The sequence below is a fragment of the Vibrio mangrovi genome, from assembly GCF_024346955.1.
In the GTDB taxonomy this organism is placed as follows: Bacteria; Pseudomonadota; Gammaproteobacteria; order Enterobacterales; family Vibrionaceae; genus Vibrio; species Vibrio mangrovi.
In genome coordinates, this window is the sequence record NZ_AP024883.1 from 749,731 (window position 1) to 865,073 (window position 115,343).

Annotated in this window: 97 protein-coding genes, 6 tRNA genes, 1 other RNA gene and 1 other annotated feature (1 of these 105 running past the window's edge); of the genes, 74 read left to right on the top strand and 30 right to left on the bottom strand. The window is 45.9% G+C overall.

Features of this window, described 5'->3' with window-relative positions; translation table 11 throughout:
* Positions 1–1,192: the 5' portion of a right-handed parallel beta-helix repeat-containing protein gene (locus OCU74_RS03330; RefSeq protein ID WP_087480242.1), read on the bottom strand. It extends 1,046 nt beyond the left edge of the window; the window shows 1,192 of its 2,238 coding nt (coding positions 1–1,192); it begins with the start codon at positions 1,190–1,192; the stop codon falls past the left edge of the window.
* A gap of 189 nt (positions 1,193–1,381) precedes the next feature.
* Positions 1,382–2,098, bottom strand: a complete 717-nt coding sequence (locus tag OCU74_RS03335) for an oligogalacturonate-specific porin KdgM family protein (RefSeq protein ID WP_087480243.1) — start codon at positions 2,096–2,098, stop codon at positions 1,382–1,384.
* 618 nt (positions 2,099–2,716) lie between these two features.
* On the opposite strand from OCU74_RS03335, the gene OCU74_RS03340 reads away from it, so the two are divergent.
* The 6 genes from OCU74_RS03340 to OCU74_RS03365 all read left to right on the top strand — a co-directional run bounded on the left by OCU74_RS03340 (position 2,717) and on the right by OCU74_RS03365 (position 10,221).
* Positions 2,717–3,601 (top strand): carbohydrate ABC transporter permease, encoded by an 885-nt coding sequence (locus OCU74_RS03340; protein ID WP_087480244.1) that lies wholly within the window; start codon positions 2,717–2,719, stop codon positions 3,599–3,601.
* Positions 3,602–3,603: 2 nt separating this feature from the next.
* Positions 3,604–4,515: a carbohydrate ABC transporter permease gene (locus tag OCU74_RS03345; RefSeq protein ID WP_200807688.1), complete on the top strand. Its 912-nt coding sequence runs from the start codon at positions 3,604–3,606 to the stop codon at positions 4,513–4,515.
* Between the two features lie 19 nt (positions 4,516–4,534).
* Positions 4,535–5,674, top strand: coding sequence for an ABC transporter ATP-binding protein (locus OCU74_RS03350; protein ID WP_087480245.1), 1,140 nt, complete (start codon positions 4,535–4,537; stop codon positions 5,672–5,674).
* Between the two features lie 42 nt (positions 5,675–5,716).
* Positions 5,717–6,997 carry an ABC transporter substrate-binding protein gene (locus OCU74_RS03355; protein ID WP_087480246.1) on the top strand — a complete coding sequence of 427 codons (1,281 nt, stop codon included), beginning with the start codon at positions 5,717–5,719 and terminating at the stop codon, positions 6,995–6,997.
* Positions 6,998–7,117: 120 nt separating this feature from the next.
* Positions 7,118–8,788 carry a pectate lyase gene (locus OCU74_RS03360; RefSeq protein ID WP_087480247.1) on the top strand — a complete coding sequence of 557 codons (1,671 nt, stop codon included), beginning with the start codon at positions 7,118–7,120 and terminating at the stop codon, positions 8,786–8,788.
* Positions 8,785–10,221, top strand: coding sequence for an EmmdR/YeeO family multidrug/toxin efflux MATE transporter (locus OCU74_RS03365; protein WP_234993561.1), 1,437 nt, complete (start codon positions 8,785–8,787; stop codon positions 10,219–10,221). The genes OCU74_RS03360 and OCU74_RS03365 overlap by 4 nt, the downstream gene beginning before the upstream one ends.
* Before the next feature lie 85 nt (positions 10,222–10,306).
* Here the strand turns inward: OCU74_RS03365 and OCU74_RS03370 are convergent, their stop codons facing one another.
* The 6 genes from OCU74_RS03370 to kduD all read right to left on the bottom strand — a co-directional run bounded on the left by OCU74_RS03370 (position 10,307) and on the right by kduD (position 15,006).
* Positions 10,307–10,930: a bifunctional 4-hydroxy-2-oxoglutarate aldolase/2-dehydro-3-deoxy-phosphogluconate aldolase gene (locus OCU74_RS03370; RefSeq protein WP_087480248.1), complete on the bottom strand. Its 624-nt coding sequence runs from the start codon at positions 10,928–10,930 to the stop codon at positions 10,307–10,309.
* A 44-nt stretch (positions 10,931–10,974) separates the two neighbouring features.
* Positions 10,975–11,931, bottom strand: a complete 957-nt coding sequence (locus tag OCU74_RS03375) for a 2-dehydro-3-deoxygluconokinase (protein WP_087480249.1) — start codon at positions 11,929–11,931, stop codon at positions 10,975–10,977.
* 123 nt (positions 11,932–12,054) lie between these two features.
* Entirely contained in the window at positions 12,055–12,984 is a 930-nt protein-coding gene (locus tag OCU74_RS03380) for an alpha/beta hydrolase (RefSeq protein ID WP_087480250.1), read from the bottom strand.
* A 177-nt stretch (positions 12,985–13,161) separates the two neighbouring features.
* Complete coding sequence (locus OCU74_RS03385) at positions 13,162–13,803, bottom strand: RpiB/LacA/LacB family sugar-phosphate isomerase (protein ID WP_087480251.1); 642 nt, start codon at positions 13,801–13,803, stop codon at positions 13,162–13,164.
* Between the two features lie 37 nt (positions 13,804–13,840).
* Positions 13,841–14,167 (bottom strand): cupin domain-containing protein, encoded by a 327-nt coding sequence (locus OCU74_RS03390; protein WP_087480252.1) that lies wholly within the window; start codon positions 14,165–14,167, stop codon positions 13,841–13,843.
* Between the two features lie 77 nt (positions 14,168–14,244).
* On the bottom strand, positions 14,245–15,006 hold the full coding sequence (gene kduD, locus OCU74_RS03395; protein WP_087480253.1) for a 2-dehydro-3-deoxy-D-gluconate 5-dehydrogenase KduD: 762 nt from the start codon (positions 15,004–15,006) through the stop codon (positions 14,245–14,247).
* A 256-nt stretch (positions 15,007–15,262) separates the two neighbouring features.
* Between kduD and kdgR the strand changes: the two genes are divergently transcribed.
* From kdgR to luxS, 21 genes are all read left to right on the top strand, one after another.
* A complete protein-coding gene (kdgR, locus tag OCU74_RS03400) occupies positions 15,263–16,045 on the top strand; it encodes a DNA-binding transcriptional regulator KdgR (RefSeq protein ID WP_087480254.1) in 783 nt (260 codons plus the stop codon).
* A gap of 172 nt (positions 16,046–16,217) precedes the next feature.
* Positions 16,218–16,715, top strand: a complete 498-nt coding sequence (locus OCU74_RS03405; protein ID WP_087480255.1) for a CinA family protein — start codon at positions 16,218–16,220, stop codon at positions 16,713–16,715.
* A 197-nt stretch (positions 16,716–16,912) separates the two neighbouring features.
* Positions 16,913–17,965: a recombinase RecA gene (recA, locus tag OCU74_RS03410; protein ID WP_087480256.1), complete on the top strand. Its 1,053-nt coding sequence runs from the start codon at positions 16,913–16,915 to the stop codon at positions 17,963–17,965.
* A 68-nt stretch (positions 17,966–18,033) separates the two neighbouring features.
* Complete coding sequence (gene recX, locus OCU74_RS03415) at positions 18,034–18,492, top strand: recombination regulator RecX (protein WP_087480257.1); 459 nt, start codon at positions 18,034–18,036, stop codon at positions 18,490–18,492.
* 198 nt (positions 18,493–18,690) lie between these two features.
* Positions 18,691–21,273, top strand: coding sequence for an alanine--tRNA ligase (gene alaS, locus OCU74_RS03420; protein ID WP_087480258.1), 2,583 nt, complete (start codon positions 18,691–18,693; stop codon positions 21,271–21,273).
* Between the two features lie 227 nt (positions 21,274–21,500).
* Positions 21,501–22,688: an aspartate kinase gene (locus tag OCU74_RS03425; RefSeq protein WP_087480259.1), complete on the top strand. Its 1,188-nt coding sequence runs from the start codon at positions 21,501–21,503 to the stop codon at positions 22,686–22,688.
* Positions 22,689–22,776: 88 nt separating this feature from the next.
* Positions 22,777–22,977 carry a carbon storage regulator CsrA gene (gene csrA / locus OCU74_RS03430; RefSeq protein WP_077334767.1) on the top strand — a complete coding sequence of 67 codons (201 nt, stop codon included), beginning with the start codon at positions 22,777–22,779 and terminating at the stop codon, positions 22,975–22,977.
* A 281-nt stretch (positions 22,978–23,258) separates the two neighbouring features.
* Positions 23,259–23,351: transfer RNA gene (locus tag OCU74_RS03435), tRNA-Ser, on the top strand.
* Positions 23,352–23,378: 27 nt separating this feature from the next.
* Positions 23,379–23,455 (top strand) — tRNA-Arg (locus OCU74_RS03440).
* 17 nt (positions 23,456–23,472) lie between these two features.
* Positions 23,473–23,565 (top strand) — tRNA-Ser (locus OCU74_RS03445).
* A gap of 58 nt (positions 23,566–23,623) precedes the next feature.
* Positions 23,624–23,700, top strand: a tRNA-Arg gene (locus OCU74_RS03450).
* A 41-nt stretch (positions 23,701–23,741) separates the two neighbouring features.
* Positions 23,742–23,818: transfer RNA gene (locus tag OCU74_RS03455), tRNA-Arg, on the top strand.
* A gap of 33 nt (positions 23,819–23,851) precedes the next feature.
* Positions 23,852–23,928 (top strand) — tRNA-Arg (locus OCU74_RS03460).
* A 447-nt stretch (positions 23,929–24,375) separates the two neighbouring features.
* Entirely contained in the window at positions 24,376–24,636 is a 261-nt protein-coding gene (locus OCU74_RS03465; RefSeq protein WP_087480260.1) for an oxaloacetate decarboxylase subunit gamma, read from the top strand.
* A 22-nt stretch (positions 24,637–24,658) separates the two neighbouring features.
* The gene (oadA, locus tag OCU74_RS03470; RefSeq protein ID WP_087480261.1) at positions 24,659–26,440 is read left to right on the top strand and encodes a sodium-extruding oxaloacetate decarboxylase subunit alpha; all 1,782 of its coding nucleotides are present in this window, start codon (positions 24,659–24,661) and stop codon (positions 26,438–26,440) included.
* 9 nt (positions 26,441–26,449) lie between these two features.
* Positions 26,450–27,580: a sodium ion-translocating decarboxylase subunit beta gene (locus tag OCU74_RS03475; protein ID WP_087480262.1), complete on the top strand. Its 1,131-nt coding sequence runs from the start codon at positions 26,450–26,452 to the stop codon at positions 27,578–27,580.
* 123 nt (positions 27,581–27,703) lie between these two features.
* The gene (locus tag OCU74_RS03480; RefSeq protein WP_087480263.1) at positions 27,704–28,654 is read left to right on the top strand and encodes an NADP-dependent oxidoreductase; all 951 of its coding nucleotides are present in this window, start codon (positions 27,704–27,706) and stop codon (positions 28,652–28,654) included.
* The gene (locus OCU74_RS03485) at positions 28,648–29,109 is read left to right on the top strand and encodes a YqaA family protein (protein ID WP_087480264.1); all 462 of its coding nucleotides are present in this window, start codon (positions 28,648–28,650) and stop codon (positions 29,107–29,109) included. The genes OCU74_RS03480 and OCU74_RS03485 overlap by 7 nt, the downstream gene beginning before the upstream one ends.
* 9 nt (positions 29,110–29,118) lie before the next feature.
* A complete protein-coding gene (locus tag OCU74_RS03490; RefSeq protein WP_087480265.1) occupies positions 29,119–31,962 on the top strand; it encodes a M16 family metallopeptidase in 2,844 nt (947 codons plus the stop codon).
* Positions 31,963–32,051: 89 nt separating this feature from the next.
* Positions 32,052–33,653, top strand: a complete 1,602-nt coding sequence (gshA, locus tag OCU74_RS03495; protein ID WP_087480266.1) for a glutamate--cysteine ligase — start codon at positions 32,052–32,054, stop codon at positions 33,651–33,653.
* A gap of 152 nt (positions 33,654–33,805) precedes the next feature.
* Entirely contained in the window at positions 33,806–34,324 is a 519-nt protein-coding gene (gene luxS, locus OCU74_RS03500; protein WP_087480267.1) for an S-ribosylhomocysteine lyase, read from the top strand.
* 92 nt (positions 34,325–34,416) lie between these two features.
* Here luxS and OCU74_RS03505 read toward each other — a convergent pair whose 3' ends face one another.
* Entirely contained in the window at positions 34,417–35,691 is a 1,275-nt protein-coding gene (locus OCU74_RS03505) for an HlyC/CorC family transporter (protein WP_087480268.1), read from the bottom strand.
* A gap of 82 nt (positions 35,692–35,773) precedes the next feature.
* Entirely contained in the window at positions 35,774–36,568 is a 795-nt protein-coding gene (locus tag OCU74_RS03510; protein ID WP_087480269.1) for a cytochrome C assembly family protein, read from the bottom strand.
* A gap of 259 nt (positions 36,569–36,827) precedes the next feature.
* Here OCU74_RS03510 and ffh point away from each other — a divergent pair, with 259 nt between their 5' ends.
* The 5 genes from ffh to rplS all read left to right on the top strand — a co-directional run bounded on the left by ffh (position 36,828) and on the right by rplS (position 40,363).
* Positions 36,828–38,207: a signal recognition particle protein gene (gene ffh / locus OCU74_RS03515; RefSeq protein ID WP_087480270.1), complete on the top strand. Its 1,380-nt coding sequence runs from the start codon at positions 36,828–36,830 to the stop codon at positions 38,205–38,207.
* A gap of 165 nt (positions 38,208–38,372) precedes the next feature.
* Complete coding sequence (rpsP, locus tag OCU74_RS03520) at positions 38,373–38,621, top strand: 30S ribosomal protein S16 (protein WP_087480271.1); 249 nt, start codon at positions 38,373–38,375, stop codon at positions 38,619–38,621.
* Positions 38,622–38,643: 22 nt separating this feature from the next.
* Positions 38,644–39,198: a ribosome maturation factor RimM gene (rimM, locus tag OCU74_RS03525; RefSeq protein ID WP_087480272.1), complete on the top strand. Its 555-nt coding sequence runs from the start codon at positions 38,644–38,646 to the stop codon at positions 39,196–39,198.
* A 25-nt stretch (positions 39,199–39,223) separates the two neighbouring features.
* The gene (trmD, locus tag OCU74_RS03530) at positions 39,224–39,967 is read left to right on the top strand and encodes a tRNA (guanosine(37)-N1)-methyltransferase TrmD (RefSeq protein WP_087480273.1); all 744 of its coding nucleotides are present in this window, start codon (positions 39,224–39,226) and stop codon (positions 39,965–39,967) included.
* Positions 39,968–40,009: 42 nt separating this feature from the next.
* Positions 40,010–40,363 (top strand): 50S ribosomal protein L19, encoded by a 354-nt coding sequence (gene rplS, locus OCU74_RS03535; protein WP_087480274.1) that lies wholly within the window; start codon positions 40,010–40,012, stop codon positions 40,361–40,363.
* Positions 40,364–40,463: 100 nt separating this feature from the next.
* Here rplS and degS read toward each other — a convergent pair whose 3' ends face one another.
* From degS to zapG, 3 genes are all read right to left on the bottom strand, one after another.
* Positions 40,464–41,528, bottom strand: coding sequence for an outer membrane-stress sensor serine endopeptidase DegS (degS, locus tag OCU74_RS03540; RefSeq protein WP_087480275.1), 1,065 nt, complete (start codon positions 41,526–41,528; stop codon positions 40,464–40,466).
* A gap of 116 nt (positions 41,529–41,644) precedes the next feature.
* Positions 41,645–43,012 (bottom strand): Do family serine endopeptidase, encoded by a 1,368-nt coding sequence (locus OCU74_RS03545; protein ID WP_087480276.1) that lies wholly within the window; start codon positions 43,010–43,012, stop codon positions 41,645–41,647.
* A gap of 118 nt (positions 43,013–43,130) precedes the next feature.
* On the bottom strand, positions 43,131–43,580 hold the full coding sequence (gene zapG, locus OCU74_RS03550) for a Z-ring associated protein ZapG (protein WP_087480277.1): 450 nt from the start codon (positions 43,578–43,580) through the stop codon (positions 43,131–43,133).
* A 150-nt stretch (positions 43,581–43,730) separates the two neighbouring features.
* Here zapG and zapE point away from each other — a divergent pair, with 150 nt between their 5' ends.
* The 8 genes from zapE (at position 43,731) to sspB (ending at position 49,879) form a co-directional block, all read left to right on the top strand.
* Positions 43,731–44,834, top strand: a complete 1,104-nt coding sequence (gene zapE / locus OCU74_RS03555; protein ID WP_087480278.1) for a cell division protein ZapE — start codon at positions 43,731–43,733, stop codon at positions 44,832–44,834.
* 232 nt (positions 44,835–45,066) lie between these two features.
* Complete coding sequence (rplM, locus tag OCU74_RS03560; protein ID WP_087480279.1) at positions 45,067–45,495, top strand: 50S ribosomal protein L13; 429 nt, start codon at positions 45,067–45,069, stop codon at positions 45,493–45,495.
* Between the two features lie 15 nt (positions 45,496–45,510).
* Entirely contained in the window at positions 45,511–45,903 is a 393-nt protein-coding gene (gene rpsI / locus OCU74_RS03565; protein WP_038183163.1) for a 30S ribosomal protein S9, read from the top strand.
* 173 nt (positions 45,904–46,076) lie between these two features.
* Positions 46,077–46,670: a ubiquinol-cytochrome c reductase iron-sulfur subunit gene (petA, locus tag OCU74_RS03570; RefSeq protein WP_087480726.1), complete on the top strand. Its 594-nt coding sequence runs from the start codon at positions 46,077–46,079 to the stop codon at positions 46,668–46,670.
* Positions 46,670–47,932, top strand: coding sequence for a cytochrome b (locus OCU74_RS03575; RefSeq protein ID WP_390623639.1), 1,263 nt, complete (start codon positions 46,670–46,672; stop codon positions 47,930–47,932). Before petA ends, OCU74_RS03575 begins: the two co-directional genes overlap by 1 nt.
* Positions 47,929–48,660 (top strand): cytochrome c1, encoded by a 732-nt coding sequence (locus OCU74_RS03580; protein ID WP_087480281.1) that lies wholly within the window; start codon positions 47,929–47,931, stop codon positions 48,658–48,660. The genes OCU74_RS03575 and OCU74_RS03580 overlap by 4 nt, the downstream gene beginning before the upstream one ends.
* Before the next feature lie 94 nt (positions 48,661–48,754).
* The gene (sspA, locus tag OCU74_RS03585; RefSeq protein WP_087480282.1) at positions 48,755–49,390 is read left to right on the top strand and encodes a stringent starvation protein SspA; all 636 of its coding nucleotides are present in this window, start codon (positions 48,755–48,757) and stop codon (positions 49,388–49,390) included.
* A 30-nt stretch (positions 49,391–49,420) separates the two neighbouring features.
* The gene (sspB, locus tag OCU74_RS03590) at positions 49,421–49,879 is read left to right on the top strand and encodes a ClpXP protease specificity-enhancing factor (protein WP_390623646.1); all 459 of its coding nucleotides are present in this window, start codon (positions 49,421–49,423) and stop codon (positions 49,877–49,879) included.
* Between the two features lie 87 nt (positions 49,880–49,966).
* On the opposite strand, the gene OCU74_RS03595 is transcribed toward sspB, so the two are convergent.
* Genes OCU74_RS03595 through OCU74_RS03610 form a run of 4 tightly spaced genes read right to left on the bottom strand, consistent with a single transcriptional unit; the run spans position 49,967 to position 53,312 of the window.
* The gene (locus OCU74_RS03595) at positions 49,967–50,551 is read right to left on the bottom strand and encodes a BON domain-containing protein (protein WP_087480284.1); all 585 of its coding nucleotides are present in this window, start codon (positions 50,549–50,551) and stop codon (positions 49,967–49,969) included.
* A gap of 3 nt (positions 50,552–50,554) precedes the next feature.
* Positions 50,555–51,145, bottom strand: a complete 591-nt coding sequence (locus tag OCU74_RS03600; RefSeq protein ID WP_087480285.1) for a phosphoheptose isomerase — start codon at positions 51,143–51,145, stop codon at positions 50,555–50,557.
* Between the two features lie 3 nt (positions 51,146–51,148).
* Positions 51,149–51,517 (bottom strand): YraN family protein, encoded by a 369-nt coding sequence (locus OCU74_RS03605; protein ID WP_087480286.1) that lies wholly within the window; start codon positions 51,515–51,517, stop codon positions 51,149–51,151.
* Complete coding sequence (locus tag OCU74_RS03610; RefSeq protein WP_087480287.1) at positions 51,504–53,312, bottom strand: penicillin-binding protein activator; 1,809 nt, start codon at positions 53,310–53,312, stop codon at positions 51,504–51,506. Before OCU74_RS03610 ends, OCU74_RS03605 begins: the two co-directional genes overlap by 14 nt.
* Positions 53,313–53,373: 61 nt before the next feature.
* Here OCU74_RS03610 and rsmI point away from each other — a divergent pair, with 61 nt between their 5' ends.
* From rsmI to lpxC, 17 genes are all read left to right on the top strand, one after another.
* A complete protein-coding gene (gene rsmI, locus OCU74_RS03615) occupies positions 53,374–54,237 on the top strand; it encodes a 16S rRNA (cytidine(1402)-2'-O)-methyltransferase (RefSeq protein WP_087480288.1) in 864 nt (287 codons plus the stop codon).
* A 92-nt stretch (positions 54,238–54,329) separates the two neighbouring features.
* An RNA gene (gene rnpB / locus OCU74_RS03620) (RNase P RNA component class A) lies at positions 54,330–54,722 on the top strand.
* A gap of 27 nt (positions 54,723–54,749) precedes the next feature.
* The gene (locus OCU74_RS03625; protein ID WP_143693155.1) at positions 54,750–54,935 is read left to right on the top strand and encodes a hypothetical protein; all 186 of its coding nucleotides are present in this window, start codon (positions 54,750–54,752) and stop codon (positions 54,933–54,935) included.
* 17 nt (positions 54,936–54,952) lie between these two features.
* Complete coding sequence (gene rsmH, locus OCU74_RS03630) at positions 54,953–55,909, top strand: 16S rRNA (cytosine(1402)-N(4))-methyltransferase RsmH (RefSeq protein WP_087480289.1); 957 nt, start codon at positions 54,953–54,955, stop codon at positions 55,907–55,909.
* Positions 55,906–56,238, top strand: a complete 333-nt coding sequence (gene ftsL, locus OCU74_RS03635; RefSeq protein ID WP_087480290.1) for a cell division protein FtsL — start codon at positions 55,906–55,908, stop codon at positions 56,236–56,238. The genes rsmH and ftsL overlap by 4 nt, the downstream gene beginning before the upstream one ends.
* Complete coding sequence (locus tag OCU74_RS03640; RefSeq protein ID WP_087480291.1) at positions 56,235–57,956, top strand: penicillin-binding transpeptidase domain-containing protein; 1,722 nt, start codon at positions 56,235–56,237, stop codon at positions 57,954–57,956. Before ftsL ends, OCU74_RS03640 begins: the two co-directional genes overlap by 4 nt.
* 9 nt (positions 57,957–57,965) lie before the next feature.
* Positions 57,966–59,459 carry a UDP-N-acetylmuramoyl-L-alanyl-D-glutamate--2,6-diaminopimelate ligase gene (gene murE / locus OCU74_RS03645; RefSeq protein WP_087480292.1) on the top strand — a complete coding sequence of 498 codons (1,494 nt, stop codon included), beginning with the start codon at positions 57,966–57,968 and terminating at the stop codon, positions 59,457–59,459.
* Positions 59,456–60,817, top strand: coding sequence for a UDP-N-acetylmuramoyl-tripeptide--D-alanyl-D-alanine ligase (gene murF / locus OCU74_RS03650; RefSeq protein WP_087480293.1), 1,362 nt, complete (start codon positions 59,456–59,458; stop codon positions 60,815–60,817). Before murE ends, murF begins: the two co-directional genes overlap by 4 nt.
* Entirely contained in the window at positions 60,814–61,896 is a 1,083-nt protein-coding gene (gene mraY / locus OCU74_RS03655) for a phospho-N-acetylmuramoyl-pentapeptide-transferase (protein WP_087480294.1), read from the top strand. Before murF ends, mraY begins: the two co-directional genes overlap by 4 nt.
* Positions 61,897–62,015: 119 nt before the next feature.
* A complete protein-coding gene (murD, locus tag OCU74_RS03660; protein ID WP_087480727.1) occupies positions 62,016–63,335 on the top strand; it encodes a UDP-N-acetylmuramoyl-L-alanine--D-glutamate ligase in 1,320 nt (439 codons plus the stop codon).
* A gap of 54 nt (positions 63,336–63,389) precedes the next feature.
* Complete coding sequence (gene ftsW, locus OCU74_RS03665; RefSeq protein ID WP_200807701.1) at positions 63,390–64,547, top strand: cell division protein FtsW; 1,158 nt, start codon at positions 63,390–63,392, stop codon at positions 64,545–64,547.
* Positions 64,534–65,598, top strand: a complete 1,065-nt coding sequence (gene murG, locus OCU74_RS03670) for an undecaprenyldiphospho-muramoylpentapeptide beta-N-acetylglucosaminyltransferase (RefSeq protein ID WP_087480295.1) — start codon at positions 64,534–64,536, stop codon at positions 65,596–65,598. Before ftsW ends, murG begins: the two co-directional genes overlap by 14 nt.
* An 11-nt stretch (positions 65,599–65,609) precedes the next feature.
* On the top strand, positions 65,610–67,073 hold the full coding sequence (gene murC / locus OCU74_RS03675) for a UDP-N-acetylmuramate--L-alanine ligase (protein ID WP_087480296.1): 1,464 nt from the start codon (positions 65,610–65,612) through the stop codon (positions 67,071–67,073).
* Positions 67,074–67,256: 183 nt separating this feature from the next.
* A complete protein-coding gene (locus OCU74_RS03680) occupies positions 67,257–68,048 on the top strand; it encodes a cell division protein FtsQ/DivIB (protein ID WP_087480297.1) in 792 nt (263 codons plus the stop codon).
* On the top strand, positions 68,029–69,291 hold the full coding sequence (gene ftsA / locus OCU74_RS03685) for a cell division protein FtsA (RefSeq protein WP_087480298.1): 1,263 nt from the start codon (positions 68,029–68,031) through the stop codon (positions 69,289–69,291). The genes OCU74_RS03680 and ftsA overlap by 20 nt, the downstream gene beginning before the upstream one ends.
* A gap of 29 nt (positions 69,292–69,320) precedes the next feature.
* Positions 69,321–70,535, top strand: a complete 1,215-nt coding sequence (gene ftsZ, locus OCU74_RS03690) for a cell division protein FtsZ (RefSeq protein ID WP_087480299.1) — start codon at positions 69,321–69,323, stop codon at positions 70,533–70,535.
* A 95-nt stretch (positions 70,536–70,630) separates the two neighbouring features.
* Positions 70,631–71,548, top strand: a complete 918-nt coding sequence (gene lpxC / locus OCU74_RS03695) for a UDP-3-O-acyl-N-acetylglucosamine deacetylase (RefSeq protein WP_087480300.1) — start codon at positions 70,631–70,633, stop codon at positions 71,546–71,548.
* Between the two features lie 200 nt (positions 71,549–71,748).
* On the opposite strand, the gene OCU74_RS03700 is transcribed toward lpxC, so the two are convergent.
* Entirely contained in the window at positions 71,749–72,216 is a 468-nt protein-coding gene (locus OCU74_RS03700; RefSeq protein ID WP_087480301.1) for a DUF721 domain-containing protein, read from the bottom strand.
* A 322-nt stretch (positions 72,217–72,538) separates the two neighbouring features.
* On the opposite strand from OCU74_RS03700, the gene secA reads away from it, so the two are divergent.
* The 6 genes from secA (at position 72,539) to OCU74_RS03730 (ending at position 82,552) form a co-directional block, all read left to right on the top strand.
* Positions 72,539–75,259: a preprotein translocase subunit SecA gene (gene secA, locus OCU74_RS03705; protein ID WP_087480302.1), complete on the top strand. Its 2,721-nt coding sequence runs from the start codon at positions 72,539–72,541 to the stop codon at positions 75,257–75,259.
* A gap of 98 nt (positions 75,260–75,357) precedes the next feature.
* Positions 75,358–75,759 (top strand): 8-oxo-dGTP diphosphatase MutT, encoded by a 402-nt coding sequence (gene mutT / locus OCU74_RS03710; RefSeq protein ID WP_087480303.1) that lies wholly within the window; start codon positions 75,358–75,360, stop codon positions 75,757–75,759.
* 160 nt (positions 75,760–75,919) lie between these two features.
* Positions 75,920–76,729 (top strand): 4-hydroxy-tetrahydrodipicolinate reductase, encoded by an 810-nt coding sequence (gene dapB / locus OCU74_RS03715; RefSeq protein ID WP_087480304.1) that lies wholly within the window; start codon positions 75,920–75,922, stop codon positions 76,727–76,729.
* 483 nt (positions 76,730–77,212) lie between these two features.
* Positions 77,213–78,352, top strand: a complete 1,140-nt coding sequence (carA, locus tag OCU74_RS03720; RefSeq protein ID WP_087480305.1) for a glutamine-hydrolyzing carbamoyl-phosphate synthase small subunit — start codon at positions 77,213–77,215, stop codon at positions 78,350–78,352.
* Positions 78,353–78,369: 17 nt separating this feature from the next.
* Positions 78,370–81,597 (top strand): carbamoyl-phosphate synthase large subunit, encoded by a 3,228-nt coding sequence (gene carB / locus OCU74_RS03725; protein ID WP_087480306.1) that lies wholly within the window; start codon positions 78,370–78,372, stop codon positions 81,595–81,597.
* A 172-nt stretch (positions 81,598–81,769) separates the two neighbouring features.
* Positions 81,770–82,552, top strand: a complete 783-nt coding sequence (locus tag OCU74_RS03730; protein WP_087480307.1) for a TSUP family transporter — start codon at positions 81,770–81,772, stop codon at positions 82,550–82,552.
* On the opposite strand, the gene OCU74_RS03735 is transcribed toward OCU74_RS03730, so the two are convergent.
* The 9 genes from OCU74_RS03735 to gltB (OCU74_RS03775) form a co-directional block, all read right to left on the bottom strand.
* Positions 82,476–83,348, bottom strand: coding sequence for a LysR family transcriptional regulator (locus OCU74_RS03735; protein ID WP_087480308.1), 873 nt, complete (start codon positions 83,346–83,348; stop codon positions 82,476–82,478). The genes OCU74_RS03730 and OCU74_RS03735 overlap by 77 nt on opposite strands.
* Before the next feature lie 81 nt (positions 83,349–83,429).
* Positions 83,430–84,041 carry a TRIC cation channel family protein gene (locus tag OCU74_RS03740; RefSeq protein ID WP_087480309.1) on the bottom strand — a complete coding sequence of 204 codons (612 nt, stop codon included), beginning with the start codon at positions 84,039–84,041 and terminating at the stop codon, positions 83,430–83,432.
* Positions 84,042–84,152: 111 nt separating this feature from the next.
* Positions 84,153–84,983, bottom strand: coding sequence for a vitamin B12 ABC transporter substrate-binding protein BtuF (btuF, locus tag OCU74_RS03745; RefSeq protein WP_087480310.1), 831 nt, complete (start codon positions 84,981–84,983; stop codon positions 84,153–84,155).
* Positions 84,984–85,937, bottom strand: a complete 954-nt coding sequence (locus OCU74_RS03750) for a cobalamin biosynthesis family protein (RefSeq protein WP_087480729.1) — start codon at positions 85,935–85,937, stop codon at positions 84,984–84,986.
* 19 nt (positions 85,938–85,956) lie between these two features.
* Positions 85,957–86,658 (bottom strand): 5'-methylthioadenosine/S-adenosylhomocysteine nucleosidase, encoded by a 702-nt coding sequence (gene mtnN, locus OCU74_RS03755; protein WP_087480311.1) that lies wholly within the window; start codon positions 86,656–86,658, stop codon positions 85,957–85,959.
* 143 nt (positions 86,659–86,801) lie between these two features.
* Complete coding sequence (locus OCU74_RS03760; RefSeq protein ID WP_087480312.1) at positions 86,802–88,214, bottom strand: FAD-dependent oxidoreductase; 1,413 nt, start codon at positions 88,212–88,214, stop codon at positions 86,802–86,804.
* 20 nt (positions 88,215–88,234) lie between these two features.
* Positions 88,235–92,698, bottom strand: a complete 4,464-nt coding sequence (gltB, locus tag OCU74_RS03765) for a glutamate synthase large subunit (protein WP_087480313.1) — start codon at positions 92,696–92,698, stop codon at positions 88,235–88,237.
* A 345-nt stretch (positions 92,699–93,043) separates the two neighbouring features.
* Positions 93,044–94,513 (bottom strand): glutamate synthase subunit beta, encoded by a 1,470-nt coding sequence (locus tag OCU74_RS03770; protein ID WP_087480314.1) that lies wholly within the window; start codon positions 94,511–94,513, stop codon positions 93,044–93,046.
* Positions 94,513–99,045 (bottom strand): glutamate synthase large subunit, encoded by a 4,533-nt coding sequence (gene gltB, locus OCU74_RS03775; RefSeq protein ID WP_087480315.1) that lies wholly within the window; start codon positions 99,043–99,045, stop codon positions 94,513–94,515. Before gltB (OCU74_RS03775) ends, OCU74_RS03770 begins: the two co-directional genes overlap by 1 nt.
* A gap of 575 nt (positions 99,046–99,620) precedes the next feature.
* Between gltB (OCU74_RS03775) and OCU74_RS03780 the strand changes: the two genes are divergently transcribed.
* The 3 genes from OCU74_RS03780 to arcB all read left to right on the top strand — a co-directional run bounded on the left by OCU74_RS03780 (position 99,621) and on the right by arcB (position 104,542).
* Entirely contained in the window at positions 99,621–100,562 is a 942-nt protein-coding gene (locus OCU74_RS03780; protein WP_087480316.1) for a TIGR01212 family radical SAM protein, read from the top strand.
* Positions 100,563–100,704: 142 nt separating this feature from the next.
* Positions 100,705–102,099 carry a diguanylate cyclase domain-containing protein gene (locus tag OCU74_RS03785; RefSeq protein WP_087480317.1) on the top strand — a complete coding sequence of 465 codons (1,395 nt, stop codon included), beginning with the start codon at positions 100,705–100,707 and terminating at the stop codon, positions 102,097–102,099.
* A 94-nt stretch (positions 102,100–102,193) separates the two neighbouring features.
* The gene (gene arcB / locus OCU74_RS03790) at positions 102,194–104,542 is read left to right on the top strand and encodes an aerobic respiration two-component sensor histidine kinase ArcB (protein ID WP_087480318.1); all 2,349 of its coding nucleotides are present in this window, start codon (positions 102,194–102,196) and stop codon (positions 104,540–104,542) included.
* A gap of 70 nt (positions 104,543–104,612) precedes the next feature.
* Here the strand turns inward: arcB and arcA are convergent, their stop codons facing one another.
* Positions 104,613–105,329: a two-component system response regulator ArcA gene (gene arcA / locus OCU74_RS03795; protein ID WP_087480319.1), complete on the bottom strand. Its 717-nt coding sequence runs from the start codon at positions 105,327–105,329 to the stop codon at positions 104,613–104,615.
* Between the two features lie 312 nt (positions 105,330–105,641).
* Between arcA and OCU74_RS03800 the strand changes: the two genes are divergently transcribed.
* The 5 genes from OCU74_RS03800 (at position 105,642) to thrC (ending at position 111,678) form a co-directional block, all read left to right on the top strand.
* Complete coding sequence (locus OCU74_RS03800) at positions 105,642–106,049, top strand: DUF3293 domain-containing protein (protein WP_087480320.1); 408 nt, start codon at positions 105,642–105,644, stop codon at positions 106,047–106,049.
* A gap of 103 nt (positions 106,050–106,152) precedes the next feature.
* Positions 106,153–106,638, top strand: coding sequence for a putative 4-hydroxy-4-methyl-2-oxoglutarate aldolase (locus OCU74_RS03805; RefSeq protein WP_200807702.1), 486 nt, complete (start codon positions 106,153–106,155; stop codon positions 106,636–106,638).
* A 174-nt stretch (positions 106,639–106,812) separates the two neighbouring features.
* Positions 106,813–106,932 (top strand) — a sequence feature (Thr leader region).
* Positions 106,933–106,959: 27 nt separating this feature from the next.
* Positions 106,960–109,422: a bifunctional aspartate kinase/homoserine dehydrogenase I gene (thrA, locus tag OCU74_RS03810; protein ID WP_087480322.1), complete on the top strand. Its 2,463-nt coding sequence runs from the start codon at positions 106,960–106,962 to the stop codon at positions 109,420–109,422.
* A gap of 4 nt (positions 109,423–109,426) precedes the next feature.
* On the top strand, positions 109,427–110,398 hold the full coding sequence (gene thrB, locus OCU74_RS03815; RefSeq protein WP_087480323.1) for a homoserine kinase: 972 nt from the start codon (positions 109,427–109,429) through the stop codon (positions 110,396–110,398).
* Entirely contained in the window at positions 110,395–111,678 is a 1,284-nt protein-coding gene (gene thrC / locus OCU74_RS03820) for a threonine synthase (RefSeq protein ID WP_087480324.1), read from the top strand. The genes thrB and thrC overlap by 4 nt, the downstream gene beginning before the upstream one ends.
* A 105-nt stretch (positions 111,679–111,783) precedes the next feature.
* Here the strand turns inward: thrC and grcA are convergent, their stop codons facing one another.
* Positions 111,784–112,161 (bottom strand): autonomous glycyl radical cofactor GrcA, encoded by a 378-nt coding sequence (grcA, locus tag OCU74_RS03825; RefSeq protein WP_087480325.1) that lies wholly within the window; start codon positions 112,159–112,161, stop codon positions 111,784–111,786.
* Between the two features lie 301 nt (positions 112,162–112,462).
* Here grcA and nfo point away from each other — a divergent pair, with 301 nt between their 5' ends.
* The 3 genes from nfo (at position 112,463) to OCU74_RS03840 (ending at position 114,932) form a co-directional block, all read left to right on the top strand.
* Entirely contained in the window at positions 112,463–113,332 is an 870-nt protein-coding gene (nfo, locus tag OCU74_RS03830; protein WP_087480326.1) for a deoxyribonuclease IV, read from the top strand.
* Between the two features lie 267 nt (positions 113,333–113,599).
* Positions 113,600–114,277, top strand: a complete 678-nt coding sequence (ung, locus tag OCU74_RS03835; RefSeq protein ID WP_087480327.1) for a uracil-DNA glycosylase — start codon at positions 113,600–113,602, stop codon at positions 114,275–114,277.
* 103 nt (positions 114,278–114,380) lie between these two features.
* On the top strand, positions 114,381–114,932 hold the full coding sequence (locus OCU74_RS03840; RefSeq protein ID WP_087480328.1) for a hemerythrin domain-containing protein: 552 nt from the start codon (positions 114,381–114,383) through the stop codon (positions 114,930–114,932).
* 36 nt (positions 114,933–114,968) lie between these two features.
* Here the strand turns inward: OCU74_RS03840 and OCU74_RS03845 are convergent, their stop codons facing one another.
* Positions 114,969–115,148: a DUF3545 family protein gene (locus OCU74_RS03845; RefSeq protein WP_087480329.1), complete on the bottom strand. Its 180-nt coding sequence runs from the start codon at positions 115,146–115,148 to the stop codon at positions 114,969–114,971.
* Positions 115,149–115,343 lie beyond the last annotated feature (195 nt).

A 115,343-nucleotide genomic window follows, 5' to 3' on the forward strand; every position in this document is an offset into this window, starting at 1 on the left:
GATCACCCGATGGATTTACGTGTAGATTCATTGGATCATTCAGGGCGACTTTGGTGACCGTTTGCTGATAGTGTTGCGGTGAACGATCCGGACCTTCTGATGCAGTGAAACTGAGCGAGAATTGTGTATCTGGCGCTTTTAATCTGGTTGCGACACTGAAAAGTTCACCGGCGGATACCTGCTGGTTTTCGACCAGAGTCTGCCCATCCTGAGAAAGCGTAAACGAACCGGCATAGCTGGCACGGGACTGAAACAGATAATCTGATGTCGCTGATTTGTCTGGTGAGGCTGGTTGCAGGGCTAGGCCAGCCGGCTGAGGATGATATGCCGGAGCATTGGCAATTGTTCCCGGAGTCAGTGTCAGATGGACATTACTGACCGTTACCTTAGCATTACGAGAAGCAAAGAATCCGACATACTGATGCGCAGGATCCTGCATGGTGATGATATTGGTATTTGCTCCTTTAATGACATGGCTTTCACTGGTTTCTCCGTGGCGGTATGTGGCAGTGTAACCGTCATCAGTCCGGATCAGTGACATTTGGTAAGTCACTTTGTCACCATAGGGAACACCTTTGATAAATTCATCCCGGATGATGCGGTTTCCTTTGGTACCCCACGGTTGGTAAACACCTTCCCGGTATGTTGCATTGACATTGACCAGTCCGTTATTTTTCTTTTTATTGGCCCGGAGTAAGTTCATGACCATATTGGATGCTGCCGGGAATTCTTCTGAACCGGGAGGCTGAGGATCAAGACGCGGTGAACCGAGAATATCACGAACCATAATACCGGCACCTTCCTGACGGTTCGGTGTTGAACCGGTTTCCGGACCAAGCTGATTCAGTACTACAGTCGCTGATAAAGTGAAGTTGGCGTTGGCCGGAAGTTCTGTGTAATAAAAGGTCACGCCTTCATGTGAGTTGGCTAGCTTGCCCCCACGGCTTTCAATGGTAAATGTGTCCTGAAGCGGTCCGGGTTGTACCGGTTGTCCATTAATGGTGACTGCGTTCAGGCCGATTTTTTCCGGCAGAATCGTTGATGCGAAATTCAGATCCGTCGACTGACCGAAGGTGATTGCTTGCCAGGTTAAATCCTGAGGTGCTGGTATTTGTGTTGATGCAGTGTATTGGGAGCAGGCAGATAAAGACAGAATCGACGTCAGCAGAAATGTCGTCTTATGCAGTTTCATATTGTGGAACCTCATGTTTGAAAGGAAAGGCTGAGTAGTCAGAGAGCAACGCCTTAATGCTTTCCTGTACTACAGCCTTATGTGTTATTTCTGAAGAAGTTGCAGCAATACCAGCAAGACACTTTTCATCAGCCGGCTTTCCGGTTGTCGGTTGGTGTCAACTGCAACTCCGACAGGTCAGAACCGATATTAGAAGTTGTATTTCAGGCCAATACGGTACCGGGTAACATACTGATCTTTTCCTGGGGTGCTTTTAAGCGTTTCTTGAGACGTCATTCCGAGTTCAATAAACGGACGCCAGCCGCTTTCAAATCCCTGATATTCACCGAACAGATTGACCAGATTCAGATAGTTTTTGTTACCGTCATAGCCGGAAGATGCGGACTGTTCAAATTTTCCTTCGATGTCAATCCCAACTTTGTAATCACTATTCAGTTGATAAGCGGTGACTAAATTCACCTGGCTGTAATGCGAATTCGGAGAGTCATTTGAAGGAACTTTCATTCCGTAGCGGTAGCGTAGTGACGCATTCCAGCTGTCACTGATTTTATAGACACCTTTCAGATCAAATTTGTGAGTTATAGAACTTGAAGATGAATCCATCGCATAAGCTGGCTGAATTTTGAATTCATCATTGATTTTGTAGTTATAGCCGATCTTTGTTTCGTGACCGGCACTCTTCATTTCACCCAGATTCACACTATCGTTTTCATAGCCCCATTTTACCTCTTCACTAATGCCGATACCGTTGTCAAACAGGTGGGACATCAGCAGACGATCTTTGTGACTGGCGGATCTTTCGCCCTCTTCCGGAATGAATTCGTGACGAATATTTAGTGAAGTTGCGTGTGCTGCGCCAGCAGTTAAACCAAGTAGGATAGCAGATGCAATTAGTTTACTTTTCATATTGAAACACCGTTTTGTTATTTGTATTCTCGTGGTTCAATTTAGATCTTGTTGCAACATGATTGAACTAGATTTCGTTAATAACGTGATCTGTGAAACGCTGTTTCAATATAATTGTATCAATAAACGTGATCTCTCTATTATTTATGGAATATTTTGTCTGATTGTGTGTCAATATAAAATGCAGAGCATGGTGTACGATAAAAAGAATCAATTATTAACCTATTGATAATAAAGACTGTTATTCGGATTGTTCTCGTATTTATTGAATACTTTATGATATGGTTTTAGTTGAGACTAAATAAATTTTTGGTTTTATTTTCAGTAGGTTAGATTCTGTTTTGAATAGGTTTTATATTGATAGTGTGAATATTTAATTCTTGTAATATTGTGATGGCCTTATAAAAAATAATGATTTAAGGTTAATTATAAAAATGAAACTGCATTTCACATTTTTTGTAATTTTATTGATAAAATGATATTCAAGATCACAATTATGAGGTTGAAAACTGGTAGTTCAGGTGGGATTCAGTTTAATAGAAATAACGAATCCGGATGAGAAGTTAATGGAGATTTTCCATTCGGCAACTGTAGTTTTTTTCAGAGGACGAGAACAACATGTATGAAAGTCGTAGGTTAGGACTTGCTTACCTGTCGCCCTATATTATCGGGCTACTGGTTTTTACTGCATTTCCCTTTGTATCGTCATTCCTGATGAGTTTTACCGATTATGATCTGATGACGTCTCCGGACTACGTCGGTATTGAAAATTATCGGTATATGCTGACGGAAGATGACCTGTTCTGGAAATCCATGAGTGTTACATTCTTGTATGTTTTCCTGACGATTCCCGTGAAGCTGGCTTTTGCTTTATTTATTGCATTTATCCTGAACTTTAAGCTCAGAGGAATTCGCTTCTTCAGAACTGCCTATTATATTCCTTCGATTCTGGGAAGTAGTATTGCAATTGCTGTTCTGTGGCGGGCACTGTTTGCCATTGACGGGGTGTTGAACGGGATGCTGGCGCTGGTTGGTATTGATGCAGTGAACTGGCTTGGTGAACCATCTTTTGCTCTTTTTTCAATCACATTACTCCGTGCCTGGCAATTTGGTTCGGCAATGGTGATCTTCCTGGCTGCCTTGCAGAATGTACCTCAGTCTCAGTATGAAGCTGCATTGATCGATGGTGCCAGTAAGTGGCAAATGTTTATCAAGGTGACAGTGCCGCTGATCACTCCGGTTATCTTCTTCAACTTCATCATGCAGACCACACAGGCTTTCCAGGAATTTACCGCACCTTATGTCATTACGGGCGGCGGTCCGATGAAATCAACTTATCTTATCTCTCTGTATATCTATGAAACAGCCTTTAAGTTCTTTGATATGGGATACGGGAGTGCTCTGGCATGGGCGTTGTTCATTGTTGTTGCGATCTTCACATCAATCACATTCCGTTCTTCGAAATACTGGGTGTTCTATTCCGGTGATAAGGGAGGTAAATAATCATGACTTCAGTTATCAGTGTTTCTGCTGAACAGAAAAAAGATGAAGCCAGTTATCTGGAGAATGAGCGAACAATTCGCCGTGAAAAAATTAATGCCGCGATCCGCTATACCATTTTGATTATTGTGGGCGCAATGATGCTGTATCCCTTATTGTGGATGTTTTCTGCCGCAATGAAGCCCAATCATGAAATCTTCTCGTCCATGAATCTGATTCCGAGTGAGTGGAGTATGGAAGGTTTTATCAATGGCTGGAAGACCGGAACCGAGTTTACTTTTGGTCATTACATCATCAACACATTTGCTTATGTGTTGCCGAAAGTGTTTGTCACTGTAGTGTCATCAACAATTGTTGCTTATGGATTTGCCCGGTTTGATATTCCGTGGAAAAAATTCTGGTTTGCAACATTGATTGCCACCATTCTATTACCTCAGTCTGTTCTGCTGATCCCGCAGTACCTGATGTTCCGTGAGATGGGATTGCTTGATACTTATCTGCCACTTTATCTGCCATTTGCATTTGCAACACAGGGATTCTTCGTTTTCATGCTGATCCAGTTCTTGCGAGGCGTTCCGACCGATATGGAAGAAGCAGCGATGATCGATGGCTGTAACTCTTTTCAGGTGCTCTGGCATGTTGTCGTTCCGGTCATTAGGCCGGCAATTATCTCCGTGGCTCTATTCCAGTTCATGTGGTCGGTGAACGATTTCCTCGGTCCTCTGATTTACATCTCAAGTGTTGAAAAATATCCGATAGCTCTGGCATTGAAGATGTCGATTGATGTGACAGAAGGGGCTAAATGGAACGAAATTCTGGCTATGGCTTCTATCGCCATCATTCCTTCGATTCTGGTGTTCTTTATGTCACAGAAATATTTTGTTGAAGGCGTCACCAGCAGCGGTATTAAAGGTTAATTTTTGAGGAGTCATCACAATGGCGGAAGTGAAATTTAAGAAGTTAGAGAAGGTTTATTCGAACGGTTTTAAAGCGGTTCATGGCGTCGACTTAACCATAAACGATGGTGAGTTTATGGTGATTGTCGGACCTTCAGGATGTGCGAAATCGACCACGTTACGGATGCTGGCCGGGCTGGAAAATGTGACCGGCGGAGAGATTGTTATCGGCGGAAGGGTTGTGAACAATCTGGCACCGAAAGATCGCGGCATTGCGATGGTTTTCCAGAATTACGCGCTGTATCCGCATATGACGGTGCGGGAAAATCTGGGGTTTGGTCTGAAGCTGCAAAAACTACCCAAGCAGGAGATAGACCAACGGGTTGAAGAAGCGGCCAATATTCTTGAAATTGAAGAGCTGCTCGATCGTCTGCCAAGACAGCTTTCCGGAGGTCAGGCTCAGCGTGTTGCCGTCGGACGGGCCATTGTGAAAAAACCGGATGTATTTTTATTTGATGAGCCGCTTTCAAATCTGGATGCAAAACTCCGGGCATCGATGCGGGTCCGGATTACCGATTTGCACCGCCATCTGAAAAGTGGAAATAACCCTGCGACAGCTGTTTATGTCACCCATGATCAGACCGAAGCCATGACCATGGGCGACCGGATCTGTGTCATGAAGCAGGGAGAAATCATGCAGGTCGATACCCCGGATGAACTTTATAACAATCCGGTCAATATGTTTGTTGCCGGGTTCATCGGTGCGCCGGAAATGAATATGTGCGAAGTCATGATCTTTGAACAGGGCGATGACATGTTTATTCAACTGGAAGAGCAATCGTTGCGCCTGCCGAATCATAAGGCCGACTTCATCCGCAGAAATGGTTACCAGAATACCATGATGGGGATTCGCCCGGATAGTATCACTCTGGCACTGACTGAACCCGAAGCCCATCAGCAAACCATTATCGGTGATGTGATCCGTATGGAAAACATGGGCCATGAAGTGTATGTCCACTTCCGCATCGGCCGGCAGGAATTTATCGCCCGGGTGCCGATCGATGATGTCCGGGATAAGCTCGATATGAAATTACAGACGGGTGTGACTTTTGTGGTCGACATGAATAAAGCTCACATCTTCGACAAGGAGACGGAAAAGAATATCTCAATACAACAATAAATGAATTGGAGAACAACAATAAACTAATCTGGAGACAAATCCATGAATAAAAAGGTACTGACTACACTGATTTCTGCCGTAATTGCAACCGCATCCATGGCCGTACAGGCACAGACTGAATTGCGGATGTCGTGGTGGGGTGGGAACAACCGCCACCAGGCAACCCTTCAGGCTTTGGAAAAATTTCAGGAAAAATACCCGGACATTGAAGTTAAAGCTGAATATACCGGCTGGGATGGGCATTTATCCCGTTTGACAACCCAAATTGCCGGAAATACCGAGCCGGATGTCATGCAAACCAACTGGAACTGGATGCCGATTTTCTCCCGGGATGGGAAAGGTTTCTACGATATGAATGCTCAGGCTGATGCTTTGCATTTGTTTGATTTCCCCGGGTCGCTTGGTTTGACAACTATTGATGGGAAACTGAATGGATTGCCGGTGAGTATGACTTCCCGGGTGTTCTTCTACAACAAAGATATGTGGGCAAAAGCCGGTGTCAGTTACCCGAGATCATGGGATGAGTTGATGAAAGTCGGGCTGGCTTTCAAACAAAAACTCGGTGATGATTATTATCCGTTAGTGGTTGAGGCCCGGGATGTCTTTGCGATGAACCGATCTTATGTCATCCAGAAATATGGCAAAGATATCATCAATCATGACACCAATCTGATCAATTTCAATCAAGAGGAAATGGCGCAATTCTTCCAGCTTTATGTCGATCAGGTGAAGAACCATCTTTTCCCATCAACCAAAGAGTTTGCCTCCTATGGTAAGGGAAACATGTACGAGATGCGTCCGTGGATCGACGGCCGTTTTGGCGGACTCTATATGTGGGATACTGCGATAGGGAAATACTCAGCCAACCTCGCACCTCCGATGCAGTTGGAATTAGGGCCATACCCGATGCTTGATCATGCCACCGATTCAGGGCTACTTACCAGACCTTCGATGATGTTCTCTATCGGACGAAATACAAAACATCCGAAAGAAGCCGCGTTGCTAGTGGACTTTCTGCTCAATGATCCGGATGGAGTCAAAGCGATGGGACTAGCCCGTGGTATGCCGATCAGCCTCGCTGGATTCAAAATATTGCAGGATGCCGGTCAGGTCGATGATCAAAGTCTTGCGTATCAGGGCTTTCGTTTAGCTCAACAGTTGCCGAAGAAAATTATTCCGACACCATATACCGATAATGCTCAGTTGCTTGAGCTGTTTGAAGAATCGATGCAACAACTGGATTATGGTCAGACTGATGTGAATGGTGCGGCGAAAGACTTCCTGCGCCGGGGGAACCGGATTCTGAAGCGCATCGCAAAATAAAATTCTTATCCTGGCAATGTTTATGTTCTGGCAAAGCACCTGTTGATGGGGCTTTGCCTGTTTTGCTGTTAGGGCACTGTCTTATCAACGGCAATGTCTGTTCTGAATTGGAGAAATATCATGTCTGAATTCCGAAGCTCCCGGCTCGCTATCGTGACACGCTTTTATCAACAGGCGCTGGCACTGGCTCATTCTGAGCATTCCCCGCTTCTGGCGGATGGGATTTGTGTGACTACCGGGGAACCGGTCTGCTGGACCTATCCGGATGGAAGACGTGCTCCAATGAGCAATTTTGCCAGCCAGCAGAATCTGATGCGGGGACTGACAGCGATGAGTGTGGTGACCGGAGACGATAACTTCCGGCAGCAGGCACAACAGATTGCCGCATATTTTCTTGATCATTATGTGGATGAAGAAAGTGGGTTGTTTCAATGGGGTGGGCATCTGTTTGTTCATCTGAATTCCGGGCATCCGGAAGGGCCGGAAAGTAAAGCCCGGGTACATGAGCTGAAGCATCATTTTCCCTATTATGATTTACTCCATCAGATTCGCCCGGAAGTGACGCAAAATTATCTGAAAGGCTTCTGGGCTGCCCACGTTACGGATTGGGAAAAACTCGATTTGACCCGACATGGTGAATATGAGCAATCATTTCCACAAGATATTTTTCAGCGATATCGCCCTGAGGCGGTCGTTGATCCGTCCTTATGGCCTCAGCTACCTGAAACGGTTGGTCTGACTTTTGTGAATGCATCGACTGATTTGATTTATGCCGCGGTGCACTACTATCGCTACACCGGAGATCAGGATGCGCTGCAGTGGGCGAAACACCTGTATCGGCAGTTTGTGCTGGCTCGTCATCCTGAAACCGGTATGCCGGTTTACCAGTTTTCTTCCCCAATGCAGCGGGAGCCGGTGCCGGATGATGATCGTTTGACTTATTCCTGGTTCGGTGACCGGGCCGCCCGCCAGTTTGGACCAGAATTTGGTGGTATTGCCCGGGAAGCTAATGTTTTGTTCCGGGATTGCTGGCCGCTCATTGTTGATAATCCGCTGGCAATGATGACTTGTGCACAACAAGTTCAGGATCAGCAATGGCTGGACTGGGTTGCCGATGGACTGAAATCTTATTTCCGCTATGCCTGGGATGAAAAAGCCAATCAAATGATCCCGATGTGGAATGATGGACAGGATATGACGGGATACACTTTTGTCCGGGATGGCTATTATGGAAACAAAGGAACAACGTTGTCCCGGTTGCCGGCAGATCCTGCTTATCTGTTACCGCTGGTGAAAGCTGCGCTTCTGACAAATGACACCGAGCTGTATGGGCTGGTTGCCCGTATGTTTGCCCGTTTCGGTTTAGGAGAAATGGATGCGGCCACGCTGGTTCCTGTCCGTATTGCTACAGAAACTTCGTTTGCATCCGCATATCTGATTTTTGCTTTGCTTGAGTTAAACCAGCAGCATCCGTATCCGGACCTGTTACGTTTGGCTGATGTTGTGGCCGGGAATTTACTGGAACAGCATTATCATGCGGGCAGTGGACTGTTTATGGCGCATCCTCAGCATGATAATGCCCGATTGGATGATCCGGTTCCATACGCACTACTGGCCATCGAAGCTGCATATCAGCAGAATTATGATCAAATTCCGCCACTGTTTTCTACGGGAGGATACTTACATGGAGAGCAGCGCATTGCCGGAGAAATTAAAGTTGTTTATGACCGGGATGTTATCTATAGCCAGCCTTATCCTGAGATGGCGATGTCGACGGAGTCTGCATCGTGAGTGAAACATCGTTATCTATGACTAAACCTGCGCCCCGGAGACGTTTCCGTTTCTGGTTAAGAGAGCGGCACTTGGTGTTGTTCAGGCGTGATATCTGGCCATTTGCCTGGCCTATTTTTATTGAACTTTCGTGTGTGGTTATGATGGGGATCATCAGCACTGTGCTGGTGAGCCGACTCGGTGCGGAAGAAACCGCAGCTGTTGGGATTACCGACAGTGTCACCTGGATCGTGATTTCAGTTCTGACTGCCATCGCACTTGGTGGTTCGGTTGTGATTGCTCAGGCTTTCGGGCGTTCGGATCGGGAGAAAGCGTTGGATTGTGCCAGTCAGGTTGTGACGTTAGGCGTTGTGATTAGTCTGGTTGCCTTGTTGATTATCCACTTCTTTGTTTCCCCGATTTTATCGGTTGTTGCTTATGGAGCAGCAACTCAGGTTGTCGATTTCAGTGAGCTTTATCTCCGGCTGGTGGCATACAGTTATCCGGCACTGGCAATCACGCTGGCAGGGAGTGGTGTATTACGGGCTATTGGGAACTCCCGCTTACCAGCGATTAGTAATATTATGATGAACCTACTGAATATCTTGTTCAGTTATCCACTGATATATGGATTCAATGAGTTTTTCCCCGGCAGCTGGACAGGACTGGGACTGGTTGGAGCCGGAATCGGAATTATTGCAGCCAGATGGTCCGGAGCACTACTTATTCTGGTCTGTCTGGTCAGAAATACCACATTGAAAGTCCGGCTACGGCAATACTTTCGTCCATTCCAGCGGGAAACGATGGTTGATATTCTGGCGGTCGGTATTCCGGCCAGTGTTGAGTCGTTAATGTTTAATCTGGGAAAACTGATCACGCAGATCATGGTTGCGGGGATGGGAACTGTCGCTATGGCCGGGAATGTGGTGACATTTTCGGTGCTACTGTTATTGAATATTCCCGGTAACACGCTGGCGATGACTGCGACGGTTTTGATCGGCAAACGTCTGGGGCAGCAGAAACCGAATGTGGCTTATCAGGAAATGAAGCTGATTTTCTGGATCGCAACTGTATTGCTGACACTTTTTGCATTAGTGATTGTTCCGGTCGCAGAAAATGTTGCCCGTTTTTATACCACTGATACTGCTGTGGTCGAGGTGGTGACTGAACTGTTGCTCATCAATGCACTGATGATTCCTATCTGGGCAGCATCTTTTGTGTTGCCTTCTGCATTTAAGGGAGCAAAAGACGCAACTTTCTGTATGTGGGTGGCGATTGCAAGTATGTGGGGTGGACGGATCATTCTGGGATATATTCTTGGGATCACGTTGAATATGAATATCTATGGTATCTGGCTTGGTATGTATGCTGACTGGTGGGTGCGTGGGATCATCTATTTCTATCGTATGATCACTAAACGTTGGTTATCAGTCTATTACCGGAAAAGCACCTGAGATATCTCAGGTGCTTTGCTTACCATAACCATTCAGATAATCAGATACTTTGTCAGAATGGTATTACTTTGATGGGGATGAGATATCAACTGATGACCGTAGCAACTTCTTTGACAAGTGTAGCCAGCTCATCCCATTTTTCTTCATTGATCAGTTTATTGGGAACCATCCAGGTTCCGCCACAGGCAAGCACGTTGGGAATATCCAGATAGCTTTTAACATTCTGAGGATTGACTCCGCCGGTTGGCATAAAGCGAACCGGATAAACCGCAGACATTGCTTTGATCATTGCTGTGCCACCGGAAGGCTCGGCAGGGAAAAACTTCAGTGTTTTCAGCCCCATTTCCATTGCCTGTTCAACCAGACTAGGGTTATTGATTCCCGGAACAATAGTAATTTGTCGTTGCTGGCAATATTTTACGGTTGTTGGGTTGAAGCCCGGACTGACAATAAAGTCAGCTCCGGCAGCGATTGCAGCGTCAACCTGAGCTGTTGTCAGAACGGTTCCGGCACCAATTAACATTTCCGGGTAAGCTTCACGCATACTGGCAATGGCCTGAGCCGCTTGCTCTGTCCGGAAAGTGATTTCAGCACAGGGAAGGCCATTTTCTATGAGTACCTGAGCTAGTTTTACCGCTTTTTGTGCATCGTCTAGCGCGATAACCGGGACAACCCGGATCTCTTCTAACTGCTGTTCGAGTGTTTTCATCTTCTTTTCCTTGTTACAACAGATCTGGTGATCAACCAGTCATGTTAACTTTGACCCTCAATGACAGGATCTTCAATAACGGGCATATTTTGTCTGGGAATGATTGCTCCACGATGCTGAATCACTTGTCCGGCAACTTTATGGGCTGTCCGGGCTGCTGATTCACATGTATTTCCCAAAAGACGGGCGGCGAGATATCCAGCGCTGAAAGAATCTCCGGCCGCAGTGGTATCGACAATCTGTTTGACTGGCGTTGGAGAAACATCCCACTGAGATGAACCCTGAATAACGATACAGGCATCTCCACCTTGTTTGATGATGATCTCTTTGACACCGAATTGGCGGGTTCGCTCTACAGTTTGGGAAACTTGTGTATCCCCCCAGAGTGCGGTTTCATCATCGAAAGTCAGAAACGCGAAATCTGTGATGGATAAGATTTGTGTGTACCAGTGCTGTGCTTCTGCGGTGCTGTGCCATAGTGCAGGGCGGAAATTATTATCAAATGCTATAGAGATTCCGTCCTGATGGCAGAGACGAAGAGATTCGAGCAAGGCTTCCCGGCAGTCCATCGGCAGAATGGCCAGACTAATGCCGCTGAGGTAAATTAAACCGTGGCGGGCAAGTCGGGCGGCAAGCTCTGCTGGCGTCTGATCCCGTAACCAGTATTTGGCGGCAGAGTCATTGCGCCAGTAGTAAAAACTTCGTTCGCCGTCTGCCGCGGTTTCTATGGCATAAATACCGGGTAACTTATCGGGTGAGCGGGAAACCATATCGGTACAAATACCTTCCTGCTGCCATGCCTGTAACATATCCTGGCTGAAGGGATCTTTGCCTAACCCTGTGACATAAGATGTGGTAATGCCTTGTGAGTGGGTCAGGCGTGAAAGATAGATAGCGGTGTTCAGTGTATCACCACCAAATCCCTGTTCGACCCCGTTGTCGGATCGTCTTAATTCAACCATGCATTCGCCAATAATGGCGACTTGAGTTATCGGCAACATAAAAGCTCCTGAGTACAGCCGGATAGTCAGACTATTTTATTTTCTGTTGCCAAAAAAATAAAACAATGGTTCATAAATTGTGATAAAGATCCTCGGTTCTTTGATTTTAAGCAAGGCTCGACACTAATTCGGTGCATATTTCCCTGAGAGTTTCTGACAGGTTAACCAGCGATGAAAAAGCTGAGGCCACTCTCCTGCCGGGAGGTGCTTTGCTTTATTGATACCAAACCCGTGTTTACCTTGCCCGAATAGGTGCATATCTACCGGGATATGATGATTTCGTAGTGCCTGCCATAACAGGAGGCTATTGTTCACACTGACTGCATCATCATCAGCTGCATGCAGCAGGAAACACGGTGGAACATCTGTATGGATATGATATTCGACAGAGTATCGATCGATTTGCTCCTGAGTCGGAACATTTCCTAGTAATCGCTCCATGGTTCCCTGATGCCGATTATCTTCTCGCATAGAGACAACCGGGTATATCAGGGCGGCGAAATCAGGCCGGGCACTATGTTGGTCGATTTCATCCGTTGTTGTCCCGAATGTTTCGGAATAGCGGGTCAGTAACTGACCTGATAAGTGTCCTCCGGCAGAAAATCCCATAATACCGACATATCTCAGGCTCCACTGTTCTGCATGATGCCGAACCCAGCGTATTGCCCGTTGAGCATCGGCCAGAGGCGTATCCGAACCGAATTCATGACCTTCTCCGGGAAAACGGTAAGAGCAGACAAATACGGTATAGCCCATGGTGACGAGTGTTTTGGCAACAGCAATCCCCTCATTATCAATGGCAAGCTTCATGTATCCGCCACCCGGAAAAACCACAACGCCGATACCGTTTGGTGTTTCCGGGTGGAAGACCATACATTCCGGATTCTGAACTCCGGTAATAATTCGGTCAGGAATGTCCGGGCTTAGAGTACGTTCTGTCACTTCCGGCGGACAGGTTCCGGGTGGAAGAGTAACAGGCCAGATAGGCTGAACAGTGCAGGATGTTTCTAGTTGTCTGAGGGTTTGCAGAGGTGTCTGGGGCGTTTCATTCATAGAGATATCTCAGGTTATTAATGTGCCGTTTATTTATACACTATCATTTTTTATATGTGACATTTTTGAGGTATTTTCATGGGTTGGAAGAAAAAGAATAAAAAAAGTCAGCCCATGGCAGGCTGACAAAGTACTGATTCCCAATAATTTGAGAGATCGATCAGTAAAGAAAAGAAACTATTTCAGCAGAGAGCGAACGTATTCTGCAATTTCTGGTTTCTTACAATTGTCGAAGAAACATTCCTGAAAACGAGGACCTGACACAGCTGTTTTGACCAGCTCTTGATCAATGGCCTGCAACGTATCAAGGTAGTTATCTTTGACGACAGCGGATTTGACCTGATTCAGAATACCGGCATTCTGTTTTTGTGGAACGGCGCGGTCCAGAGGATATCCTTGTCCACGCTCACCGGTTGTAAATGCTTTTTCAAAAATATAACGGATGTTCAGTTCTGCTCCCCAGCCATAACCTTTGGCGAACGCCAGAGACAGGGCATTACCGTTGTTGATTTGGTTGAACAGAAACGCATCAGAAGGTTCCAGACAGTAACCACAGACGACACCTGGGTGGATGTTGAGTGACATCATTGCACCTTGTCCTGTCCCACATCCTGCAACGACGAAATCGACTGCTTCTGAATTTAAGAGGATGCTCGCCATAATGCCGAGATGAATATAGGTCAGGTGGTGATCTTTCTCATCACTCATACCAACGTTATAGACTGAGTCGCCCTGAGGAGTGACCACCTGAGTCAGTTCATTCAGTACGACTGAGTTTTTGGCAGCCTGACTATTTTCCATCATTAACGCGATTTTCATGTTTTATGCTCCTGCGGCCGGTGCCGCGATGTAGATTCTATGAATTGATGAAATCTTGTCGCATCGGTGTAAAATTATCGAGCAGCACACCTGGTTCGATACATACACACCCATGCATTACATTGGGTTTTTTGTAGAGAACATCACCGGCTTTAACGATTTTCGTTTCGTCATCAATCGTAAATTCAAATTCACCGGACAGGACATAGGTTAGCTGTTCGTGGGGATGATTGTGCATCGCACCGACAGCACCTTTTTCGAAATGAACTTCGACTGTCATGATGTTATCGCTGTAGGCAAGTATTTTTCGTGACACGCCACTGCCAAGATCTTCCAGCGCGATATCCTGGTTATAAACAAACATTTTTTCCCTCTTTCTTCAATGTGACCGAAGGACTGTGGGAACCCGTAAGGATTCCCTTCTTAACTGTGGATTTACGGTTAACGTGCCAGCCAGCCGCCATCAACAGCAATGGTATAGCCATTAATATAATCTGAGGCAGAAGATGCCAGGAATACACAAGGTCCGGCTAAATCTTCAGGAAGTCCCCAACGGGCAGCAGGAATACGTTCAACAATCTCTTGGTTACGTGCTTCATCAGCCCGGAGTGCAGCGGTATTATTTGTTGCCATATAACCGGGGGCAATCGCATTAACATTGATCCGATCTTTTGCCCATTCATTGGCCATCAGACGGGTGATGCCCATAACGCCGCTTTTTGAAGCTGTATATGAAGGAACACGGATGCCGCCCTGAAAAGACAACATGGAAGCAATATTGATGATTTTACCGCCAGTGCCTTGAGCAATAAACTGTTTTGCAACTGCCTGAGACATAAAGAAGACTGATTTTACGTTGATGTCCATGACATCATCCCAGTCTTTTTCTGAAAATTCGATCGCATCATTACGGCGGATAATTCCGGCATTGTTTACCAGTATATCGATGTGTCCCAGTTCAGTGACCGCGCGGTCAATAATTGCAGGGACATCGTCCAGTTTCATTAGGTTTGCCCGAATATCAATGAATTTCCGGCCCAGAGACTGAACTTTTTCAATTGTTTCTGTGGGTTCAGCGATGTTAACACCAACAATATCACAGCCTGCACCTGCTAAACCTAATGCCATTCCTTGCCCCAATCCTGTGTCACATCCCGTGACAATTGCAACCTTTCCTTGCAGGTTAAATGAATCGAGAATCATATCTGCTTCCTCCAGTGGTATCTTGCATCGTGAATAAATAATGACATGCTCACGTTTCGTGTGAGTAACATTACACAAAAATATTTTGACTGGCAATTTTTTTTGAAACGCTTTTTCATAAAATATGATTTGCATCTTTATTTTTGTCAATTCTGAGACTGGTTCTAAATTTTTGAAATGGCTTTTTTAAATTACTGGCTCTCTGAATTCTCTTGGTTATAATGAAAGAAAAAATTATTTGAGGAATAGATAATTCATGCAGAAATCGACCCAGCCAGAAGCCGTATCTTCGGTGTTGAAAGTATTTAGTATTCTTCAGGCATTAGGTGAGCAGAAAGAAATCGGAGTGTCTGAGTTGTCTCAACGTTTGATGATGTCTAAAGCGACGACCTATCGTTTTCTGCAAACCATGAAGTCACTGGGATATATTTCTCAGGAAGGGGAAGCCGATAAATATTCTCTGACGCTGAAGTTGTTTGAATTAGGTGCCAAATCATTAGAATATGTTGATCTTGTTTCTCTGGCTGATAAAGAAATGCATTGTATTTCTGAGAAAACCAATGAAGCGGTGCATCTCGGAGCTTTGGATGAAAACGCAATTATCTATATTCATAAGATTGATTCGGGCTATAACCTGAGAATGCAGTCTCGAATCGGGCGGCGTAATCCCCTTTACAGTACAGCGATCGGGAAGGTTTTACTTTCAGAACGGGATGAATCTTTTGTTCGTCAGGTACTGGAATCTGTTGAATTTGTGAAACATACCGACAAGACTCTGGAAAATGTTGATCAGCTATTGTCTGAACTGACTTATGTCAGAGAGCGGCATTTCGCCGAAGATAATGAAGAACAGGAATCCGGGCTGCGTTGTCTTGCTGCTCCGATTTATGATCGTTTCGGTAATATTATTGCCGGGTTATCGATTTCATTCCCGACGATCCGTTTTGATGAAAAACGGATGTCTTATTATGTCGGGTTGCTTCAGCAAGCGGGTAAAAATATTTCTGAACATCTCGGATATCATCAATATCCGGCATAACCGATGGATGATATTGGTTTTTGAAAATGGCAGCGATTCGCTGCCATTTTTTATGGATGATTTTTTGCGCGTCCACTTTTCTTTGTTCCGGTGACTATTTAGGATGGATGATTCGGAATTGTTGCTCTTTTGTTCCGATGACTGCTTTACCACAAAACTAAAAGGAATAGACATGGAATTACATGAGTCTTTGAGTCAGCGTGTCGGAGTGCTGCTTTCTGCATGTCACGATGTCTTGGCTACTGCTGAATCGTGTACCGGGGGAGGCATCGCGACAGCGATTACGGCTATTGCGGGAAGTTCTGCCTGGTTTGACCGGGCGTTTGTGACCTATAGCAATGAGGCAAAGATGGAAATGCTCGGTGTTCAGCCGGAAACACTCACGAAGTGGGGAGCTGTCAGTGAAGCAACAGCCCGTGAAATGGCTGAAGGTGCGGTGCAACACTCGCGGGCGTCTATTGCGATCTCTGTGAGCGGGATTGCCGGACCCGGAGGTGGAAGCGCAGAAAAACCTGTGGGGACGGTCTGTTTTGCCTGGAAGGCTCAGTCTGGTTGGGAGAAGATCGAAACCGTGCACTTTTCCGGAGATCGGACGCAAATTCGGTCACAGGCTGTTTACCATGCGTTGAAGACACTACATGATTATCTGGAAGAACGACTCGCAGAATAGTGTTTAATTCAGTGATTATATAACCAGATTAGTTAGTGCTGGTGGGTTTAGTTTAAATTTTGTTCAGTTCCCTAATCCGGTCAGGAAAATTTATCAGCAGGTCTGGACACTGTATGAATTTACAGTATAATCACTTCACACATTTCGGGTAAATCCCATAGACTTAATATCTAAAAAGTGACTGTCTGGAGAAAGTAATGGACGAGAACAAGCAAAAAGCACTGGCCGCCGCACTGGGACAAATTGAGAAGCAGTTTGGTAAAGGGTCAATCATGCGTCTTGGTGATAACCGTGCCATGGATGTTGAAACTATTCCTACCGGCTCACTTTCTCTGGATATTGCTTTAGGTGCCGGTGGGCTGCCGATGGGCCGGATCGTTGAGATCTACGGACCTGAGTCTTCAGGTAAGACAACTCTCACACTAGAAGTGATCGCAGCAGCACAACGTGAAGGAAAAACTTGTGCGTTTATCGATGCAGAGCACGCTTTGGATCCTGTTTATGCGAAGAAACTGGGGGTTGATATTGATGCTTTGCTCGTATCTCAGCCTGACACTGGTGAACAAGCTCTGGAGATCTGTGATGCATTGGCTCGTTCCGGCGCAATTGATGTAATGGTTGTTGACTCGGTTGCTGCTCTGACACCAAAAGCAGAGATTGAAGGTGAGATGGGCGACAGTCACATGGGATTACAGGCGCGGATGCTGTCTCAGGCAATGCGTAAGTTAACCGGAAATCTGAAGCAGTCGAACTGTATGTGTATATTTATCAACCAGATCCGGATGAAAATAGGTGTGATGTTCGGTAACCCGGAAACAACTACGGGTGGTAACGCGCTGAAGTTCTATGCTTCAGTTCGTCTTGACATTCGTCGTACCGGTTCGATTAAAGAAGGTGACGAAGTCGTCGGTAATGAAACCCGGATTAAAGTTGTGAAGAACAAGATTGCGGCACCATTTAAAGAGGCAAACACACAGATCATGTATGGTCAGGGATTTAACCGTGAAGGTGAACTGGTTGATTTAGGTGTGAAACATAAACTGGTTGAGAAGGCTGGTGCCTGGTACAGCTACAACGGTGACAAGATTGGTCAGGGTAAAGCCAACGCTTGCAAATACTTGCGTGAAAATCCTGAAGTAGCGAAGGTTATCGACAGCAAAATTCGGGAAATGTTGCTGAGTAACAATGCAATTCCTGAAGAAGGCAATGACGGCATTGAACAGACATTCCAGCAAGAAGAAGAGATTTAATTCAGTATTTACCGTGAATTCAATCCGGCCCTGCATCTATGCGGGGCTTTTTTGTAAGGAGGTTTTGTATGTACCGAGAGCGTTCCAGATCATGTCTGGAAACTGCTGTTCAATTGCTGAGTCGCCGGGATCATGGCCGGGCAGAGTTGTTCCGTAAGCTCCTCACAAAAGGGTTTGCTGAGGATGAAGTGAGTCATGCAATTCAGTCTTGTGAACAACATGGCTATCTGGATGATACCCGCTATGTGCAGGGAATGATTCGGCATCATATCGCTAAAGGTCATGGTGAATTGAGAATTCAGCAAACATTGAAGCAAAAGCAGATTGATGAAACGGTTGTTGCTGAACAACTGGCTCTGACAGATGTTGACTGGTTTGAATTGGCAAGGTCCACGGCAGAAAGAAAGTTCGGTGAGCAGATTACGACGAAGGATCCGAAAGTCTACGCGAAACAGGTACGTTTTTTACAGTACCGGGGGTTTAACTTTGAACAGATTCAATATGCACTGGATTCTCGTGACCAGTGATTCTGCTTATATTTTCAACTGAGTGGACGATGAAATTAATTTCTGTCTGAAACGTTTTTCACGAATCTCACCTTGATGCTATCCGCTTTATTTACTTCTCTTTTACGCTTCGAAAACAAAACTAGGCGAACAGTTATCCATGCTTTACAATAGGGCGCAAAATTTTAGTTGAATCTTTGAATATTTCAGGAATAGCGCATGTACATGAGCACTGACGAGGTTCGCCGGGCGTTCCTCTCGTTCTTTGAGACAAAAGGACACCAAATCGTAGACAGTTCATCTTTGGTCCCTGCCAACGATCCAACACTGCTATTCACGAATGCGGGTATGAACCAGTTTAAGGACTGTTTTCTTGGCTTGGAAAAGCGCGATTATACCCGTGCTGTTACAGCTCAGCGCTGTGTTCGGGCTGGTGGAAAACATAACGATCTGGAAAATGTCGGTTTTACCGCCCGGCACCATACATTTTTTGAAATGTTGGGTAACTTTAGTTTCGGTGATTATTTTAAGAAAGACGCAATCCATTATGCGTGGGAATTTCTGACCGAAGTACTGAAGCTGCCTCAGGATCGTCTGCTGGTTACGGTCTATCAGACTGATGATGAAGCTTTTGATATCTGGCATAACCAGATTGGCCTGTCTGCTGATCGTATTATCCGTATTGGCGATAAAAAGGGCGGTAAGCCTTATGAGTCTGATAACTTCTGGCAAATGGGTGATACCGGACCATGTGGCCCATGTTCTGAAATCTTCTATGATCACGGTGACAGTATCTGGGGCGGTCCTCCGGGATCTCCTGAAGAAGACGGTGACCGGTTTATTGAAATCTGGAACAACGTTTTCATGCAGTATAATCGCCATGCTGACGGAACTATGGAGCCATTACCTAAGCCTTCGGTTGACACTGGTATGGGGATTGAGCGGATATCTGCAATTATGCAGAATGTTCATTCAAACTATGAGATCGATGTATTCCAGACTCTGATCAAAGATGCTGCACAGGTGATTGGTTACGAAGACTTATCAAATCAGTCTCTGCGTGTGGTTGCTGACCATATTCGCTCTTGTGCTTTCTTAATTGTTGATGGTGTGGTGCCTTCTAATGAAGGTCGTGGTTATGTACTGCGTCGTATTATTCGTCGCGCTGTCCGGCATGGCAACAAACTGGGTGCTCAGGGTGCATTCTTCCATAAACTGGTTGGCCCGTTGGCTGAAATTATGGGAAGTGCCGGTGTTGAATTGAAGAAACAGCAGGCTGTAGTTGAAAAAGTGCTTCGTATTGAAGAAGAAAACTTTGGTCGGACGCTTGAACGTGGCATGTCCATTCTGAATGAAGCTCTGGAAAATCTGGATGGAAAAGTTCTTGATGGTGAAACGGTATTCAAGCTTTACGATACCTACGGTTTCCCTGCGGATCTGACTAATGACGTTGTGCGTGAACACGGGCTAAGCATTGATGAAGTCGGTTTTGAAATGGCGATGGAAGCGCAGCGTCAGCGGGCTCGCGATGCAGGTCAGTTTGGCACGGATTACAACGCAACCATCAAAGTTGATGCATCAAGCCATTTTTGTGGTTATGAGGGTACCGAAGGCCAGGGAAAAATCGTGGCAATATACCTTCACGGTGAGCCTGTTGAAACCCTGTCTTCTGGTGATCAGGCTGCTCTTGTTCTGGATGATACGCCGTTTTATGCCGAATCTGGTGGTCAGTGCGGCGATACTGGTGTGATCCGGACAGATTCCGGTGCATTCCAGGTTGCGGATACCCAGAAACTTGGGAGTGCAATCATCCATTATGGATCTCTGACTGAAGGGGTTTTGAATCAAGGAGATACAGCAGCGGCATTGGTTGATGCTAAAAGAAGAGCTGCGACATCGCTGAACCACTCGGCAACTCACTTGCTGCATGAAGCGTTGCGCCGGATTCTTGGGGATCATGTTACCCAGAAAGGATCATTGGTCAGAGCCGAAAACTTACGTTTTGATTTCTCTCATATGGAAGCGGTAACCATGGAAGAGTTGAAAGAAGTTGAACGCATGGTGAACCAGCATATCCGTAGAAACCATACAATTGAAACCAATATCATGGGACTTGATGAGGCCAAAGCAAAAGGAGCAATGGCTTTGTTTGGGGAAAAATATGACACCAAAGTCCGGGTATTGTCGATGGGTGATTTCTCTACAGAATTGTGTGGTGGTGTCCACGCAAGCAGTACCGGTGACATCGGTGTGTTCAAAATTGTGTCCGAGAGTGGTATTGCTGCTGGCGTCCGTCGGATTGAAGCTGTAACTGGTGAAGCTGCGTTAGATGCAATTGATGAACAGCAAGCATCTTATGAAGCGAAGCTTTCTGAAGCGGCTCAGAAAACCAGACAACTGGAAAAAGAAATCCAGCAGATGAAAGATAAACTGGCATCTCAGGCTAGTTCAAATCTGCTTCAGCAGGCGAAAGAGATTTCCGGTGTTAAAGTTCTGGTTGCTCAGCTACAGGGAGCGGATAATAAATCGCTTCGGGGTATGGTTGATGAGCTGAAAAATCAGCTGGGAAGCGGAATTATCATGCTTGGAAATGTTAATGACGACAAAGTCGGATTGATTGCCGGTGTGACAAAAGATCTGACTGCTCAGGTGAAAGCTGGTGAGTTAGTCAATATGGTTGCTCAGCAGGTTGGCGGTAAAGGTGGCGGTCGTCCTGATATGGCTCAGGCTGGAGGGAGTGATGTGAATGCATTACCTCAGGCGCTGGCATCTGTTGAATCTTGGATTGAATCCAAGTTGTGATGTGATCAACATGTAACTTTACATTGATTCAAAATAATTCTTTATTCCTGACCAAGTGGTTTAATTGGCGTCTAAACTAAGCTGATAAACTACTTGGTTTTGTTTTTATATTAATGTTTTTATAGCAATGTTGTTTGTTGCAACGTTGCTTTGTACTGAATGAGGCTACAACCGGAGTGGTTGGGCTGCATTCTCAATGAGACTTTGTCTTGGGAAGGTGACGACTGGTGAAAAATCCCCTTATAGTTCAAAAGTTTGGTGGGACATCTATGGGTTCCGTAGAGAGAATCCATTTGGTTGCACAACATGTGATCGATGCTAAAAATGATGGTAATCAGGTTGTGGTGGTTGTATCTGCCATGTCTGGTGAAACCAATCGGTTATTAGATTTAGCCCATCAGGTTGATAAAGTTCCAAACGCTCGGGAGCTGGATGTGATTTTATCGGCAGGAGAGCAGGTATCAATGGCTCTTCTGGCAATGACGCTGAATAAAATGGGGTATTCAGCGCGTTCATTCACAGGCACCCAGCTTGGTATTGTTACGACAAACCAGCATAACGATGCGACGATCCAGAAAGCAGATACAGCCAAGATACAACAACTGCTGGATGAAGATATGATCGTTATTGTGGCTGGTTTTCAGGGAGTCAATGAAAATGGCGATATCACAACCTTAGGGCGTGGTGGTTCTGATACGACCGCAGTGACACTAGCCGGAATGCTGGCAGCGGATGAATGCCAGATATTTACCGATGTTGACGGGATCTACAGTTGTGATCCAAGAATTGTCGGGAATGCCCGGAAGCTGGAGGTCGTCGATTTTCCTTCGATGGAAGAGATGGCAAGAAAAGGAGCTAAGGTGCTTCACTTGCCTTGTGTGCAGTATGCCTGGCAGTATCAGGTTCCGTTGAGGGTTTTATCAACATTTGAACAGAATGAGGGAACGCTTATCCGCGGTGATACCACACAACATGATGTATGTGGTATCGCTATTCAGAAAAATATGATGAAGCTGAGCTTTGAACCTCATCATTTTGATACCGTCCTGAAACAGTGTCATCTGTTAGGAATCGATGTATGGAATGTGATCGGGGATACAGAATTTACAGCTTTGCTGATTAAACAGGATGCTAGTGCGAAGTTGACACTGGTGTTTGGAGACAAAATCCGTAATAGTAAGCCCGTTAGCTTACTGACGATTGTCGGCAAGAGAGCGAACGATTTGGTTGAATCAACATATCAATTGCTTTGTTCTGCCAATATTCTGATAGACAGCGGTTATTCTGATAACTTATCTCATAGTCTGGTGATTGCACCCGAACAAATAGATAAAGCAGCAAATGTTATCCATGAGGCTTATGTTATTTCTGGATCATTTGTTGATCATGGGCCCAAACAACGTTTTATGGGCTGATTTTGTATGAGAAAGTTTACCTCAATATAGTTTTTAATAGATAATAATGTAGTTAAGGCAAAACAGAGATGACTCAAGGAGCCAAAGAATGCTAATTTTGACTCGCCGCGTAGGCGAAACGCTCATGATAGGTGATGAAGTCACAGTAACTGTACTCGGTGTGAAAGGCAACCAAGTGAGAATTGGTGTCAATGCTCCCAAAGAAGTATCTGTCCACCGTGAAGAGATCTACATGCGTATTCAGGCAGAAAAAGGTGGTAATGGTAGTTCGGGTACTCCGAGTTATTAATCCATTATTGAAAGGCTGGCGATGATTATTCTGCCAGCTTTTTTGTCTTGTCCGGAACGTGATGGTTTTCTCTATCTTCCTGTTCCTCATACCAATGATTGCCTATTTGAAAAATGTATCTGCTTGTTCTCTGATGCCGGCAGGATATATTGAATGGTGATAAAAGAATCAATTCATTTCACTTTGATTAAATAGGCAACGTTTGACGCATTTTTTCCTGATTTTTCCAAGAAAATGTTTGACATATTTTTGGTAAATCGTAATATGTGCCTCCGCAAGACGGTGAGGTGGCCGAGAGGCTGAAGGCGCTCCCCTGCTAAGGGAGTATACGGTTTGTAGCCGTATCGAGGGTTCGAATCCCTCCCTCACCGCCATGTCTTGTTTGACAAATAAAGTATTGCGCGCTCGTAGCTCAGCTGGATAGAGTACCTGGCTACGAACCAGGCGGTCGAAGGTTCGAATCCTTCCGAGCGCGCCACTTTGTTTATGTGTTGTGGTGAGGTGGCCGAGAGGCTGAAGGCGCTCCCCTGCTAAGGGAGTATACGGTTTGTAGCCGTATCGAGGGTTCGAATCCCTCCCTCACCGCCATTGTCCTTATCAGGCTATGGTTCATTTCAACACAGGGTCAATTGATTGAAGTTATTGCGCGCTCGTAGCTCAGCTGGATAGAGTACCTGGCTACGAACCAGGCGGTCGAAGGTTCGAATCCTTCCGAGCGCGCCACTTTAATTTTGACTACAATATCAGTGAATTGATTTTACAGTGCGCTCGTAGCTCAGCTGGATAGAGTACCTGGCTACGAACCAGGCGGTCGAAGGTTCGAATCCTTCCGAGCGCGCCATACTTCATTTCACACGATATACAGATTATCAGCGCGCTCGTAGCTCAGCTGGATAGAGTACCTGGCTACGAACCAGGCGGTCGAAGGTTCGAATCCTTCCGAGCGCGCCATTTCTGCTTATTCCTATCATCTCTTTTTCCTTATATATTGATAAGTTATTCATTTATCTGTTTCCTGAATTGTTTCTGTTTTTCTATCTTCCTCTCAGCATTTGAATAAATTTTATTCGATACTCGGTCATGTTGAATTTTCTGATGTGATGCTTTTTTAGCCTGACTTGCAAAATAGAGTTAGGCTAAGCGGAGCTATGTCTCGAAATATCAACATCGTCTTGGATTGTATGCTTTTATGTTTGACTTTTTCTGGGAAAAGTTGGTGAATGGTGGTGGATTTGGCTTACTTTTCACCAGCGGTGTATGGTATCTCGACAATTTTATATTGTGAGAGCGTGCATCCTGAAACAAAGGTTTGAAAGAGAAAGTCTGTTCCGGGTTTGTTTATAGGGATATTTAAACAAACCATCGTCTACCCGAGAAAACATATTAGAAGGAAATATAATGAGTCATATAGGAAGCTTACTGTCGGAAGCTACTACCTTAATGATGACAGGAATGCTGGTTGTCTTCGCGTTTCTGACCATGATGGTTTTTCTGGTCAGTCTGATGTCCCGGCTTGTTCCTAAAGAGACACCACCGTTATCCCCAGCCGGAAGCAAGTCTGCACAGACACCAATCAATTCAACGGATGTTAGCCCTCAGGTTGTTGCTGCTATTTCAGCAGCTGTACACCAATATCGCTCATCAGCAAAACATAAATAGTTATTATAAATAGGAGTGTTGTATGTCTAATCCATTGGCACTTACTGATGTGGTTCTTCGTGATGCACATCAGTCTTTGTTTGCGACACGGATGCGAGTTGAAGATATGTTACCAATCGCATCTGCGCTTGATCAGGTTGGTTATTGGTCTTTGGAAACCTGGGGTGGCGCGACTTTCGATTCTTGTATTCGCTTTTTGGGAGAAGATCCATGGGAGCGTTTACGGACACTGAAACAAGCGATGCCGAATACACCGATGCAAATGCTTTTGCGTGGTCAGAATCTATTGGGATACCGTCATTATGCCGATGACGTTGTCGAAAAGTTTGTTGAACGGGCTCACCGGAACGGTATGGATGTCTTCCGGATTTTTGATGCCATGAATGATGTGCGTAACTTCGAGAAGGCCGTCAAATCGACCATCGATGTCGGAGCTCATGCTCAAGGGACACTTTCTTATACGACAAGCCCGGTTCATAACATTGAGATGTGGGTCGATCTGGCCAAAAGACTGGAAGATCTTGGCTGTCATTCTTTGTGTATTAAAGATATGTCCGGCTTACTGAAGCCTTATGAGGCTGATACTTTAATCCGTAGGATCAAAGAAGCCTGCGATGTGCCGCTGGCACTTCACTGCCATGCGACCACAGGATTGTCGGTGGCGACTGCTGTGAAAGCCGTAGAAGCCGGAATCGATATTTTAGATACCGCGATTTCATCAATGAGTCAGACTTATGGTCATACGCCGACAGAAACTGTTGTAGCTATGCTGGATGGAACCGAGCGGGATACCGGGCTTTCTCTTGAACAACTGGAACCGATTGCTTCCTATTTCAGAGATGTTCGTAAGAAATATGCTAAATGGGAAGGACAGTTGAAAGGTGTTGATTCCCGAATTCTAATTGCTCAGGTTCCTGGTGGAATGCTGACCAATATGGAAGGACAGCTGAAAGATCAGGGGGCGGCAGATCGAATTGATGAAGTTTTGGCGGAAATTCCGAAAGTTCGTCAGGATCTGGGATATATCCCGTTAGTGACACCAACTTCTCAGATTGTTGGTACTCAGGCGGTCATTAATGTTTTGATGGGAGAACGCTATAAAAGTATCACCAAAGAAACCGCAGGCGTTTTGAAAGGTGAGTATGGGGCAGCTCCTGCACCTGTGAATGCTGAACTTCAGGCCCGGGTTCTGGAAGGAAGTGAACCGATTACTTGTCGTCCGGCTGATTTGCTGGAGCCTGAAATGGCACACCTGACCAATGAATTGACAGAAAAAGCCAAGACCGAAGGAATTTCTCTGGCTGAGTCCGTTGTCGATGACGTTTTAACTTATGCATTATTCCCTCAGGTTGGCTTGAAGTTCCTGAAAAACAGAAACAACCCGGAAGCCTTTGAACCGGTACCTTCTGCTGAAAATGCCAAGGTGAAACCAGCACCAGCAGCACCTGTGGCTGGTGGCATTGAAACTTATAGTGTGAAAGTGGATGGAAGGGTGTATGAAGTTGAAGTCGGCCCTCAAGGGCAACTGGCTTCAGTCACACCTGCATCCGCTCCTGCACCACAACAAGCAACCCCGGTAACCGGGAATGATGCGGAGATGGTTCCTGCTCCTCTGGCTGGTACGATTTTTAAAGTGAACGCTTTACCCGGAGATCAGGTGAGTGCCGGAGATGTACTGATTGTGCTCGAAGCAATGAAAATGGAAACTGAAGTTCGTGCTGCTAAAAGTGGTATTGTTCAGGACGTTTTGGTGAAAGAAGGTGATACGGTTAATGTCGGTTCACCTCTGTTCAGTCTGGCATAAGGGTGAATCATGGAAGGATTACTAACCTTATGGGCTGAAACCGGAATTGCAAACTTCGAGTTTGGCCAGATCTGCATGATTCTTGTCGGCTGTTTGTTGTTATTCCTGGCCGTTGCTAAAGGGTTTGAACCCTTATTGCTGCTTCCTATCGGTTTTGGGGCTATTCTATCGAATATTCCCAATGCCGGTTTTACGGAACCGGGAGGATTACTCTACTACATCTATCATGTCGGTATAGAATCAGGTGTTTTTCCTCTGTTGATCTTTATGGGGGTTGGTGCCCTGACAGATTTCGGAGCATTGATTGCCAACCCGAAGACACTATGGTTAGGCGCTGCTGCTCAACTGGGAATTTTTGCAACCCTGATTGGTGCTATCCTGCTTAACTTGATCCCGGGAATGGAGTTTTCCATGGCGGATGCTTCATCGATCGCTATCATTGGTGGCGCTGATGGGCCGACAGCGATATTCCTGGCAAGTCGTTTGTCTCCCGATTTGCTGGGAGCGATTGCTGTTGCAGCATATAGCTATATGGCTTTGGTGCCGATCATCCAGCCTCCGATTATGAAAGCGTTGACCACACCTGCGGAGCGCCAGATAAAAATGGCGCAATTACGCCATGTCGGAAGATTAGAGAAAATTTTCTTCCCAATGCTGGTGTTGTTGATGACGGTTCTCTTTTTACCATCAGCGACGCCGTTGGTCGGTATGTTCTGTCTGGGGAATCTGATGCGGGAAGTAGGGGTTGTCGAACGTTTATCGAAAACAGCCCAGAATGAGTTGATCAATATTGTGACAATATTCCTTGGGTTAGGCGTTGGTTCCAAATTACAGTCCGATAAGTTTCTGAACCTTGAAACTTTGGGAATTCTCGCTTTGGGAGCGATTGCATTCAGTATTGGAACTGCAGGCGGTGTTTTGATGGCTAAGTTATTAAATAAGCTGTCTAAAGAGGAGATTAACCCATTGATCGGTGCTGCTGGTGTATCTGCTGTGCCTATGGCTGCCCGGGTTGTAAATAAGGTCGGTTTGCAGTCAAATCCCCACAACTTCTTGCTGATGCACGCAATGGGACCTAATGTTGCCGGAGTTCTCGGCTCTGCGGTTGCTGCCGGGATTCTTTTAGCGCTAGTCGGTTAATATTTCTGCAAATTTATCGTCAGAGGTTCACGGTAAAGCGTAAAATGATATATATTCAAAGGAATACCTTCGGGTATTCCTTTTATTTTTACATCAGTATGGGCAAGTAAAGGAACTTTGGATATGGATAACAAGCAAATTGCGATAACCCGGTTTGGTGACGAAGATGTTTTGGCTATTCAATCAAATTCGATCCCTGAACCCGGAGCAGGAGAAGTCTTGGTAAAAGTTGCTTTCGCCGGTATCAATCCGATTGATGTAAAAACCAGATCCGGGCTTGGATGGGCCGCAGATCAGAATAAAGATAAACTGCCCTGGGTTCCCGGTTATGATATTTCCGGGACGGTTGTACGGTGTGGTGAAGAAGCTGTACGGTTTCAGGTTGCAGACCAGGTCGCTGGTTTTATTGGGTTTCCGTTGAAAGGCGGAGGTTATAGCCAGTATATTAGTGTACCTGAAAGTGAACTGAGTTATGTTCCTCCGTCTGTAACACTGGAAGCTGCTGCTGTTCTGCCGTTGGCAGGGCAAACTGCGGTTCAGGCACTGAATAAAGCGCAGGTGAAAGAAGGTGATCGGGTTTTAATTCTTGCCGGAGCTGGTGGTGTCGGTCATTTGGCTGTTCAGATTGCCGTTGCAGCTAAAGCTGAGGTCTATACAACCTGTAGTGAAGAAAATCTCGATTATCTGGCAACATTAGGCGCTCATGCTATTAATTATAATTTTGCTCCGGTATCAGAACGGCTGGAAGATGTTGATGTTCTGATCGATTTAGTTGGCGGTCAGACTGCACTTGATGCATTGAAATGTCTGAGAGATCAGGCAACGGTTGTCACTGTGCCAACCATTACGGCAGAGATGATTTGTGAAAAGGCGAAATTATTGGGTTTTCATGCCATGGGGATGCTGGTTGATCCGGATCCTGAACAGCTGGACACCATGCTTTATATGGTGGGAGTTGGATTACTGAAAACAGAAATTCAGCATGTTTACCCGATGAATGAAGTTCAGGAAGCTCACCGCCAGGTTGCTACCGGTCATACCCGGGGCAAGATTTTACTTGATATGCAATGTTAGAGTTTTTGGAGACATTTTTTTCCGGTTTTGGTCTGTCTCTACAGGAATCGGCGCTTTGGGCATTATTTATTGGTGGTTTCCTGAGCGCGACAATTCTACCGGGCGGTTCTGAAGCCGCCCTGATTGCTACCCTCAACCTTCATCAGTATCCGACTTCTACCATCATCGCAGTAGCTACTCTGGGCAATACGCTCGGTGGCATGGTGAATTATTGGATAGGAATGTGGTTACCTAACCGAACTCAGGAAAGTAAACGAGGTCAGAAGTCTTTAGCCTGGTTAAGAAAGTATGGATACTGGGCTCTGTTATTCAGTTGGTTACCTGTCATTGGTGACGCAATGTGTATTGCTGCAGGCTGGCTTCGGATGCATTTTTTCCCGTCAATGTTTCTGATTCTGATTGGCAAAGCGATTCGATACGCGATGCTGGCTGCGTTGTTTTTTGGTATTTTCTAAGGAGATAAGATGAGAAAGCTATTGCTTTGCCTTCTCTGTCTGGTTGTTCTGTCCGGTTGTTCTTCAGTTCGTAATTCCGATTCTCTGCCTCAGGGAATAACTTTGCTGGAAAGGCAGTTGCCTCAGCCCGGCCAGGTTGTCATTCCGTATTCTAAATATAAATTGAGTAACGGCCTTACGGTGATACTGTCTCCGGATCACTCTGATCCTCTGGTGCACGTTGATGTCACTTATCATGTTGGTTCAGCAAGAGAAATGCCGGGTAAAACCGGATTTGCTCATTTTTTTGAACACATGATGTTTCAGGGATCGAAGCATGTCGGGGATCAACAGCACTTTAAGCTGATTACTGAAGCGGGAGGTTCGCTGAATGGAACAACGAACCGGGATCGGACGAATTACTACGATACAGTACCTTCGAATCAACTGGAAAAAGTTCTCTGGCTTGAATCGGATCGGATGGGCTTTTTGCTTGATGCTGTATCGCAACGGAAGTTTGAGATTCAGCGTGATACGGTCAAGAATGAGCGGGCACAGAACTACGATAACCGTCCTTATGGATTGATGTGGGAAAAAATGGGAGAAGCAATGTTTCCTCAGCAGCATCCCTATTCATGGCAGTCGATAGGGTATGTGAAAGATCTGGATAATGTTGATGTAAACGACTTGAAGGCATTTTTTCTGCGCTGGTACGGGCCGAATAATGCGGTGTTAACCATTGGCGGTGATATTGATGTCAGGCAGACACTGGATTGGGTAAAGAAATATTTTGGGCCGATTCCTAAAGGACATGATGTCGGGGAGCCGAAAAAACGTCCGGTTACTTTATCGGCTGATCGGTATGTGACGATGGAAGACCGAATACAGCAGCCTATGGTTGTGATTGGCTGGCCGACTCAATATATGGGGGCGGAAAGTAAAATGACCTTTGATGTTCTGGCTCAGATCCTCGGTAACGGAAGTAACAGCTTACTCTATCAGTCACTCGTGAAACCGCAAAAAGCGTTGAGTGCCGGGGCTTTTCAAAACTGTGGGGAACTGGCCTGTACATTCTATGTATATGCAATGACTTCATCCAAAAAGAAGAATGAATTGCAGCAATTGTCTCAGGAATTACTACAGGTGATCGGAAGACTTGAGCGGAATGGTATTGAACAGTCCCGCCTGGATGAAATTAAAGGCATGGCAAAAGCCGATGCTGTGTTTGCTCTGGAAAGTGTCAGGGGAAAAGTCGCTCAGCTTGCCAGTAATCAGACTTTTTACGGAGAGCCAGATCGATTGCAGCAGGAACTGGGGGAGCTTGAAGGAGTATCTTCTGCATCAATCCAAAGGGTGCTGCAGAAATATATCATCAGTCACCACAAAGTGACGCTGAGTGTTGTTCCTCGGGGAGAAGATCATCTGGCTGTACGCCCGGCGAATTTCGTCGCACCGGAACATGTGAGCGCACCACTACATCATATTGATGATAAGGAGCTTCAATACCGGGAAGTCACTGATTCTTTTGACCGTACTGTTATTCCATCAGTCTCGGGGCCAGTGACTCCCCGAATTCCGAAACTCTATAGTGCTTATTATGAAAATGGTATTGAGTTGATGGGGACGGTTACTTCGGAGACACCGACAGTACTGGTGAATATTAATTTACCTGCAGGAAAGCGTTTTGTTCCTCAGGGAAAAGAAGGACTGGCAGAGTTAACCATCAGTCTGTTGTCTGAAGGGAGCCAACTTCACTCGGCTGAAGAAATCCAGTCGGAGCTTGATAAATTGGGATCGGTCATTTCTTTTGATACCGAAACCTATTCAGCCAGTATTACAGTGTCCAGTCTGAGCAAAAATCTGAGAAAGACTCTGGCAATTCTGGATGAAATGTTATTTCAGCCAAAGTTTGCCATACCAGATTTTAAGCGTATCCAAAATCAGATGATTCAGGGAACAGTCTACCAACATCAAAAACTGGACTGGTTAGCTTCACAGGCAACCCGACAGGTATTGTTTGGTAATTCATTATTTGCCCGGGTTAGTGATGGAACGGAAAAGTCATTGGCTGGGATCACTCTGGACGATGTGAAGACATTTTATCGTCAACATTATACGCCTCATGGGACTCAGATTGCAGTTGTCGGAGACATTTCCAAGCAGGAAGCGATTAAGTCGATTGGTCTTTTGTCTGGCTGGAAAGGTGATGATGCGCCTTTACTGGCACCGCAGATTGTCCCTGAACCGCAAGGGCAGAGAATATACCTAATTGACAAACCCGGTGCATTACAAAGTATTGTCCGTTATGTTCGTCAGGGATTACCATTTGACGCAACGGGAGAATTTTTTCTTTCTCAACTGGCTAATTTCAATCTGGCGGGTAACTTTAACAGTCGAATGAATCAGAACCTGAGAGAAGATAAAGGATATACTTACGGAACGAGCAGTACTCTGGCCGGTAACCGGGAGATCGGGGTTATTGTATTCAGTGCATCAGTGAGAAAAGGTGCAACTGTTGGCGCCATTCAGGAAATGCAAAACGAAATGACACGTTTTAGTCAGCAGGGAATGACCTCTGAAGAGATGAGGTTCATGCGTCTTGCCGTCGGGCAGCAAGATGCATTAGTCTACGAGACACCTTCGCAGAAATCCCAGCTACTGAGTGGTATTATGACATACAGTCTGGAGCATGATTATCTTCAGCAGAGAAACAGGATTGTTGCCACGGTAGGGCGGGATGTATTGAATCAACTGGCAAAAAAATGGTTCAATCCGAAGGATTATCAGATTATTGTTGTTGGAGACATGAAGACGCTGAAGCCGAAGTTAGAAAAGTTAAAATTACCCATGGAAGAGCTTGAAATCATCCATTAGAGTACACATAAAGGCAGTATATACTGTCTGCGTATCGGGCCTGACTTTTCGGACTTCGTACGACAAACCTACAAGAAGCGAATACTATTTTGACTGATTTTGCCACACGACTAAAGTTGGTTGCTCAACAACCAGATATCGTTAACGCCTTTAACCGGGGTATTGAGCGAGAGACGTTACGATATACCAAGGATGGTCAGTTAGTGCAGACACCACACCCAAAAGCGTTGGGTTCTGCGTTAACAAACCAGTATATTACGACAGATTTTGCTGAACAGTTACTTGAGTTTATTACGCCGGTAAGCCGGGATATTCCAACATTGTTTAAGCAATTATCCGATATTCATCGTTTTGCTCAGGTGACGATGGGTGAAGAAGGTTTATGGCCGATGTCGATGCCCTGCTACGTTGGTGATGAAGAGAATATCCAACTGGCTCAGTATGGTACGTCGAATATCGGCAAGATGAAGACCCTTTACCGGCAAGGACTGAAGCATCGTTATGGTAGTCTGATGCAGATCATTTCAGGGGTTCATTTTAATTTCTCATTTCCTGAAACATTCTGGGACGCTTTATATGGCCCTCAATCTGAGGATGAACGCTGTTCATCTAAGTCAGCTGCTTATCTGGGTGTCATTAGAAATTATTACCGGTTCGGCTGGTTGCTTCCTTATTTATTCGGGTCATCTCCTGCACTGTGTTCCTCATTTTTGCAGGGACGGGAAACATCGCTTCCTTTTGAGAAAACCGGGGGAACGTTGTATCTACCTTATGCCACATCACTACGTTTGAGCGATTTAGGTTACACAAATAGTGCTCAGAGTGTTCTCAGAATTGGATTTAATAGCTTAGAGCAGTATCTTGAAGGGCTTCGGCAGGCAATTCACACGCCATCAGGCGAATTTGCCAGAATCGGTGTCAAAGTAAATGATGAATACCGCCAGCTCAATAGTAACGTACTCCAGATTGAGAATGAGTTGTATGCTCCGATTCGACCAAAGCGCGTGACACAAAGCGGAGAAAAACCTTCCGATGCATTAGCCAACCGGGGCATTGAATACATTGAGGTTCGCTCACTGGATGTAAATCCATTTAGCCCGATAGGAATCACTGAAGAACAGGTTCGTTTTCTGGATCTCTTCCTGACCTGGGCGGCTTTATCAGATTCTGAGCCAATGGATGACTGTGAACTGAGCTGTTGGAGAGAAAACTGGCAAAAGGTAATTCTGGAAGGAAGAAAGCCAGGGCTAGAACTGCAAATAGGTTGTCATGGTGAGGTATTAACCTTACAGGCATGGGCCAAACGTGTTTTCAGTGAATTAAGATTAGTCGCTGAATTGATGGATGAAGCCTCGGGAGATAAAGCTTATCAGGATGTTTGTGAGCGGTTATCTACCCATATTGAGCAACCGGAAAAAACATTGTCCGGGCAGCTTCTGGAACAGATCAAACAGTCCGGAGGATTAGGTAAAACTGGTCGTGAATTGGGAGAGCACTATCGTCAGTACCATCTGAATCATGATTATCAGTATTACTCTCAGCAGTTGATGGAAGAAGAAGTTACCCGGTCAGTTGAAGAGCAATGCCAGATTGAGCAGGATGATCACTGTAGTTTTGATGAATTTTTGCAACAGTATTTTTCTTACTTGAATGTCCGGGAAGAGCAGCCAGTCCGGGCTGCATGTGAATGATGTCTGTGAATGTAGATATACTGTTGTCGTTGTAACTCCCCAATGATCTTCATATGTTGTTTTGCTGGAATCATCAGGGCTGAGGCTGCGCTACCAAATAGATAGAATTGATTCTGATTCGTAGGAATCAGTAAAAATGGAGAATCGTCATTATGCCACTATTAGATAGTTTTACGGTCGATCATACACGTATGAGTGCTCCGGCCGTTCGTGTTGCAAAGACTATGAATACACCGAAAGGTGATACGATTACGGTGTTCGATCTACGTTTCACCGTTCCCAACAAAGCTATCCTTTCTGAGAAAGGGATTCACACCTTAGAACACCTGTTTGCTGGCTTTATGAGAGCGCATTTAAACGGTGATGGTGTTGAAATTATTGATATTTCCCCAATGGGATGTCGTACAGGTTTTTATATGAGCCTGATTGGTGTTCCTTCTGAGCAGCGGGTCGCTGATGCCTGGCTGGCAGCGATGCAAGATGTGTTAAAAGTCGAAGACCAGAATAAAATACCGGAACTGAATATTTATCAGTGCGGCACGGCAGCGATGCATTCTCTGGCCGAAGCGAAAGAGATTGCCCAGTCGGTCATTGGTAGTGGTATTACCGTGAATCAGAATGATGATCTGGCATTACCTGAATCTATGCTTCAGGAGTTGAAGGTTGACTGATTTCAGTGAAGACCGGTTGCTCTGAAAAAAAGCTTGGCCTTGGCCAAGCTTTTTTGTTTTGTCGTTGTGAAAGAAGCGGTCTTATTTACTCTTTATGACTTTTTCGTCTTATTCGGAAAGACTTTGACCAGCTTGATTCTGTTTTCTTCAATATCGATTATTTCCATTGCGTGCTGGGCAACTTTGATACTGAGTTTCGTTTGAGGAATATCTTCCAGGTGCTCCAGAATCAACCCATTCAGTGTTCTTGGCCCGTTGGTCGGCAATTTCCACTTCAGGCTTTTGTTGATATCCCGAATGTTTGCACTTCCTTCAATCAGAAAACTACCATCGCTTTGTGGTGTGATTTCATCGGCAAGGCTTGGGGAAATCGACGTCGTAAACTCCCCGACGATCTCTTCGAGAATATCTTCCAGAGTTACCAGTCCATTGATATCCCCGTATTCATCGACGATTAGTCCTATTCGCTCTTTATTTCTCTGGAATTTCAACAACTGTACGTTCAACGGCGTGGATTCCGGAATGAAGTAAACTTCATCAGCCGCACGAAGTAACATCTCTTTATTGAACTCATTTTTCTCGAGCATCAGACGAAAAGGGTCTCTTAGTTTTAAAATACCCACAACTTCATCGATATTGTCCCGGTAGAGTACGACCCGGCCATGAGGTGAGTGAGTCAACTGACGGACAATTGATTTCCAATCGTCATTGATATTGATGCCTGTGATTTCATTCCGGGGCACCATAATGTCGTTGACAGTGACATGCTCCAAATCGAGGATGGACAACAGCATATCCTGATGTCGTTTGGGTATTAGCCCTCCCGCCTCATTCACCACGGTTCTGAGTTCTTCCGTGCTCAGGTGATCTTCACCATTCCGATGGGCTGATACTCCCAGAAGTTTTATAAATCCGTTCGTGATCAGATTGACGAAAACCACCAGAGGAGACATCAGCTTCATCAGGATGCTGAGGAGAAAACTACTCAGATAGGACACTTTTTCCGGATAAAGTGCAGCAAGTGTTTTCGGCGTAACTTCTGCGAAAACAAGAATAACTAGTGTCAGGACGCCGGTTGCCACAGCAACACCGAGGTTTCCACCCAGACGCATTCCCAGGATCGTTGCAATTGCTGAGGCCAGAATATTGACCAGATTGTTACCAATAAGAATCAGACCGATCAGGCGGTCAGGGCGGTTTAATAGTTTTTCGACACGTTTGGCACCTTTGTGGCCTGTTTTTGCCAGGTGCTTCAGGCGGTAGCGGTTCAATGCCATCATGCCTGTTTCTGAACCGGAGAAATATCCTGAAATGATGATAAGACACGCAAGTAGCGTAAATAAGACACCAGTTGATATGTCGTCCAAAATAAATAATTTCCTTTATTGCAGTTGATTCATTTATGGCTGAACTTTGTTTTTGTGTCAATCCATAATGTATTTCAACAAGTTAATGTAAGATAAATTCCCGAACAAACCGACTGCCGAAGTAGGCCAGGGTCAAGAGAAAAGCTCCGGCAATCGCGAACCAGGTCACTTTTCTTCCCCGCCATCCTTTATGATAGTGTCCCCATAAAAGTACGGTATACACGACCCAGGCGATGACTGATAAAATACCTTTATGGGCTTTTCCCTGAGCAAAGATTTCTTCAATGAAAATAAAACCGGTAATTAGTGTGCCGGTTAAAAGCAGATTGCCGATAAGAATAATCCGGAACAGCTGCCTTTCAATCTGAAGTAAAGGTGGGAGATTCGGATTGATTGCCAGTGATTTTTTCTTTTTGAGTTTATGATCCAGCCAGGCTAATTGCAGTGCATAAAGTGCACCGATTGTCAGTGTTGAATAGGAAAACAGCGCAAGAAAAATATGGGTCAGTAACGGGAGGTTGTCTTCCATATGGGTAATGAAACTTCCCGGAAGGTAGGATGCCGCCGACAGATTAATTGCAGCGAAGCTATAAACTACCGGAAGTATAAACCACAACCGGGTTTTCAGCATAGAGCCGCTCATAACCAGACCAATAATAAAGCTGATGAGAGAAGCAACGTTCAGAATACTCAGATTTTGTCCGTTGGGGTGAAATATCAGATCACTGAGTAACCATGCATGCAGCAGAAGTGCTGTTGCAGCACAGAACAGGACCGCCTTTGCTTTGATACCTGTCTGATTAACCAGTCCCGGAATAATGGTTGCAATAGCGAGAAAGTAAAAAAGCGAAGCAACTATTGCGATAAACTTATCCATATTTCTCATCAAAATGATTGTTAAGACGATGAATTATACATGTCTAAACGTCAATGAGCCACGGTTGGCTGCGTAATTTTGGGGGAAATGAAACAAATTGTTTACAGATAGGTTGTATTACACCGAGGCCACCAAAATATAGGGGTTAGAGTGATGGATCTGATTTCTGAACAGATATGACTATCTGCTTTGGCTAAGGTATACTCGGTCTTAATTTACAGAATTTATAGAAAGTCGCACCACCGCGAAGAGATACAGCATGTTTGAGAATTTAACTGATCGTTTGTCCAAGACACTGAAAAATATCAGTGGTAAAGGTCGTTTGACCGAAGAAAACATCAAAGAGACACTCAGAGAAGTGCGGATGGCCTTGCTTGAGGCGGACGTGGCACTTCCTGTTGTTCGGGAATTCGTGAATCGGGTAAAAGAAGGAGCTGTTGGGGTTGAAGTCTCCAAGTCTCTGACTCCGGGACAGGAATTTATTAAGATCGTTCAGACTGAACTTGAAGCCGTTATGGGCGCTTCTAATGAAGCTCTGAATTTGGCTGCTCAGCCACCGGCAGTCGTTTTGATGGCTGGTTTGCAGGGGGCAGGTAAAACGACCAGTGTCGGTAAGCTGTCAAAACTGCTTAAAGAACGGGATAAAAAGAAAGTTTTAGTTGTTTCCGCTGACGTCTATCGCCCTGCGGCGATTAAACAGCTGGAGACGTTGGCAAGTGATATCGGCATTGATTTCTTTCCTTCATCGGCAGATCAGAAACCCATTGATATCGCTTTAGCTGCGATTGATCAGGCCAAGAAAAAGTTCTACGACGTTTTAATTGTCGATACGGCAGGGCGTTTAGCCATTGATGAAGAGATGATGTCTGAAATTCAGGATCTTCATCGTGCGGTGAATCCGGTTGAAACATTGTTTGTGGTTGATGCCATGACGGGGCAGGATGCTGCAAATACCGCTAAGGCTTTTGGTGATGCGCTGCCTTTAACCGGGGTGATTCTGACAAAAGTCGATGGTGATGCCCGTGGTGGTGCTGCCTTATCTGTCCGTTATGTGACGGGTAAGCCGATTAAATTCTTAGGGGTCGGTGAAAAAACTGATGCACTGGAGCCTTTTCATCCAGATCGTGTTGCTTCACGTATTCTGGGGATGGGCGATGTCCTTTCTCTGATCGAAGACTTACAGCGTAATGTCGATCAGGAGAAAGCGCAGAAACTGGCTCAGAAATTTAAAGAGAAAAAAGGCTTTGATCTGGAAGATTTCCGTGAACAACTGGGACAGATGCAAAATATGGGTGGCATGATGGGAATGCTTGATAAGCTTCCTGGTATGGCGAACATGAAAGATGGCATCAAAGACAAAGTTGATGACAAGATGTTCAAACAGATGGAAGCAATTATCAGCTCTATGACCATGAAAGAACGTCAGCACCCGGATGTAATCAAAGGTTCCCGTAAGAAAAGAATCGCTGCCGGTTCCGGTACACAGGTTCAGGATGTCAATCGACTGCTGAAACAGTTTACCCAAATGCAGAAAATGATGAAAAAAATGCAGAAGGGTGGCATGAAGGGCATGATGAGAAATATGCAAGGAATGATGGGAGGCGGCATGGGCGGAGGTTTTAACCCATTTGGCCGATGAATATCCCTTGTTTCATACTGATGGTTAAAAAATGGCTAAAGGCCTTGCAATAGCTCGGAATAAGAGTAAAATTCCGGAGCTTTAAATTGGCACGAGACCCCAATCTGTTTTCAGAAAACAGTTTTTGGGGTTAATTTTATTATATAAGCAAGCAAAGAGGACGATATGGTAACCATTCGTTTGGCACGTCACGGCGCTAAAAAGCGTCCATTTTATCAAATTGTAGTTGCGGATAGTCGCAATTCAGCTACTGGTCGTTTCATCGAGAAAGTAGGTTTCTTTAATCCTACTGCATCAGGTCAGGAAGAAGGTCTACGTCTGGATCTTGATCGTGTAAACCACTGGGTTGGACAAGGTGCATCTCTGTCTGATCGTGTAGCTAAGCTAGTGAAAGACGCTCAGAAAGCGGCTTAATCTATCTGTAGATGACTAGTAAATGTCGATGGAAGGCAAAGACACGATGAGCGAGCGTGAAAATAAAATTGTTGTCGGTAAATTCGGTTCTACTTACGGCATTCGCGGTTGGCTTAAGGTTTTTTCCTTCACAGACAATCCGGAAAGCATTTTTGATTATAGCCCTTGGTATATTAACCGTAAGGGAGAGTGGATTGAGTACAAAATTGAAAGCTGGAAGCGCCATAACAAAGGGATGGTGGTGAAGCTGGAAGGGCTGGATGTTCGTGAAGACTCCCACCTTTTAACCAATTTTGAAATTTCAGTTGACTCTGCATCATTACCTGAACTGTCAGAGGACGAGTTCTACTGGCGAGAATTATTCGGTATGCAGGTGATCACAACAGGTGGTTACCATCTGGGTGAGGTTGTTGACCTCATGGAAACCGGCTCGAATGATGTTCTGGTTGTGAAAGCGAATCTGAAAGATGCTTTTGGACAAAAGGAACGTTTAATTCCGTTTCTTGAAGAGCAAGTGATTAAGAATATTGATCGCGAAGCTCAACGGATCGAAGTTGACTGGGATCCTGGATTCTGATTCCGGGGAACAGAGCGAGAGAGTGATGTGGGTTGGCGTAATTAGCCTTTTTCCTGAAATGTTTCGTTCTGTGACCGATTATGGAGTCACAGGTCAAGCGGTAAAAAAAGGGTTATTATCAGTTGAAGTATGGAATCCAAGAGATTTCACTCATGATAAACATCGTACTGTAGACGATAAACCCTATGGGGGTGGCCCCGGAATGCTCATGATGGTTCAGCCTTTGCGTGATGCCATTCATGCGGCGAAAGCGGCAGCTCCCGGTAAGGCGAAAGTCATATACCTTTCTCCACAGGGCCGAAAACTGGACCAAGGTGGAGTTGAAGAACTGGTGGCGAATGAGAATCTGATTCTAATTTGTGGTCGGTACGAAGGGGTAGATGAGCGTATTATTGAATCTGAAGTTGACGAAGAGTGGTCTGTCGGAGACTTTGTGATGACAGGTGGCGAATTGCCGGCAATGACAATGATTGATGCGGCCTCTAGGTTTGTCCCCGGTGTTCTTGGGGATTTCGCATCGGCAGAAGAAGACTCTTTTGCCAATGGATTGCTGGACTGTCCACATTATACGCGCCCGGAAATATTGGATGGAAAAGAAGTTCCAGCTGTATTGAAATCGGGAAATCATCAGGACATTCGCCATTGGCGACTGAAACAGTCGCTGGGCCGGACTTGGCTAAGAAGACCAGAGCTCCTGGAAAACCTAGCTCTGACTGACGAACAGGAACAGTTACTGGTTGAATTTATTCAAGAATATCAATCTAAGTAACTTCAATTAATTGAGTATCAGTTTATTCTAGGAAAATTAATAATGAGTAATATCATCAAAGCTCTTGAGCAAGAGCAAATGAAACAAGACCTGCCTAAGTTTGCACCAGGTGACACTGTTGTCGTGCAAGTTAAGGTTAAAGAAGGTGATCGTGAGCGTCTACAGGCGTTTGAAGGCGTTGTAATTGCTGTACGTAACCGTGGTCTTCACTCAGCATTTACCGTTCGTAAAATTTCGAACGGCGAAGGTGTTGAGCGTACGTTCCAAACACATTCTCCAATTGTTGACAGTATCGAAGTTAAGCGTCGTGGTGCAGTACGTCGTGCCAAGTTGTACTACCTACGCGAACGTTCTGGTAAGTCTGCTCGTATTAAAGAGAAACTTGCTAAGAAATAATGCTGTCTTCAGACATGCGTTCTCAAAAAAGCGGAGCCATATGGCTCCGCTTTTTTTATGCTTATGAGTGGGTTGGCTAATTACCCTCCGGGAATGAATACTATTCTCTGGTATCTTCGGCAACGGTTACCGGAATGGTTATCTGCTTTCCTTTACGGATAACATCGACATGAATGATTGTTCCTGGTCGGAGATCGGTAACCAGATCCATCACACTCTGACGCCCATTAATTTTTTGTCCATCAATTTTGATAATGATATCTTGCGGTTTAAAACCTGCGGAAGCTGCGGGACCATTGGGATCGACGCCTAGAACAATGATACCGCCAATATGCTCATTTCCAAGAAGCCGGGAAGCTACGGAACTGATATCCTGACCGTCTATACCTATGTATCCCCGAATTACCCGGCCGTCAGCGATAATTTTTTCCATTATTTTATTGGCTAGTTTATAGGGAATCGCAAAAGAAATACCATAGGTTTCCAGGTCGGTTGCCTGTTGAAATGAAGCCGTGTTTATTCCGACAAGTTCTCCCTGAGTATTGACTAATGCACCTCCGGAGTTACCTTCGTTAATCGCTGCATCAGTCTGAATAAACGCCTGACGACCATCAGCACTGATAGAAGAACGGCCTGTTGCCGAAATGATACCGAAGGTTGTTGTCTGGCCAAGGTTATACGGGTTTCCGATTGCAAGAACAACATCACCTACCTGAGGAGAGTACTTCTGGTTCTGAGGTATGACGGGAAGGTTGGTATCTTCAATTCTCAGGACGGCAATATCTGTTCTTCTGTCTTTACCTACAAGCTGTGCAGCAGCTACCCGACCATCCTGAAGAGCGACAATAACCTGATCAGCCTGAGCAATGACATGGTAGTTGGTAATGATATAGCCTTTCTCACTAACAATAACGCCGGATCCCAGTCCTTGCGTTGAAAGTTTAGAGCGATCATTTGCAGCGTATTTTCGGCTATAGATATTGACGACAGCCGGAGCTGCCCGACGGACGGCCTGATTGAATGTGATTTGCAATGAACCGATATTCGTTGGCTCAGGCGTTATCTTTGGCGGAAAAATATGGCTTCTCAGAGAAGGAACGGAAACAATAATAACCAGTGCGGTCACTAATCCGATTCCGACAGAACGAAGTAAGTAAGCTATCATATGCTCTCAATCCACACACTGAACCATAAAAAACATGTATATAGGGTTGAAAGAATAGCACTGTCTGAATCAATAGAAAATGGGCCCTTCTTCAGAAAGGCCCAATAATTAGATAATTAACGAATAACGAGATAGATTGTTCGATCACCACGTTGGATATTCAATGCGAGAATACTTGGCGATTTATCAAGGATCTTTCTCAATTCGGCAATATTTTTTATACGCTGACGATTCAGACCAATGATGATATCACCTTTCTTGAGTTGGTATCCTTCAGCTGGTGAGCCTTTTTCAACATTAGTGACTTTGACTCCCTGAATTGAATCACCCGAAGTTGTATTGGATAATTCAGCACCTGATAACCCTTCGTGCAGGGCTTTGGCCTGGGTTTTTGTTTCATTCTGTTCACCCAGTGTCACGTTATATGTCATACTTTTCCCGTCTCTGAGTATGCCCAGTTCCACTTTTTTACCAGCTCCCAGAGTGGCAACTTTTGCTCTGAGTTCAGAGAAAGAATCAATTTCTTTACCATTAACGGAAATAATAATATCGCCTGCTTTTAATCCTGCTTTATCCGCGGCACTATCAGGAACAACCTGGCTAATGAAGGCTCCTTTACTGGATTCATAACCCATTGCCTGCGCCAGTTCTGATGTGACCTCGCCACCCTGAACGCCAAGCATGCCGCGTTTTACTTCACCGTATTCGAGAATTTGGTCGGTGAGGTTTTTCATCATGTTGGCTGGGATAGCGAAACCAATGCCGACATTACCACCACTTGGGCCCAGTATTGCCGTATTGATACCGATAAGTTCACCTTTCAGGTTAACTAACGCTCCCCCCGAGTTACCACTGTTAATCGCGGCATCGGTCTGGATGAAATTCTCAAAGTTTTCAATATTCAGACCACTCCGCCCCAAAGCTGAAATAATCCCGGAAGTGACTGTTTGTCCCAGACCGAATGGGTTACCAATGGCAACGGCAAAATCTCCGACGCGGATTTTGTCTGAATCTGACAATTTGATTTGAGTAAGGTTTTTCGCTTTTTCCAGTTTAACCAGTGCGATGTCCGACATCTTGTCGCCACCGACCAGTTCGGCTTTATATTCACGGCCATCGTAGAGTTTGACACGGATTTTGTCAGCACCATTAATGACATGATAATTGGTTACAACATATCCTTTGTCTGCATTAATGATGACACCGGATCCTAATGCTTTAAAAGGACGTTCCTGAAGTTGCTCGGTTGGAAAGTCAGGGCCAAAGAAAAAACGGAATTGCTCCGGAAGACGCTGGTGGGAGACTTGAGTTCCCTCTACTGCGATCGATACAACCGCAGGGGTGACACTATCCAGCATGGGAGCCAGACTTGGTAGTTGTTCTCCGTTTACGGCAATCGGTAAAGCTGCCGCTGCTGGCAGCGGGGTGATGATCGAACTAATGCATAGTGATAGGGCTGTTAATGCAAGCAAAGGTTTTTTCATCTTAAAACTCCTCTTTGAAAATCGCCTGTTGGTAACTATCTGATATCTTGATATAAAAGTTTCAACAGCGTCGGTGTTTTTTTAAGACTCAAAAACCTTAGCAAAGTTCACAAAAATTTTAACTCACCTGTGCGTTGACGATATCCTTTGAGTGAATGATAGGCTTTTCTTCATCTCTCAGCATTCCTGAAGCTCCTAATGCGTAGTCTTTGGGTGGGAAATTCTGGTTTTGGGCATTTTGCGATTCAGTGTCTGGTTCTTTATGTTTGACGATTGTTTTGATAAATGGATTATCCTGCTCGGGAAGATTAGGGACGAGCTCTGAAGATGTTTTGGCTAAATGTTGATAGAGCTTGGTATAATCTTTACCAATGATATCCAGCATTTCGGCTGTTTGAGCAAAATGATCCATGAGCTCCTGTCGCTGCTGTTCCAGAGCAAACTTTGCACTGTCCAGGTCTTTTTGTAAGGACTTCTGGTTTTTATACTGGGGGGTTGTCAGGCGAGCTATAACGACACCGACGACACATCCAATCAATAAACCTACAATTGTATAGATCCAAGGCATAACAGCTCCTTATCGTTGTTATTTAACATGTTTTTTACCAAAAGGTTACACATGCTCAAAGGACATGGTACTATGACTTCTTTAGCTGATAAAGCAAAAAGCGTGTGTTGTACTACACACTTTCCTCTCTTCTTATTTTACTAGATATTTATGACACCCAGGCAACGTTACGATCAGGATTTGAAAGATAGCAACTTTCAGAAAGACGAAGCTCAGTCACTTGCTGTCGATGCTTTAGATAACCTTTATCACCGCCTTCTCGCTTATCTGGAAAGACCCGTGGAAAAAGAGTCGATAATGTCGCGTTTTTTCGGGAAAAAATCCCGGAGCATCCAGCCGCCGCAAGGATTATATTTCTGGGGTGGTGTTGGCCGGGGTAAAACCTACCTCATGGATACTTTCTATGAAGCTTTGCCGACACAGAAAAAGATGAGAGTACACTTTCACCGTTTCATGTACCGGGTTCATGAAGAATTAAAATTACTCCATGACGTGAATGATCCACTGGAGCTTGTTGCTGATAAGTTCAGATCTGAGACAGAAATTATTTGTTTCGATGAGTTCTTTGTTTCGGATATTACCGATGCAATGATTCTTGGAACGCTTTTCCAGGCTTTGTTTGCCAGGGGGATTATTTTAGTTGCCACATCGAATATTCCACCAGATAACCTGTACCGGAATGGGTTACAAAGAGCCCGTTTTCTGCCTGCCATCGAGTTGATCAAATCTCACTGCCAGGTGATGAATGTAGATAGTGGGATTGACTATCGGCTGAGAACTCTGGAGCAGGCAGAAATCTACCATTTCCCCAATGATGAACAATCGCGGAATAATCTGGAAGATTATTATCGCCAACTGATTAGTCATGAGTTGGACGTTGTTTCGGTGATTGAAGTGAATCATCGGGAAATACCGGTGCTGAAAGCCGGGCATGGGGTGTTGTTTGCAACATTTGAGCAGTTGTGCCAGACCATGAGAAGTCAGAATGACTATATTGAGATATCTCGTTTATACCATACCGTATTGCTGGCCGATGTGAAGCAGATGAATGTGTTATTAGATGATGCTGCCCGACGTTTTATTGCTTTGGTTGATGAGTTCTATGAACGCCATGTCAAATTGATCATTTCTGCTGAAGTGGCGCTGGATGAACTGTATCAAAGCGGGCAATTAACATTTGAGTTTCAGCGTTGTCGTTCCCGTCTGATTGAGATGCAAAGTCACGATTATCTGCTGAAAGAGCATTTGTCATAGTTCTTCCAGAAGATTGAAGGAATCTTGGGAGGAAAAGTGAAATTTTTGTCAGAAAAAAGATGATTTTTTCTACGCTCTTCTCTATAATCCTGCGACCCACCGTTACTGTAGGTCTGTTTTTTTTATTCAGACCGAGAGTGCCAACCACTCGAAGGGGTGATGACTGGGCTCTTAGACAGTGGGAGCATTTGCTCCTTGAAGTGTAAATTTTAAATAACGGGTTATTATTAGCATGAAAACTTTCGTTGCTAAACCAGAAACTGTAAAACGCGACTGGTATGTTGTGGACGCAGAGGGTAAAACTCTTGGTCGTCTGGCAAGTGAAATTGCATCTCGCTTACGTGGCAAACATAAAGCTGAATATACACCTCACGTTGATACTGGTGATTACATCATCGTTGTCAATGCAGAGAAAGTTACTGTAACAGGTAACAAAACAGCAGCTAAGACTTATTACCGTCACTCTGAGTTCCCTGGTGGAATCAAGTCTATCACTTTTGATAAGCTGATTGACCACAAACCAGAAATGATTATCGAGCTAGCGGTTAAAGGTATGCTTCCACGTGGTCCTCTAGGCCGTGCTATGTACCGTAAACTGAAAGTTTACGCTGGCGCTGAGCACAACCATGCTGCTCAACAACCAAAAGTACTAGACATCTAATTGGGGATTTCGAAAATGGCAGAGAATCAATACTACGGCACTGGCCGTCGCAAAAGCTCAGCTGCACGTGTTTTTATCAAACCAGGCAGCGGTAACATCGTAATCAACAAGCGTAGCCTTGATGAGTACTTTGGTCGTCCAACAGCTCGTATGGTTGTTCAACAACCTCTTGAGCTGGTTGAAATGACTGACAAACTTGATCTGTACATCACTGTTAAAGGTGGTGGTATTTCTGGTCAGGCAGGTGCTATCCGTCACGGTATCACTCGCGCTCTTATGGAATACGATGAGTCTCTACGTCCTGCTCTACGCGCAGCTGGTTACGTGACTCGTGACGCTCGTCGCGTTGAACGTAAGAAAGTTGGTCTACGTAAAGCTCGTCGTCGTCCACAGTTCTCAAAACGTTAATCGCGTTTTACATGTGGTTGCAAAAACCCGGCATATTGCCGGGTTTTTTTATACCTGCAATTTACCGGAGAGCTCATTTAGCATCGTTCGTTTTCTTTCCTGAAACCTGGTTGCCCACCAGAAAAAAGCATGAAAAAATGATAACTGTTATGGTTTTTCAGGAGAACATTTCGATGAGTAATTCATCGTTTAACAATGATCGCAGACGTTTCCTAACTGCAACCACTGCTGTTGTTGGCGGTGTTGGAGTTGCTGCTGTTACTGTGCCTTTCATCCGGTCTTTGAATCCTTCTGAAAAAGTAAAGGCGGTTGGACAGCCGGTTGAAGTTGATATCAGTAAATTGGAAGAAGGGCAGATGATGCGGGTTGCATGGCGTGGCAAACCTGTCTGGATTATCCGGCGTTCTCCTTCTGTAGTCGCTGAACTGTCCAGCCATCACACTCGTCTCAAAGACCCTGATTCGATTCAGGCACAGCAGCCTGACTATGTACGAAATGTTTATCGTTCTCTGAAACCAGAATATTTTATTGCAGTTGGTGTTTGTACGCATCTTGGATGCTCTCCGAACTATCGGCAGGATGCTTTGGGTACACAGAAGTCAGATAGAAATACCGGATTTCTTTGTCCTTGCCATCGTGCTGTATATGATATGGCCGGTCGTGTTTTAATCGGTGGGCCAGCTCCGTACAATCTTGTTATTCCCAGACATATGTATCTCAATGAACATAAAATTCTCATTGGTATTGATGAAAATGGAGAAGCGTGATGGCAGTGAAAGAGTGGTTCGAAACCCGTCTGCCTGTGATTAATTTCTGGAGAAAGCATTTTTCTCAGTATCCGGTTCCTGGAAATATCAATTTTTGGTACCTGTTTGGTTCGTTAGCTTTGCTTGTGTTGGTGAATCAGGCTGTGACCGGTATCTGGCTGACGATGAGCTATGTTCCTACGCAAGACAGCGCATTCGCTTCTGTGGAGATGATGATGCGGGATGTGGACTATGGCTGGCTCTTACGCTATATGCATACAACGGGAGCGTCCGCTCTGTTTATCGTCATTTATCTCCATATGTATCGGGGGATTATTTATGGCTCTTACCAGCAACCCAGAGAGCTGGTATGGATTTTAGGGATGCTTACTTTATCTGTAGTGATGGCTGAAGCTTTTATGGGATATCTACTTCCCTGGGGGCAGATGTCTTATTGGGGAGCTCAGGTTATTACATCTTTATTTGGTGCTATTCCTGTTGTAGGGGATGAACTGATGACATGGATCCGGGGTGACTATATCGTTTCCGGTGTGACATTGGGCCGTTTTTTTGCCTTACATGTGATTGCCTTACCCTTGATGCTACTGTTTTTGATTGTTCTCCATGTGACTGCATTACATACAGTTGGTTCGAATAATCCGGATGGAACCGAGACGAAATTGCCGAAAGGAACAATGGGGAAAGGATATAAGCCACAGTTTGATTTCCATGACGATTATACCCGAAAATATGACTTGATTAATTCAGTCCCTTTTTACCCCTATGGATGTGTGAAGGATTTATTCGGAATAAGTATTTTCTTACTCTTCTTCTGCTATATCCTGTTTTTTAGTCCCGATGGTGGCGGATACTTCTTGGAGTCGGCAAACTTTGAGGCAGCTGACCCAATGACAACGCCTGAATCAATTGCTCCTGTCTGGTACTTTACGCCTTTTTACGCAATGCTACAGGCAATACCGAATAAATTGCTTGGTGTTGTCATGCTTGGTATGTCGGTTTGTCTGCTTTTTCTGCTGCCCTGGATTGATCGATGTAAGGTTCGGTCAATTCGTTATCGCAGTAAAATTCATATGTTTAATATTGCTCAGTTTGCCGTGTGTTTTATCGGATTGGGTGCTATGGGGGCGATGAGTGCGGATTTCTCTTTTCATACCGGTCTGGTGAGGGTATTTACACTTGGATATTTTATGTTTTTTGTTCTGCTGTTTTTTTACAGTAAACGTGAGAGAACCAAGCCGTTACCTGAAGGTGTTACAGGATGAAAAAGGGAGCAGCAGGTTTATTGTTGATAGTCAGTTTTTTTAGTCTGGCCTCGGAAAATCAGCTCTATTTTGAACCGATCAGTATGAATTCTTCAGATCCTGACTCATTACGGCGTGGCGTGAAGTTGTACTCAGATTACTGTCTGGGATGCCATGGACTTCAGTATCAGCGATATGGTCGTATTAAACAGGATCTGAAACTGACCGAACCTCAGATGATCAAATATTTTGGACCGGATTTTAAGAATAGTGATGTCATCGACGGTACGATTTCTGAAAAGGCAGGCCGGAAATGGTTCGGCGTTTCACCTCCGGATTTGACACTGGTCACCCGTTTGCGGGGAGATAGCTGGGTTTATAATTATCTGCGGGCTTTCTATGTGGATCCCTCCCGCCCTTTTGGGGTGAATAATTTCATTTATCCACAGACCAGCATGCCTCATGTTCTTGAACCGCTTCAAGGAATGCCTTCGCCTGTTTATGAGCAGCTTTTTTCTAACGGAGAGGAAAAGATCATTGTGACAGGAACGTCCAGTGGTGGGAGCGGGAAACTGTCCCCGAAAGAATATGATCGGGCGATTCAGGATCTGGTTCATTTTCTGGATTATGTGAGTGAACCTTCGAAACTGGAGCGGCGTTCACTAGGATGGTGGGTGATAGGCTTCTTGCTTTTGTTGACAATGATTGTTTGGGCGTTGAAGAAAGAGTATTGGCGTGATGTGCACTAATTATGCTACCATAGCTTGCTGTTTGTCAGAGTTTTGAATCATCAATGGAGGCTTGCCTCCATTGTTTTTATTATTATGTGTGCTGGAGGGTTCCATGGCTGTTGCTGCCAATAAACGTTCTGTGATGACTTTATTTTCAAGTGCTTCAGATATGTATAGTCATCAGGTAAGAATTGTTCTGGCTGAGAAAGGTGTGAGTGTTGAGGTAGAGTTAGTCGATGAATCAAACTTACCTGCGGAACTGACAGAGTTAAATCCATACAAGTCGGTACCGACGCTTGTGGATCGCGAACTTGCACTTTATGACTCAAAAATCATTATGGAATATCTGGATGAGCGTTTTCCACATCCGCCATTGATGCCGGTTTACCCTGTAGCACGCGGTAATAGCCGCCTGATGGTTTATCGTATTGAGCGGAACTGGTATTCGCTGGCAGACAAAATTATGAATGGTTCTGCAGGTGAAGCAGACGCGGCAAGAAGTAAGTTACAGAACGATTTGCTGACACTGGCGCCTGTCTTTGCTGAATTTGAGTATTTTATGAGTGAAGAATTCAGTCTGGTGGATTGTTATCTTGCTCCGTTGTTGTGGCGTTTACCTGTATTGGGAATTGATCTGGTTGGCCCTGGTTCAAAAGAGCTGAAAGTTTATATGAACCGTGTCTTTGAACGGGATTCATTCCTTGCTTCTTTGACTGAAACCGAGCGTGAGATGCGTTTATCTCGTTAATTCGGGTAGGATGTACGACTCATGGATAAAATGACTCCTCGTCGCCCGTATATGCTGCGGGCTTTTTATGACTGGTTGTTAGAGAACGATTTAACACCTCATTTGGTTGTTGATGCGACGCTTCCCGGTGTTCGGGTTCCTGTCGAGTTTATTCAGGATGGGCAAATTATTCTGAATATCGCACCAAGAGCTGTCGGTAATCTTGAGTTGGGTAATGATGCCATTATGTTCAATGCCCGCTTTGGAGGAAGCCCTCACTCTGTGATTGTTCCTGTTTATGCTGTTCAGGCAATCTATGCGCGTGAAAATGGTGCGGGAACAATGTTTGAGCCGGAGGATTCATATATTCGACAGCTTGAACAGGCCCAGGAACCAGAAGCGCTTTTGAGCACAGAAGACGTTCCTGAAATTGATGACGAAGATTCGGTTTCTCCTGATGATGAGCCACCCCGGCCCAGAGGAAAACCCAGTCTGAGAGTTGTAAAATAGTTTGATTTCAATTCGGTTATAAATCGACTAAAACAAAAAGCAGCCTAGGCTGCTTTTTGTTTTATATGACCAGAAAAATATAAATGATCATGGTTTCTTGATAATTGTTCCATATTGGAATGCTTTGATAACCCGTTTAACTCCAGAGATATTTCGCGCCACTTCCGCGGCCCGGTTTCCATGTTCAGGTGTAACATAGCCAAATAAGAAAACTTCTTTATCTTCAGTGATCACTTTAATTTTTACACCATTTAGCTGACTGTCTGTCAGCAGGGACGATTTGACTTTGGTTGTAAGCCAACTGTCCTGGCTGATGTCAGCAGTACTTAATGGCTGGCGAATCCTGACCTGATCATGAACTTCTCTGACGCCTTTAATTTGACTGACATCCTGTTCTAATGACTTCAAAAGTTCGGGATCCTGTGACTGTCCCATCAGGATAACCGTACCGCGGAAAGAATTGGATACAATCCGGGTCTTTCCGCGATAAGGTGGCTTTCTGATTAAGCCGGTTATTTCAGATTCAATGTAGTTGTCATCCCAAATTTCCTGGGTTGTCCGGGGATCTGTCACAATATTGGCTGTTGTCGCTGCGCCGGCAATAAACAACCCAACACATCCAGACAACATAACAGCAAGAGATAACGTAATCAGAATGGTTAAGTTTTTCATGATTTACTCTTCATGGGCTGGAAATAAAACCTGGTCGATCAGATCACATAGACAGTGTAATGTGACCATATGAACTTCGTGAATTCGGGCTGTCCGGAGGGAAGGAATCCGGATTTCTACGTCATTTTCTCCTAACAGGCCAGCCATCTCTCCGCCATCTTTTCCTGTCAGAGCAATAATCGTCATGTCCCGGGTTACTGCTGCTTCCATTGCTTTAATAATATTTTTACTGTTACCGCTGGTTGAGATGGCAAGCAGGATATCATTGGCCTGTCCAAATGCTCTGACTTGCTTAGAAAAAATCTCCTGATAGTGGTAATCGTTGGCGACGGCTGTCATGGTTGTGTTGTCTGCTGTCAACGCCAGTGCCGGAAGACTGGGGCGCTCGGTTTCGAAACGGTTGAGCAGACAAGAAGCAAACTGCTGAGCATTTGCCGATGAACCTCCATTGCCGCAACAAAGGATTTTGTTACCGTTCAACAGACTGGCAACCATAGCCTGAGCTGCATGTGTAATCGCATCCGGTAATGCTTCTGCGGCGGCAATCTGAATTTGTATACTTTCAGTAAAACTAGCTTTAATGCTGTCGAGCATGGATTATCCCTGCGTTATTGCATTTTGGAACCAATCGATGTCATGGCCATCCTGATGAATGGCGATAACGTCGAAACGAAAATCTGTGTCATAAGGTGATAAACCTTGTTTTAGCAGCCAGAACTGAGCAGTTTGAATCAATTTTTTTGTTTTTGTCGGTGTTACTGCTTCGGCAGCATGACCATAATGGCGATTCTTTCTGTACTTTACTTCAACAAACACAGTTGTTTGCCGATCGCGCATAATGAGATCAATTTCACCTGCGCGACATGAAAAATTTTGGGTAATCAATTGTAATCCACGCCCAAGCAAAAAGTCAGCAGCAGCCTGTTCATAATGATACCCGATAGCCCGATGGCTAGAGTGATCCATATTCTCCCCAGCTCAACTCTTGCTGAACGATACATTGTGAGTCAATACTGAGTGTTCCGGTCTGCCCTTGAACCTGATAACCTTCAACAGCTTTCATCTGGGAAAGTGATGACATTAAGGTATAGGCATCCATTCCCATAGCTTTCAAACGTTTTTCTGCATTTGAATCTTTTGGCCACAGCGTTTCCATTTGCTCTTTCACTGTCGCCTGAGGCTGGATAAGCAGCGGTATATCACTGAATGTCACACCACTGAGATCTTCATACTGGTTATTGCTATTGCTCCGGGAACTTGAGAACAGCTTCGGCTGGGTCGTGTCCGGATTAATGGCCACTTCAATAAAGGGCTTAAGCAGTGTGAGCTCAGCACTGTTGGCAACAATGTATACTGCATCAATATCTCGCCGGCTCCGGGGCTGACTTTCCAGCTTCATATCAAGCAATGATTCCATCTGAGCAATATTTTTCTGACTACTTTGCAGTCCAAAAACAGCATTGATGTCTTTTTGCAACTGACGTTTTTCTCCGAACAGGCTGACAGTAAGCGGGTGCTTACTATACTTCAGCCACTCCTGCCGGAATGCATCTGCTACTCTTTCACCATAGCTTCCCTGAGGTGCAAGTATCAGAGGATACTGATAGCCGAGTCTGAACAGGTGCTTAGCCGCCTGGCTGGCTTCCTGTTCAGGAGAAAGAGCAAAGTAACAGGTCCCTGGGGCTGAGTCTATTTCTTCCGGAATATTCAGGGCCAGCATTGGAATTTGATGGTTTTTCTGCTTTTCGATTTGTTTTAATTGAGTAATATCTTCTTTGATGAGTGGGCCAACAACAAAGTCGATATGCTTTTGCATCAGTTGATCTACGGTTTCCGGTAATGGTTGTTCATGTGTATCAATGACATTCAGTGTCATATCCGTACCTCTGTCACGATCATTCATCATCGCGAACATAAAGCCGTCCCGGATCAGTTGAGCCTGTTGGGAAAACTTACCACTCAGTGGCAGAAGCAGGGCTGTTCTCTTGGGCGTTGTAATTTTCATTGCCAGGACAGCCTTAACTGCCCCCGGTATGTGAAGTGCAGCAGGATGTTTACTGTTTTCTGCGAGCCATTTTTCCAGAGTATTCTTGAGTTGTGCCAGATCACTATCCAGCGTTTTCATGTAAATTGCGAGCTGAAGCCAGCCGGCTAATTCATCTTCATCTGAGGCAACTTCTAATTCGGTAACCTCAGTGGCTGAGTAATGAGACAGAGTTTGCCAGATTTGACGGGCAACTCTGGGCTGTACATTCTGAGCACTTAAATCGTAAACTTCGACTAAAGCTCGGGTTGCATCAAACCATTGTTCCAATCCCATAAAAATATCAGCTTTAGTCTGATAGAATGCCAGCCATTGAGCATCGGGAAGTTTCCACCAGGGTTTGAAAGCAAACTGTTTGAGTGCTGCTTCATCCTGATTGCGGTTCAGAAGGAGTCTGGCCCGGGAAAGCTGCCACTCTGCCTGTTGCGTTTCTGTCAGATCTTGCTTGGTCAACCGGAATAACAGCAGATTAGCCTGGGCAGCCTGATTTTCTTTAACGGCAGCTTTTAGTGCCATAATCAGCCAGTCGTTTTGTATCGAACCCTCACTGCTGTCTGCTCTCATCAGATAGTCCTGAGCACTTTGTGTCGGGCTTTGGGTAATATCCACACGATTAGAAACAGTTGGGTTGGAAGCACATGCCGCAAGAAGTGTCGTTAATGTAATCTGAGCAATTAGGCGTGCTACATTGAGTCTGTTATGCTTTTTCTGAGCCATGAGCTGTTAATTATTCCGGTAAAATTGTCTCTATAATAATCTTTGAAGTGATGATAAACAAATGACTGATAATAAAACTTTGCAGGAGCAAGCGCCAACACTATACATTGTTCCTACTCCAATTGGTAATTTAGGCGATATAACGCAAAGAGCCATCGATGTTCTTTCTCAGGCAGACATGATCGCAGCAGAGGATACACGCCACACCGGGAAGCTTTTATCTCATCTGAATATTCAAACCAAAACCTTTTCTTTACATGATCATAATGAGCAGGAGAAGGCTTCAGTATTGGTTGAAAAACTGTTGTCCGGTCAGACGATTGCTTTGGTTTCAGATGCCGGGACTCCGTTAATCAGCGATCCAGGATATCATCTTGTCAGGCTTTGTCGTCAGGCGGGCGTTAAAGTTGTGCCACTTCCCGGAGCCTGTGCTGTTATTACTGCACTCAGTGCTTCAGGTTTGCCATCGGATCGATTCAGTTTTGAAGGTTTCTTGCCACCTAAGACGAAAGCCCGTAAAGACAGGATTACCGCGATAGCACAGGATGAACGAACTTGTATTTTTTACGAGTCACCGCATCGTATTGTGGATTCGTTGCATGATTTACAGGAAGTTCTCGGTCCTGAGCGGGAAGTAGTTCTGGCGCGGGAACTGACCAAAACCTTTGAAACCATTCAGGGATTACCATTGGGGGAACTCATTCCCTGGGTGATGGCCGATGAAAACCGGCGTAAGGGAGAAATGGTGTTATTGATTCATGGTTACCGTCGTCTGGAACAGGATGAGCTTCCTGAGGATGCGGTGCGGACTCTCAGGTTACTGACTCAGGAGCTGCCACTGAAGAAAGCTGCGGGACTGGTCGCTGAAATTTATCATCTGAAAAAAAATGCGCTATATAAATGGGGTCTAGAGCATCTGGACTGATTCGGATGAAATAATGGGGTTTGGATGGAAAAACAGACAGTCGTTTTTTCATCGGTAGACAGCGTTCCCCTTTCTCTATACAATTCGCGCTCGGAGTTGACCGGGTAGTCGCCGCTTTATTGATGTCCCTTGGTTTCGGCCGGGGAGACTGATAGAGGGGAGGAAAGTCCGGGCTCCATAGAGCAGGGTGCCAGGTAACGCCTGGGGGGCGTGAGCCCACGACAAGTGCAGCAGAGAGAAGACCGCCGATGGCCCTAGTGGCCAGGTAAGGGTGAAAGGGTGCGGTAAGAGCGCACCGTGCGGCTGGTAACAGTCCGTAGCAAGGTAAACTCCACCCGGAGCAAGACCAAATAGGCTCCCGTATGGCGTTGCTCGCGTCTGGGAGCGGGTAGGTTGCTTGAGCCAGTGAGTGATTGCTGGCCTAGAGGAATGGCTACTACCGTTGCAAAACGGAACAGAACCCGGCTTATAGGTTGACTCCGGCTATTCTTGACCCATCATGATATTCAGTCATGATGGGTTTTTTGCTTTATATTGACGTTATTAGTCCCGGATCGTTTAAACTTGGCGCAATGTCACGTCTGGTATCCGGGAATAAGGTAGCAGTGTCTCAGGCATTCTACTACCATAGTGTCCTGAACAGGTTGAACGTATTCGAACCCTTATGGCTGTTGCATATGGGATGGATTCGTGAGTAGGTTTTACGAGAGAACGAATGACGCAAACAGCATTTCAGCATATTTCCGTCCTGTTGGATGAATCAATCCGGGGATTGGACATTAGACCGAACGGTACCTATATTGACGGAACTTTTGGCAGAGGCGGACATACTCGCACGATTCTGTCTAAACTGGGACCACAGGGAAGACTTTATAGCATTGATCGTGATCCTCAGGCGATTGAAGCTGCCCGACAGATTGATGATCCCCGTTTTACCATCATTCATGGTCCTTTTTCCGGAATTGCTGGGTATGCTGAAGAATATGGGCTGAGTGGTAAAGTCGATGGCGTTCTGTTTGATCTGGGCGTTTCTTCTCCTCAGTTAGATGATGCTGATCGCGGATTCAGTTTTTTAAAAGACGGCCCACTTGATATGCGTATGGATCCGACAGCGGGGATTCCGGTATCTCAGTGGCTGAGTGAAGCTGATTTGGATGATATCTCTTGGGTGATTCGGGAATTTGGGGAAGATCGTTATGCCCGTCGTATCGCGAAAGCGATCATCAGTTACCGTGACAATGCAGAAAATGAACCGTTGTTACGTACCAGACAACTGGCTCAATTGATTTCTGATGTTGTCCCCAAGAATTATAAAGAGAAGAAACATCCTGCAACCCGCTCTTTTCAGGCATTCCGGATTTATATCAATAGTGAACTGGAAGAAATAGATCTGGCTTTAAAAGGTGCATTGTCTATCCTTGCACCTCAGGGACGCTTATCTGTGATCAGCTTTCACTCTCTGGAAGATCGCATGGTGAAACGTTTCATGCGTAAAGAGAGTAAAGGTCCGGAAATACCTCAGGGGCTTCCTTTGACTGATGCCCAGATTCAGGCTCTGGGCAGTGCCAGCCTTAAGACGATCGGTAAGGCAATCAAACCTTCGGAACAGGAAGTTGCACAGAATTCGCGTTCGAGAAGCTCTGTGCTCCGGATTGCGGAAAAACTGGCATGACTCAGGGAACAAGCAGTTCAGTCAGGCCGAATCTGGTCAGAGTCATTCTGACGGATCTTTTCACAGTGGGACGTTTACCGCTGCTGTTACTTTTTGCCATGTTTGTCACGGCCATGGGGATCGTATTTACCACGCATCAGGCGCGGCAGGCGATAACCGAGAGGGAGCGTGAGATGATTGAGCGGGAGCATCTGGATAATGAGTGGCGTAATCTGTTACTGGAAGAAACTGCACTTTCAGACCATAGCCGGGTACAGGATCTGGCACAGAAAGAGCTGAATATGATTCGTCCCGATGCCGATAAGGAAGTGGTAGTTTCTCTGAAATGAAAAACATAGAACCTTCTCAAAAGAATCACCCGCCGCAAAATAGCGTCTTCATCCGTTGGCGCTTCTATATCATTTTATTATTTATTTTTATTGCTTTTGGTATTTTGGTTGGACGCACTGCTTATATTCAGGTAATTGAGTCTGATAATCTGGTTTATCAGGGGGATTTGCGTTCAATTCGTGCTAAGACAATTCCTTCTGCCCGGGGAATTATTTCCGATCGGAATGGTGAGCCTCTGGCGGTCAGTGTTCCGGTTGATGCGGTATGGGCTGATCCGGCAACGATTTTTAAATACCATGAATTGGATGATCGCAATCGGTGGTATGCACTGGCAGATGTATTGGGTATCGAGCGTCAGGCCCTGATTGATAAAATATCAGAGAATAAGACGCGGCGTTTTATTTACTTGCAGCGTCAGGTAAATCCTCCCATGGCGAAGTATATTCGCGAGTTAAAGTTAAAAGGCGTCGGTTTGAAATCTGAATCCCGGCGTTACTATCCTTCTGGAGAAGTTAGTGCTCACTTGATTGGTGTTACCGGAATTGATGGTCACGGTTTGGAAGGGGTTGAGCGTAGTTATGATAACTGGCTTAGTGGTGAAGCCGGTAAGCAGGTTATCCGTAAAGATCGATATGGCCGGGTGGTCGAAAATATTGCGTTAGAAGCAAAGCAGGAAGGGAAGTCTTTGCAGTTGACCATTGACCAGAGGATTCAGGCTATCGCCTACCGGGCGGTCAAACAGGCAAAGGCCGACCATCGGGCTACTTCTGCTTCTGCTATTATTCTGGATGTAAAAACCGGTGCCGTGTTAGCGATGGTCAATGCGCCGTCATATAATCCCAATAACCGGACTGATTTACAGACGTTCAGGATGAGAAACAGGGTCTTGACCGACGCAATGGAGCCCGGTTCAACCATTAAACCATTTACTGTTGCTGCCGCTTTGGAAAATGGTGTTGCGAATAAAGATACGATCATTGATACCGAGGATGGTGTTTTCCGGATTGGTGGTAGCCGGGTTCGTGATGTTTCCCGAATCGGAAAAGCTAGTTTGCAAAAAATCATTCAGAAATCCAGTAATATCGGTGTTGCGAAACTTGCTTTACAGATGCCGATTCAGGCACTGCTGGGTTCATATAATTCTGTGGGGCTGGGGGAACTCTCCGGTTTAAATCTGGTTGGAGAATCGATGGGGATTTTCCCTAACCGGACTCGCTGGTCCAAGTTTGAAATTGCGACTCTGGCATTCGGATACGGGATTTCTGTAACGCCGATCCAACTGGTTCATGCTTATGCAACTCTGGGGAATTACGGACTCTACCAACCGATTCATATTATTGAGAATAACCAGCAGGATGTGTCGAAACAGGTCATTGATCCGAAATATGCGAAGTTAGTTCTCGGCTATATGGAAACGGTAACCCAGCCGGGAGGAACAGCAACCAGAGCGGCTATTCCCGGATATCGGGTTGCCGCAAAAACCGGGACGTCGCGTAAGGCAACCAAAGGTGGTTATAGTGATGAATATGTCACGATTACTGCCGGAATTGCGCCTGTCAGTGATCCCCGTCTGGCATTAGTGGTAGTTGTGAATGAGCCTCAGGGCGATGAATATTCCGGTGGTTCTGTTGCTGGCCCTGTCTTTGCAGAAATCATGAAAGGGGCGTTACAGATTATGAATATTGCACCTGATGATAATCGGCTCCAGAATAAGTGAGGATGAAGTATGAGTGAAAGGGTGACTGTTGCTGAATTGATTTCTCCCTGGCTTGAATTAAAGTCGGCGGAGTATGCTGATATTCAGGTTCAGCGTCTGGTGCTCGATAGTCGCCGGATTCAACCCGGAGATACTTTTGTTGCGGTGATAGGTCATCAAGCTGATGGCCGGCGTTTTATCGACGCTGCCATTGCTACGGGAGCTAATCTTATTCTGGCGCAGTCTGATCCGGATAATACTCACGGTACAACTGAGTTTCGGGCTTCTGTACCCATCGTATATCTGAATGATCTCAATCACCACCTTTCTGAATTAGCTGGTCGGTTATATCACCATCCGAGTCAGCACCATCACCTTATCGGCGTTACCGGAACGAATGGGAAAACGACAATATCTCAGTTGATTACTCAGTGGCTGACTTTGCTGGGGAAGAAAAGTGCGGTGATGGGAACAACCGGAAACGGTTTTCTCGAACAGTTACAGCCTGCCGGTAATACGACCGGAAGCGCAATTGACATCCAGGAAACTTTATCGTCTCTGGTCACACAAGGTGCCACTTACACGGCGATGGAAGTGTCATCCCATGGACTTGTTCAGGATCGAGTCAAAGCCTTGCATTTTGATGTGGGTGTTTTTTCTAATCTGAGTCGTGACCATCTGGATTATCACGGCGACATGGATGCTTACGCGGAGGCGAAAAAACTCCTGTTCCGTACGCATCAGTGTCAACGGGTCGTTCTCAATGCAGATGATGTTGTCGGCCAATTATGGTGTGATGAGTTTGATGAAGCAATCGGCGTTTCCCTGCTTGCCTGTCCCCAGACTCGTACGGGCGTTTGGGCCACGGATATCCAGTATACTGAAGATGGTATTCACCTTTCTTTTGACAGTTCATGGGGAAGCGGCCACTTTTCTGTTCCTTTAATCGGAGCATTCAATGCCAGTAATGTACTATTGGCTTTTACTGCGATGCTGGTACTTGGATTTGATAAAGATGATCTAGTGACCACTGCGGCACAGTTGTGTCCGGTTCTTGGGCGGATGGAGTTGTTTCAGTCCCCCGGACTGGCGAAAATCGTCGTTGATTATGCGCATACGCCAGATGCTTTGGAAAAGGCTCTTTCGGCCTTGAGAGTCCATTGTCAGGGGAAACTCTGGGCCATCTTTGGCTGTGGCGGCGATCGTGATCGGGGAAAGCGTCCGATGATGGCAGAAATAGCAGAAAGGCTGGCTGATCATATTGTATTAACTGATGATAATCCTCGTAGTGAAACACCTCAGGATATTATTCAGGATATGCTGCAGGGATTAGCCTCTCCGGGAGAGGCTCATGTTGAACATCAGCGGCGAAAAGCTGCTGAATTTGCGCTCTCTCATGCCGATGAAAACGATATTATTCTGTTAGCCGGTAAAGGGCATGAAGACTATCAGGTAACCGCTGACGGAGTTTGCCATTATTCTGATCGGGAGTCAGCGATGACACTATTGGGGTTAGCCGAATGATTCAGGTTTCATTATCGCAATTGGCAAATGTACTGGAAGCCGAGCTGTTTGGTGCAGATCTTACCATTGATTCTGTTTCAACAGATACCCGCAACATAGAAAACGGCGCTCTGTTTGTTGCTTTAGCCGGTGAACGTTTTGATGCACATGATTTTGCCGGTAAGGCCGTCGAACTGGGCGCGCGGGCACTATTGGTCCAGCGTTTGTTAGAGGTTGATGTGCCACAGATAGTTGTGCAGGACACCCGTGTCGCATTAGGGCATTTAGGTGCATGGGTTCACCACCAATGTCAGGCGAAGACTGTCGCGATAACCGGTAGTTGCGGTAAGACGACTGTGAAAGAAATGACCGCTGAAATCTTGTCACAAAAAGGCCGGGTTCTGTATACACAAGGGAATTTCAATAATGATATTGGCGTTCCACTGACATTACTTCGTTCTTGTCCTGAGGATGATTTTGCAATCATTGAACTGGGCGCTAACCATATCGGGGAAATTGCTTATACGACCCGATTAGTCAAACCGGATGTTGCTCTGGTCAATAATGTCGCGGCTTCTCATTTAGAGGGGTTTGGATCGCTGAATGGTGTAAAAGTCGCGAAGGGAGAGATTTTTGAAGGTCTGTCCTCTGGGGCGACAGCTGTGATTAATCTGGATAGTCAGGGAGAAAACTTGTGGGAATCGGTGTTAGCTGATAAGCAAGTTATTACATTTTCACGACATCATTCCTCTGCTGATTTTTATGCTCAATCCGTCTCACTGGATGAGTCTGCACGCCCTGAATTTACGCTGGTTTCTCCAACCGGTTGCCGGGAAATTCAGCTGAAAATTATTGGTGAGCACAATATTACCAATGCTCTGGCCGCAGCTGCATTAGCAATGTCCGTCGGAGCAACATTAGATGAAGTAAAATACGGACTGGAAAAAGCCAGAAATGTGAAAGGCCGGGTTGATGTTTCGATGTTGACTCCCCGGATACGTTTGATCGATGACAGCTATAATGCCAGTGTTCCGGCGATGAAGGCCGCAGTTGATGTTCTGGCGACATTTTCTGCTATGCGGTGGCTGGTTTTGGGCAATATGGCTGAGTTAGGCGATGAAAGTCTTGCACTTCACCGTCAAGTCGGTGAACATGCTGCCCCGTTTGAGTTCGATTATGTGCTGACGTATGGCGATGATGCCAGAATTATCAGTGAGCTGTGCCAGGGAGTGCACTTCTCTTCACACCAACAAATGATGGAGTATATCGGGCAGCAACTCGATAATAATCAAAATCAGGAGCATGTCTTGCTTGTCAAAGGAGCCAATAGTGCCGGGATGGGTAAGATAGTCGCTGCTCTCAAGGAGAAATACGCATGATTATTTGGCTTGCAGAATTACTACAGCCATACTTTTCTTTCTTTCGTCTGTTTGAATACCTGTCATTTAGGGCGATTGTCAGCATTTTGACTGCATTGGCACTTTCTCTCTGGATGGGACCTCGTCTGATCAAACGACTCCAGTTACTGCAGATAGGTCAGGTTGTCCGTAATGATGGCCCTGAATCACATTTCAGCAAGAGTGGCACACCGACCATGGGTGGCGTCATGATTCTTGCGTCTATTTTCATCACTGTTTTATTGTGGACGGATCTCTCCAATCCTTATGTCTGGGCGGTAATGGTTGTTCTGCTTGGCTATGGGACAGTCGGATTTGTTGATGATTACCGCAAAGTTGTCCGTAAGAATACCGATGGACTTATCGCTCGCTGGAAATATTTCTGGCAGTCTCTGATTGCATTATGTGTCGCATTTGCATTGTACATTCATGGAAAAGATACAGCTGCAACAGAATTAGTGGTGCCTTTCTTTAAGGATGTGATGCCGCAACTGGGCATGTTTTATATTGTTCTGACTTATTTTGTGATTGTCGGGACCAGTAATGCGGTAAACCTGACGGATGGTCTGGATGGCCTGGCAATCATGCCTACAGTTCTCGTTTCTGCCGGTTTTGGTGTGATTGCCTGGGCGACAGGAAATGTGAATTTTGCCAATTATCTGCATATTCCTTATATCGCATATGCCTCGGAGCTTTCCGTTGTCTGTACTGCGATTGTCGGAGCAGGGCTCGGTTTCCTGTGGTTCAATACTTATCCTGCTCAGGTATTTATGGGTGATGTCGGTTCACTGGCTTTGGGCGGAGCTCTCGGGACAATTGCTGTTCTGGTTCGTCAGGAATTCGTTCTGGTCATCATGGGCGGTGTGTTTGTGATGGAAACCCTTTCGGTAATTTTGCAGGTCGGTTCTTATAAATTGCGGGGACAGCGTATCTTCCGGATGGCTCCGATACATCATCACTATGAACTGAAAGGCTGGCCTGAACCCCGGGTAATTGTCCGGTTCTGGATTATTTCAATAGTTCTGGTTCTGATTGGGTTAGCTACACTGAAAGTTCGCTAATATATCGGTTACGGGATGTTGTCACTATCCTGAATCATATCAGTTTATGGTGAGTTTTAGTTTGCGGTTATATCTATATTATTGAGTCAGAAATAGATTTGTAATGAAGTGGTATGAGCATGAATGACTGGCAGGATGTCAAAAATGTAGTTGTCGCCGGGTTAGGTATAACCGGTCTTTCGGTGGTGAAATATCTTGGTATATATCATCCACATGTTTCCGTCAGAGTGATTGATACACGGGAGAACCCGCCCGGTCTAAGTGAATTGACGACAGATATTGTCTGCCATCTGGGTGGTTGGTGCCGTGAATGGCTGGCGGAAGCCGATTTGGTTGTCATCAATCCCGGAATTGCATTGTCAACACCAGAAATTCAGCAAGTGGTTCAGTCTGGGACGCCTGTCGTTGGTGATATCGAACTATTTGCCTGGCATATCAAGAAGCCTGTGATTGCTATTACCGGTTCTAATGGCAAAAGCACTGTCACTGATTTGACCGGAAAGATGGCTGCTGCCTCCGGTTTGAATGTTGCTGTTGGTGGTAATATCGGTATTCCGGCTCTGGATCTGATTCATGAATCCGTTGATCTTTATGTGCTGGAGCTTTCCAGTTTTCAGTTAGAGACTACGCAGCACCTGAAACTTAAAGCCGCAGCGTTTCTTAATCTGTCAGAAGATCATATGGATCGCTATTCAGATATTGAAGCATACCGTCAGGCAAAACTGCGTATTTTTAGCCATGCTGAAGCTGCTATCGTCAATCAGGATGATCCATGTACATTTCCTGATGAATTCTCTGGGCCGGTTGTAACATTTTCAATCTCACAGAATGCCGACTTTGCACTTCAAGGGGTTAATGGCCAGGAATGCCTGATGGCCATGGGGCAGCCCGTAATTGGCTGTGAACAGCTAAAATTGGTTGGGCGGCACAATCTGGCCAATGTCCTGACCGTATTTGCTCTGTTACATCAGGCTGGCATCAGTTATCGTGACGGGCTTGATGTACTGAAGTCTTACACTGGACTGACACATCGTTGCCAGGTTGTTGAAGATAATCACGGCATTCAATGGGTCAATGACTCTAAGGCAACGAATGTTGCCAGTACACTAGCCGCATTGTCCGGTCTGGTCTTGAAGGGAACATTGTACCTGTTGGTTGGCGGAGTTGGTAAAGGTGCTGATTTTTCACCACTGGCTCCGGTTTTAAATGCATTAAATGTTCGGCTTTGCTGTTTTGGACGTGATGGTGAACAGTTTATAGAATTACATCCATCGGCAAAACTGTACGACACCATGGCTGATGTCATCGCAGATATTGCGCCTCAGCTGACTTGTGGGGATATTGTGATGCTTTCGCCGGCATGTGCCAGTTTTGATCAATTCAAGAATTTTATGGCAAGAGGGGATGCTTTTGCCGATTTAGCGCACCATTACGCGTAATGTAGGATTATTGTGTCACTATTATCAAAAGCAACCTCCGGAATCATACGATGGCTGAAAACACCCAGCCCAACGGTGCTGTTTGATCGTCAACTGGTCTGGATTTCTCTGGGACTGATGTTGATTGGTTTGGTGATGGTGACTTCTGCATCGTTTCCGGTCAGCTCCCGGCTGACTGATCAACCGTTCCATTTTATGTTCCGGCAGGCAACTTTTTTACTGCTGGCTCTGATAGTCTCTGCCGTCGTGTTGCAGATTCCATTGTATCGCTGGTTTCAGTACAGTTCAGTCTTACTGGGTATTTCCTTTATTCTGCTAGTAATAGTATTGCTTGCCGGCAAGTCGGTGAATGGTGCGTCGCGCTGGATTCCCTTAGGGCTTTTCAATCTCCAGCCGGCAGAGGTAGCGAAACTCACTCTGTTTATTTTCATGGCGGGTTATCTGGTCAGGAAACATGATGAAGTCCGGCAAACTTTCTTTGGCGGATTTATGAAACCAATCATGGTGTTTTCATGTTTGGCGATTCTATTATTGCTCCAGCCTGATCTTGGAACTGTGGTGGTTATGCTGGTCACACTGTTCGGCATGTTATTTATTGCCGGAGCGAAGTTATCACAGTTTATTGCATTGATGATTGCCGGGGTTGCTTCAGTGATCGGGCTGATTATTGCAGAACCGTATCGTATCCGGCGTGTGACTTCATTTCTTGACCCATGGGAAGATCCTTTCGGTAGTGGTTATCAGTTAACACAATCGCTGATGGCTTTTGGGCGGGGAGGATGGTTTGGGCAAGGTCTGGGCAATTCTATCCAGAAACTGGAGTACCTGCCCGAAGCCCATACGGATTTCGTATTTGCAGTATTGGCTGAAGAACTCGGATTTATTGGTGTTGTTCTGGTCTTACTCTTACTCATGTGGCTGGTGATGAAAGCCGTCTTTATCGGCAAAAAGGCTTTTGAACACGATCAACAGTTTGGTGGTTATCTGGCTTTCGGTATCGGGATTTGGTTTGCTTTTCAGACTTTGGTTAATGTTGGTGCCGCTGCCGGGATTGTTCCGACTAAAGGATTGACTCTACCGCTCATTAGCTATGGAGGATCCAGTTTGATTATGATGTCGGTGGCTGTATCGATTTTATTGAGAATCGATTTTGAATGCCGTGTCGCAGATACAGAAAGAGAAATTGTAAAAAACTCAAATGACAAAGAATAAACGTTTAATGGTAATGGCTGGTGGAACAGGGGGGCATGTTTTCCCTGGGCTTGCCGTTGCAAAAGTATTACAGGCTCAGGGGTGGGAAATCCGCTGGCTGGGAACTGCCGACAGGATGGAAGCTGAACTGGTTCCTAAGCACCAGATTGATATCGATTTTATTCAGGTGAAGGGACTGCGGGGACAAGGGTTTTCTCGTTTGTTGAAAGCCCCTTTCCAGATATTGAATGCAATCTTGCAGGCGCGGGCTCATATCAAGCGTTGGCAGCCTGATGTAGTTTTAGGTATGGGTGGTTATGTGAGTGGTCCCGGTGGTGTTGCTGCATGGCTGTCAGGTATTCCTGTCGTATTACATGAACAAAATGCAGTTGCTGGTTTGACGAATCGCTGGCTTTCCCGGATTGCCCGGCGGGTATTTCAGGCTTTTCCCGGTGCTTTCCCTCATGCAGATGTCGTTGGTAATCCGGTACGCAGTGACGTGGTTCAGTTAGCTGATCCTGCCGTAAGGATGCAGGAGCGAAGCGGTCCCATTCGTATACTGGTAATGGGAGGTAGTCAGGGAGCCCGGATTCTGAATCAAACTATGCCGGAAGTCATGTCATTGCTGGATGACGGCGCATTTGAGGTTCGCCATCAGGCAGGCAAAGGAAATCAATCAGCGGTTGATGAGTTATATCGCCAGCAGGGAATTGAGAATGTGCGTGTTACCGAGTTCATTGATGATGTCGCAGAAGCTTATGAGTGGGCTGATTTACTGATCTGTCGTTCAGGTGCACTGACCGTTTCTGAAATATCAGCCGTTGGTGTCGGTGCTATTTTCGTTCCATTTATGCATAAAGATCGTCAACAGGCGCTTAATGCCGATCATCTGGTGGCTCAGGGAGCTGCCAGAATGATAGAACAACCACAACTTACGGCTCAGAAAATGGCTGATGAGATTAAGCATCTTGATCGGACCACTCTATTAGATATGGCTCAGAAAGCCAGACATCTGGCGCAGCCTCATGCAGATAAGATCGTTGCCGATGCGATCATTTCTTTAACCGAATAATGGAAAATTTCATGACCATGACATATACACCGGACTTATCCCAGCTTAGAACAATCGTTCCTGAAATGCGTCGGGTGAAGTGTATTCACTTTGTCGGGATTGGTGGCGCAGGTATGAGTGGGATTGCCGAGGTTTTACTCAATGAGGGATATCAGATTACCGGATCTGATATTGCGTCAAATGCGATCACTGACAGCCTGAAAGCAAAAGGTGCGGTGATTTACATCGGTCATCAGGCAACAAATGTTGCTAAAGCGAGTGTTGTTGTTGTCTCGACTGCGATTGATACCAATAATCCGGAACTGGCTGAAGCCAGAGAGAAGCGGATTCCTATTGTCCGCCGGGCAGAAATGCTGGCTGAACTGATGCGTTTCCGGCATGGGATTGCTGTAGCTGGTACACATGGAAAAACTACTACAACGGCTTTGGTGACACAAATCTATTCTGAAGCAGGATTAGATCCGACATTCGTCAATGGTGGACTGGTTAAAAGTGCGGGAACCAACGCAAGACTTGGTTCCAGCCGGATCTTAATTGCTGAAGCTGATGAAAGTGATGCATCCTTTCTGCATTTGCAGCCGATGGTTAGTATTGTCACCAATATCGAAGCCGATCACATGGACACCTATCAAGGGGACTTTGAAACACTGAAACGAACATTTGTGGAGTTTCTGCATAATCTTCCTTTTTATGGTCAGGCAATTCTCTGTATCGATGATCCAGTGGTCAGAGAGCTTATCCCTAAAGTGAGCCGTCATGTTGTTACATATGGTTTTTCTCAGGATGCTGATGTTCGCATAGAGAATTACCAGCAGATTGGTCAGCAGGGGAAATTTACTGTTGTGCGGAAAGGACATTCTGATTTGCATATTACTCTGAATATTCCCGGTCGGCATAATGCAATGAATGCCGCGGCAGCGATTGCTGTTGCAACAGAAGATGAAATTGCAGATGAAGCGATCCTGAAAGCAATGGAGAATACTCAGGGAACCGGGCGTCGGTTTGATCACTTGGGGGTCTTTGAATCCGGACGTGGGCAGGTCATGCTTGTTGATGATTATGGTCATCATCCGACCGAAGTAGATGTGACTATTCAGGCGGCCAGAAGTGGCTGGAAAGAAAAACGGCTGGTCATGATTTTTCAGCCTCACCGCTATAGCCGTACCCGGGATTTGTATGATGATTTTGCCAATGTACTGGAACAGGTTGATGTTTTGATTATGCTCGATGTTTATCCGGCTGGCGAAAAACCCATTGCCGGAGCGGATGGACGTTCACTATGCCGGACAATTCGCAGCCGCGGTAAGATTGACCCGATATTTGTACCGGATAGTCAGACTTTACCGGCAGTACTCGCAAATGTATTACAAGATGGTGACCTGGTGTTGACTCAGGGGGCTGGTGATATTGGCAAAGTGGCGAGACAATTAGCATCATTGCAACTGAATATTCAAAAGATGCAACAAGTGGGATAAAGAATTGAAATTTATCTGTTTCAATCGTAAGGAAGTTGGCATCAGACCTAAATTTCTGTTTTTCTTTGTTTGATACTTTTAGTGAGCTCAGTATAATCCGAAAGTTAAAGTGAATGTTTTTGCCACAATTGTAATTTGCAAGCAGAATGGACAAAGTCAATTGATGGTTGGTGGTGGACTTGAATGAAGCAAATATTAATGAGAGACCATCAGCTATCGGTGTCACCGTGGTTCAGAGAACATGCCTGGGGTGGTGTTTTTCTGTTATCGGTGGTCTTTTTTATCAGTTTATTGCTTTATTCTGCTTTAAGCTGGATGTGGGATGAAGAACGTTTACCACTATCCAGAATTGTTTTGCAGGGACATTTGGAATATGTCACAGCACATGATGTTCAGCAGGCGTTTGCCAGTCTGGACCATGTCGGAACATTTATGTCTCAGGATGTGGATCAGTTACAGCGTAGTGTTCAGGCAATTCCCTGGGTTGAGCATGCATCGATCCGTAAGCAATGGCCTGATACAATTAAAGTGTTTCTGACGGAGCATCAGATATTGGCTATATGGAATGGTCAGGCTCTTTTAGACGAACATGGTGTTGTATTTCACGGGGATTTGGGGCTTGTCCGGGGGGAGCATGTAAAGCTTTATGGCCCGGAAGATACCGGTGCCGAAGTCCTCGGTATGTGGCGGAAATATAATCCTGAATTTCAAAAGCTGGGGTTAAACATTTCTTCTTTGTTACTGAACGAGCGAAGAGCCTGGCAAATAATATTAGATAACGGTATTCGCCTTGAGTTGGGAAAAGAGTCCATCAGGGAGCGAATTACAAGATTTATTTCGCTTTATCGTTATTTTGGTCAGAAAGCTGAAAAAATAAGCTATATTGACCTCAGGTATGATACGGGAGCGGCAATTGGGTGGTTTCCGGAACAGTTAGAACAAGAGAATACAACGGATGACGAAAATGACCGATGACAACATAATTGTAGGTCTTGATGTTGGCACGGCGACAGTCTCAGCTCTGGTTGGAGAAGTGCTGCCCGATGGTCAGATTAATATCATCGGTGCCGGAACCAGCCCATCCAGAGGAATGGATAAAGGCGGTGTCAACGATTTGGAGTCGGTTGTAAAGTCTGTTCAGCGGGCAATTGATCAGGCTGAACTGATGGCTGAATGTCGGATTAGCAATGTCTTTTTATCCATTTCTGGCAAGCATATTGCGAGTCGGATTGAAAAAGGGATGGGGACAATTTCTGAGGAAGAAGTTTCTCAGGAAGATATGGATCGGGCAATTCATACGGCCAAATCGATTAAAATTGGTGATGAACAACGAATTCTGCATGTTATTCCTCAAGAATTTACGATTGATTACCAAGAAGGGATTAAAAATCCACTAGGCTTATCAGGTGTGCGCATGGAAGTGAGTGTGCATATCATCTCCTGCCATAATGATATGGCAAGGAATATTATTAAAGCTGTGGAGCGTTGTGGACTGAAAGTTGAGCAGTTAGTGTACTCGGGACTGGCAGCCAGCAATGCGGTAATTACTGAAGATGAACGCGAACTTGGAGTTTGCGTTGTCGATATCGGTGCCGGGACTATGGATATTGCAATATGGACTGGCGGAGCCTTACGTCATACGGAAGTTTTTTCGTATGCGGGCAATGCTGTGACTAGTGATATTGCATTTGCATTCGGAACTCCGGTCAGCGATGCTGAAGAGATAAAAGTAAAGTATGGATGCGCATTGAGTGAGTTAGTCAGTAAAGATGACACAGTCAATGTACCTAGTGTCGGAGGTCGTCCTTCCCGAAGTTTGCAGCGTCAAACCTTGTCGGAAGTGATAGAGCCTCGCTACACTGAATTAATGGGGCTGGTTCATCAGACGATCGATTCCGCACAGGAAAAACTGAGAGCTGAAGGAATTAAACATCATTTAGCTGCAGGTGTTGTCCTGACTGGTGGAGCTGCTCAGATTGAAGGATTAGTCGAATGCGCGGAACGAGTTTTCCGCAATCAGGTCCGTGTCGGAAAGCCGCTTGAAGTGAGTGGACTTACGGATTATGTGAAAGAGCCGTATCATTCTACGGCGGTTGGTTTACTTCATTATGCAAGAGATAGTCAAATTAGTGACGAGACGGAATACAGCGAGCCCAAGCGCCAATCTATGTCTGGACTATTTGGTCGTTTGCGTAATTGGATACAGAAAGAGTTTTAACCTGAGTGCAGGAAAAACGGAGATAACACATGTTTGAACCGATGATGGAAATGTCTGACGATGCTGTAATTAAAGTCGTTGGAGTTGGTGGTGGCGGTGGTAACGCCGTAGAACACATGGTGCGTGAATCCATCGAAGGCGTGGAATTCATCAGTGTTAACACAGATGCACAGGCACTTCGTAAGACAAGCGTAAGTGCTGTGATTCAAATTGGTGGTGATATCACCAAGGGGTTAGGTGCTGGTGCAAATCCTCAAGTAGGACGTGATGCTGCTCTTGAAGATAAAGAAAAAATTAAAGAATCCCTAATGGGTGCCGATATGGTGTTTATCGCGGCTGGTATGGGCGGTGGAACAGGCACCGGAGCGGCACCGGTTATTGCTGAAGTTGCAAAAGAACTGGGTGTCTTAACGGTTGCTGTTGTGACTAAACCTTTCAGCTTTGAAGGAAAGAAACGCCTTGCTTTTGCAGAACAGGGGATTGAAGAGTTATCAAAACATGTTGACTCTTTGATTACGATTCCGAATGAGAAGCTGCTGAAGGTATTGGGACGTGGTATTACGTTGCTTGAAGCCTTTGCCAGTGCGAACGATGTATTGAAGAATGCAGTTCAGGGTATCGCCGAATTGATTACCAGACCCGGCATGATTAATGTGGACTTTGCGGATGTGAGAACAGTCATGTCTGAAATGGGACACGCAATGATGGGTAGTGGTGTTGCAAAAGGTGAAGATCGGGCAGAAGAAGCCGCAGAAATGGCTATTTCCAGCCCGCTTCTGGAAGATATCGATCTTGCCGGTGCCCGCGGTGTGCTTGTTAATATTACAGCTGGCCTCGATATGCGTTTGGATGAGTTTGAGACGGTCGGTAATACGGTGAAAGCATTTGCTTCGGATAATGCTACAGTTGTTATAGGTACATCGCTTGATCCGGATATGGCAGATGAGATTCGTGTTACTGTTGTAGCAACAGGAATTGGAAATGAGAAAAAGCCTGATATCACGCTGGTTGCAGGTGGTAAGGCAAATTCACAATCCACTGTTTCGCCACAACAGACAAGTATCCCTCAACCGGCAGCGAAGGTCGAAGAAAAAGCGGCACCGAACTTGCAAGGAAATATTGAGTCAAAATCTCAGCCTTCATCGGCAGGTTCTCAGGGAACAGCAGGTCAAAATACTGCTCCGAAAGAGAAAGAAAGTGGTTACCTTGATATTCCGGCTTTTTTACGTCGTCAGGCTGATTGATTTGTCATAATTTGACACTGTTCACAATTGTGATAGTATTTGCGGTCGATAGGTTTATTGACCGTGATTTGTAGCACTGACATTGAGGCAAACAGATGATCAGACAACGTACGCTGAAAGAGATAGTGAAAACAACTGGGGTGGGACTTCACTCTGGTCGAAAAGTCACTTTAACTCTTCGCCCTGCCGCTGCAAACACAGGTATTATTTACCGCCGTACAGACGTTACGCCACCTGTTGATTTTCCAGCAGATCCGGAAAACGTTCGTGACACCATGTTGTGTACTGCGTTAGTTAATGATGAAGGCATTCGTATCTCTACGGTTGAGCATTTGAATGCTGCTCTGGCCGGCATGGGAATTGATAATGCAGTCGTTGAAGTCGATGCACCAGAAATTCCTATTATGGATGGAAGCGCCAGCCCGTTTGTATTTCTTTTGCAACAAGCTGGTATTGAAGTTCAAAATGCACCGAAGCGATTTATTCGGGTGAAAAAGCCAATTCGCTTTGAAGATGGTGACAAGTGGGCTGAATTAGTTCCTTATCACGGCTTCCGCATGGATTTTGAAATTGATTTCAATCATCCAGCGATTGAGTCTGATGAGCAGCGTTTACTGTTTGACTTCTCATCTCAGTCTTTCGTGAGGGATATTTCCCGGGCCAGAACGTTTGGCTTTATGCGTGATATCGAATATTTGCAGTCACAGAATCTCTGTCTGGGTGGTAGTTTTGATTGTGCAATTGTACTCGATGATTACCGTATTCTGAATGAAGATGGGCTACGTTTCGCTAACGAGTTTGTTACCCATAAAGTCTTGGACGCAATTGGTGACTTATATATGTGTGGTCATTCTATTGTCGGTGAATTCCGGGCATACAAGTCAGGACACGGTTTGAACAATCAATTGTTACGTGCGTTGCTGGCCGATCAGGAAGCATGGGAGTGGGCTACCTTTGGTGAAGAAGTTGGTTCGCCAGTCGCTTTTGCTGACCCCAACTCGGTGCTTGCTTAATCAGTAATGACTGTGAATTATAGTTTTAGAAAACCAGGCATTCCGCCTGGTTTTTTTATGCCTCATATTTATATGCTGCCCGGATGACTATTTGTATAAGCTCAGTAAATGTTGACGGAGTGAAGTCATACAACGATTTGAGATACTCTCTTTTTTAAAGGTGAAGCCATGCTGTGAATCAACAAAAAATTGGCGCTTGTTTAGCTCTGTTTTTTGTTCTTCGCAAGATGAGCAATATTTTCCAGTCTTTTTCTGACCTTTGGTGAAGCATGATCAGCGATGCATTTGAGAATATCTGCCGTTTGAGAAGAGATAATGCGTGGGTTAGGAGTCGTTTGTTTGTCAGCAGGAGATGATGGCGTCCGGTAAATTGACGGATTGATCACGACGTCGATGCTGATTAGGTGGGCAAACCCCTGACTACGTAAATGATTCAGGATCTGTAAGCGCTCATAGTCAACTTTCATTTTGATTGCTGCACTGGCAACTTCTAAGACCAAATGCCCGCGGCGAAGATTTGCCACCCGAACATAAGACTGAGTACCCATCGGTAAGAGTGGCAGAATGATCTTGCTGAGCTGATTGATCGACTCTGCGTGTTTCTGAATCTCTTTCAGCTTTGAATGGCTGATTAACTCATTTGCCGCTGTTGGACGGTGGTCTCTCATCATAAGTTCCGGTAATAATAACGCGTTACTATTATTTTATTGTATATTAAATCAGAATCGGGTGCGTATTCTTGGGCACCTTCCCCCGTTTTTCAGACATTTCACTATTACAATCAAACAAATCGTTGGTGATATTGGTGATCGATCTAAAAATTCCTTACACTATACCCTTCTTAACAAAGGATTGCCTTGAAAAACCATCGATAAGCCTCAATATCGGATAGACATGATTTATCTCAGTACACTTAGTTGATGACTGGTAGAGACTGATGGCACAAGAATAGATCTCAAGTGATCTAAGCATAGAGAGATTCGTATTAAAATGATAACTAAGCTACTGACTAAGGTTATTGGTAGCCGCAATGATAGAACATTGCGTCGCCTGAGAAAAATTGTCAAAGAAATCAATAACTATGAACCGACGTATGAAGCATTCTCAGATGAAGATTTAAAAGCGAAAACGATCGAGTTTCGTGAGCGTCTTGCGCAGGGTGAAACTCTTGAACAGCTCCTTCCTGAAGCATTTGCGACAGTGCGTGAAGCATCTAAACGTGTGTTTGGTATGCGCCATTTCGATGTTCAGCTCATTGGTGGGATGGTTCTGAACGGCGGACAAATCGCTGAGATGCGTACCGGGGAAGGTAAAACACTGACAGCAACATTATCTGCTTATCTGAATGCCTTACCAGGATATGGTGTTCATGTTGTAACAGTGAACGATTATCTGGCAAAACGGGATGCGGAAACAAACCGACCGCTGTTTGAATTCTTAGGAATGACAGTTGGTGTGAATGTTCCCGGCATGATGCCACAAGAGAAACAGCAGGCTTATCTGGCTGATATCCTTTACGGAACAAACAATGAGTTTGGTTTCGATTACTTACGTGACAATATGGCGTTTCGTAAAGAAGACCGAGTACAGAGAGCTCGCTTTTTTGCGATTGTCGATGAAGTTGACTCAATCCTGATTGATGAGGCCAGAACACCGCTGATTATTTCTGGGCCGGCAGAAGACAGTTCTGAGCTTTATACCCGTATCAATACCCTGATTCCTTCGCTGGAAAAACAAGATAAAGAAGATTCGGAAGAGTACCGGGGAACCGGGCATTACACCGTTGATGAGAAAGCGAAGCAGGTTTATCTGACTGAAACCGGGCAGGAATATGTCGAAGAACTGCTAGTTAAAAACGGGCTGATGAATGAAGGGGATACTTTGTATTCTCCGGCAAATATCAGTTTGTTACATCACGTCAATGCCGCACTCCGTGCTCATGTTTTGTTTGAGAAGGATGTTGATTACATTGTTTCAAACGAAGGTGAAGTCATTATCGTTGATGAACATACCGGCCGGACAATGCCGGGACGCCGTTGGTCCGATGGCCTGCATCAGGCGGTTGAAGCGAAGGAAGGGGTGAAAATTCAGAATGAAAACCAGACACTAGCATCGATTACCTTCCAGAACTATTTCCGTCTTTATGAAAAACTCTCGGGAATGACCGGAACAGCAGATACTGAAGCGTTCGAATTTCAGAGCATTTATGGTTTAGAAACAGTGGTCATTCCGACTAACAAACCAATGATTCGTGATGATATGGCGGATGTGGTTTACCGGACTGAGGCTGAGAAATTTGCCGCAATCATTGAAGATATCAAAGATCGTGTGCAGCAAGGCCAGCCGATTCTGGTAGGGACTATTTCAATCGAGAAATCTGAGTTATTGTCTCAGGCTCTGAAAAAGGCCAAAGTGAAACACAACGTACTGAACGCGAAGTTTCACGAGAAGGAAGCTGAAATCGTGGCCGAAGCCGGTAAGCCGGGAGCTGTCACAATTGCGACCAATATGGCAGGTCGTGGTACGGATATCGTGCTGGGCGGAAGCTGGCAGTCAAAAGTTGATGCGCTGGATAATCCGACTCAGGAACAAGTTGAGAACATCAAAGCTGAATGGCAGAAAATCCATGAGCAGGTGCTTGAGGCCGGCGGTTTACATATCATTGGTACCGAGCGACATGAGTCTCGCCGGATTGATAACCAGCTGCGTGGACGTTCCGGGCGTCAGGGCGATCCGGGGTCATCTCGTTTTTATCTTTCAATGGAAGATGCGCTTCTGCGTATCTTTACTTCCGATCGCATGGCAGGTCTGATTCAGAGTGGCATGGACGAAGGAGAAGCGATTGAAAGTAAGTTGCTTTCTCGCTCGATTGAAAAAGCGCAGCGTAAGGTTGAAGGTCGTAACTTCGATATTCGTAAGCAATTGCTTGAGTATGATGATGTTGCCAACGATCAGCGTAAGGTTGTCTATGAACTGCGTGACGAATTGATGGAAGCTCCGGATATTCAGGAGATGATCGATCAGAACCGTTTCGATGTCTTTACTGCTGTGATTGATGAGTATATTCCACCTCAGTCACTGGAAGATATGTGGAACATTCAGGGATTACAGGATCGCCTGAAGCATGATTTTGATCTGGATTTGCCGATTCAGAGTTGGTTGGATGAAGATGATAAACTTTACGAAGAAGTACTTCGTGAACGTATCATTGAAGAAGCCGCGAAAATTTACCGGGACAAAGAAGCGCTGGTTGGTGCGGAAGTTCTGCGTAATTTTGAAAAATCCGTCATGCTGCAAACGCTGGACACGTTATGGAAAGAGCATTTGGCTGCAATGGATCACTTACGTCAGGGGATTCACCTGCGTGGTTATGCTCAGAAGAACCCAAAACAGGAGTACAAGCGGGAATCGTTTGAACTATTTGAGGAGTTGTTAGAATCACTGAAGTCTGACGTGATTACAATTCTGTCCAGAGTGCGGGTTCAGCAACCAGAAGAAGTTGATGAAATGGAAGCACGTCGTCAGGCTCAGGCCGAAGAAGCTGCACGTTATGCTCAGGCACAGCATGCTGCAAGTGAGTCTTTAGATGGCGATGAGTTGCAGGAAGGACATCAACCGCTGGTTCGTGAAGAACGGAAAGTTGGTCGCAATGAGCCTTGCCCATGTGGTAGTGGTAAAAAGTATAAGCAGTGCCATGGGCGTATTGCATAACAATTCAATGTTGATTGAGAGCCGCTGATAATAGCGGCTCTTTTTTTACCGTTGAATTATCGTTAGACTCGTTAGGTTCGCATTTGTAAGAGGAAGGTATGAAAAGAACACATATTGTTGCTGCGATCATCTTTAATCAGGAAAAATCACAGGTTTATATTACAAAGCGGCCTGATCATTTGCACAAAGGTGGATTCTGGGAATTTCCCGGAGGGAAAGTTGAAGCTGGTGAATCTACTGAACAGGCAATCTCACGTGAGCTGGATGAAGAGATCGGTATTCAGATTGTCGCTCAGCAGCCTTATCGGCATCTGACGCATGATTATCCGGATAAGTCTCTGGTCTTTGATTTTATATGTATTTCGGATTTCACTGGAGAACCCTACGGAAAAGAAGGTCAGCAAGGACAATGGGTTCATGTTGCCGATTTGACCAATTATCATTTTCCCGAAGCCAATGAACCGATAGTTGAGCAAGTGATGCGTGAATTTTCCCGCTAATCCGGGAAAGCATGTATTGATAAAACGAAATTTGATCATGAAAGGTCAACACGCCCTAGCCACATTCATATAATGTTGGTAGTTTAGATGAATGAGTCTATACATATGAAATACGAGTGGAATATTCGATTCGTATCTGAGCAGAATGGAGAAGTAAGCAATGGTTAAAATTGCGATAGCAGGTGCTGCCGGCCGGATGGGCCGCAACCTTGTCAAAGCTACACATCATCATGAAGCAGCATCAGTTGGTGCAGGTTCTGAGCGTCCTGAATCGTCACTGGTTGGTGTCGACGTCGGAGAGTTATGCGGTGAAGGTCATTTTGGTGTCACTCTAGTCGATAACCTGGAAAATGCCGTTGATAATTTTGATGTCATTATCGACTTTACGTCTCCAGCCAGTACGTTGGCAAATTTGGCACTGTGTAAGAAACACGGCAAAAAAATTGTTATCGGTACAACCGGTTTTTCTGAAAGTGAGAAAGAACAGATCGATCAGGCTGCACAAGAGATTCCGGTTGTGATGGCTCCTAATTATAGCGTTGGCGTCAATCTGATGTTCAAGCTACTGGAAAAAGCAGCCAAAGTGATGGGAAGTTATTGTGACATCGAAATTGTAGAAGCACACCATCGCTATAAAGTTGATGCGCCGTCCGGTACTGCTTTAGGTATGGGAGAAGCTATTGCTAAAGCAATGGGTAATGAACTGAAAGATGTTGCCGTATATGCCAGAGAGGGAATTACCGGAGAAAGAAGCCGGGAAGAGATTGGTTTCGCAACTATTCGGGCTGGTGATATTGTTGGAGAACATACTGCGATGTTTGCTGATATCGGTGAACGGGTTGAGATTTCACACAAGGCCTCAGATCGTATGACTTTCGCCAATGGCGCGGTGAAAGCTGCGATATGGTTATCAGAAAAGCCTGCGGGTTTTTATACTATGACCGATGTGCTTTCTCTGGATCAGCTTTAAATACATAATTATGCGCCAGATACGTCTGGCGTATCTCATTTTTGGGGGGATGAAAAACTTTATTTTTACTTCACGAACTTGTAAGCATGAGTCATTTTTATTTCGGATAATAAAAGATATGCTGTTTTATTTATGCTAAAGGCAAGAAAAGTTATATTTTTGTGCGTCCGTTATCGATTGCGTTAGTCTGTTCATTTTTTTTGATGGGTTTCTTTCTACTTTTCTCCATTTTTCACATATATTTCTCTTATGACGTTTGATAATGCATATTTAATGTGTGTTTTTACTCTGTTCATTCTGTTTTTTTATATAACGCGGCAAAAAAGTATATTTGATAAATTTTAAACATTGACAGAAATCACACCTGTCTATAAAATGCGTCTAATTTGTCCGAAATACGCTATGACTCTGTTTCATGGCTGTTAAGGAAGGCAAATTTGCAGTTTAATCTAATTTTTTTGCATTTTTATTCTGGAGGTTGTCTTGAGCAAGTCAGCACTGTTAGTCCTAGAAGATGGGACAGTGTTCCACGGACTGTCCATTGGCGCAGATGGCGTTTCCGTTGGTGAAGTCGTTTTTAATACCTCGATGACGGGGTATCAAGAAATCCTCACTGATCCTTCCTACTCTCAACAAATCGTTACGCTTACTTATCCCCACATCGGTAATACCGGTACAAATACTGAAGATGAAGAATCCTCCGCAGTGCATGCTCAGGGACTGATCATTCGCGATCTTCCGTTGATTGCATCCAATTTCCGGAGCGAGCAAAGCTTATCTGAGTATCTGAATACCAAGAATATTGTCGGTATTGCAGATATCGATACCCGAAAGCTCACACGGATTTTACGTGAGAAAGGTGCTCAGAGTGGCTGCATTATGGCGGGTGAAAATCTGGATGAAGCACTTGCTTTAGCAAAAGCAAAAGAGTTTCCCGGCCTGAAAGGTATGGATTTAGCTAAGGTTGTGACGACTAAAGAAGCTTATGAGTGGACACAAGGATCCTGGTCTTTGGAAAATGGACTCCCTCAGGCTAAAAATGAAAGTGAGCTACCTTATCATGTTGTCGCGTATGATTTTGGCGCGAAAAGAAATATTCTGCGTATGTTGGTTGATCGGGGATGCCGCCTGACAGTTGTTCCGGCTGAAACTCCGGCTGAAACTGTTTTAGCCATGAATCCTGATGGTATTTTCCTGTCCAACGGACCCGGAGACCCGGAACCTTGTACTTACGCGATTGAAGCAACACAGGCCTTTTTGGAAAAAGGACTACCTGTCTTTGGTATCTGTTTAGGACACCAGATTCTCGCTCTTGCATCCGGCGCTAAAACTATCAAGATGAAATTTGGTCACCATGGCGCGAACCATCCGGTAAAAGATATCGAACGGGATGTTGTGATGATTACCTCGCAAAACCATGGTTTTGCTGCGGATGAAGAGAGTTTGCCTGCCAATCTGAAAGCAACACATAAGTCGTTGTTTGACGGATCACTTCAGGGAATTCATCGCACGGATAAACCTGCGTTTAGTTTCCAGGGGCATCCGGAAGCGAGCCCGGGGCCACATGATGCTGCGCCTCTATTTGATCACTTTATTGAACTTATTCAACAACACCGTGCTTAATTCGGAGCAAGTAAACGATGCCAAAACGTACTGACATACAAAGTATTCTTATCTTAGGTGCTGGTCCGATAGTAATTGGCCAGGCCTGTGAGTTTGATTACTCCGGAGCACAAGCATGTAAGGCTCTGCGAGAAGAAGGTTATCGGGTTATTCTGGTGAACTCGAACCCGGCAACAATTATGACTGATCCTGAAATGGCTGATGCAACTTATATCGAGCCGATTCAGTGGGAAGTTGTACGCAAAATTATTGAAAAAGAACGTCCGGATGCGGTTTTGCCTACAATGGGTGGCCAGACTGCGCTGAACTGTGCACTTGAACTGGATCGTCAGGGAGTTCTGGCTGAATTCGGTGTTGAAATGATTGGTGCGACAGCCGATGCCATCGATAAAGCGGAAGATCGTTCCCGTTTTGATGCTGCGATGAAATCGATTGGTCTGGAGTGCCCGCGGGCTGATACTGCGAAAAGCATGGAAGAATCCTACGAAGTCCTCGAGAAAGTCGGCTTCCCATGTATTATTCGTCCATCATTTACGATGGGTGGAACCGGTGGTGGCATTGCCTATAACAAAGAAGAATTTGAAGAAATCTGTCGCCGTGGATTGGATCTGTCTCCGACCAATGAGCTGCTGATCGATGAATCACTGATTGGCTGGAAAGAATATGAGATGGAAGTTGTCCGGGATAAAAACGACAACTGTATCATCGTCTGTTCAATTGAAAACTTTGATCCGATGGGGATTCATACCGGCGACTCAATTACTGTTGCTCCGGCTCAGACGCTGACGGACAAAGAATACCAGCTGATGAGAAACGCATCTTTAGCTGTGTTGCGTGAAATTGGTGTCGAAACCGGAGGCTCGAATGTTCAGTTCGGGATCAATCCGGAAGATGGCCGGATGGTGATCATTGAAATGAATCCCCGGGTTTCCCGTTCTTCGGCACTGGCATCAAAAGCGACTGGTTTTCCTATTGCTAAAATTGCTGCGAAGCTGGCTGTCGGCTTTACTCTTGACGAGTTGATGAATGATATTACCGGTGGTGCAACACCAGCATCGTTTGAGCCGACCATTGACTACGTTGTGACGAAAATTCCACGCTTTAACTTCGAAAAATTTGCGGGCGCCAATGCGAAGCTGACAACTCAGATGAAGTCTGTTGGTGAAGTGATGGCTATAGGCCGCAACCAGCAGGAATCATTGCAAAAAGCACTTCGTGGTCTTGAAGTTGGTGCGGCAGGTTTCGATGAAATTGTTGATCTGGATTCTCCGGATGCACTGACTAAGATTCGCCATGAGTTGAAAGAAGCCGGTGCTGAACGTATCTGGTATATCGCGGATGCTTTCCGTGCCGGTATGTCTGTGGATGCGATCTTTAATCTGACGTCCATCGACCGGTGGTTCCTGGTACAGATTGAAGAGTTGGTTAAACTTGAAAATGAAATCAAAGCTGCTGGTTTTGCCGGTTTGACTCAAGACGTTTTACGTCGGATGAAGCGTAAAGGGTTTGCCGATGCGCGTTTGTCAAAACTGGTTGGTGTTTCTGAGAATGAGATTCGCCGTTTGCGTGATCAGTTTGATATTCATCCTGTCTATAAACGTGTCGATACCTGCGCAGCTGAGTTTGCTTCTTCAACGGCTTACATGTATTCCTCATATGATGAAGAGTGTGAAGCCTATCCGACGGATAAGAAGAAAATCATGGTTCTGGGCGGCGGTCCGAACCGGATTGGTCAGGGGATTGAGTTCGACTACTGTTGTGTACATGCATCACTTGCACTACGTGAAGATGGTTATGAAACCATTATGGTTAACTGTAACCCTGAGACTGTCTCAACCGATTACGATACTTCGGATCGTCTCTACTTTGAACCGGTAACACTGGAAGATGTACTGGCGATTGCCCGGGTTGAGAAGCCGACCGGTGTGATTGTACAGTATGGTGGTCAGACTCCGCTGAAACTGGCTCGCGCTCTGGAAGCTGCTGGAGTACCGATTATCGGTACTAGTCCGGATGCTATCGACCGTGCTGAAGATCGGGAGCGTTTCCAGCAGGCAGTTGACCGTTTGGGTCTGAAACAGCCAGAGAATGCAACGGTAACAGCGATTGAGCAAGCCGTTGATAAGGCCAGAGATATCGGTTATCCGCTGGTTGTGCGTCCATCCTATGTATTGGGTGGTCGGGCGATGGAAATTGTTTATGATGAAGCCGATCTCCGCCGCTATTTCAATGAAGCTGTCAGTGTATCTAATGAATCTCCGGTGTTGCTGGATCACTTCCTCGATGATGCTGTTGAGGTTGATATTGACGCTATCTGTGATGGTGAACGTGTCGTGATCGGTGGGATTATGGAACATATCGAACAGGCTGGGGTTCACTCAGGTGACTCTGCATGTTCGTTGCCGGCATACACGCTGAGTCAGGATATTCAGAATGTCATGCGCGAGCAGGTTGAAAAGCTGGCTTTTGAACTGGGTGTCCGTGGTTTGATGAACACTCAGTTTGCTGTGAAAAACAATGAAGTTTACCTGATTGAGGTGAACCCTCGTGCGGCCCGGACAGTTCCGTTTGTTTCTAAAGCGACTGGTGCGCCGCTGGCTAAAATTGCAGCCCGGGTTATGGCTGGGCAGAGTCTGGCAGAGCAGGGCTTTACTCAGGAAATCGTACCGCCTTACTACTCCGTGAAAGAAGTGGTATTGCCGTTCAACAAATTCCCGGGTGTTGATCCATTGCTTGGACCGGAAATGCGCTCGACCGGTGAAGTGATGGGTGTAGGTAGCACTTTTGCTGAAGCATTTGCTAAAGCAGAACTGGCTTGTGGCTGTGTTTATCCTGAGGGCGGTCGTGCACTGATTTCTGTCCGGGAAGGCGATAAACAGCGTGCAGTTGCTTTGGCTGAAAAACTGATTCAGTTAGGTTATCAGTTAGATGCAACGCATGGTACGGCTGTTGTTCTGGGCGAAGCGGGTATTAACCCTCGCTTGGTCAACAAAGTCCATGAAGGCCGTCCTCACATTCTTGACCGGATCAAGAATAATGAGTACACCTATATCATCAACACAGCTTCAGGACGTCAGGCGATTGAGGATTCAAAAGTCTTACGCCGGGGTGCGTTGGCCGAGAAAGTGAACTATGCAACCACACTGAATGCAGCATTTGCAACAGCAATGGGACATACCGCAGATCCGAAAGCATCAGTGATTTCTGTTCAGGAAATGCATGAGCAGGTCAGAAATGCATCATAAGTAATTCGTATTGTTGAATTCAGTAAAAAGCCCGGCATTTTAGCCGGGCTTTTTTTGTTAGTATATATTTTTATCTATGAATATATGGAATAGGACAATATCCGTGTTTTCGCTATATCTCTTTATTTTTCCGTGATAATTTTCATTATTATCTAATCTATTAGGGAATGATATGGAAGTTTCAATCGAGATATTGGCGCTGCTTTTTTTTGCTGCTGCACTTGCCGGTTGCATTGATGCCATTGCTGGTGGCGGTGGTTTAATTACACTTCCGGTTTTGATGGCTACCGGGATTTCTCCGGCACAGGCTATTGCTACCAATAAACTTCAGAGTTCATTCGGCAGTTTTTCATCAACACTTTATTTTATCCGTAATGGTCTGATTTCTCTTCGGCAGATGTGGTTTGCTATTGTCTGTACCTTCACTGGCGCAGCGATTGGGGCTGAGTTAGTCCAGATTCTGGATGCCGATTTACTGACTAGTCTGATTCCTGCTCTGTTGGTTGCTATTTCCCTGTATTTCCTATTTTCACCACCAGCCAAGTCTGAAACCAATAAGAAGGCTGTACTTTCTGATGGTGTATTTGCTTTGCTGGTTGGGACAACAGTTGGATTCTACGATGGCTTTTTCGGACCGGGTACGGGGGCGATCTTCGCTGTCTGCTTTATTGTCTTAGGACGATTGTCGATTATTGAAGCCACCGCCCGGGCTAAAATCCTTAACTTTACTTCCAATATTGCAGCGCTGACCTTTTTTCTGATTGCAGGGTTACCCATATGGAAGCTTGGACTGGTGATGGCCGTCGGACAGTTCCTGGGAGCGAGAGCTGGTGCCAGAATAGTGCTCAATAAAGGACAAAAATGGATTCGTCCTCTGGTTATTCTGATGTCTTTATCAATGGCTCTGAAACTGTTGTGGGAACAGCATCAACAATGGCTGCTATCAGTGATTTGATGCGGGGAGAGCGGTAAGTCATTGCCCTTAAACAGAGATGAATTGGCCGGAACAGTGGCTGAAGAGCATCGAAGCTGAAATAGTTATGGGGAGAAACTGACAGCGTTTGTATGATCGATAGTGGGACCAGTGCCGGTGCGACTCCCTGTAACGCAAGCTGGGCTGCGGCTGTGTATGAGTCCATTTCCATGATGGGAGTAATCCCCAGATGCTCCAGAATGGATGCCTGATAGGTATTGGCACTGTTGGACAAATCATTGGTGATGATTTGCTGCGGAAGCTGTGCTAAGGGCTGCTGACTGACAATAAAGACCGGCTCATCGTAAAGGTGGAATGTCGTCAGCCCGTGATTTCCGGGTAAATAGCCGGCACAAAGTCCAAGTGTGGCTTTACCGGAACGAACATGCTCAACGATTCTGGGTGTATGGTTGGTTGTGATAGTAATACGTTTGTCATGGCTGAAATATTTGCCCATCACTTCACTCAGAAGACCTGCAACCAGTGTTTCTGAGCAGTCAAACCGGATTAATGTGTTATCTTCCAGTGTTTGCTGTTCGAATATTAATCCGCTCAACTCATGAAAACTGGGACCAACCCGATCAATTAATGCCTGGGCATCGGCGGTGAGTCTGATATGACGGCCATCGGGAACCACCAGTTTTTTACCCAGCCGCTTTTCCAGATTCGCGATTCGCTTACTAACCGCAGACTGACTGATATAAAGCAGACTACCGGTTCGGCTCATGGTTTTTTCTTTGCTGAGAATCAGGAGTGTTTCAATACCTTCAAGCAACATCGTTTTTATGGTCAGTCAGGGAGAGCATTCGCTTACTTTAGCGAAAGCTGCCTCTGATTGCGATAGAGGAATAGCCGTGAATCACCGGTTAATCGCAAAAACCGGGAGGGATAAGTGCCAGCGTATTGCTCCGAGACGAATGATCAGTGTGGATGCGAAGCCGGACAGGAATGCTGTCTTGTGATCGTAACCCATTTGTAGAGCTGTTGTGTGAAAAATACCACCGACGATACAGGCTGTGGCATACACTTCACTACGCAGAATCATGGGAATTTCCCGGGCTAGAATATCCCGGATAATACCACCGCCACAGCCGGTCAGAACTCCCATAATAATCGCGATCAATGATGATTCCTGATAGAGCAGCGATTTATCGACACCAATTCCGACAAATACTGAAAGTCCGATAGCATCACATACTGGCAAGACCCACCAAGGGAGGCGTTTCGGGCGCCGGACGATGAGCATGGTCAGGAAACTGGTCGCCAGAATTACCCATAAATACGTTGTGTCTGTGATCCAGAATACGGGCGTTGCTCCCAAAGCGATGTCGCGCATTGTTCCACCACCGACAGCCGTGACACTGGCGAGTACAACGACCCCGAATGGATCCATCTTTAAACGACCGGCCAGCAGCACTCCGGAAACAGCAAATATGATTGTACCGAATAAATCAATCAGATAGAGAAACATACGTTGAGTGGTTCCACATTATTATTGGGGACATGAGCAAAACAGAGCGCATTGTACGGGAAAATAGCCCTAACTGATAGCTTTATAAACTGAGGTTGGAGCACAATCAGGTCAATTATTTTGTCTGGCAGTATCCAGATATTGGCAGATCTCTTTTATGGCTCGAATAGTTCTTGGTGTCGGCCGGTTAAGCCAGTCTGAATGCAGCGTCCAGACGTGGTGCTGGCGAACCGCCGGGATGCGTGACCAATCCGACCACATGTCCATGTTTTTAATTGCATGATGAGAGTTGAAAATGACTTCGGGCTGAGCCAGTAAAACCTGTTCCCTGCTGACTTGTGGATATGGAGCTGCGCTCTCCTTAAATACATTTTCCCCACCGCAAAACTCAAAAACTTCACTGGGCCAGCTATTCCGGGCAATGGTGATAATAGGTTTTTCACTCAACTGGTAGAAAAAACGAACTTTGCGGGTGTGTTGATACCGTTGTCTCAGGGCGGCGAGTTGCTGCCGGAACTGTCGGGCATTTTCAAGACCAATCTCCGGGTTATCAGCGTATTGACTCAGTGCTTCGATATTATCAGCAATATCACTCAACTGATGAATTTGAGATGGATATGTCTGCACTCCCATTTGCTGAAGTTTTTGTAATTCCCGCGGAGGATTGCCGTCCGGCCAGGTAATGACCAGATCTGGTTTCAGAATCAGGACTTTTTCAATCTTAATGCCTTTATAATTCGCGACTTTCGGCAGACTTTGGGCCTGAGGTGGATAGTCACTATGATCACTGACTGCAATCATTTTACTGCCCAGCCCCGCGGCATAGGCAAGCTCAGTTACATGAGGAGATAGTGCAATGATTCTTTGGACCGGTGGTGCTGCTATTGTCAGACACGGGAGAATCATCAGGAGCAGTAATAAATGAATCCGGTGGATAAACATTCAAAGACCTTGTGCAGCAATAAGCATCAGCAGGCTTTGTCCGCCGATCCAGAGATAAGTCCGCTGATTGAGTAATTTCTGGATTTGTGACAAATGCAGAGCAGAAGGCACAATTCTACCGCCAACTTTGGCCCGGATACTTTTCTTACCTGCATAGATTGCCGGCCCTCCCAGTGAAAGGTTCAGTTTATGTCCGGTGGCACACAAGAGCCAGCCAGCTGTTCTGGACGGCCAGGACAGGCTCTGTCGCCGGGTTTGAGCCCAGACTGTGGACATGCCTTTTCCGGACATCAGTAACAGCGCAAAAATTCGTCCCGGAATCCATTCACACCAAAGGTTAAGACGGGCGGCGGCTAGGCCAAAAGGGTGATTGGCGGGAATGGAAGGCGACCAGACTCTGCTGAGTTCAACAATCAAACGGTACATAAAGGCCCCGATTCCGCCCAGTAATCCATACCAGAACAGGACGGTGATGACCTGACGTGCCTGACCGATGATCAGAACTTCGGCACTGGCTTTACCGAGACCGACGACAGAAAGTGTGTCTGTCTGGCGGTTCAGTCGTTCTGCCAGTAACTGGCGGGCATTCTGCTTTTCCTGTGTTGCCAGTGCATGGAGCAAAGGTTTAGTCAGTTTCGACAGACCGCGCCAGTCAAGTGCCAGAATCAATAAGACCAGTTGATAAAGTTCCGACTGCCAGACCAGAGGCTCCAGCGCCACTAAAATCATGAGAGCCGGGATTAGCATGAGAAACGTTGCTAACGTACCGGAAAGTGTCCGTTGTGCATAGCTGCCCTGAGTATTAACCTTCTCTGCCAGAATCTCTGCAAACTTATGCCACAGGATGGCCGGATGAGCATTTGCCGGCAGAGGCAGAATGAAATGAATCAACAGCGCTCCCCACATAATGAGGAGTGCACTTTGGGTTTGCAGTAATTCATTCAGGTGTGTCATGAGCATTTACTACGATATGTTATGCCTGATGAATGATTTCGATCATCTTCAGCACCATTTCAGAAGAACTGGCGGCTGCCAGTGGCAGGAATTCATCAAAAGACATCGGTGATTCTTTATCAGCAACATCGGAAATTGCCCGGACGACCACAAATGGTGTCTTGAACTGATAGCAGGTCTGGGCAATCGCTGAGGCTTCCATCTCAACCGCAACCACTCCGGGGAAATTCTCGCGAATAAACGCTTGTCGTTCCGGTTTGCAGACAAAGGTATCACCGGTACAGATCAGGCCGCGAACCGCGTGTTTATCACCCAGTTGAGCTAAGGCGCTTTCTGCCAGTTCCATCAGTTTCTCATCTGCTGGGAAAGCGGCTGGTTGTCCTGCCATTTGGCCGATTTCATAACCAAATGCAGTGACATCGGCATCATGGTGTCTGACTTCGGTAGAAATGACGACGTCTCCCATGGTCAGAGATGAATCGAATCCACCGGCCGAGCCAGTATTTATGACGATATCTGGATTGTACATCTCCAGCAGAAGTGAGGTTCCGATTGCAGCGGCGACTTTGCCGATGCCGGACTGTAGAAGGACCACATCAACACCGTTGATTTGACCTGAGTAATAGGTACAGCTACCTTTCTTTTCTTCCTGAAGTTGCTGGATTGACGATTTCAGAATCGCGACTTCCTGCTCCATTGCGCCAATGATGCCAATTTTCATGTTCGATCTCTTTTCTTTGTTCAAGTCAGCGCTGAGTTTAGCATGAAATTTTGTGATTCAACCAGTTATCCTCATGGGAATAAAAGCAAAAATCCCGGTACGGAGCTCCGTTACCGGGATTATATTAGTCTGCTCTTGTAAGCTTAAACATCCAGATAATCGAGAATGCCTCCGGCGGCTTTCCGGCCTTCATCAATTGCAGTGACAACCAGATCCGAACCTCTGACAGCATCCCCACCGGCGAAGATTTTTTCATTGGTGGTTTGATACGGATACTGACCATTTTCCGGTGCTTTGAGACGTCCCCACTGATCCAGTTCAACTCCGAATGGCTCAAGCCACGGCATCGCATGTGGCTGGAAGCCAAATGCCATAATCACCGCATCGGCTGCGAGGACATGCTCACTACCGGAAACCGGCTCAGGACGACGACGTCCGGCTGCATCTGGTTCACCCAGAGCTGTTTTGACAACTTTTACACCGGTAACCTGACCACTGGCATTGATTTCGATGCCCAGAGGTTGCAGATTGAACATGAACTCAACGCCTTCCTCTTTGGCATTTTTCACCTCACGACGTGATCCCGGCATATTTTCTTCATCCCGGCGATAAGCACAGATGACTCGAGATGCTTGCTGGCGGATCGACGTACGGACGCAGTCCATCGCGGTGTCACCGCCACCAAGAACAACGACGTTTTTTCCGGCCATATCAACAAACGGCTGCTTCTCTTCAAGTCCCATGACCCGATAAGTATTGGATACCAAAAACGGCAATGCATCGTATACACCATTTGCGTCTTCGTTTTCCAGGCCGGCGCGCATGTTTTTATAGGTTCCGACCCCCAAGAATACTGCATCGTATTCATCGATCAGTGACTGAAGTTCAACATCTTTACCGACTTCGGTATTGAGCCGGAATTCGACACCCATTTCAGTAAAAATACGGCGCCGGTTCTGCATGACTTCTTTTTCCAGCTTGAACGATGGAATTCCGAAGGTCAGCAATCCACCGATTTCCGGATAACGGTCAAAGACCACGGCTTTGACGCCATTTCGGACCAGAATATCGGCTGCGGCAAGACCTGCCGGTCCGGCACCGATAACGGCAACTTTCTTATCTGTCCACTCAACTTGAGAAAGGTCGGGCTTCCAACCCATCTCAAATGCTTTATCGGTAATATATTTTTCAATGTTACCAATGGTGACAGCACCGAAATCGTTATTCAGCGTACAGGAGCCTTCACAGAGACGATCCTGAGGACAAACCCGTCCGCATACTTCCGGCAGACTGTTAGTCTGATGTGACAGTTCTACAGCTTCCAGAATCCGTCCTTCATTGGCCAGCTTCAGCCATTGAGGGATATAGTTGTGAACTGGGCATTTCCATTCACAGTAAGGATTACCGCAGTCCAGACAACGGTCCGCCTGAGCTGTTGCCTGTTGTTTGGTAAATGGCTCGTAGATTTCGACAAATTCTATCTTACGTATATTGAGCGGCTTTTTGGCCGGATCGACACGATTGACATCAATGAACTGATAAACGTTCTGGCTCATTATAATCTGGCTCCTTCCAACTATTGTGCTTGAACGCGAAGTTCTGCTGCACTGCGGCTTTGATGCCCCAGCAGTGTTTGCAGATCAGCCGCTTGTGGTTTTACGAGATAGAATTTAGGAATCCATTCATCGAAATTCGCTAAAATAGACTCGGCATGAACAGAGCCGGTTTGCTCCAGATGTTCAGCAATTAAACCACGCAAATGTTCCTGATGAATATAGAGGTCCTGAAGCGAAATAGCTTCAACGGATTCATTATTCACCCGGCCCTGGAAGTCATCATTTTCATCGAGTACATAGGCAAAACCACCAGTCATCCCTGCGCCGAAGTTAACGCCGGTTGCACCAAGAATTGCCACCACACCGCCGGTCATATATTCACAGGCGTTGTCTCCTGCACCTTCAATGACCGCGATTGTGCCGGAGTTACGCACGCCGAAACGTTCGCCTGCTTTTCCGGCTGCGAACAACTTACCACCGGTTGCCCCGTACAGACATGTATTCCCGATAATCGTTGCTTCGTTACATCTGAAGGCGGTTCCCAGATGTGGTTTGATGACAATCTTACCGCCAGCCATACCTTTACCGACATAGTCATTAGCATCACCAGTCAGGTGAAGCTCCAGACCGCCGGCATTCCAGACTCCGAAAGATTGCCCGGCTGTGCCTTCGAAATAAAGACGGATTGGCGTCGCTGCCAGTCCCTGATTGCCGTAACGTTTGGCGATCTCCCCGGATAAACGGGCACCGACTGAGCGATCTGTGTTAATGATATCGTAGTACAGATTTAGTGACTGTTGATTTTCTACTGCACTCAGAGCGTCGGTGACGATTTTCTGGTTGAGCACCGCCTGATCGAATGGCCGGTTTGGCTCAGTACAGAATAGTGGATGTGCTTCCGGCGAAACTGGTGCTTCAAGAATGCCGGACAGATCCAGTTTAGTTTGTTTAGCCGTTAAGCCCTCAACTACTTCCAACAGATCGGTACGGCCGATCAGGTCGGTGAGTTTTTCGACACCTAACTCAGCCAGATAGCCACGAACCTCATTTGCCAGCCCTGTAAAGTAGTTGATGACCATTTCCGGCAAGCCTTTGAAGTAGTCGCGACGCAGTGTCTCATCCTGAGTTGCCACACCTGTCGCACAGTTGTTCAGGTGACAGATACGCAGAAATTTACATCCCATAGCGATCATCGGTGCGGTACCGAATCCGAAGCTTTCAGCTCCCAGAATTGCACCTTTAATCACATCCAGACCTGTTTTCAGACCACCATCGACCTGAAGACGAATTTTATGGCGCAGTCCGTTGGAAACCAGAGCCTGCTGGGTTTCTGCCAGGCCAAGTTCCCACGGGCTTCCGGCATACTTGACCGAGGTCAGCGGGCTTGCTGCAGTACCACCGTCATAGCCGGAAATCGTAATCAGGTCGGCATACGCTTTAGCAACACCAGTTGCGATCGTACCGACACCCGGTTCAGAAACCAGCTTGACCGATACCAGTGCATCCGGGTTGACCTGCTTCAGATCGAAAATCAGCTGAGCCAGATCCTCAATCGAGTAAATATCGTGATGTGGTGGGGGAGAAATCAGTGTAACTCCCTGTACCGAATGACGCAGACGGGCAATCTCAGCTGTAACTTTATGGCCGGGGAGCTGACCGCCTTCACCCGGTTTTGCACCCTGAGCGACTTTAATCTGCAATACATCTGCATTAGTCAGATAGTGTGGCGTGACACCGAAACGACCAGATGCGACCTGCTTGATGCGGGAGTTGCGTTCAGTACCGAAACGGCGTGGATCTTCACCACCTTCACCGGAGTTTGAATATCCGCCCAGCCGGTTCATCGCAGTTGCCAGCGCTTCATGAGCTTCCGGGCTCAGGGCACCGATTGACATTGCTGCTGAATCAAACCGTTTAAACAGTTCTGTGGCTGGTTCGATTTTTTCCAGTGCCAGTGGCGTTTCCGGTTTTTTCAGTTTCATCAGATCGCGTAACATGGCTACCGGACGCTGATTCACCTGAGCTGCAAACTGTTGGTAGTCCTGTGTATCACCAGTGCGAACCGCGGTTTGCAGATGATTGACCACGCCCGGGTTATAGGCGTGATATTCACCGCCATGGACAAATTTCAGTAATCCGCCATGATCGACCGATTTCCTTTTCGCCCATGCTTTACGTGACAGGTTAAACAGATCCTGCTGGAAGTCCTCAAAGCTGGCACCCTGAATGCGGGTTGCTACGCCTTTAAAGCAGAGATCAACCAAATCCTGATGTAGACCAACGGCTTCAAAAAGCTGAGAACAACGATAAGAAGCAACCGTTGAGATACCCATCTTCGACATGATTTTATACAGGCCTTTATCGATACCATACCGATAATTCTGCATTACTTCCCGGTAGCCTTTTTCCAGAACGCCATCATCCAGCATTTTGCTGAGTGCTTCGTAGGCCAGATAAGGGTAAACGGCTGTCGCACCGAAGCCTAGTAACACGGCAAACTGGTGTGGATCCCGGGCTGTTGCAGTTTCCACAACGATATTGGCATCGCAACGTAACTGAGTATTTACCAGACGTGTCTGAACCGCACCGACCACCATGGCTGCCGGAATGGGTAATTTGTCTTTGGTGATTGCCCGGTCAGATAATACGATCAGCACTGTGCCTTCACGGACGGCCTGTTCAGCAACATCGCACAAGTCGATAATGGCTTGTTGCAGATCTTTTTCCTGTGGATCGTAGTTGATGTCTAAGATGGTGTTTTTGTAGTGCTGATTATCCAGCCCTAACAGCTGTTGCATGTCGGAATAGAGCAGAACGGGAGAATCAAAGGTTACCCTGTGGGCGTGGCCATCGGTTTCGCAGAAGACGTTCATCTCCTGACCGATACTGGTTGCCAGTGACATCACATGTTTTTCACGCAACGGGTCAATGGGTGGGTTGGTGACCTGCGCGAATTTCTGGCGGAAGTAGTCACTGATCAGGCGTTCTTTAGAAGAAAGAACCGCCATTGGCGTATCGTCTCCCATTGAGCCGACAGCTTCCTGTCCCATATCTCCAAGAACCCGAAGTACCTGATCGGTCTCTTCGTTGGTCATAGCAAACTGTTTCTGATAGATTTTCAGTTGTTCATTATCAAAATCACGCTGACCAATTTTGTCATCGCCGAGTTCAGCAAATGGGGTAAGACGATAAACGTTGTTTTCCATCCATTCTTGATACGGGTGACGACTTTTCAGTTCGTTATCGATTTCTGCTGATTGCCACAGTTTGCCGGTCTGCGTGTCGATGACCAGCAGTTCTCCCGGACCAACCCGTCCTTTAGTGGCAACTTCATCCGGAGCGTAATCCCAGATACCAACTTCTGATGCCAGAGTGATGAGCTTATCTTTGGTGATCACATAGCGGGCAGGCCGAAGTCCGTTCCGGTCCAGATTACAGGCGGCATGACGCCCGTCAGATAGCACGATTCCTGCCGGTCCGTCCCATGGTTCCATATGCTTGGAGTTGAAATCGTAGAATGCACGCAGTTCCGGATCCATATCCGGGTGATTTTGCCATGCTGGTGGCACCAGCATCCGCATGGCCCGGAACAAGTCCATTCCGCCAGCCAGAAACAGATCCAGCATGTTATCCAGACTGGAGGAATCTGAACCGGTTTCGTTGACAAACGGAGCAGCAGACTGAAGATCCGGCAATAGCGGAGAGGCGAACTTATAAGCCCGGGCTCTGGCCCACTGACGGTTTCCTTCTATCGTATTGATCTCACCATTATGTGCCAGATAACGGAAAGGCTGTGCCAGCGGCCAGCGTGGCTGAGTATTGGTTGAGAAACGTTGGTGGAACAGACAAATTGCCGACTCCATCCGCAAATCAGCCAGATCCAGATAGAACCGGGGTAAGTCCGCCGGCATACACAAACCTTTATAAACGATGACCTGAGTCGATAGTGAGCAGATATAGAAATCAGCGTCATCAGTAATTCTTTTCTCGATGCGGCGACGGGCAATATACAGGCGTCGCTCGATGTCCTGCTCCCGCCATCCGGCAGGTGCTGAGATAAATACCTGTTGAATCTCAGGTAGTGAGCGGGCGGCGATTGGCCCGAGGACATCCGGATTGGTTGGAACATGACGCCATCCGCTGACCGAAAGCGTTTCCTGTGCGAGTTCCTGATTGATAATGTCACGAGCTGACTGGGCTTTGACCGGATCCTGGCTCAGAAAAACCATTCCCACAGCATATTGTTTGCTCAGCTTCCAGTTTTGTTCTTGCGCAATGAGTCTGAGATAGGAATCCGGCTTTTGCAGCAGCAGTCCACAACCATCACCGGTTTTACCGTCGGCAGCAATCCCGCCACGGTGTGTCATTCGGTCCAGTGCTGAAATTGCCGTGCGAACCAGTTTGTGGCTCGCCTGACCTTCCATATGCGCGATCAGGCCGAATCCACAGTTATCTCTCTCAAGACTTGGATCATATAGAGCCATTGCAAGTCTCCCTTTGCGTTCTGTCTTCGACAGTTAATGACTAACTATTCTGTGTTGTTGTTATTTTTTGAATCTTTATGCATTAAATTGGTTTAAAAATACACTCATTTAGGCACCCAATTTAATGTGGACTTTAAACGCTATCCTTTATGGAACCAAAGATCAAGTGATTCATAGAAAATTACGGGAATAAATTGCTCAGATGAATAAGTAACGATTCCGGGGGGAGATGATATGTCTAAGATTCAAGAGGAAATTATGCTTTGTGAACGCAGAAGTGAATAGCAGGAGGTTGATGATGACCTCTCTGTATCAAGTACAGAGAGGTCATTCGTTTTAATTCATTCAGGCTGAGCGCATCAATGAATCTGCTTTGGCTTCAAGATTACTCCCGCCCATCAGATAGGCATCGATGGAGCGGGCACATTCACGCCCTTCATTGATACATCTGACGACCAGAGATTGCCCTGTGCGCATATCTCCGGCTGCGAAAATTCCTGCCTGACTGGTCTGGTAATCCGTTGTTGCGACATTACCACGATCGTCGAGCTGAATATCCAGCTGAGCCAGAACACCTGTGGGTTCCGGATGCAGGAAGCCCATTGCCAGAAATGCCATATCACATGGGATAACCCGCTCACTACCGGCAACTTCCTCAAAAGCAGGACGTTCGCCGGGAGCTGCCGGCTGCCAGACAATATCGGCAATTTTCAGACCGGTGACTTCACCGTGTGCATTGCCGATAAATTCTTTGGTCAGAATATTCCAGTGACGCTCACAACCTTCTTCATGGGAGGTTGAGGTCCGAAGAATCATCGGGTATTGCGGCCATGGCATATTCGCCGGACGCTTTTCCGGTGGCATCGGCATGATTTCAACCTGAGTGATACTGGCTGCACCATGGCGATTCGAAGTACCGACGCAGTCAGAACCTGTATCACCACCACCGATAACAACGACATGCTTGCCTTTGGCATGGATCTCTTCACCTTTCAGATCCATATTGTTGGCCCGACGATTGTTCTGAGCAAGGAACTGCATTGCAAAGTAAACGCCACTCAGCTCACGACCGGGAATCGGCAGATCCCGTGGTACCGTTGAACCACCTGTCAGGAGAACCACATCATATTCCTGACGGAGTTGCTGGGCATTGATATTGACGCCGACGTGAGCATCCACAACAAATTTGATCCCGGCCTGACGCATCAGTTCAATTTTGCGATCAATCACATCCATCCCTAGTTTGAAGTCCGGAATACCGAATCGCAGTAGTCCGCCGACTTTTTCATCCCGTTCATAAACAGTAACGGTATGACCGGCACTGTTGAGCTGCTCTGCTGCGGACAGTCCTGATGGGCCTGAACCGATAATCGCGATGGTTTTCCCAGTGCGGCTACGAGGTGTTTTCGGTTGGGCATATCCCTCGCGGTAGGCCGTTTCAACAATGGTTTTCTCAATGTTACAAATGGTAATCGGATCCTGATTGATCCCCAACACACAGGCACTTTCACAGGGAGCCGGGCACACCCGGCCGGTAAACTCCGGAAAGTTATTGGTTGAACTGAGTATCTGCCAGGCTTCTTCCCAGCTGTTACGGTAAACCGCATCATTAAATTCAGGAATGATGTTGCCGATCGGACAGCCGTTGTGGCAGAACGGAACACCACAGTCCATACAACGGGATGCCTGAGTATTGATTTTGTCACCAAATTCTTCATTGAGCACAAACTCGCGGTTATGCTGAATTCTGACTTCCGGTGCCACTTTTCCGGGCAGTTCCCGGCCATGTTCTAAAAATCCAGTTGGTTTTCCCATTACACGGCCTCCACTTCCGTTGTCTGAACCTGTTGTGCTGCCTGCTGTTTCTGCAAGACGGCTTTATAATCTCTCGGCATGACTTTGATCAGTGATTGCAGATTCAGATCAAAATTGTTCATAAATGTCTGTGCGACTTCACTACCGGTGAAACGAATATGATTGCTAAGCATCGTTTTCAGTAATGTAATGTCATCGCTGTCGAGTGGATCTAGATCAACCAGTTCAGGATTGAGTTTGTTATGAAAATCACCGTCCTGATCCCAGACGTAGGCGACACCACCGCTCATTCCTGCTGCGAAATTGCGTCCGGTTGAGCCTAAAATGATAGCAACGCCACCGGTCATATATTCACAGCCGTGATCTCCGATACCTTCAACTACGACTCTGGCTCCGGAGTTTCTGACACAGAAACGCTCACCGGCTTTACCGCGAATATAAGATTCACCTGATGTCGCACCGTAGAAACAGACGTTACCAACCACAATATTTTCTTCCGGAATCAGTGAAGCTTTGTGGTTCGGATAGAGCACCAGCGTACCGCCGGATAACCCTTTACCCCAGTAGTCGTTTGCATCCCCTTCGACGTCAAACTGAACACCTTTGCTCAGGAAAGCGCCGAAAGACTGCCCGGCAGAACCGGTAAACTTCACATGCATTGGCTGAGGAAGTCCATGGTCTTTATATACTTTCGAAATTTCATTCGATAGCATCGTTCCAGTGCTACGGTCGGTGTTCTGAATCGGGAATTCAGCCTGAACGGCTTTGCCCTGTTCCAGTGCCGGTTGAGCCACTTCAATTAAACGGCGGTCCAGAATGCTTTCCAGAGCGTGGTTCTGGGTTGTCTGACAGAAAATTCCATCTTCATTTCTGGGAGATTCCATGTGAAGAATCGGACTTAGATCGAGATGACGGTATTTCCAGTGCTCGATATTGCTTCTGACTTTCAGTTTGTTTGCCTGGCCAACCATTTCATCAATAGTTCTGAATCCGAGTTCAGCCATAATTTCACGCAATCCCTGCGCCATGTAGCGGAAGAAAGTCACAACATCTTCCACCCGGCCGTCAAAGCGTTCGCGTAGTGTTTTATTCTGGGTAGCGATACCGACAGGGCAAGTATTCTTATGACATTTACGCATCATAATACAGCCTTCGACAACCAGAGCCGCTGTCGCAACACCCCATTCTTCAGCACCAAGTAGTGTTGCGATTGCCAGATCCCGAGGTGTTTTCATCTGACCGTCTGCCTGAACGACAATCCGGTTACGCAGACCATTTTTGAGCAGCGTCTGATGCGTTTCAGCCAGTCCGAGCTCCCAGGGCAGACCTGTATGGCGAATCGATGAAATCGGCGATGCGCCGGTTCCGCCGTCATAACCGGCAATCAGCACGACATCTGCTTTTGCTTTAGCAACCCCGGAAGCGATCGTACCAACACCGGCTTCAGAAACCAGTTTGACGTTGACACGGCCGGCACGGTTGGCATTTTTCAGATCGAAAATCAGCTGAGCCAAATCTTCAATTGAATAGATGTCATGGTGTGGCGGTGGTGAAATCAGACCAACTCCGGGAGTTGAGTGACGGGTTGCTCCAATCCAGTCGTCGACTTTGTCGCCTGGGAGCTGACCACCTTCACCGGGCTTCGCACCCTGTGCCATTTTGATCTGTAATTCATCAGCATTAGTCAGGTAATAAGACGTAACGCCGAAACGACCGGAAGCGACCTGTTTGATGGCGGAGCGTTCCCAGTCACCATTCTCTTTTTTCTCAAAGCGGATTGGATCTTCACCACCTTCACCGGAGTTGGATCTTGCGCCGAGTCGGTTCATGGCAACCGCTAAAGTCGAATGCGCTTCATAGGAGATTGAACCAAACGACATTGCACCGGTTGCAAAACGTTTGACGATGCTTTCGATCGGTTCGACATCATCCAGCGCAATTGCTCCAGCCGGGTTTTTCACCATTTCAAGCTGGCTGCGGAGTGTAACTGCTTTGTCACCCTGACGGTCAACTGCTTCAGTGTAAGCTTTGAACTGCGCGTAATCTTTATTACGGGTCGAGTGTTGCAACAGGTGAATGGTTTCCGGGTTAAACAGATGCTGTTCACCCCGTTGTTTCCACTGATAGACACCGCCGACATCAAGTACCTGAAGCGGAACTTCGCGCAATGGATAGCCGAGACGGTGACGAATCAATACTTCTTTGGCGATATCATCCAGAGTCAGTCCCTGAATCCGGGTCACTGTTCCTGTGAAGTATTTATCGACAACTGCCTTACTGATGCCCAGAGCTTCGAAGATCTGAGCTCCGTGATAAGACTGAAGGGTTGAAATCCCCATTTTCGAGAAGATCTTCAACAGGCCGCCATTGACCCCTTTACGGTAGTTATTGAACAGCGTATTTACGTTTGCTTTCGGATCCAGTTTGTTCTTCTGTTGCAAGTCAACAATGGTTTCAGTGACCAGATATGGGTTAACAGCATTTGCGCCATAGCCGAGCAGTGTCGCGAAGTGGTGGGTTTCCCGGGCATCTCCGGTTTCGATGACGATACCACATTTAGCCCGTAATCCTTTACGGATCAGGTGATGATGGACAGCTCCGACAGCCAGCATTCCCGGAATAGCTGCATGGTTTGAGTTGACTGCCCGGTCTGTCAGCAGAATGATTGAATAGCCGTCGATTACAGCATCTTCAGCATACTGACAGATACGTTTTAGTGCCCGTTCCAGTTTACCCGGTTCACCACTGGCCTGAAAAACGATATCCAGCGTTTTGGCCTGAAGGTACTCATTATCGATCGCCCGGAGTTTTTCCAGTTCGGCATTGGAAATAACCGGAGATTCAAGCTCGACTTTCCGGCAGTGGGCCGGTGATTCACTCAGCAGGTTCTGATCTTTGCCCAGATAGGTGTTGAGTGACATGACCATCCGTTCACGGATCGGATCGATTGGCGGGTTGGTTACCTGAGCAAACAACTGTTTGAAATAGTTAGATAAATGCTGAGACTGATGGGATAAAATCGCCAGCGGCCAGTCGGCACCCATAGAGCCCAGTGGCTCGTATCCGGTTTGTGCCAGAGGCTGAATGATTTGATTGACTTCTTCGTTACTGACGCCAAAAGCTTGCTGGCGGTGCAGCAGACGTTCCGGCTTCGGCTGGCTGTGTCCGGTTTCAGCCTCAGGAAGAGATTTCAGGCTGAGCAGATTATCCTGAACCCATTGCTCATATGGCTGGGAATTCGCGATACTTTCTTTGATTTCTTCATCGGAAATGATCCGGCCTTCTTCCAGATCCGCGACAAAGATCTTGCCGGGTTGTAGACGGCCACGGTACTGGATATTTTCCGGTTCGATATCAACAACACCGGATTCGGATGCCATAATGAGGAAATCATCTTTTGTTACCGTATAGCGGGAAGGACGCAGACCATTACGGTCCAGTGTTGCTCCGACCATCACACCGTCACTGAAACAGACAGAAGCCGGGCCATCCCATGGTTCCATCACGTTGGCATGATACTGGTAGAATGCACGGCGTTTGGCATCCATTTGCGTATTTTCCTGCCATGCTTCCGGAATCATCATCATTAATGCGTGTGGCAGGCTACGGCCGGAGAGAACCAGTAGTTCTAAAACCATATCGAAGTTAGACGAATCCGAGCTACCTTCCTGACAGACTGGCAGCAGCATATCAATTTCTGCTTTGGTAAACAGCTCTGATTCAAGAATTGCTTCTCTGGCTTTCATCCAGTTGAGGTTACCGCGAACAGTATTGATTTCACCATTATGGGCAATATAACGGAAAGGCTGGGCCAGACGCCATTTAGGGAATGTATTGGTTGAGAAGCGGGAATGGACCAGTGCCAGCGCCGTGACCATGGTCGGGTTCTGTAAATCGAGGAAGTACTGCGGAACCTGTTCAGTCGTTAACTGACCTTTATAGATCAGTGTCTTGTACGACATCGAGTTGATGTAAAAATCATCTCCAATGTTGGAAATACTTTCCAGACAGACCCGGACTGTATAATTACGCAGAACATAAAGTTTGCGTTCCAGTGCTTCTGGCGTCGTGCCCGGCCCGCCACTGATGAACACATGTTCAAACTGAGGTTCGGTGCTGAGTGGATCTGCGCCAAGCATATGGTTATCTGTCGGTAGTACCCGGTATCCGAGAATTTCCAGATCCAGTCGTTTGGCATTTCTTTCCAGAATATCGCGACACTGTTCCCGTTTATATTCATCTTTCGGGAACAATACGACGCCGACACCATACTGGTCGAATGAAGGCAGACGAATGCCAAGTTTGACGGTTTCTTCGAGTAAAAACTCATGCGGCTTTTGTAAGAGAATCCCTGCGCCGTCACCACTACACGGGTCACATCCCTGACCGCCACGGTGCTCCATCCGGGCAAGCATGTCCAGTGCCTGAGTGACAACCTGATGGGATTTCCGGTTTTTCAGATGGGCAACAAAGCCGATACCGCAGGCGTCATGCTCCAGCTCGGGCGTATAAAGCCCTGGTGAATTTAACATTGATACATCCTTCCTGTTCAATAAAGACGCACACCCGCAGGAGAAATATTCCCCTGTTCACTCGTGTGTCTGGTCCTTTTTATATCTTTATTGTCTCAAAGCCGGTTTATGCTACCGGCCTGAATCCGTTCCGTCTCCCACCGGAAATAGGGTGAGAAAAACAATCCTTGGTGATATGCAGGTCAATCTTTATATGCAGCTAGTGCTTTATTCTGGCAGGTTTGCCTATCACCGAGGTTTTATCCGATTCGTTGTCTCCAATATGACAAAATACGAACAAAACTGTAACTATCCTACATTTTTGCTGAACAAAATCCAATAGAAATCCGATGGAATTTTTATTCATGTTAATCGATTGCTATTGCCATAAATATTAACTTTTATTTTACATTTAAAGGATGTTTATTTATTGACGTGGAATAGGGTGAGAAGTGCCTGATTCTCTTAGAATGAGCGAAATTATCAGTATGTTGTAATTTTATTTCGTCAGGCGATTCGTCTGGCTTTTCGCATAGCAGCCTATTTTCGCTGAAGCTAAATCTTAAAGTTATTTCAGGTATATCCAGAGGTTAGGATTGAAACAATTGCATGAACTGGTCAATACGCTGGGGCAGGATCTGAAGCGCCGTTACGGTGAACGGGTACATAAACTAACGCTGCATGGTGGATTCAGTTGCCCGAACCGTGACGGTACGATTGGGCGGGGTGGATGTACTTTCTGTAATGTTGCTTCATTTGCCGATGAACAGACGCAGCATCAGAGTATTCGCGAACAGTTGACCGCACGGGCGGGAGAGGTTACGCGTGCCAGAAAATATCTGGCTTATTTTCAGGCTTATACCAGTACTTATGCTGAAGTTGAGCTGTTGAAGAATATGTATGAAGAAGCGCTTCGTTGTGCGGATGTGGTTGGTTTGTGCGTCGGAACCCGCCCGGACTGCGTTGCTGAGGGGGTTCTTGAATTGTTATCCGCTTATCGTGCCCGGGGCTATGAAGTCTGGCTGGAACTGGGGTTACAGACTGCTCATCTGCGAACCCTGAAACGGATTAACCGGGGACATGATTTTGGCTGTTATGATCAGATTACCAGACAAGCCCGGGCATTAGGATTGAAAGTCTGTACTCATCTGATTGTCGGACTGCCCGGTGAATCACAGGCGGATAACATGGAGACTCTGAATCAGGTTCTCGATACAGGTACGGATGGGATTAAATTACACGGACTGCATATTGTTGAAGGAAGTGTGATGGCTAAAGCCTGGCGTGCCGGCAGGCTGGAAGCCCCGGAACTGTCTCATTATGTAGCAACAGCCAGTGAGATGATTCGCCGGACACCAGCGGAAGTGATTTTTCACCGGGTATCGGCATCGGCCCGCCGTCCGACATTACTGGCTCCTCTATGGTGTGAAAACCGCTGGCTGGCGATGACTGAGATTGAGCGGACTCTGAACCGGGACGGTGCTCAGGGATCATTGACATCCCGGGAATTTACCTTTCCGCATGCTGATTGCATGTAGTGTAAGGCTTTCACAAATCAAGCAGGGAGAGAATTTTCTGTTTTTTCAGTGACGCAGCTATATATCTTACTCAATCGTATAGAGTATTTACGAAATAACTTGTTATTCTTATAAGAGGATTGTTAACAGAAGGTTGGATGAAATGCCGCAGCTGACATGGGACGATTATACTCAGTTGGAAATTGCACTTGGACTGGGCGGAATGAGTGCCGTACTCATTGGTATCGTCTTATGGATGTCATATCGCTGGAAGTTACGCCATTTGCATTCTATTTTCACCCATGCACCATGTGCACTGCTGATGATGTCCAGAAAAAGTCATCAGATTCTTTTTGCCAATGAATTGGCACAGCATGCGTTACAGTTGCAGATGCGGGGACGTCTTTTGCAGTTCTCTCCCTGGGTGAGTTCCTCTCTTCGCAAGCATTTCTCTGAACTGATTGATAAAAGTTATCAGGATCATACCCGGCAGTTTATTGACTGGCCGGTGGGTGAAGATAGTTCTGTACAGCTTGAGTTTCTGGCTAAGGAAACAGTATTTCAGGGACAGACGGCCTGGATGATTCAGATGTTAATTCACCATGAACTTGCAGAAGCAACCGGAGAAAGCGGTACGATTCGGGAGTCTGAACTGATGCAACAGCTCTGGGATTCAGCTCCGGATGCGATTGCCATTATTCAGGAGGATGGCTGCTGCCGCTCCTGTAATCTGTCATTTGCTCATCTGGTCGGGCAGGATGATGTTTCCGATGTGATCGGCCAGCGACTGACCTGGGTGGCTCAGGAACCATTTTTCCGGCAGTTGTTTGAACTGACGGAAAAGGATACTGATGCGCGGCAGCCGATCCGTTATATCGATCATCTCGAAAAAGAGCAACGTCAGTGGTTTGATATAGCAAAGTCGGTCTACCGTTCACCGGCTTCCAATCAGGTGTTGGCATTACTGATAGTACGGAATATTTCTGCCTGGTATTCGGGAGAAGAGACGGAGCAGACACTTAATGCCCACCGGATTAGTTCTTTCGACCAGCTTACCGGTATTGTCAGCCGGAACCGTTTTGACGAAACGCTGGAGACCCTATGGCATATTCACATCCGGGAGAAACAGCCATTGGCAGTTATTTTATGTGATGTGGACTGTTTTGACAGTTATAACCAGTATTATGGTGATGATAAGGGAAACGAAACCTTATGTAGTGTTGCTCTCGCCCTGCAACGAGTGATGAGTCGCTCTTCTGATTGTATTGCCCGGTATGACGGTGATACATTTGCCTTTATTTTACCCAATACGCACATTGATGGTGCCTGTTGGGTTGCTGAAAAGATTCATTCCGAGTTTAAACAGGTTCAGCTGCCGCATCCGGTTTCGGATGTTTCCAGCTATGTGACGGTGAGTATGGGGATTGTCTCTCTGGTGCCGAAAGCAAATGAACTGCCGGATCAGTTTGTTGCCTACGCGGGACAGGCGTTGCATCAGGCCAAAATTCAGGGACGTAATCGTACCTGTGTGTATTATGAATCACTGGGGAGGAAATGATTGATTTGTTGAACCCTGTCGGTGTCGGACGCCCTGAGTCCGAACGAGGTATTCCTGCCGAATTTAGCGCGATATCGTTGTCTGGAGCGTTTTAATGAAACCCATGAAAAATCTGGCTCAGTATTATGTCGACCTGTTGGTCAAGCTGGGGATTCTTCGTTTTTCCATTCTTTTAGCTCTGGCGCTGGTTGCCTTGGCTGTTGTTGTTCAGGTCGGTATTACGCTGGCACTGCATGGCTATGTCGATAATATCGATATTATCCGGTCAGTATTCTTCGGTCTGATCATTACACCCTGGGCGGTTTATTTTCTTTCGGTGGTGGTGGATCAGCTTGAAGAATCCAGACAACGGTTATCCAAACTGGTTGCGAAATTAAAAGATATGCGCTCCAGAGATCAGGAGCTGAACTATCAGTTACAACAGAATATTGCCAAGCTGAATCAGGAAATTGAGGAGCGTATTAAAGCGGAAGAAGCCAGAGAAGAAGCGATGGCTGATCTGGAAAACGAGGTTTACCAACGGGAGAAAACCCAGTTAGAACTGGCGGAACGGACGGCCTTACTCCGGTCTTTTATCGATGCATCTCCCGATTTGATTTATTACCGTAATGCTGACGGCATTTTCTCCGGCTGTAACCGGGCGATGGAAGAACTAACCGGAAAGAAAGAGAGAGAATTGGTTGGTCTGACACCGTGGGATGTTTACAGTGAGGAAATTGCCCAGCCTATTGTTGAAACCGATGAGCAGGTGTTTTCACAAAACTGCTCAATTACTTATGAACAGTGGCTGGAGTATCCGGATGGCAGAAAGAACTATTTTGAAATCAGGAAAGTCCCGTTTTACAGCAAAGAAGGCCGTCATTTGGGACTGGTCGGGTTTGGCCGGGATATTACCGAGCGTAAACGCCATGAAGAGTCACTGGAAAAAGCCAGCCGGGATAAAACCACGTTTATTGCGACGATCAGTCATGAATTAAGAACGCCTTTGAACGGAATCGTGGGTCTGAGCCGTATGCTGCTGGATACAACCATGACTCAGGAGCAGCGGAAGTATCTGCAAACAATCCATGTGAGTGCTGTAACTCTGGGGAATATTTTCAACGATATTATTGATATGGATAAGTTTGACCAGCGTAAGCTGGAGCTTTTCCCTCAGCCGTTGAATTTTGGGGAGTTTGTTTCCGAAATTGAAAGTCTGGCAGCATTGATGGCAGAGCAGAAAGGCCTGCGCTTTGATCTGGAAAGACTGACAGACCTGCCATGTGCCGTCTTGGTTGATGGCACAAGGTTACGTCAGGTGCTCTGGAATCTGCTGAGTAATGCGATGAAGTTTACCCGGGAAGGCGGCATTGTTATGACTGTGAGTACGGAGATCGAGAATGACTCCGTCCATATTGTCATGGATATTGAAGATACGGGAATTGGGATTCCTGAAGCGGATCTGGATAAAATCTTTGCTATGTATTATCAGGTGAAATCCGGCAAAGATAATCTTCATGCGGTGGGAACCGGGATTGGGCTGGCGGTATCACGACAACTGATCAATCTGATGGATGGTGATATCTCCGTAAGTAGTGAAGAAGGTTTTGGTAGTACTTTTACCGTCTCACTCAGCGTGCCTCTGGCTGATGATACGCAGTTGAAACCGCTAAAACCGTTATCACAGAAAAAACTAAACATTTTTATGGTGGAGGACATTGAGCTCAATGTCACTGTTGCGAAATCGTTGCTGGAAAGCCTGGGCCATTCTATAACCGTGGCAATGAGCGGTGAAGAAGCGAAACAAGCCTTTGTCCCGGAAGAGTATGACCTTGTGTTATTGGATATCCAGTTACCGGACATGACCGGCTTTGATGTAGCGCAGTTTTACCGGGAGCAATACGGTCAGGAATATCAATTGCCGCCGCTGGTGGCTTTGACTGCGAATGTATTGAAAGATAAGCGGGAATATCTGGAACAAGGCATGGATGATGCGATCAGTAAACCTCTTTCGGTTGTTGCCATTCAGGAGGTTATCAGCCGTTATTTTGGTTCTGACAGTGTTCCTGAAATGCAGCATTCGCATGACGAAGAAGAAGATAAGAAAAAAGACCAGTATGGTCGTATTCTGGATCTGGATATGTTGAGTTCTTATGTGGATATTGTCGGGACACAGCCGGTGCTGGACAGTATTGATATGTTTGAAGAAATGATGCCAGACTATCTGGATATTCTGGATTCAAACATGGTGGCAAAAGATCAGAATGGCATCGTTTCTGAGGCGCATAAGATTAAAGGTGCTGCCGGTTCTATCGGACTGGCCAGAATCCAGTCTGTTGCACAGAAAGCCCAGTCTCCGGAGGCGCCGGCCTGGTGGGAGAATATCACTGACTGGGTTGAAGAGATTAAAACTGAATACCGGCAGGATATTCAATTGTTGCGACAATGGCTGAATGAAAGATAACAGATAAAAAAACAAGCCTTCTGCGAGCAGTAGGCTTGTTCTATATGTAACTTATTCTGAGAAAAGTAAATTACTCTTCAATATCACCGCAGAATCGATATCCTTCACCATGAATGGTTGCGATAATCTCCGGAGTACCCGGTGTTGATTCAAAGTGTTTCCGGATCCGGCGAATCGTAACATCGACAGTACGATCATGAGGTTTCAGTTCACGCCCGGTCATTTTCTTCAGCAGATCTGCACGAGTCTGGATTTTGCCCGGATTCTCACAGAAATGAAGCAGAGCCCGGAATTCGGAGCGGGGAAGTTTATAGCTGTCACCATCTGGATTGATTAGTGAACGGCTATTGATATCCAGTTCCCAGCCATTGAAGACATACCGTTCAACAGAGCGTTTTTCTTCATGGACTGCATTTGAGTTCATCGAGCGGCTGAGAAGGTTGCGGGCACGGATTGTGAGTTCTCTGGGGTTAAACGGTTTGGTAATGTAGTCGTCGGCTCCGATTTCCAGGCCAAGAATTTTATCGACTTCATTATCACGACCGGTCAGGAACATCAGCGCAACATCAGCTTGTTCTCTTAGCTCACGGGCGAGGAGCAGACCATTTTTGCCGGGTAGGTTGATATCCATTATCACCAGATTGACTGATTTATCCGACAGAATATGGTTCATTTCTTCACCATTACTGGCTTCGTATACAGCGTATCCCTCTGCTTCGAATATACTCTTAAGAGTGTTACGAGTGACTTGCTCGTCTTCAACGATAAGAATCTGCGGGGTTTGCATCGGCGGTACCTAATTTGTGAAAAATTTGTACTAAATATAGAACTTATTATTGGTAATATATAACACACCATTAATGATATGTTGATAAAAAATCAAAGTATTCATAAAGAATACAACATGCTCATTGTCCCGCCATCCGTGGATGTGTGCTGCAAGGTGCTCCGTAACCTTGTTTGATTTTGTTGTTTGTTGCGACGGATTTTATATTGTTAACAGCATGCTAACAACGGTAGATTGTTAATACCAAACAGTTTGTTGATTTATGTCAAGAGACGAGTTTTTCTGAAACATGGGGATTTCCATGAGGTTGGTATGGGGCAAAAACATGTAATTGATGATGTGCTATGGCAAGCTTATGCATCCACACATTTTCTTTTTTATCAGGATTTTAATGTGCCAGAGTATGCGATTATTACGGCATGGAACCCGAAAAGCCGATTGTTGTCTTATCAGGATAATCGATCAAATAATGAGCAGTTGTGTCAGTGCTTCAGCGACAATTATTGGGCGATGGTTTTAGCCGGAGATAAGGCTTTTGAATGGGTAGAAGAGAGCTTTGCGGTTGCAATTTGTCTGGAATTAGCTTTGAATCTAGCCCGACAGTTTGAACAGAATGCGATTTTTTATGTCCGGGACGAGACTGTTTTCCTGCATTCCTGTATAGACTCCCGATGCGATGAACTGGGAGCGTTGTCCGAAAGAATTTATGTGTCCGGCTGACTGATTTCCGCATGACGGTCCGGCTGGTGGATATACCAGTTGTGATATGTGGACGGTGAGCCGTGCACCAACAAATTTTAAGATAATATATCATGGAGGAATGATGAGAGATATAACACCAGATCTTTGCGATAAGTATGAGTCACAGGTGACTCTGCTTGATCTGCCTTTACAGAACTTCGGGCAGAGAAGTGCATTTTGGGGAGAGATTGTCACAGTTCGCTGTTACCACGACAACTCAAAAGTAAGAGATCTGCTTCAGCAAGACGGCAAAGGAAAAGTGCTGGTTGTCGACGGGCATGGGTCATGCCAGAAAGCCTTATTGGGTGACCAGATTGCATATGAAGCGGTTAAAAACGGATGGGAAGGCATTATTGTTTACGGTGCCGTACGGGATGTAGTTGCTCTGTCTGAGCTGGACCTTGGTGTGAAAGCCTTAGGTGTCTGCCCGTATAAGACAGAGAAAAGAGATGCCGGGCGGGTTAATGTAACTCTTTCAATGATGAATCAGATGGTTCAGCCCGGAGACTACATTTATGCCGACTGGAACGGAATTCTGCTTGCGGAACAGCCATTGGAAGTCAACTGATCTCAATTCTGTCCAGTCAGGTTTCATCAGGGGAAAGTCGTGAAGAATCTATTTTTAGCGTATTTTTTGCCGATAAAGTAAAAAAAGATAACTTTTCATTGACTCGTCCCCTAAAAATAAGGTAAACGTAGAGCAACGTTATCGTATTGAGTCGAAGTTAAAATGACATTCAGCCAGCCAGTAGTAATGATTACCACCATTATTATTACCGACATTACCAATGTTGGGGCAGGCTGCTGAGCGAAAGAACTTCAAAAAAAGGCCTGTATCCCGAAAGATACAGGCCTTTTTTTATACCATTTAATCATACTGGAGGAAGGGATGCGTGTATTAAAATTTGGTGGGTCGTCTTTGGCCGATGCCGACCGGTTTTTACGAGCTGCACAAATTATCGCAAACAATGCCCGGCAAGAAGATGTCTCTGTGGTGCTTTCAGCTCCAGGGAAAACGACCAACAAATTAGTTGCGGTGATCGAATCTGCACAGCAAAGAGGTGAGGCCGGATTACAGATTGCCGAGCTTGAATCGTCTTTTCACACCTTATATCAGGATATTCAGGCCGAAGTGCCGAATATTAATGGTGATGTGTTTGCTGATGCTGTTCGTCAGTCGATGTCTCAGCTGCGCAATTATGTTCATGGCATAGGGCTGTTGGGAACCTGTCCGGATCATGTCAATGCACGAATCATCAGTAAAGGTGAACGTATCTCTATCCAACTGATGAAAGCTGTTCTGGAAGCCAAAGGACACGATGTCAGTTTGATTGACCCGGTGAAATATCTGCAAGCCAACGGTAGTTATCTGGAAGCGATGGTCGATGTGGATGCGTCAACCGAAAACTTTAAACAGTCCCCGCTTCCTCAGAATCATGTTCACATCATGCCTGGCTTTACTGCGGGGAACTCAAAAGGTGAATTGGTTTGTCTGGGACGTAACGGCTCGGATTATTCCGCTGCTGTTCTGGCTGCATGTCTGCGAGCTGAATGCTGTGAGATCTGGACGGATGTTGATGGGGTTTATAACTGTGATCCCCGCTTGGTCAATGATGCCCGTCTGTTGAAATCACTGAGTTATCAGGAGGCGATGGAGTTGTCTTACTTCGGAGCTTCAGTATTGCACCCGAAAACAATCGCACCGATCGCACGTTTCCATATTCCATGTCTGATTAAAAACAGTTTTAACCCTCAGGGGGCGGGAACTCTTATCGGTCAGGATACCGGAGAAGATAAGTTACCGATCAAGGGAATCACGACGCTTAATGACTTAACTATGGTCAATGTCTCTGGCCCTGGTATGAAAGGGATGGTCGGTATGGCTAGCCGGGTATTTGGTACTATGTCCGCTGCCGGTGTTTCCATTGTATTGATTACTCAGTCTTCATCTGAATACTCAATCAGTTTCTGTATCGAATCTCAGGATAAAGAGAAAGCGAAGCGGGCGTTGTCTGAAGCGTTTGAGCTGGAATTAAAAGATGGCCTGCTGGAACCGGTTGATTTTATGGATGATCTGGCGATCGTAACACTGGTCGGTGACGGTATGAGAACAGCCCGGGGGATTGCATCTCAGTTTTTCTCGTCTCTGGCTGAAGTTCACATCAATATTGTTGCGATTGCTCAGGGATCGTCTGAGCGGGCCATTTCTGCGGTTATTCCTGAAGATAAGATTTCTGAAGCGATCAAAGCATGTCATGAAAACTTATTCAATTCAAAACATTATCTGGATGTGTTTGTTGTCGGTGTTGGTGGTGTTGGTGGCGAGCTGGTTGATCAAATCAACCGTCAGCAGGAAAAGCTGGCCTCGAAAGGGATTATTATCCGGGTTTGTGGACTGTCGAATAGCAAAGGGATGCTGTTAGATGCGGAAGGTCTTCCTCTGGATGACTGGCGTCAGCGTTTGCAAGAAGGCGCATCCGAGTCATTCAGCCTGGCTCGTCTGATTGCTCTGGTACAACGGAATCATATCATTAACCCGGTATTGGTTGACTGTACTTCGAGTGAAGTGATTGCCAATCAATACGTTGATTTCCTCAGTGCAGGTTTCCACGTTGTAACCCCGAACAAACGGGCCAATACTGCCAGTATGGCTTACTATCAGCAACTCCGTGAGGTTTCAAGAAACTCCAGACGTAAACTGATGTATGAGACAACCGTGGGTGCTGGTCTGCCGGTTATTGAGAATCTACAAAACCTGATTGCTGCCGGTGATGAACTGGAACGTTTCAACGGCATTCTGTCTGGTTCTCTGTCATTTATTTTCGGTAAACTGGATGAAGGACTGACTTTAAGTCAGGCAACCGGAATTGCTAAAGATAAAGGCTTTACTGAGCCGGATCCCCGGGATGACCTGTCAGGAATGGATGTTGCACGTAAGTTATTGATTCTGGCCCGTGAATCCGGAATGAAACTTGAGCTGAACGATATTGAAGTTGATCAGGCGCTTCCACCGGGTTTTGATGCTTCTGGAAGTGTTGAGGAATTTATGGCACGTCTTCCTCAGGCGGATGGATATTTTACTGAGCTTTGTGCAAAAGCTGCTGCTGAAGGCAAAGTGTTACGTTATGTCGGAGAAATTGCGGATGGCCGTTGCCGTGTTCGTATTGCTCAGGTGGATGAAGACGATCCGATGTTTAAAATAAAAGATGGCGAGAATGCACTGGCATTCTACAGTCGTTATTATCAACCGATCCCTCTGGTTCTGAGAGGATATGGTGCAGGAACAGAAGTGACGGCCGCAGGTGTTTTTGCGGATGTAATGCGCACACTAGGCTGGAAATTAGGGGTTTAATTTTATGAGCACACAACAAGAAAGTGTGGTTGTTTATGCACCGGCTTCAATCGGGAATGTCAGCGTCGGATTTGATGTTTTAGGTGCAGCGGTTTCTCCGGTAGACGGAACATTGCTGGGAGACCGGGTTGAAGTAAAAGCAGGAGAAACGCCTTTTTCATTACAAGCAACCGGTCGTTTTGTGGATAAACTGCCAAGTAATCCTCAAGAGAATATCGTTTATGACTGTTGGGTTGTTTTTGGCCGGGAACTGAAAAAGAAAGCGGTTGATTTAAAACCTGTTGAAATGACCCTTGAGAAGAATATGCCAATCGGGTCAGGTTTAGGTTCGAGTGCATGTTCCATTGTTGCGGCGCTGGATGCGCTGAACCAATTCCACGGTAATCCACTGAATGAAACAGAACTACTCGCACTGATGGGAGAAATGGAAGGCCAGATCTCTGGTGGTGTCCATTATGACAATGTTGCACCGTGTTATCTCGGCGGAGTGCAACTGATGGTCGAAGAGCTGGGAATTATCAGTCAGGAAGTTCCCTGCTTCGATGATTGGTTCTGGGTCATGGCTTATCCGGGGATTAAAGTATCTACTGCTGAGGCTAGAGCGATTCTGCCAGCACAATACCGGCGTCAGGATATTATTGCTCATGGCCGCTATCTGGCTGGATTCATTCATGCATGTCATTCAAATCAGCCGGAGTTGGCAGCAAAAATGATTAAAGACGTGATTGCAGAACCATACCGTGAGAAACTATTGCCCGGTTTTGCTGCTGCTCGTCAATATGCGGCTTCGGCTGGCGCTTTAGCAACTGGAATTTCCGGCAGTGGTCCGACGCTGTTCAGCGTTTGCCGGGAGAAAGAAGTTGCAGAACGTGTAGCCCAGTGGCTGATACAAAATTATGTACAGAATGAAAATGGATTCGTCCATATTTGTCGCCTGGATAAGCAAGGCTCCAAACAGACAGGAAGTAAGCTATGAAGCTTTATAATATTAAAGAGAACGATGAACAGGTTTCTTTTGGTCAGGCGGTCCGTCAGGGGCTTGGCCGGAATCAGGGATTATTTTTTCCATCAGAACTGCCTCGCTTTGAAGATATTGATGGGTTGCTGGCTGAGGATTTCGTATCCCGCAGTGCAAAAATTCTATCGGCTTTGATTGGTGATGAATTGTCACCAGAAACTGTAAAATCTTTGGTTGGCAATGCATTTCAGTTTGCAGCACCGATTCAGAAAGTGAAAGATCAGGTCTATGCTCTGGAGCTGTTCCACGGTCCGACGCTGGCATTTAAAGATTTCGGTGGCCGTTTTATGGCTCAGTCTCTGGCTGCCGTATCTAATGGCGGAAAAATTACCATTCTGACTGCGACTTCAGGAGATACCGGAGCTGCGGTTGCCCATGCTTTTTATGGAATGGACAATATTCAGGTTGTGATCCTGTATCCGAAAGGGAAAATCAGTCCGTTACAGGAAAAACTGTTCTGTACTCTAGGCAAAAATATTCATACCGTTGCAATTCACAGTGATTTTGATGCTTGTCAGGCATTGGTGAAGAAAGCATTTGATGATCAGCAACTTCGTGATGAAGTTGGCTTGAATTCTGCCAATTCAATAAACATTAGCCGACTGATGGCTCAGATCTGTTACTACTTTGAAGCTGCTGCGCAGATGACGAAAGAGGAACGTGAAAATCTGGTTGTGTCTGTACCGAGTGGTAACTTTGGTAACCTGACTGCCGGTATGTTGGCAAAAGCTCTGGGGCTGCCAATTAAGCGTTTTATTGCGGCAACCAATGTGAATGACACGGTGCCACGTTATCTGGAAACAGGTAAATGGGAACCGAAAGCAACAATTGCTACCACATCGAATGCGATGGATGTCAGTCAGCCAAACAACTGGCCTCGGATCGAAGAACTGTGCCGTATTCAGGGCTGGGGACTGGAAACTATAGGGAAAGGTGCTGTTACTGATGAGCAGAGTGCCGAATCAGTACGTGATCTTCATGCTTTGGGTTATCTGTGTGAACCACATGGTGCCATTGCTTACCGGACATTAGATGAGCAATTGCAACCGGGAGAAACCGGACTATTCCTCTGTACTGCGCATCCGGCTAAATTTAAAGAAGTTGTCGATGACATTCTGGAAACGGATATTCCTTTGCCAGGGCCGTTGGCAAAACATGCTGAAATGGCATTGCTTTCTGAAGAGCTTGATGATGATTTTGATGCCCTGAAAGAGATTTTGCGCCGGGTCCAGAAATAAGTCTTATAGAAAACAGAAAAGAAAACGGCACCCAGATATGGTGCCGTTTTTTATGTCATGTATGTACAGTAAGACATGACTCTTGAGCAGGCTCGATCTCCGCGATTACAGTGTTTCGGTGAAAGTCCGGGCGATTACATCGCGCTGTTGCTCTGGAGTCAGTGAATTGAAACGAACTGCGTAGCCTGACACACGAATCGTCAGTTGCGGGTATTTTTCCGGATGTTCAACAGCATCTTCAAGTGTTTCACGACGGAGTACATTGACATTCAGATGCTGACCACCTTCAATTCGTGGCGCTTTTTCGATGGCGAGTTCACGGGATTCATATTCACCGAGATCGCTGGCAGGAATGATTTGGTCATATTGATAACCAGCAGTTGCCGCCATACAACGTGCTTCGTTTTTTTCCTGATCAAGAAGCCAGATAGAGTTGACCAGTTCATCATTCGCTGCTTTTGTAATTTGGATACCCTGAAGCATTGCTTTCTCCTCATCCACATTTGTGGCGCTGATTGGTGTTAACTTTCAAAATAAGTTGAGCTGATTACTATATAGCAATTAACCACTTTTATTGTATTGATTTAAGTCAAAAAATAACAACTAAATTTGTGTTTGTGACTGCAAATTCTTTGATTTTTGTCAATAAGTCATTAAAAAATATGAAATTAAAATTTTTTTAAATATTAAAAAAGTTTTTAATAATTATTTTGTCGTAATTTTACTACATTTTTCCATTGTGAAAGAAACTGGTGAATAGGACATTGAGGGGATAGAAAAAAGAATGAAAGACCAGAAATTCATCGGAGCACATGTTTCTGCTGCCGGAGGTGTTGAGAATGCGCCGTTACGCGCATATGAAATCGGTGCTAATGCTTTTGCACTTTTTACTAAAAATCAACGGCAATGGCAGGCGAAACCGTTGTTACAAAGTTCCATCCGTGCCTTTCAGGAAAATTGCCGGAGATATGGATTTGAGCCTCAGCATATTCTGCCGCATGACTCTTATTTAATTAATCTGGGGGCACCGGAAGCTGAGAAGCTGGAGAAGTCCAGAAATGCTTTTGTTGACGAGATGGAACGTTGCCGGATGCTTGGACTTCGTCTGCTGAACTTCCATCCCGGGAGTCATCTGAATCAGATCAGTGAAGAAGAGTGTCTGGCTAAAATTGCAGATTCAATTAATCTGGCACATCAACAGGTACCGGATGTGATTGCCGTGATTGAAAACACTGCGGGGCAGGGAAGTAATCTGGGGTGGCGGTTTGAACATCTGGCCCGGATCATCGAACTGGTTGATGATCAGGAACGGGTCGGCGTTTGCCTCGATACCTGCCATTTATTTGCCGCCGGGTATGATTTGAGAACGGAAGAGGCTTGTCAGCAGACATTTCATGAGTTTGATCAACGTGTTGGAATGCACTACCTCAGGGCAATGCATCTTAATGATTCAAAAATAGAGTTAGGCGGACTGGTTGATCGTCATCATTCTCTGGGGCAGGGTAAGATCGGATGGTCTTGTTTCGAGTATATAGCCCAAGATACTCGCTTTAATGGTATCCCGTTGATCTTGGAAACAATTCAGCCAGATTTATGGCCGGATGAGATTCAGAGCTTGCGTGATTACGCTTCGGGTGTAGCCGAAACAAAGTGAATGGATAAATTGGCATATTTTTTTCATGGGATATGAGGTGAATTTTATTTTCCATTTGTGTCTGGAGGTTTTTATGTCATTCACTACAAATTCAATATCCCGTCCCGCATCTCCTTTGCCAACGCCGAATCGTCATGTTACCGGTCAGGGGCATCATCGCGGGGTTCCGCCTCGTGGCAGATAAGCAGGAATTACATTTTGCCAGTGCAACTTGATTCTTTTTGTGAGTAGAATAGTGCCATTCTGTACACTATTTTAGGATGGCGCATGACAAATTCACTGAGCTGGCACGATGTAATCGGAGCGGAAAAGCAGCAACCATATTTTCAGGAAACGATGGCCTACGTTGAGAGTGAGCGTCACAAAGGAAAGGTTGTTTATCCACCGGCGAAAGATGTATTTAATGCTTTTCGCTATACTGAGTTCAGTGATATTAAGGTCGTTATTCTGGGACAGGATCCTTATCATGGCCCGAATCAGGCTCATGGCCTCTGCTTTTCTGTATTACCTGGAGTGAGAACGCCACCATCGCTGGTCAATATGTATAAAGAACTGGCTCAGGATATTCCTGGCTTTTCAATACCTGAGCATGGTTACCTGAAGAGCTGGGCTGAGCAGGGGGTTTTTCTTCTCAATACAGTTCTGACCGTTGAGCAGGGTAAAGCTCATTCACATGCTGGAACCGGATGGGAAACTTTTACCGATCAGGTCATTGCAGCGATTAATGATCATGCACAGAACGTTGTTTTCTTGTTGTGGGGTTCTCATGCACAGAAAAAGGGACGTTTCATTGATCGTGCCAGACATTGTGTTCTGACCGCTCCTCATCCTTCACCACTGTCGGCACATCGCGGATTTCTTGGCTGTGGTCATTTTTCTAAGACAAATCAGTATCTTTGTGAGAATGGAAAGACACCCATCAACTGGCAGCCCGTTCTGGATTAAGGTTGAAGCGAAGATAAATTGCGGTTTTTACGACCAGAATCAAAACAGTTCCCCGATAAGTTATATACAATTTGTTTACCACATTATGAACCGGAGAGGCGACATGATGATAGAACGGATTCGACGGGAACATGGTTATATGACCCGTTTGCTGGCAATTCTTAAGCGGAAGCTGCAAAGACTTCAGAATGAAGAAACAGTCAATTATTCCCTGATTAAAGAGATTGTTGACTATTTGAGTACTCATTCAGAATCTGCACACCATCCGAAAGAGGATTTAATTTACCAGTACTATATGCAGAAGTACGGTGAAAGGGAGTATATCGCTGATCTGGAAGCTGACCACCGGCATCTATCTGAAAAGACACATGAATTCCTGGGAGTCATCGACATGATTCTACAGGATGTTATTGTCCCGCAGGATGTCTTTATCAATCAGTTATCTGATTTCATTATTGAACAAAAACGTCATTTGGATCTTGAAGAGAGGGATATTCTGCCGCTGATCAAACAGACCTTTACGGTTGAAGACTGGCAGCATGTTGAGGGGCAATGGACACAAAACGAAGATGATCCCGTTTTTGGTGAAACCATTGCCGATCGATACAAACAGCTTGCCCAACTCGTCAGAGACGAGCAACTGGAAGAACACTGATATGAAAAAGGTTCCCTAGGGAACCTTTTTAGTGTCTCAGATATCGATATCGTCTAATTCCAGGCTGATATCCATGTCCATCAGTTCTTTCTGCAGACGCCGTTTATCGCGTATTGCTTCTATTTCTCTCCACATTCGCTTTGCTGGTTTAGAGCGGGTTACCCGGATTTTACTGATCTCTTTTTCAAGTAAATCTTCAAAGTGCAAATCATCCATAATTAGCCTCTTTTACTTTGTCTGCTCTATATTGAGTCTTAAATATCACAACTGAAGTCAGTGTATCTATGATATGTTTCTCATTTGTTTCGATTTGATGACTTATTTCTGAACGAATATCCCTATTTTTGTCTGAGTAAAATTAAATTGTATATTTTTTGTTCTATCGAACGCTGGGAAATGGATTAAATTTTT

Excerpts from the sequence above, each read along its gene's own strand:
- OCU74_RS03380 (WP_087480250.1), bottom strand. The coding sequence starts at position 12,984 with ATGAATGAAACGCCCCAGACACCTCTGCAAACCCTCAGACAACTAGAA.
- OCU74_RS03350 (WP_087480245.1), top strand. The coding sequence starts at position 4,535 with ATGGCGGAAGTGAAATTTAAGAAGTTAGAGAAGGTTTATTCGAACGGT.
- alaS (WP_087480258.1), top strand. The coding sequence starts at position 18,691 with ATGTACATGAGCACTGACGAGGTTCGCCGGGCGTTCCTCTCGTTCTTT.
- kduD (WP_087480253.1), bottom strand. The coding sequence starts at position 15,006 with ATGATTCTCGATTCATTTAACCTGCAAGGAAAGGTTGCAATTGTCACG.
- OCU74_RS03480 (WP_087480263.1), top strand. The coding sequence starts at position 27,704 with ATGGATAACAAGCAAATTGCGATAACCCGGTTTGGTGACGAAGATGTT.
- sspA (WP_087480282.1), top strand. The coding sequence starts at position 48,755 with ATGGCTGTTGCTGCCAATAAACGTTCTGTGATGACTTTATTTTCAAGT.
- OCU74_RS03750 (WP_087480729.1), bottom strand. The coding sequence starts at position 85,937 with ATGACACACCTGAATGAATTACTGCAAACCCAAAGTGCACTCCTCATT.
- gltB (WP_087480315.1), bottom strand. The coding sequence starts at position 99,045 with ATGTTAAATTCACCAGGGCTTTATACGCCCGAGCTGGAGCATGACGCC.
- OCU74_RS03800 (WP_087480320.1), top strand. The coding sequence starts at position 105,642 with ATGGGGCAAAAACATGTAATTGATGATGTGCTATGGCAAGCTTATGCA.
- OCU74_RS03340 (WP_087480244.1), top strand. The coding sequence starts at position 2,717 with ATGTATGAAAGTCGTAGGTTAGGACTTGCTTACCTGTCGCCCTATATT.
- sspB (WP_390623646.1), top strand. The coding sequence starts at position 49,421 with ATGACTCCTCGTCGCCCGTATATGCTGCGGGCTTTTTATGACTGGTTG.
- OCU74_RS03735 (WP_087480308.1), bottom strand. The coding sequence starts at position 83,348 with ATGTTGCTTGAAGGTATTGAAACACTCCTGATTCTCAGCAAAGAAAAA.
- trmD (WP_087480273.1), top strand. The coding sequence starts at position 39,224 with ATGTGGGTTGGCGTAATTAGCCTTTTTCCTGAAATGTTTCGTTCTGTG.
- ftsL (WP_087480290.1), top strand. The coding sequence starts at position 55,906 with ATGACTCAGGGAACAAGCAGTTCAGTCAGGCCGAATCTGGTCAGAGTC.
- OCU74_RS03700 (WP_087480301.1), bottom strand. The coding sequence starts at position 72,216 with ATGAGAGACCACCGTCCAACAGCGGCAAATGAGTTAATCAGCCATTCA.
- arcB (WP_087480318.1), top strand. The coding sequence starts at position 102,194 with ATGAAACCCATGAAAAATCTGGCTCAGTATTATGTCGACCTGTTGGTC.
- gltB (WP_087480313.1), bottom strand. The coding sequence starts at position 92,698 with ATGGCTCTATATGATCCAAGTCTTGAGAGAGATAACTGTGGATTCGGC.
- ffh (WP_087480270.1), top strand. The coding sequence starts at position 36,828 with ATGTTTGAGAATTTAACTGATCGTTTGTCCAAGACACTGAAAAATATC.
- OCU74_RS03845 (WP_087480329.1), bottom strand. The coding sequence starts at position 115,148 with ATGGATGATTTGCACTTTGAAGATTTACTTGAAAAAGAGATCAGTAAA.
- OCU74_RS03345 (WP_200807688.1), top strand. The coding sequence starts at position 3,604 with ATGACTTCAGTTATCAGTGTTTCTGCTGAACAGAAAAAAGATGAAGCC.
- OCU74_RS03605 (WP_087480286.1), bottom strand. The coding sequence starts at position 51,517 with ATGGATCACTCTAGCCATCGGGCTATCGGGTATCATTATGAACAGGCT.
- thrC (WP_087480324.1), top strand. The coding sequence starts at position 110,395 with ATGAAGCTTTATAATATTAAAGAGAACGATGAACAGGTTTCTTTTGGT.
- OCU74_RS03360 (WP_087480247.1), top strand. The coding sequence starts at position 7,118 with ATGTCTGAATTCCGAAGCTCCCGGCTCGCTATCGTGACACGCTTTTAT.
- OCU74_RS03625 (WP_143693155.1), top strand. The coding sequence starts at position 54,750 with ATGATGGGTTTTTTGCTTTATATTGACGTTATTAGTCCCGGATCGTTT.
- mtnN (WP_087480311.1), bottom strand. The coding sequence starts at position 86,658 with ATGAAAATTGGCATCATTGGCGCAATGGAGCAGGAAGTCGCGATTCTG.
- oadA (WP_087480261.1), top strand. The coding sequence starts at position 24,659 with ATGTCTAATCCATTGGCACTTACTGATGTGGTTCTTCGTGATGCACAT.
- OCU74_RS03370 (WP_087480248.1), bottom strand. The coding sequence starts at position 10,930 with ATGAAAACACTCGAACAGCAGTTAGAAGAGATCCGGGTTGTCCCGGTT.
- murG (WP_087480295.1), top strand. The coding sequence starts at position 64,534 with ATGACAAAGAATAAACGTTTAATGGTAATGGCTGGTGGAACAGGGGGG.
- OCU74_RS03375 (WP_087480249.1), bottom strand. The coding sequence starts at position 11,931 with ATGTTGCCGATAACTCAAGTCGCCATTATTGGCGAATGCATGGTTGAA.
- zapE (WP_087480278.1), top strand. The coding sequence starts at position 43,731 with ATGACACCCAGGCAACGTTACGATCAGGATTTGAAAGATAGCAACTTT.
- OCU74_RS03580 (WP_087480281.1), top strand. The coding sequence starts at position 47,929 with ATGAAAAAGGGAGCAGCAGGTTTATTGTTGATAGTCAGTTTTTTTAGT.
- ung (WP_087480327.1), top strand. The coding sequence starts at position 113,600 with ATGACAAATTCACTGAGCTGGCACGATGTAATCGGAGCGGAAAAGCAG.
- rsmI (WP_087480288.1), top strand. The coding sequence starts at position 53,374 with ATGACTGATAATAAAACTTTGCAGGAGCAAGCGCCAACACTATACATT.
- rplM (WP_087480279.1), top strand. The coding sequence starts at position 45,067 with ATGAAAACTTTCGTTGCTAAACCAGAAACTGTAAAACGCGACTGGTAT.
- OCU74_RS03760 (WP_087480312.1), bottom strand. The coding sequence starts at position 88,214 with ATGAGCCAGAACGTTTATCAGTTCATTGATGTCAATCGTGTCGATCCG.
- ftsA (WP_087480298.1), top strand. The coding sequence starts at position 68,029 with ATGACGAAAATGACCGATGACAACATAATTGTAGGTCTTGATGTTGGC.
- murF (WP_087480293.1), top strand. The coding sequence starts at position 59,456 with ATGATTCAGGTTTCATTATCGCAATTGGCAAATGTACTGGAAGCCGAG.
- lpxC (WP_087480300.1), top strand. The coding sequence starts at position 70,631 with ATGATCAGACAACGTACGCTGAAAGAGATAGTGAAAACAACTGGGGTG.
- OCU74_RS03355 (WP_087480246.1), top strand. The coding sequence starts at position 5,717 with ATGAATAAAAAGGTACTGACTACACTGATTTCTGCCGTAATTGCAACC.
- rplS (WP_087480274.1), top strand. The coding sequence starts at position 40,010 with ATGAGTAATATCATCAAAGCTCTTGAGCAAGAGCAAATGAAACAAGAC.
- OCU74_RS03730 (WP_087480307.1), top strand. The coding sequence starts at position 81,770 with ATGGAAGTTTCAATCGAGATATTGGCGCTGCTTTTTTTTGCTGCTGCA.
- OCU74_RS03680 (WP_087480297.1), top strand. The coding sequence starts at position 67,257 with ATGAAGCAAATATTAATGAGAGACCATCAGCTATCGGTGTCACCGTGG.
- rpsP (WP_087480271.1), top strand. The coding sequence starts at position 38,373 with ATGGTAACCATTCGTTTGGCACGTCACGGCGCTAAAAAGCGTCCATTT.
- petA (WP_087480726.1), top strand. The coding sequence starts at position 46,077 with ATGAGTAATTCATCGTTTAACAATGATCGCAGACGTTTCCTAACTGCA.
- OCU74_RS03595 (WP_087480284.1), bottom strand. The coding sequence starts at position 50,551 with ATGAAAAACTTAACCATTCTGATTACGTTATCTCTTGCTGTTATGTTG.
- thrA (WP_087480322.1), top strand. The coding sequence starts at position 106,960 with ATGCGTGTATTAAAATTTGGTGGGTCGTCTTTGGCCGATGCCGACCGG.
- recA (WP_087480256.1), top strand. The coding sequence starts at position 16,913 with ATGGACGAGAACAAGCAAAAAGCACTGGCCGCCGCACTGGGACAAATT.
- OCU74_RS03490 (WP_087480265.1), top strand. The coding sequence starts at position 29,119 with ATGAGAAAGCTATTGCTTTGCCTTCTCTGTCTGGTTGTTCTGTCCGGT.
- OCU74_RS03785 (WP_087480317.1), top strand. The coding sequence starts at position 100,705 with ATGCCGCAGCTGACATGGGACGATTATACTCAGTTGGAAATTGCACTT.
- ftsZ (WP_087480299.1), top strand. The coding sequence starts at position 69,321 with ATGTTTGAACCGATGATGGAAATGTCTGACGATGCTGTAATTAAAGTC.
- OCU74_RS03610 (WP_087480287.1), bottom strand. The coding sequence starts at position 53,312 with ATGGCTCAGAAAAAGCATAACAGACTCAATGTAGCACGCCTAATTGCT.
- OCU74_RS03545 (WP_087480276.1), bottom strand. The coding sequence starts at position 43,012 with ATGAAAAAACCTTTGCTTGCATTAACAGCCCTATCACTATGCATTAGT.
- OCU74_RS03405 (WP_087480255.1), top strand. The coding sequence starts at position 16,218 with ATGGAATTACATGAGTCTTTGAGTCAGCGTGTCGGAGTGCTGCTTTCT.
- OCU74_RS03770 (WP_087480314.1), bottom strand. The coding sequence starts at position 94,513 with ATGGGAAAACCAACTGGATTTTTAGAACATGGCCGGGAACTGCCCGGA.
- zapG (WP_087480277.1), bottom strand. The coding sequence starts at position 43,580 with ATGCCTTGGATCTATACAATTGTAGGTTTATTGATTGGATGTGTCGTC.
- OCU74_RS03805 (WP_200807702.1), top strand. The coding sequence starts at position 106,153 with ATGAGAGATATAACACCAGATCTTTGCGATAAGTATGAGTCACAGGTG.
- nfo (WP_087480326.1), top strand. The coding sequence starts at position 112,463 with ATGAAAGACCAGAAATTCATCGGAGCACATGTTTCTGCTGCCGGAGGT.
- recX (WP_087480257.1), top strand. The coding sequence starts at position 18,034 with ATGTACCGAGAGCGTTCCAGATCATGTCTGGAAACTGCTGTTCAATTG.
- OCU74_RS03740 (WP_087480309.1), bottom strand. The coding sequence starts at position 84,041 with ATGTTTCTCTATCTGATTGATTTATTCGGTACAATCATATTTGCTGTT.
- OCU74_RS03385 (WP_087480251.1), bottom strand. The coding sequence starts at position 13,803 with ATGAAAATCGCGTTAATGATGGAAAATAGTCAGGCTGCCAAAAACTCA.
- OCU74_RS03640 (WP_087480291.1), top strand. The coding sequence starts at position 56,235 with ATGAAAAACATAGAACCTTCTCAAAAGAATCACCCGCCGCAAAATAGC.
- btuF (WP_087480310.1), bottom strand. The coding sequence starts at position 84,983 with ATGTTTATCCACCGGATTCATTTATTACTGCTCCTGATGATTCTCCCG.
- OCU74_RS03465 (WP_087480260.1), top strand. The coding sequence starts at position 24,376 with ATGAGTCATATAGGAAGCTTACTGTCGGAAGCTACTACCTTAATGATG.
- secA (WP_087480302.1), top strand. The coding sequence starts at position 72,539 with ATGATAACTAAGCTACTGACTAAGGTTATTGGTAGCCGCAATGATAGA.
- murC (WP_087480296.1), top strand. The coding sequence starts at position 65,610 with ATGACCATGACATATACACCGGACTTATCCCAGCTTAGAACAATCGTT.
- OCU74_RS03575 (WP_390623639.1), top strand. The coding sequence starts at position 46,670 with ATGGCAGTGAAAGAGTGGTTCGAAACCCGTCTGCCTGTGATTAATTTC.
- kdgR (WP_087480254.1), top strand. The coding sequence starts at position 15,263 with ATGCAGAAATCGACCCAGCCAGAAGCCGTATCTTCGGTGTTGAAAGTA.
- OCU74_RS03475 (WP_087480262.1), top strand. The coding sequence starts at position 26,450 with ATGGAAGGATTACTAACCTTATGGGCTGAAACCGGAATTGCAAACTTC.
- OCU74_RS03840 (WP_087480328.1), top strand. The coding sequence starts at position 114,381 with ATGATGATAGAACGGATTCGACGGGAACATGGTTATATGACCCGTTTG.
- OCU74_RS03485 (WP_087480264.1), top strand. The coding sequence starts at position 28,648 with ATGTTAGAGTTTTTGGAGACATTTTTTTCCGGTTTTGGTCTGTCTCTA.
- murD (WP_087480727.1), top strand. The coding sequence starts at position 62,016 with ATGAATGACTGGCAGGATGTCAAAAATGTAGTTGTCGCCGGGTTAGGT.
- rimM (WP_087480272.1), top strand. The coding sequence starts at position 38,644 with ATGTCGATGGAAGGCAAAGACACGATGAGCGAGCGTGAAAATAAAATT.
- mraY (WP_087480294.1), top strand. The coding sequence starts at position 60,814 with ATGATTATTTGGCTTGCAGAATTACTACAGCCATACTTTTCTTTCTTT.
- arcA (WP_087480319.1), bottom strand. The coding sequence starts at position 105,329 with ATGCAAACCCCGCAGATTCTTATCGTTGAAGACGAGCAAGTCACTCGT.
- mutT (WP_087480303.1), top strand. The coding sequence starts at position 75,358 with ATGAAAAGAACACATATTGTTGCTGCGATCATCTTTAATCAGGAAAAA.
- rsmH (WP_087480289.1), top strand. The coding sequence starts at position 54,953 with ATGACGCAAACAGCATTTCAGCATATTTCCGTCCTGTTGGATGAATCA.
- thrB (WP_087480323.1), top strand. The coding sequence starts at position 109,427 with ATGAGCACACAACAAGAAAGTGTGGTTGTTTATGCACCGGCTTCAATC.
- OCU74_RS03335 (WP_087480243.1), bottom strand. The coding sequence starts at position 2,098 with ATGAAAAGTAAACTAATTGCATCTGCTATCCTACTTGGTTTAACTGCT.
- grcA (WP_087480325.1), bottom strand. The coding sequence starts at position 112,161 with ATGCTTCAGGGTATCCAAATTACAAAAGCAGCGAATGATGAACTGGTC.
- OCU74_RS03510 (WP_087480269.1), bottom strand. The coding sequence starts at position 36,568 with ATGGATAAGTTTATCGCAATAGTTGCTTCGCTTTTTTACTTTCTCGCT.
- carB (WP_087480306.1), top strand. The coding sequence starts at position 78,370 with ATGCCAAAACGTACTGACATACAAAGTATTCTTATCTTAGGTGCTGGT.
- csrA (WP_077334767.1), top strand. The coding sequence starts at position 22,777 with ATGCTAATTTTGACTCGCCGCGTAGGCGAAACGCTCATGATAGGTGAT.
- OCU74_RS03390 (WP_087480252.1), bottom strand. The coding sequence starts at position 14,167 with ATGTTTGTTTATAACCAGGATATCGCGCTGGAAGATCTTGGCAGTGGC.
- luxS (WP_087480267.1), top strand. The coding sequence starts at position 33,806 with ATGCCACTATTAGATAGTTTTACGGTCGATCATACACGTATGAGTGCT.
- dapB (WP_087480304.1), top strand. The coding sequence starts at position 75,920 with ATGGTTAAAATTGCGATAGCAGGTGCTGCCGGCCGGATGGGCCGCAAC.
- murE (WP_087480292.1), top strand. The coding sequence starts at position 57,966 with ATGAGTGAAAGGGTGACTGTTGCTGAATTGATTTCTCCCTGGCTTGAA.
- OCU74_RS03600 (WP_087480285.1), bottom strand. The coding sequence starts at position 51,145 with ATGCTCGACAGCATTAAAGCTAGTTTTACTGAAAGTATACAAATTCAG.
- degS (WP_087480275.1), bottom strand. The coding sequence starts at position 41,528 with ATGATAGCTTACTTACTTCGTTCTGTCGGAATCGGATTAGTGACCGCA.
- rpsI (WP_038183163.1), top strand. The coding sequence starts at position 45,511 with ATGGCAGAGAATCAATACTACGGCACTGGCCGTCGCAAAAGCTCAGCT.